This is a genomic window from Arthrobacter sp. SPT-J7, from assembly GCF_059089965.1.
Window position 1 is genome coordinate 56,974 of sequence record NZ_JBNHFF010000009.1, and the last position, 100,402, is coordinate 157,375.

86 protein-coding genes, 2 tRNA genes and 2 pseudogenes (1 of these 90 cut by a window edge) are annotated in these 100,402 nt (G+C 66.4%); 48 read left to right on the plus strand and 42 right to left on the minus strand.

The features are described 5' to 3' along the window. A protein-coding gene (locus AC5RWX_RS14650; protein WP_493956329.1) for a hypothetical protein crosses the window boundary here: on the plus strand, nucleotides 1-193 show its 3' end. It extends 428 nt beyond the left edge of the window; 193 of the gene's 621 nt are visible here — the last part of the coding sequence; its start codon lies off the left edge, out of view; it ends in the stop codon at nucleotides 191-193. A 59-nt stretch (nucleotides 194-252) separates the two neighbouring features. On the opposite strand, the gene AC5RWX_RS14655 is transcribed toward AC5RWX_RS14650, so the two are convergent. From AC5RWX_RS14655 to AC5RWX_RS14665, 3 genes are all read right to left on the minus strand, one after another. After that, nucleotides 253-627, minus strand: coding sequence for a DUF1304 family protein (locus AC5RWX_RS14655; protein WP_493941745.1), 375 nt, complete (start codon nucleotides 625-627; stop codon nucleotides 253-255). 42 nt (nucleotides 628-669) lie between these two features. Next, entirely contained in the window at nucleotides 670-1,773 is a 1,104-nt protein-coding gene (locus tag AC5RWX_RS14660) for a branched-chain amino acid aminotransferase (protein WP_493941746.1), read from the minus strand. 65 nt (nucleotides 1,774-1,838) lie between these two features. Continuing rightward, entirely contained in the window at nucleotides 1,839-2,903 is a 1,065-nt protein-coding gene (locus AC5RWX_RS14665) for a 3-isopropylmalate dehydrogenase (protein ID WP_493956331.1), read from the minus strand. Between the two features lie 140 nt (nucleotides 2,904-3,043). On the opposite strand from AC5RWX_RS14665, the gene AC5RWX_RS14670 reads away from it, so the two are divergent. Continuing rightward, nucleotides 3,044-4,225 carry a sensor histidine kinase gene (locus tag AC5RWX_RS14670; protein ID WP_493956332.1) on the plus strand — a complete coding sequence of 394 codons (1,182 nt, stop codon included), beginning with the start codon at nucleotides 3,044-3,046 and terminating at the stop codon, nucleotides 4,223-4,225. A 118-nt stretch (nucleotides 4,226-4,343) separates the two neighbouring features. Next, nucleotides 4,344-5,045 carry a response regulator gene (locus AC5RWX_RS14675; protein ID WP_493956333.1) on the plus strand — a complete coding sequence of 234 codons (702 nt, stop codon included), beginning with the start codon at nucleotides 4,344-4,346 and terminating at the stop codon, nucleotides 5,043-5,045. 65 nt (nucleotides 5,046-5,110) lie between these two features. On the opposite strand, the gene AC5RWX_RS14680 is transcribed toward AC5RWX_RS14675, so the two are convergent. After that, complete coding sequence (locus tag AC5RWX_RS14680; RefSeq protein WP_494097568.1) at nucleotides 5,111-6,241, minus strand: LCP family protein; 1,131 nt, start codon at nucleotides 6,239-6,241, stop codon at nucleotides 5,111-5,113. Between the two features lie 481 nt (nucleotides 6,242-6,722). Between AC5RWX_RS14680 and AC5RWX_RS14685 the strand changes: the two genes are divergently transcribed. Continuing rightward, nucleotides 6,723-7,496 carry an ABC transporter ATP-binding protein gene (locus tag AC5RWX_RS14685; protein ID WP_493956335.1) on the plus strand — a complete coding sequence of 258 codons (774 nt, stop codon included), beginning with the start codon at nucleotides 6,723-6,725 and terminating at the stop codon, nucleotides 7,494-7,496. A 3-nt stretch (nucleotides 7,497-7,499) separates the two neighbouring features. Continuing rightward, the gene (locus AC5RWX_RS14690; protein WP_493956336.1) at nucleotides 7,500-10,016 is read left to right on the plus strand and encodes an ABC transporter permease; all 2,517 of its coding nucleotides are present in this window, start codon (nucleotides 7,500-7,502) and stop codon (nucleotides 10,014-10,016) included. 151 nt (nucleotides 10,017-10,167) lie between these two features. On the opposite strand, the gene AC5RWX_RS14695 is transcribed toward AC5RWX_RS14690, so the two are convergent. Further along, nucleotides 10,168-10,503: a cupin domain-containing protein gene (locus tag AC5RWX_RS14695; protein ID WP_493941754.1), complete on the minus strand. Its 336-nt coding sequence runs from the start codon at nucleotides 10,501-10,503 to the stop codon at nucleotides 10,168-10,170. Between the two features lie 181 nt (nucleotides 10,504-10,684). Here AC5RWX_RS14695 and AC5RWX_RS14700 point away from each other — a divergent pair, with 181 nt between their 5' ends. Further along, a complete protein-coding gene (locus AC5RWX_RS14700; protein WP_493941755.1) occupies nucleotides 10,685-12,091 on the plus strand; it encodes an APC family permease in 1,407 nt (468 codons plus the stop codon). An 85-nt stretch (nucleotides 12,092-12,176) separates the two neighbouring features. Further along, entirely contained in the window at nucleotides 12,177-12,695 is a 519-nt protein-coding gene (locus AC5RWX_RS14705; protein WP_493941756.1) for a hypothetical protein, read from the plus strand. A 58-nt stretch (nucleotides 12,696-12,753) separates the two neighbouring features. Here the strand turns inward: AC5RWX_RS14705 and metG are convergent, their stop codons facing one another. After that, on the minus strand, nucleotides 12,754-14,316 hold the full coding sequence (gene metG, locus AC5RWX_RS14710; protein WP_493941757.1) for a methionine--tRNA ligase: 1,563 nt from the start codon (nucleotides 14,314-14,316) through the stop codon (nucleotides 12,754-12,756). 163 nt (nucleotides 14,317-14,479) lie between these two features. Here metG and AC5RWX_RS14715 point away from each other — a divergent pair, with 163 nt between their 5' ends. Next, the gene (locus AC5RWX_RS14715) at nucleotides 14,480-15,433 is read left to right on the plus strand and encodes a hypothetical protein (RefSeq protein WP_493956337.1); all 954 of its coding nucleotides are present in this window, start codon (nucleotides 14,480-14,482) and stop codon (nucleotides 15,431-15,433) included. A 474-nt stretch (nucleotides 15,434-15,907) separates the two neighbouring features. On the opposite strand, the gene AC5RWX_RS14720 is transcribed toward AC5RWX_RS14715, so the two are convergent. The 7 genes from AC5RWX_RS14720 to ilvD all read right to left on the minus strand — a co-directional run bounded on the left by AC5RWX_RS14720 (nucleotide 15,908) and on the right by ilvD (nucleotide 26,938). Next, nucleotides 15,908-16,609, minus strand: coding sequence for an ABC transporter ATP-binding protein (locus tag AC5RWX_RS14720; RefSeq protein ID WP_493956338.1), 702 nt, complete (start codon nucleotides 16,607-16,609; stop codon nucleotides 15,908-15,910). After that, on the minus strand, nucleotides 16,606-19,458 hold the full coding sequence (locus AC5RWX_RS14725; protein ID WP_493941721.1) for an ABC transporter permease: 2,853 nt from the start codon (nucleotides 19,456-19,458) through the stop codon (nucleotides 16,606-16,608). The genes AC5RWX_RS14720 and AC5RWX_RS14725 overlap by 4 nt, the downstream gene beginning before the upstream one ends. Nucleotides 19,459-19,584: 126 nt before the next feature. Further along, on the minus strand, nucleotides 19,585-21,174 hold the full coding sequence (gene serA, locus AC5RWX_RS14730; RefSeq protein ID WP_493941722.1) for a phosphoglycerate dehydrogenase: 1,590 nt from the start codon (nucleotides 21,172-21,174) through the stop codon (nucleotides 19,585-19,587). A 192-nt stretch (nucleotides 21,175-21,366) separates the two neighbouring features. Continuing rightward, nucleotides 21,367-22,392: a ketol-acid reductoisomerase gene (gene ilvC / locus AC5RWX_RS14735; protein WP_493941723.1), complete on the minus strand. Its 1,026-nt coding sequence runs from the start codon at nucleotides 22,390-22,392 to the stop codon at nucleotides 21,367-21,369. Between the two features lie 36 nt (nucleotides 22,393-22,428). Continuing rightward, the gene (gene ilvN / locus AC5RWX_RS14740) at nucleotides 22,429-22,941 is read right to left on the minus strand and encodes an acetolactate synthase small subunit (protein WP_136786644.1); all 513 of its coding nucleotides are present in this window, start codon (nucleotides 22,939-22,941) and stop codon (nucleotides 22,429-22,431) included. Between the two features lie 2 nt (nucleotides 22,942-22,943). Beyond that, nucleotides 22,944-24,845: an acetolactate synthase large subunit gene (locus AC5RWX_RS14745; protein ID WP_494097569.1), complete on the minus strand. Its 1,902-nt coding sequence runs from the start codon at nucleotides 24,843-24,845 to the stop codon at nucleotides 22,944-22,946. Nucleotides 24,846-25,234: 389 nt separating this feature from the next. Continuing rightward, nucleotides 25,235-26,938, minus strand: coding sequence for a dihydroxy-acid dehydratase (gene ilvD / locus AC5RWX_RS14750; RefSeq protein WP_493941725.1), 1,704 nt, complete (start codon nucleotides 26,936-26,938; stop codon nucleotides 25,235-25,237). A 134-nt stretch (nucleotides 26,939-27,072) separates the two neighbouring features. Between ilvD and AC5RWX_RS14755 the strand changes: the two genes are divergently transcribed. Further along, nucleotides 27,073-27,549, plus strand: coding sequence for a nucleoside deaminase (locus AC5RWX_RS14755; protein WP_494097570.1), 477 nt, complete (start codon nucleotides 27,073-27,075; stop codon nucleotides 27,547-27,549). Nucleotides 27,550-27,705: 156 nt separating this feature from the next. Here AC5RWX_RS14755 and AC5RWX_RS14760 read toward each other — a convergent pair whose 3' ends face one another. Together AC5RWX_RS14760 and AC5RWX_RS14765 are read right to left on the minus strand one after the other, a co-directional pair. Then, the gene (locus AC5RWX_RS14760; protein ID WP_494097571.1) at nucleotides 27,706-28,305 is read right to left on the minus strand and encodes a nucleotidyltransferase family protein; all 600 of its coding nucleotides are present in this window, start codon (nucleotides 28,303-28,305) and stop codon (nucleotides 27,706-27,708) included. A gap of 12 nt (nucleotides 28,306-28,317) precedes the next feature. Then, nucleotides 28,318-29,235, minus strand: a complete 918-nt coding sequence (locus tag AC5RWX_RS14765) for a LysR family transcriptional regulator (protein WP_493941728.1) — start codon at nucleotides 29,233-29,235, stop codon at nucleotides 28,318-28,320. 72 nt (nucleotides 29,236-29,307) lie between these two features. On the opposite strand from AC5RWX_RS14765, the gene AC5RWX_RS14770 reads away from it, so the two are divergent. The 5 genes from AC5RWX_RS14770 to AC5RWX_RS14790 all read left to right on the plus strand — a co-directional run bounded on the left by AC5RWX_RS14770 (nucleotide 29,308) and on the right by AC5RWX_RS14790 (nucleotide 32,068). Then, nucleotides 29,308-29,463 carry a hypothetical protein gene (locus AC5RWX_RS14770; RefSeq protein ID WP_494097572.1) on the plus strand — a complete coding sequence of 52 codons (156 nt, stop codon included), beginning with the start codon at nucleotides 29,308-29,310 and terminating at the stop codon, nucleotides 29,461-29,463. A 148-nt stretch (nucleotides 29,464-29,611) separates the two neighbouring features. Next, nucleotides 29,612-30,040, plus strand: coding sequence for a hypothetical protein (locus tag AC5RWX_RS14775; RefSeq protein ID WP_494097573.1), 429 nt, complete (start codon nucleotides 29,612-29,614; stop codon nucleotides 30,038-30,040). A gap of 167 nt (nucleotides 30,041-30,207) precedes the next feature. Further along, nucleotides 30,208-30,801, plus strand: a complete 594-nt coding sequence (locus AC5RWX_RS14780) for a hypothetical protein (protein WP_494097574.1) — start codon at nucleotides 30,208-30,210, stop codon at nucleotides 30,799-30,801. A 3-nt stretch (nucleotides 30,802-30,804) separates the two neighbouring features. Next, nucleotides 30,805-31,884 (plus strand): PQQ-dependent sugar dehydrogenase, encoded by a 1,080-nt coding sequence (locus tag AC5RWX_RS14785; RefSeq protein ID WP_494097575.1) that lies wholly within the window; start codon nucleotides 30,805-30,807, stop codon nucleotides 31,882-31,884. Nucleotides 31,885-31,995: 111 nt separating this feature from the next. After that, nucleotides 31,996-32,068 (plus strand) — tRNA-Lys (locus AC5RWX_RS14790). A gap of 235 nt (nucleotides 32,069-32,303) precedes the next feature. On the opposite strand, the gene AC5RWX_RS14795 is transcribed toward AC5RWX_RS14790, so the two are convergent. Then, nucleotides 32,304-32,618, minus strand: a complete 315-nt coding sequence (locus AC5RWX_RS14795; protein WP_493942535.1) for a hypothetical protein — start codon at nucleotides 32,616-32,618, stop codon at nucleotides 32,304-32,306. Nucleotides 32,619-33,247: 629 nt separating this feature from the next. On the opposite strand from AC5RWX_RS14795, the pseudogene AC5RWX_RS14800 reads away from it, so the two are divergent. Both AC5RWX_RS14800 and AC5RWX_RS14805 read left to right on the plus strand, forming a co-directional pair. Further along, nucleotides 33,248-33,723, plus strand: a pseudogene (locus AC5RWX_RS14800) (alcohol dehydrogenase catalytic domain-containing protein); the annotation flags it as partial. A gap of 47 nt (nucleotides 33,724-33,770) precedes the next feature. After that, nucleotides 33,771-34,754, plus strand: a complete 984-nt coding sequence (locus AC5RWX_RS14805; RefSeq protein ID WP_494097576.1) for an NAD(P)H-dependent flavin oxidoreductase — start codon at nucleotides 33,771-33,773, stop codon at nucleotides 34,752-34,754. Between the two features lie 26 nt (nucleotides 34,755-34,780). Here AC5RWX_RS14805 and AC5RWX_RS14810 read toward each other — a convergent pair whose 3' ends face one another. After that, nucleotides 34,781-35,239 (minus strand): MarR family winged helix-turn-helix transcriptional regulator, encoded by a 459-nt coding sequence (locus AC5RWX_RS14810; RefSeq protein WP_494097577.1) that lies wholly within the window; start codon nucleotides 35,237-35,239, stop codon nucleotides 34,781-34,783. Nucleotides 35,240-35,353: 114 nt separating this feature from the next. Here AC5RWX_RS14810 and bcp point away from each other — a divergent pair, with 114 nt between their 5' ends. The 5 genes from bcp to AC5RWX_RS14835 all read left to right on the plus strand — a co-directional run bounded on the left by bcp (nucleotide 35,354) and on the right by AC5RWX_RS14835 (nucleotide 40,029). Continuing rightward, nucleotides 35,354-35,827, plus strand: a complete 474-nt coding sequence (gene bcp / locus AC5RWX_RS14815) for a thioredoxin-dependent thiol peroxidase (protein ID WP_494097578.1) — start codon at nucleotides 35,354-35,356, stop codon at nucleotides 35,825-35,827. An 84-nt stretch (nucleotides 35,828-35,911) separates the two neighbouring features. Beyond that, nucleotides 35,912-35,993, plus strand: a tRNA-Leu gene (locus tag AC5RWX_RS14820). 295 nt (nucleotides 35,994-36,288) lie between these two features. Further along, the gene (locus tag AC5RWX_RS14825; protein WP_494097579.1) at nucleotides 36,289-37,983 is read left to right on the plus strand and encodes an ABC transporter substrate-binding protein; all 1,695 of its coding nucleotides are present in this window, start codon (nucleotides 36,289-36,291) and stop codon (nucleotides 37,981-37,983) included. A gap of 97 nt (nucleotides 37,984-38,080) precedes the next feature. Then, a complete protein-coding gene (locus tag AC5RWX_RS14830; protein ID WP_493941623.1) occupies nucleotides 38,081-39,082 on the plus strand; it encodes an ABC transporter permease in 1,002 nt (333 codons plus the stop codon). Further along, nucleotides 39,082-40,029 carry an ABC transporter permease gene (locus AC5RWX_RS14835; protein WP_494097580.1) on the plus strand — a complete coding sequence of 316 codons (948 nt, stop codon included), beginning with the start codon at nucleotides 39,082-39,084 and terminating at the stop codon, nucleotides 40,027-40,029. The genes AC5RWX_RS14830 and AC5RWX_RS14835 overlap by 1 nt, the downstream gene beginning before the upstream one ends. A 36-nt stretch (nucleotides 40,030-40,065) precedes the next feature. Here AC5RWX_RS14835 and AC5RWX_RS14840 read toward each other — a convergent pair whose 3' ends face one another. Both AC5RWX_RS14840 and AC5RWX_RS14845 read right to left on the minus strand, forming a co-directional pair. Next, nucleotides 40,066-40,374: a hypothetical protein gene (locus tag AC5RWX_RS14840; protein ID WP_494097581.1), complete on the minus strand. Its 309-nt coding sequence runs from the start codon at nucleotides 40,372-40,374 to the stop codon at nucleotides 40,066-40,068. Next, nucleotides 40,364-42,166, minus strand: a complete 1,803-nt coding sequence (locus AC5RWX_RS14845; RefSeq protein ID WP_494097582.1) for a dipeptide ABC transporter ATP-binding protein — start codon at nucleotides 42,164-42,166, stop codon at nucleotides 40,364-40,366. Before AC5RWX_RS14845 ends, AC5RWX_RS14840 begins: the two co-directional genes overlap by 11 nt. Nucleotides 42,167-42,294: 128 nt before the next feature. Between AC5RWX_RS14845 and AC5RWX_RS14850 the strand changes: the two genes are divergently transcribed. The 4 genes from AC5RWX_RS14850 to AC5RWX_RS14865 all read left to right on the plus strand — a co-directional run bounded on the left by AC5RWX_RS14850 (nucleotide 42,295) and on the right by AC5RWX_RS14865 (nucleotide 50,177). After that, a complete protein-coding gene (locus AC5RWX_RS14850) occupies nucleotides 42,295-43,971 on the plus strand; it encodes an ABC transporter substrate-binding protein (protein ID WP_494097583.1) in 1,677 nt (558 codons plus the stop codon). A 169-nt stretch (nucleotides 43,972-44,140) separates the two neighbouring features. Beyond that, the gene (locus tag AC5RWX_RS14855) at nucleotides 44,141-45,634 is read left to right on the plus strand and encodes a malate:quinone oxidoreductase (RefSeq protein WP_494077009.1); all 1,494 of its coding nucleotides are present in this window, start codon (nucleotides 44,141-44,143) and stop codon (nucleotides 45,632-45,634) included. Between the two features lie 48 nt (nucleotides 45,635-45,682). Further along, nucleotides 45,683-48,988: an efflux RND transporter permease subunit gene (locus tag AC5RWX_RS14860; RefSeq protein WP_494097584.1), complete on the plus strand. Its 3,306-nt coding sequence runs from the start codon at nucleotides 45,683-45,685 to the stop codon at nucleotides 48,986-48,988. 37 nt (nucleotides 48,989-49,025) lie between these two features. After that, nucleotides 49,026-50,177 (plus strand): FUSC family protein, encoded by a 1,152-nt coding sequence (locus tag AC5RWX_RS14865; RefSeq protein ID WP_494097585.1) that lies wholly within the window; start codon nucleotides 49,026-49,028, stop codon nucleotides 50,175-50,177. Between the two features lie 91 nt (nucleotides 50,178-50,268). Here the strand turns inward: AC5RWX_RS14865 and AC5RWX_RS14870 are convergent, their stop codons facing one another. After that, entirely contained in the window at nucleotides 50,269-50,610 is a 342-nt protein-coding gene (locus AC5RWX_RS14870; RefSeq protein WP_493941631.1) for a DUF8129 domain-containing protein, read from the minus strand. A gap of 241 nt (nucleotides 50,611-50,851) precedes the next feature. Between AC5RWX_RS14870 and AC5RWX_RS14875 the strand changes: the two genes are divergently transcribed. Both AC5RWX_RS14875 and AC5RWX_RS14880 read left to right on the plus strand, forming a co-directional pair. After that, the gene (locus AC5RWX_RS14875; protein WP_494077011.1) at nucleotides 50,852-51,961 is read left to right on the plus strand and encodes an LLM class flavin-dependent oxidoreductase; all 1,110 of its coding nucleotides are present in this window, start codon (nucleotides 50,852-50,854) and stop codon (nucleotides 51,959-51,961) included. Then, on the plus strand, nucleotides 51,954-52,412 hold the full coding sequence (locus AC5RWX_RS14880) for a MarR family winged helix-turn-helix transcriptional regulator (protein ID WP_493941633.1): 459 nt from the start codon (nucleotides 51,954-51,956) through the stop codon (nucleotides 52,410-52,412). The genes AC5RWX_RS14875 and AC5RWX_RS14880 overlap by 8 nt, the downstream gene beginning before the upstream one ends. A gap of 372 nt (nucleotides 52,413-52,784) precedes the next feature. Here the strand turns inward: AC5RWX_RS14880 and AC5RWX_RS14885 are convergent, their stop codons facing one another. From AC5RWX_RS14885 to AC5RWX_RS14910, 6 genes are all read right to left on the minus strand, one after another. Continuing rightward, nucleotides 52,785-53,561 (minus strand): hypothetical protein, encoded by a 777-nt coding sequence (locus AC5RWX_RS14885; protein ID WP_494097586.1) that lies wholly within the window; start codon nucleotides 53,559-53,561, stop codon nucleotides 52,785-52,787. A gap of 199 nt (nucleotides 53,562-53,760) precedes the next feature. After that, entirely contained in the window at nucleotides 53,761-54,903 is a 1,143-nt protein-coding gene (locus AC5RWX_RS14890; RefSeq protein WP_494097587.1) for a cysteine desulfurase family protein, read from the minus strand. After that, nucleotides 54,900-55,802 (minus strand): carboxylating nicotinate-nucleotide diphosphorylase, encoded by a 903-nt coding sequence (gene nadC, locus AC5RWX_RS14895; RefSeq protein WP_494097588.1) that lies wholly within the window; start codon nucleotides 55,800-55,802, stop codon nucleotides 54,900-54,902. Before nadC ends, AC5RWX_RS14890 begins: the two co-directional genes overlap by 4 nt. Beyond that, complete coding sequence (gene nadB / locus AC5RWX_RS14900) at nucleotides 55,799-57,493, minus strand: L-aspartate oxidase (RefSeq protein WP_494097589.1); 1,695 nt, start codon at nucleotides 57,491-57,493, stop codon at nucleotides 55,799-55,801. Before nadB ends, nadC begins: the two co-directional genes overlap by 4 nt. After that, complete coding sequence (nadA, locus tag AC5RWX_RS14905) at nucleotides 57,490-58,818, minus strand: quinolinate synthase NadA (RefSeq protein ID WP_493941382.1); 1,329 nt, start codon at nucleotides 58,816-58,818, stop codon at nucleotides 57,490-57,492. The genes nadB and nadA overlap by 4 nt, the downstream gene beginning before the upstream one ends. 56 nt (nucleotides 58,819-58,874) lie before the next feature. Next, nucleotides 58,875-59,582 (minus strand): NUDIX hydrolase, encoded by a 708-nt coding sequence (locus AC5RWX_RS14910; RefSeq protein ID WP_493941383.1) that lies wholly within the window; start codon nucleotides 59,580-59,582, stop codon nucleotides 58,875-58,877. A gap of 281 nt (nucleotides 59,583-59,863) precedes the next feature. On the opposite strand from AC5RWX_RS14910, the gene AC5RWX_RS14915 reads away from it, so the two are divergent. Together AC5RWX_RS14915 and AC5RWX_RS14920 are read left to right on the plus strand one after the other, a co-directional pair. After that, nucleotides 59,864-60,658: a hypothetical protein gene (locus AC5RWX_RS14915; protein ID WP_493941384.1), complete on the plus strand. Its 795-nt coding sequence runs from the start codon at nucleotides 59,864-59,866 to the stop codon at nucleotides 60,656-60,658. A gap of 17 nt (nucleotides 60,659-60,675) precedes the next feature. Then, a complete protein-coding gene (locus tag AC5RWX_RS14920) occupies nucleotides 60,676-61,218 on the plus strand; it encodes a hypothetical protein (RefSeq protein ID WP_493941385.1) in 543 nt (180 codons plus the stop codon). Here AC5RWX_RS14920 and AC5RWX_RS14925 read toward each other — a convergent pair. Continuing rightward, entirely contained in the window at nucleotides 61,193-61,666 is a 474-nt protein-coding gene (locus AC5RWX_RS14925; protein WP_493941400.1) for an Lrp/AsnC family transcriptional regulator, read from the minus strand. The two genes, AC5RWX_RS14920 and AC5RWX_RS14925, sit on opposite strands and share 26 nt — an antisense overlap. 100 nt (nucleotides 61,667-61,766) lie before the next feature. On the opposite strand from AC5RWX_RS14925, the gene AC5RWX_RS14930 reads away from it, so the two are divergent. The 7 genes and pseudogenes from AC5RWX_RS14930 to AC5RWX_RS14960 all read left to right on the plus strand — a co-directional run bounded on the left by AC5RWX_RS14930 (nucleotide 61,767) and on the right by AC5RWX_RS14960 (nucleotide 67,845). Next, nucleotides 61,767-63,179 carry an amino acid permease gene (locus AC5RWX_RS14930; RefSeq protein ID WP_494097590.1) on the plus strand — a complete coding sequence of 471 codons (1,413 nt, stop codon included), beginning with the start codon at nucleotides 61,767-61,769 and terminating at the stop codon, nucleotides 63,177-63,179. Between the two features lie 186 nt (nucleotides 63,180-63,365). Beyond that, on the plus strand, nucleotides 63,366-64,412 hold the full coding sequence (locus AC5RWX_RS14935) for a thiamine pyrophosphate-dependent enzyme (RefSeq protein ID WP_493941387.1): 1,047 nt from the start codon (nucleotides 63,366-63,368) through the stop codon (nucleotides 64,410-64,412). A 124-nt stretch (nucleotides 64,413-64,536) separates the two neighbouring features. Further along, on the plus strand, nucleotides 64,537-65,511 hold the full coding sequence (locus AC5RWX_RS14940; protein WP_493941401.1) for an alpha-ketoacid dehydrogenase subunit beta: 975 nt from the start codon (nucleotides 64,537-64,539) through the stop codon (nucleotides 65,509-65,511). Further along, a complete protein-coding gene (locus tag AC5RWX_RS14945) occupies nucleotides 65,504-65,836 on the plus strand; it encodes a biotin/lipoyl-containing protein (protein ID WP_493941388.1) in 333 nt (110 codons plus the stop codon). Before AC5RWX_RS14940 ends, AC5RWX_RS14945 begins: the two co-directional genes overlap by 8 nt. Before the next feature lie 2 nt (nucleotides 65,837-65,838). Further along, nucleotides 65,839-66,645, plus strand: a complete 807-nt coding sequence (locus AC5RWX_RS14950; protein ID WP_493943402.1) for an alpha/beta fold hydrolase — start codon at nucleotides 65,839-65,841, stop codon at nucleotides 66,643-66,645. An 88-nt stretch (nucleotides 66,646-66,733) separates the two neighbouring features. Beyond that, nucleotides 66,734-67,519: pseudogene (locus AC5RWX_RS14955) on the plus strand (serine/threonine-protein kinase); the annotation flags it as partial. A 164-nt stretch (nucleotides 67,520-67,683) separates the two neighbouring features. Further along, complete coding sequence (locus AC5RWX_RS14960; RefSeq protein WP_493941402.1) at nucleotides 67,684-67,845, plus strand: hypothetical protein; 162 nt, start codon at nucleotides 67,684-67,686, stop codon at nucleotides 67,843-67,845. Nucleotides 67,846-67,925: 80 nt separating this feature from the next. Here the strand turns inward: AC5RWX_RS14960 and AC5RWX_RS14965 are convergent, their stop codons facing one another. After that, a complete protein-coding gene (locus AC5RWX_RS14965) occupies nucleotides 67,926-68,864 on the minus strand; it encodes a zinc-binding dehydrogenase (protein ID WP_493941391.1) in 939 nt (312 codons plus the stop codon). 348 nt (nucleotides 68,865-69,212) lie between these two features. Here AC5RWX_RS14965 and AC5RWX_RS14970 point away from each other — a divergent pair, with 348 nt between their 5' ends. The 5 genes from AC5RWX_RS14970 (at nucleotide 69,213) to AC5RWX_RS14990 (ending at nucleotide 75,069) form a co-directional block, all read left to right on the plus strand. Further along, nucleotides 69,213-70,664, plus strand: coding sequence for a fumarylacetoacetate hydrolase family protein (locus AC5RWX_RS14970; protein ID WP_493941404.1), 1,452 nt, complete (start codon nucleotides 69,213-69,215; stop codon nucleotides 70,662-70,664). Beyond that, entirely contained in the window at nucleotides 70,640-71,329 is a 690-nt protein-coding gene (locus AC5RWX_RS14975; RefSeq protein ID WP_494097591.1) for a GntR family transcriptional regulator, read from the plus strand. The genes AC5RWX_RS14970 and AC5RWX_RS14975 overlap by 25 nt, the downstream gene beginning before the upstream one ends. A gap of 47 nt (nucleotides 71,330-71,376) precedes the next feature. Next, nucleotides 71,377-72,906, plus strand: a complete 1,530-nt coding sequence (hpaE, locus tag AC5RWX_RS14980; protein ID WP_493941394.1) for a 5-carboxymethyl-2-hydroxymuconate semialdehyde dehydrogenase — start codon at nucleotides 71,377-71,379, stop codon at nucleotides 72,904-72,906. A 33-nt stretch (nucleotides 72,907-72,939) separates the two neighbouring features. Next, entirely contained in the window at nucleotides 72,940-74,037 is a 1,098-nt protein-coding gene (gene hpaD / locus AC5RWX_RS14985) for a 3,4-dihydroxyphenylacetate 2,3-dioxygenase (protein ID WP_493941405.1), read from the plus strand. Nucleotides 74,038-74,220: 183 nt separating this feature from the next. Beyond that, the gene (locus AC5RWX_RS14990; protein WP_493941395.1) at nucleotides 74,221-75,069 is read left to right on the plus strand and encodes a Rieske (2Fe-2S) protein; all 849 of its coding nucleotides are present in this window, start codon (nucleotides 74,221-74,223) and stop codon (nucleotides 75,067-75,069) included. A 15-nt stretch (nucleotides 75,070-75,084) separates the two neighbouring features. Here the strand turns inward: AC5RWX_RS14990 and AC5RWX_RS14995 are convergent, their stop codons facing one another. The 3 genes from AC5RWX_RS14995 to AC5RWX_RS15005 all read right to left on the minus strand — a co-directional run bounded on the left by AC5RWX_RS14995 (nucleotide 75,085) and on the right by AC5RWX_RS15005 (nucleotide 79,125). After that, entirely contained in the window at nucleotides 75,085-76,602 is a 1,518-nt protein-coding gene (locus tag AC5RWX_RS14995; RefSeq protein WP_493941396.1) for an MFS transporter, read from the minus strand. A gap of 91 nt (nucleotides 76,603-76,693) precedes the next feature. Continuing rightward, nucleotides 76,694-77,194, minus strand: a complete 501-nt coding sequence (locus tag AC5RWX_RS15000; RefSeq protein WP_493941397.1) for a hypothetical protein — start codon at nucleotides 77,192-77,194, stop codon at nucleotides 76,694-76,696. Between the two features lie 14 nt (nucleotides 77,195-77,208). Beyond that, on the minus strand, nucleotides 77,209-79,125 hold the full coding sequence (locus AC5RWX_RS15005; RefSeq protein WP_493943404.1) for a primary-amine oxidase: 1,917 nt from the start codon (nucleotides 79,123-79,125) through the stop codon (nucleotides 77,209-77,211). A 151-nt stretch (nucleotides 79,126-79,276) separates the two neighbouring features. On the opposite strand from AC5RWX_RS15005, the gene AC5RWX_RS15010 reads away from it, so the two are divergent. From AC5RWX_RS15010 to AC5RWX_RS15025, 4 genes are all read left to right on the plus strand, one after another. Next, nucleotides 79,277-79,873, plus strand: a complete 597-nt coding sequence (locus AC5RWX_RS15010; protein ID WP_493942577.1) for a TetR/AcrR family transcriptional regulator — start codon at nucleotides 79,277-79,279, stop codon at nucleotides 79,871-79,873. A 250-nt stretch (nucleotides 79,874-80,123) separates the two neighbouring features. Beyond that, the gene (locus tag AC5RWX_RS15015) at nucleotides 80,124-81,104 is read left to right on the plus strand and encodes an AraC-like ligand-binding domain-containing protein (protein ID WP_493943780.1); all 981 of its coding nucleotides are present in this window, start codon (nucleotides 80,124-80,126) and stop codon (nucleotides 81,102-81,104) included. Between the two features lie 151 nt (nucleotides 81,105-81,255). Then, on the plus strand, nucleotides 81,256-82,758 hold the full coding sequence (locus AC5RWX_RS15020) for an APC family permease (protein WP_493938903.1): 1,503 nt from the start codon (nucleotides 81,256-81,258) through the stop codon (nucleotides 82,756-82,758). Nucleotides 82,759-83,274: 516 nt separating this feature from the next. Beyond that, nucleotides 83,275-83,943 carry a phosphoribosyltransferase gene (locus tag AC5RWX_RS15025; RefSeq protein ID WP_493938902.1) on the plus strand — a complete coding sequence of 223 codons (669 nt, stop codon included), beginning with the start codon at nucleotides 83,275-83,277 and terminating at the stop codon, nucleotides 83,941-83,943. Nucleotides 83,944-84,042: 99 nt separating this feature from the next. Here AC5RWX_RS15025 and AC5RWX_RS15030 read toward each other — a convergent pair whose 3' ends face one another. Next, nucleotides 84,043-85,434, minus strand: a complete 1,392-nt coding sequence (locus AC5RWX_RS15030; RefSeq protein WP_493938901.1) for an MFS transporter — start codon at nucleotides 85,432-85,434, stop codon at nucleotides 84,043-84,045. Between the two features lie 304 nt (nucleotides 85,435-85,738). Here AC5RWX_RS15030 and AC5RWX_RS15035 point away from each other — a divergent pair, with 304 nt between their 5' ends. Further along, nucleotides 85,739-86,452 (plus strand): IclR family transcriptional regulator, encoded by a 714-nt coding sequence (locus AC5RWX_RS15035; protein WP_493938900.1) that lies wholly within the window; start codon nucleotides 85,739-85,741, stop codon nucleotides 86,450-86,452. A gap of 6 nt (nucleotides 86,453-86,458) precedes the next feature. On the opposite strand, the gene AC5RWX_RS15040 is transcribed toward AC5RWX_RS15035, so the two are convergent. The 4 genes from AC5RWX_RS15040 to AC5RWX_RS15055 all read right to left on the minus strand — a co-directional run bounded on the left by AC5RWX_RS15040 (nucleotide 86,459) and on the right by AC5RWX_RS15055 (nucleotide 93,112). After that, nucleotides 86,459-87,766, minus strand: a complete 1,308-nt coding sequence (locus AC5RWX_RS15040) for an MFS transporter (protein WP_493938899.1) — start codon at nucleotides 87,764-87,766, stop codon at nucleotides 86,459-86,461. Nucleotides 87,767-87,849: 83 nt separating this feature from the next. Next, entirely contained in the window at nucleotides 87,850-90,888 is a 3,039-nt protein-coding gene (locus AC5RWX_RS15045) for an AAA family ATPase (RefSeq protein WP_493938898.1), read from the minus strand. Beyond that, nucleotides 90,885-92,045, minus strand: a complete 1,161-nt coding sequence (locus tag AC5RWX_RS15050; protein WP_493938897.1) for an exonuclease SbcCD subunit D — start codon at nucleotides 92,043-92,045, stop codon at nucleotides 90,885-90,887. The genes AC5RWX_RS15045 and AC5RWX_RS15050 overlap by 4 nt, the downstream gene beginning before the upstream one ends. 92 nt (nucleotides 92,046-92,137) lie before the next feature. After that, complete coding sequence (locus AC5RWX_RS15055; protein ID WP_493938896.1) at nucleotides 92,138-93,112, minus strand: MIP/aquaporin family protein; 975 nt, start codon at nucleotides 93,110-93,112, stop codon at nucleotides 92,138-92,140. A 146-nt stretch (nucleotides 93,113-93,258) separates the two neighbouring features. Between AC5RWX_RS15055 and AC5RWX_RS15060 the strand changes: the two genes are divergently transcribed. Together AC5RWX_RS15060 and AC5RWX_RS15065 are read left to right on the plus strand one after the other, a co-directional pair. Then, nucleotides 93,259-94,359: an ADP-ribosylglycohydrolase family protein gene (locus AC5RWX_RS15060; protein WP_493938895.1), complete on the plus strand. Its 1,101-nt coding sequence runs from the start codon at nucleotides 93,259-93,261 to the stop codon at nucleotides 94,357-94,359. Between the two features lie 3 nt (nucleotides 94,360-94,362). Continuing rightward, complete coding sequence (locus AC5RWX_RS15065) at nucleotides 94,363-95,283, plus strand: SDR family NAD(P)-dependent oxidoreductase (RefSeq protein WP_493938894.1); 921 nt, start codon at nucleotides 94,363-94,365, stop codon at nucleotides 95,281-95,283. A 60-nt stretch (nucleotides 95,284-95,343) separates the two neighbouring features. Here the strand turns inward: AC5RWX_RS15065 and AC5RWX_RS15070 are convergent, their stop codons facing one another. From AC5RWX_RS15070 to AC5RWX_RS15095, 6 genes are all read right to left on the minus strand, one after another. After that, nucleotides 95,344-96,360: a 3'-5' exonuclease gene (locus AC5RWX_RS15070; protein WP_493938893.1), complete on the minus strand. Its 1,017-nt coding sequence runs from the start codon at nucleotides 96,358-96,360 to the stop codon at nucleotides 95,344-95,346. Between the two features lie 122 nt (nucleotides 96,361-96,482). Further along, nucleotides 96,483-97,172, minus strand: coding sequence for a hypothetical protein (locus tag AC5RWX_RS15075; RefSeq protein WP_493938892.1), 690 nt, complete (start codon nucleotides 97,170-97,172; stop codon nucleotides 96,483-96,485). After that, nucleotides 97,169-98,098 carry an ABC transporter ATP-binding protein gene (locus AC5RWX_RS15080; RefSeq protein ID WP_493938891.1) on the minus strand — a complete coding sequence of 310 codons (930 nt, stop codon included), beginning with the start codon at nucleotides 98,096-98,098 and terminating at the stop codon, nucleotides 97,169-97,171. The genes AC5RWX_RS15075 and AC5RWX_RS15080 overlap by 4 nt, the downstream gene beginning before the upstream one ends. Next, nucleotides 98,095-98,484: a GntR family transcriptional regulator gene (locus tag AC5RWX_RS15085; protein ID WP_493938890.1), complete on the minus strand. Its 390-nt coding sequence runs from the start codon at nucleotides 98,482-98,484 to the stop codon at nucleotides 98,095-98,097. The genes AC5RWX_RS15080 and AC5RWX_RS15085 overlap by 4 nt, the downstream gene beginning before the upstream one ends. A gap of 511 nt (nucleotides 98,485-98,995) precedes the next feature. Next, nucleotides 98,996-99,670: a DedA family protein gene (locus AC5RWX_RS15090; protein ID WP_493938920.1), complete on the minus strand. Its 675-nt coding sequence runs from the start codon at nucleotides 99,668-99,670 to the stop codon at nucleotides 98,996-98,998. 103 nt (nucleotides 99,671-99,773) lie between these two features. Further along, on the minus strand, nucleotides 99,774-100,402 hold a 629-nt coding region (locus AC5RWX_RS15095), incomplete at its 5' end, for an HNH endonuclease (protein WP_494097592.1).

The following is a 100,402-nucleotide window of genomic DNA, read 5'->3' on the forward strand; positions in this document are numbered from 1 at the left end:
AATCTTCGCGTCCTTCCCGTACGAGGTGTACGCACGCGACGGCGGCAGCTTCGCCTCCGCGCTGTGGAACGATCTGGTGGATGCCCGGAAAAACCGGATTGCCGCCGAAGAGGCAGAGCGCAAGGCGCTGAAGCCGGTCTCCAAGAAGGCCCGGAAGGCCGCCGAGCGCAAGGCTGCGGCCCGGAAGCGGTAGCCGCACTGACGCCGGGGGATCCCGCGGAAGGCGGGCCCCGCCGTCGTCCTCCTCTTGGTTCAGAACAAAAGCAGGAGGAGGACGATTAGCGGCAGGATGGCCTGGGCCAGGGCGCTCTGCCAGAGGCGGCGTTCGGTAAACAAGAGCACCGCGCCAAGGACCACGTGGGCGATGCAGGTGAACACCACCATAGTCTCGCCGATGGCCGTCCTGCCGCCGGCGGCGATGAAGACCCCGACGATGAGGACCAGCCCCCAGACCATGTTGTAGAAGCCGAGGTTGATGGTCCAGAGCCGGACCGCCGCCACATCCTGCGGCCGGATCAGGAACAGCTTGTGGAAGCGCGGGTCGCGGAAGTAGAACGCCTCAGCGATCCCGACGGCGATCAGGACCAAGCCGAAGATCACGGCAAGCAGGTAAGCCACCCCGGTCATGGACCCAGTGTGGCCCGGGGTGCCTTGGAAAGGAAGCGGTGGTTAGGCCAGTCGAGTGAGCCAGCCGCGTGAGTCCTCCACCGCGCCGGTCTGGATGCCGAGCAGTTCCTGCCGGATGGACATGGCTACCTCGCCGGAACCGGCGCTCGGGGACGCGATGGACCAGCCGTCGGCTTTCAGCTCGCCGATAGGCGTGATCACGGCGGCAGTGCCGCAGGCGAACGCTTCGGTGATGTCGCCGGAAGCGACGCCGTCGCGCCATTCGTCGATGGTGATCTTGCGTTCCTGCACGTCCAGGCCGCGGTCCTTGGCCAGCTCGATCACCGACGAGCGGGTGACGCCGTGCAGGATGTGGCCGTTCAGCTCAGGAGTGACCAGGCTGCCGTCCTTGAAGACGAAGAACACGTTCATCCCGCCCAGTTCTTCGATGGCGTTGTCGTTGAACTTGTCCAGGAACAAAACCTGCTGGCAGCCGTTGGCTTCGGCTTCCAGCTGCGCGGCCAGCGACGCGGCGTAGTTGCCGCCGCATTTGGCCTCGCCGGTACCGCCTTCGCCGGCGCGTGAGTAGCGCTCGGAGAGCCAGATCGACACCGGCTTGAGCTCGCCGCCGAAGTAATTCCCGGCCGGCGAGGCGATCACGCGGTAGGAAACCTCGCGGGCCGGGCGCACGCCCAGGAACGCCTCGGTGGCGATCATGAACGGGCGCAGGTACAGCGCTTCGCCGTCGCCGGTGGGAACCCAGGCCTTGTCCGTGCTGACCAGTTGGCGCAGCGATTCGATGAAGGTTTCTTCGGGCAGCTCCGGCAGCGCCAGGCGGCGGGCCGAGGTGTTGAGCCGGGCGGCGTTGGCCTCTGCGCGGAAGGTCCAGACGGATCCGTCGTCGTGCTGGTAGGCCTTCAAACCCTCAAAAATCTCCTGGCCGTAGTGCAGCACCGCCGCGGCCGGGTCCATCATGATGGGCCCGTAGGGCTCGATCCGCGCATTCGACCAACCGCCGTTGCCGTCCGCGTCGGCCTTGTAGTCGACCACGGCAGTGTGGTCCGTGAAGTGTTTGCCGAAGCCCGGGTTCGCCAAAACGGCGGCGCGCTCCTCGGCACTCTTCGGACGGTCCGAGAGCTGCTGGGTGAATTCGAGGGTTTCAGTCATGGGTTCCTCCGCGGTGAGGGCACGCCCTTGTGCGTCAATAAATAGTTTTGGTTAGTAACCGCTAACTAGCCTACTGCCAAAGCGGCACTGATGGCATCGCCGATTTCCGCAGTGCTGCGGGAGGCACTCCCCCGCGCTGCGACGTCGTCCTCCACCGCCTTGTGCACGCGGGCGGCGCAGTCCGCCAGGCCCAGGTGCTCCAGCAGCAGCGCCACGGAGAGGATTGCTGCCGTGGGGTCGGCCTTCTGCTGCCCGGCGATGTCCGGCGCCGAGCCGTGGACCGGTTCGAACATCGACGGCGCGGTGCGGTCCATGTTGATATTTCCGGACGCCGCCAGGCCGATGCCGCCGGTGATCGCCGCGGCGAGGTCGGTGATGATGTCGCCGAAGAGGTTGTCGGTGACGATCACGTCGAAACGGGCCGGATCGGTGACCATGAAGATGGTGGCCGCGTCGATGTGCAGGTAATCGACGGCGACCTCCGGGAACTCCGCGCCGACGGTCTCCACGGTGCGGCGCCACAGGTGGCCAGCGTGGACCAGCACGTTGTGCTTGTGCACCAGCGTGAGCTTCTTGCGGCGGGCGGAGGCGCGACGGAAGGCATCGCGGACCACGCGCTCGACGCCGTAGGCGGTATTGACCGAGACCTCGGTGGCGATTTCGTGCGGCGTGCCCACCCGCAGCGCACCGCCGTTGCCCACGTAAGGGCCTTCGGTGCCTTCGCGGACGACGACGAAGTCCACCTCGCCGGGGTTCGCCAGCGGGCTGGCGACCCCGGGCAGCAGCTTGGCCGGGCGCAGGTTCACGTAATGGTCCAGCGAGAAGCGCAGCTTGAGCAGCATCTCGCGTTCGATGATGCCGGACGGGATGCGGGTGTCACCCGGGGCGGCGCCGACGGCGCCGAACAGGATGGCGTCATGCTTGCGGAGCTGCTCCAGCGTTTCCTCCGGCAGGGTCTCGCCGGTGGCCAGCCAGTGCTCGGCCCCCAGCGGGTACTCGGTCAGCTCGAAGGTGGCCTCGCCGCCGGCAGTTGCCGCCTCGAGGACCTTCACCGCCTCCGCCACGACCTCCGGACCGATGCCGTCGCCGGGGATGACTGCCAGGGAGAATGCCTTAGTTACTGCGCTCATGGACTTATTTTAGGGAGGGGGTCCACATTCTGGGCAAACCGTCCCACTATGTGAACGGGCGGCAGCGGGGAAGGACGACAGCCAGACTCAGCCCTGGGCATGACGCGGCGGCCGGCGCGGGCATCCTAAAGTTGGGAGTCATGGGCGTGCACCACAAAATCTACCGCTGGCTCCAGGCCAACACCGGCAAGGTCGACCTGATCGTGATGCTGGCGGCGCTGGCGGTGTTTGTGCTGCCGTATTTGGCGATGGCCCAGCTGGCGGCTTTCGTCCTGTCCGCCATGCTGGTTGTCCCGCTGGCGTGGCGCCGCACGCATCCCTGGCAGGCGGGACTGGCAATGGCGACGGCGGCCCTGCTCAACGTGGCTTTTATCGGCGAGCCGCTGCCCGCGCAGGTGTTGGTGCTGGTCACCGTCTACTCGCTGGCGGCGTACGGCCCCCGCTGGGCCAGCCTGGGCGGCTTGGTGCTGGCGCTGCTGGGCGGGGCGATGTACGTCATCCGCTACGGCATCGCCGCCCCGTTCACCGGCGGCACCGCGCCGTTCTACCTGCTGGCCCTGGTGGCAGTCGACGCCTTAGTGCTCGCCTGCTGGATGTTTGGCGATTTGGTCCGCAACCGGCGGCTGACCGTGCAAGCGCTGGAGGACAGGGCCCGCAGGCTCGAGGTGGAACGGCAGCAGGAGCGCGATCTGGCCGCTGCCGATGAGCGCAGCCACATAGCCCGCGAGATGCATGACATCGTTGCGCATTCGCTCTCCGTCATCATTACGCAGGCCGACGGCGCCCGGTACGCCAGCGCGCAGGACCCCGCCATTGCCACCGGGACCCTGGCCACCATCGCCGAAACCGGCCGCACGTCGCTGCAGGACATGCGCCGGCTGCTCGGCGTGCTGCGCGGAGACGAAATCGCATCCACCCGGCCGTTGCCGACGCTGGCCGACGTGGAAACCCTGGTTGACACGGTCCGCCGCTCCGGGCTGGAGGTGCAGTTGGAGCAGGCCGGCGAACCCAGGCGCCTGATGCCGGCGGGTGCCGAACTGACCGCTTACCGGGTGGTGCAGGAAGGCCTGACCAATGTCCTTAAGCACGCCGGTCCGGAGGCCTCAGCGCAGGTGCGCCTGGAGTGGACCGTCCGCGGCTTGGAACTGCAGATCAACGACGACGGCCGAGGCGCCGCCGCTGATCCGGCCACCGCGGGGAGCCGGCAGGGCCTCACCGGGATGGCCGAACGGCTGGCGCTCTACGATGGAACGGTCGTGGCCGCACCGCGCACCGGCGGCGGATTCCAGGTCCGCGCCTTCATCCCGTACACCGAAGCCTGAGGCCGGACGCGGCCGCCGGCAACCTGCCCGCCGGCCGCGAACTGTCCGCCACCGCCCACCTTGTTCCCCAGACCGCCCCAACCCACCTTGCTCCCCGGCCCGACCTAGAAAGATCCCGATGACCGACTCCCCTATCCGCGTTGCCCTTGTTGACGACCAGCAACTGGTCCGCGGCGGCTTCAAGATGCTGATCAATTCCCAGCCGGACCTCGAGGTGGTGGCGGAGGCAGGTGATGGGCGCGAGGCCGTGAGCGCACTCGGCAAGGTGCGCGCCGACGTCGTGCTGATGGATGTGCGCATGCCGGGGATGGACGGGATTGAGGCGACCACCCGGCTGCTGGACACCGCCGCCGCGCAGCCTGCCGGTTCGGACCGGGCGGAGCTGAAGGTGGTGGTGCTGACCACGTTTGACCTGGATGAGTATGCGCTGGCCGCCGTCCAGGCCGGAGCCAGCGGGTTCCTGCTCAAGGACGCGCCGCCGGAGGAACTGCTGGGGGCCATCCGGACGGTGTACCGGGGCGACGCGGTCATCGCGCCGTCCACCACCCGGCGGCTGCTGGAACACGTGGCACCGCTGCTGCGCGCGCCGAGCCCGGCGGCCAGCCGCAGCCAGGCCGCGGTCGAGACGCTCACGCCCCGGGAGCGCGAAGTGTTCGCGCTGATCGCTCAGGGGCTGTCCAACCCGGAGATCGCCGGGCAGCTGTTCCTGTCCGAGGCGACGGTAAAGACCCATGTGGGCCACATTCTGGCCAAGCTGAACGCGCGCGACCGGGTGCAGGCCGTGCTGATCGCCTACGAGACCGGAGTGGTTGCGCCGTAGGGTGCCGCGCCCGGGGCCGACCGGTTCGAGCTGCGCTGCGGTCGGCCGGGTTACAGGTTGCCTGGTTACAGGTTGCCGTCGGCGAAGGAGTCGAAGATCTGGCGTGTCTTCGCATCCAGGGGCAGCATGAACTGGCCGTCTGCGCTGTACCCGAACGGAGGCTCGGGCACTTCACCGCCGACCTTCCGCGGATCCGCCTTATAGGCCCAGGCGCCGAGCGTCAGCACCTGCTCCGCGGTCAGGTTGGTCTCGACAACCGGATCTGCGGCGGAGAGCAGGTCGACGAGCCCGGCCGGACCGTTCATCTTGGCCAGTGCGGCGAATCCGAGCAGCAGGACGCCCTGGTGCGCCGAGCGGTCGAAGTCGCCGCCCGGCAGGGTCTTTCGTTCCCTGGCGAAGTCCAGCGCGGTCTCGCCGTCGAGCTTGCTCTTTCCCGCCTTGACGTCAAGCACCGGCATGGGGGCGTCGACGGTAACTCCGCCTATGTCATCGACCAGGTTTTCGAAGCCCTTGAAACCGGTGAGGATGTAGCCCTCCACCTTCAGGCCTGTCACGTCCGATACGACCTTCTGCTGCGCCTCGGGCCCGCCCCGCATCATGGCCGCGTTGATTTTCGCCTGCCCGCCGCCTGGCCTATTCACCCAGAGGTCACGCGGAATGCCCAGGATACCGCCACCGCCCCCGCCGTCCACGCCGACCACCTGAAGCGCGTCGGCTCGTGCTTCGCGAACTTTCTCGCCCTTACTCTTCTGGGCGTCGGAGCCGATGACCAGGACATGGCGTTTGCCGCCCAGCACGGGCTTCTTGATGTCCAGCGAGGGCCACCAGCCACCAACCGCGGTCCAGGTGCCGTGCTTGTCGACGGCGAGGGTCACGTCCTTGCCCGAAGTCAGGACGGCCATCTTCTGCTTGTTCCATTCGCCGGTGGCCGCCTTCACGGTGATCTTGGTCTTCACCGGTTTGCGGTCCGCGAGCGCAGCGGCGGTCCGCTTGTTGGCCTTCAGGTCGCCGCCCTCGTAAATTGCGGTAGCCAGTTTGGCCAGCGCGGCCGGCATCTTCCCTGTTTCCACGCCGGAGGTCGGTGTGGGGGTTGCCGTGGCCGAGGTCAGCGGCCGGGCCGGCTGCTCCTTCGGGGCACAGCCGGTCAGGACCAGCAGGGAGACAAGGGGCACGGCGGCGAGTCGGGCAAGCTTCATGCCCCCATAATTCCGTTGTACCGGCCAAAGCACAAAGGTTTCACCACTTCCCGCGTGTCCTGGTCAGGGTTTTGCTTGGCCGGTGCGGTCTTCGCGCGAGTCTCCACGCACTCGCTGGCGCTTGCTTGGTCGAGCACAGTTAGGGTCTTCTCCACCCGCTCGCTGGCGCCCGCTTGGTCGAGCACCGTCTGGGTCTCCACGCACTCGCTGGCGCCCGCTTGGTCGACTACCGTCCGGTCTTCCGCCCCAGCCTTCGGAGCCGCCTGTTCGTCCGAGGGCAGCGTATATCGGTGAGGGCACCCGCCATGAACGGTGCCCTCACCGATTTACCCCGCCCTGACGGCCAACCGTGCCGCTGCCGTCGACCGGAGTCGAGGCGCACCACCGTGAGGCTTCTCCACCCTGGGTATGATCGGCGCGGCGCGAAAGACCAGCCCGGCGGCGGATCCGGACCGGGGCACCGCTTCCCTACCGTAGGGGTATGACCACAAGAACTGAGCAATCATTGGCCGGCGCCGCCCCGGACCGCGCCGCCTCGGCCGCGGCCACGCGCGGCCTGAACAAGACCTACGGCACCGGCGATACCCGCGTGCACGCCCTCAAGAATGTGGACGCCAGCTTCGACGCCTTCACGTTCACCGCGATCATGGGCCCGTCCGGCTCCGGCAAGTCCACCCTGATGCATTGCCTGGCCGGGCTGGACACCGCCGATTCGGGCAACATCTGGATCGGCGGCACGGAAATAACCGGATTAAACGACGCCCAGCTGACCAAGCTGCGCCGCGAGCGCGTGGGCTTCGTGTTCCAGGCCTTCAACCTGGTGCCCACGCTAACCGCGGAGCAGAACATCACGCTGCCCATCTCGCTGGCCAACGGCACGGTGGACAAGGGTTGGTTCAGCCATGTCACCAAGACCCTGGGCTTGACCGACCGGCTGGCGCACCGCCCGCACGAGCTGTCCGGCGGACAGCAGCAGCGCGTGGCCGTGGCCCGGGCGCTGCTGACCCGCCCCGACGTGGTGTTCGGCGACGAGCCCACCGGCAACCTTGACTCGAAGGTGGGCGCCGAAGTGCTCTCGCTGCTGCGCCGGTCCTGCCAGGAGATGGGCCAGTCCATCATCATGGTCACGCACGATCCGGTGGCGGCCTCCTACGCGGACCGTGTGGTGCTGATGAACGACGGCGCGCTGGTCGGCGAGCTGGACCGCCCGGAGACCGACACCATCCTGGCCGCGCTGGCCAAGCTGGGGGCCTAGGCCATGCTGCAGGTAGCACTCGCACAGGTGCGGCAGCACGCACGGCGGTTCATCGCCGTCGGGCTTGCCGTGGTGATGGCGGTGGGTTTCCTCACCGCCACTTTGATGGTGAACGCCTCTACGGAAGCCTCGCTGGGCAACAGCGTCGGCGCCACGTTCCGCAACGCTGACCTGGTGGTTTCAGAGGGCCCGGACAAGCAGCTGGACGCGGCCGCGGTGGACGCCGCGGCCGGAGCAGCGGGCGTGGCCGAGGTGTACACGCACCGGCAGGCCTCCATCGCTTTCGGCTCCGCCGCCGGTGCCGGCTACGGTGCCTTGCAGAACACCGCGCCGGCCGGGCTGGAAAACCTGGAACTGCTCGACGGCGCGCTCCCGGGCGACGGCGAGGTAGCCGTGGACGCCGGAACCGCCGAGAAACAGGGCCTGTCCGTGGGCGACCAGCTGGAACTGGCTCCGCCCGCCGGCATGGTCGCCGCCGAGGACGTGGCTGCCGCGGGGAGCGCACTGACGGTCTCCGGCATCGTCAAGCCGTCCAAGGACCCGTTCATGATGGGCCAGCCTCAGCTCTTCGCCAGTGACGCCCTGCAGCAGCAGCTGGCGGGCGAGGACAACATGTGGCTGCGCAACATCCAGTTGGACCTGGCCGCCGGCGCCAACGCCACCCCCGTCAAGGAAGCCGTGGCCGCCGCGCTGGCCGACGCCGGATTCCCGGAGGCCACGGTGAACACGGCCGCCGAGCAGACCAAGGCCGTGGTGGCCAGCCTGACCGGCGGCACCGACCAGCTGACCATTGTCCTGTTGGCGTTCGCGCTGGTGGCCCTGCTGGTCTCCGCCCTGGTGGTGGCCAATACCTTCTCGGTGCTGATCGCCCAGCGGACCCGCGAGCTGGCGCTGTTGCGCTGCATCGGGGCCGACCGCCGGCAGATCCGCCGGTCCGTGCTGGCCGAGGCCGTGCTGGTTGGCATCACTGCCTCCGTGGCGGGCGTGCTAGGCGCGGTGGGCCTGATGGCCGGAATCGTCGCCGTGCTCCAGCGGCAGCCTGACACCGAGTTCGCCACGCTCGCCGTTCCCCCGGCCGCCGTGGTCATCGGTCTGCTGGTCGGGATCCTGATGACAGTGTTGGCCGCGCTGGCTCCGGCCCGCGCCGCCACGCGCGTGGCCCCGCTGGCCGCCCTGCGCCCCGCAGACGAGGCCCGCGCGGGCAACCGCAAGGGCAAGGTGCGGCTCGCGGTGGGCGTCGCGCTTGCGGTGGGCGGCGCCGTCGTGCTCGCTCTGGGCGCGGTCTCGGCGAACCTGCTGATCGCCCTGCCCGGCGGCATGCTCTCCTTCATCGGGCTGCTCATGTGCGCCACGCTGTTCATCCCGCCGCTGGTCACCGCCGTCGGAACCCTGGCGAAGCCGGCCGGCGTCCCGGGGAAGCTGGCGGCGGTCAATGCCGTGCGCAACCCCGGCCGCACCTCCGCCACCGCCACGGCGTTGCTGATCGGCGTGACCCTGGTGGCGATGATGATGACCGGCGCGCAGACGTCGCGGACCGCCTTCGACGGCCAGCTGGGCGCGGAGTATCCGGTGGACCTGTCCGTTGGCGACCTCACGCTGGAGGGGCGGCCGCTGGATGCTTCGGCGGCGGCCACCGCTTTGAATTACGACGGCGTTGCAGCCGCCGGCTTGGTCACGAACGGCGGATACGCCGAGGTGCACGGGTCGCGCACCGGGGTGTACCAGCTGGCACCGGAGCAGCTGGACCTGCTGCAGGACAAAACGCTGGTGCTCGACGGGAACACGGTACTGATGCCGCAGGGCTCCGAACTGAAGACCCTGACCGTCACCGGCAGCCGGGGCTATAAGGAACTGACCGTGGTGGAGGCGGACAGCCGGACGCTGCCGCCGCTGATCTCCTCCGCTGTGGCCGCCGAGATCGGCGTGCCGGAGCTGCCGCCCGCCGACAGCGAGGACTACTACTCGTCCTTGCCGCAGCTCTGGGTCTCGGTGGACCGCGAGCTGGACTCCGGGGCCCTGCTTGAGCTGCGCGCCCAGTTGGCCGCGGGACTGGATGTCAACGAATACCAGATCTCCGGCGCCGCGGTGGAACGAGCCGCGTTCAACCAGGTGATCGACGTGCTGCTGCTGGTGGTCACCGGGCTGCTGGCCGTGGCCGTGCTGATCGCGCTGGTCGGAGTGGCGAACACGCTCTCGCTCTCCGTGCTGGAGCGCACGCAGGAGTCCTCGCTGCTCCGTGCACTGGGGCTGACCAAGTCTCAGCTGCGCGGCATGCTGGCGCTGGAGGCGGTGCTGATCGCCGGCGTCGCCGCGCTGATCGGGGCGGTATTGGGCGCGGTGTACGGCTGGCTCGGCGCGCAGTCCGCGCTGGGAGCCTTCGCCACTGTGGTGCCGGACGTGCCGTGGCTGCAACTGCTGGCCGTGCTGGCCGTCGCCGTGGTGGCCGGTCTGCTGGCCTCCGTGATGCCGGCCCGCCGCGCCGCCCGCCTCTCCCCTGTGGAAGGCCTGGCGACGGTCTAGTCGGTTTACCGGGACGGGGGCAGCCACGCCGGGACACCGTCGTCGTCGCCGTCCTGCACAGCCGAGGCCTGTGCCGCCCGCGCACTCGAAGAATCAGCAGGCGCCGTTTTCACACCGGAAAAGGGCGCCTGCTGATTAGTGCTTCCCGGGGTCACGGGCTGACTTGAGCCCATTCCGTTTTCATTTCTGCGACGGGGTGGATGTTGACCATCTTCACGCCGCCGGCGGTGGTGGCCGTGAACTCGTGCCAGGTATGGGCGGGGATGACAATCACGGTCTCGGAGGTTGCATGGCCGGACTCGTCGTCGATGGTGAAGTCGATTTCGCCGTCGAGCAGTACAAAAATCTCTTCATACGGGTGGCGGTGGCGCTCGGCGCCGCGGGAATTGACGAAGAAGGACGCATGCGCGCCGTGTTCGGAGCCATGGAAGACCGCGGCGCCCGCAGCAGGGCGCAGACTGTTGAACGACAACGTTTTGTAAGTCATCGGAACATCCTTCCGCAACGGAGTAGCCGACACTCTACCGATTGGACCACTGCAGGCCTAGGCAGCAGCAATCTGGGCGTGCTCCTCCCCTGCGCGGGTCCACGCCGCAGACATCGTCCGTGCCGAGTGCTACTTTGGCCCGATAGGTCAGCGCCAAGCGCCGCGTGGACGGAGGTAGATCGTGAGCGGATCCACTGCAACGAAGGAGCAGCCGGAGCTGAAGCGGGCCCTCGGCACCAAGCTTCTGCTGCTATTCATCGTGGGCGACATCCTGGGAACCGGCGTGTATGCGCTGACCGGGCAGGTGGCCGGCGAAGTGGGCGGCGCGGCCTGGGCCCCACTGCTGCTGGCCTTCGTCGTGGCCACCATCACCGCGTTCTCCTATCTGGAGCTGGTGACCAAGTACCCGCAGGCGGCCGGCGCAGCGCTCTATACGCACAAGGCTTTCGGGATCCACTTCCTCACCTTTTTGGTGACGTTCGCCGTGCTCAGTTCCGGCATCACTTCGGCCTCCACCGCGGCCAAGTTTCTGGGCGAGAACTTCATTGCCGGCTTCAATCTGGACTGGAACCAGACCGGCGTGACCTGGGTGGCCATCATCTTCATGGCCGTCCTGGCCGCCATCAACCTCCGCGGCGTCAGCGAATCGGTGAAGTTCAACGTAGTGCTGACCCTGGTGGAGTTCACCGGCCTGCTGATCGTGATCTTGATCGGATTCTGGGCGATGAGCCAGGGCAATGTGGATTTCAGCCGGGTGATGGTCTTCGAAACCTCCGATGATAAGAGCGTTTTCCTTGCCATCACCGCCGCCACGTCCCTGGCCTTTTTCTCCTTCGTGGGGTTCGAGGATTCGGTCAACATGGCCGAAGAAACCAAGGACCCGTCCAGAATTTTCCCCAAAGTCATGCTCACCGGCCTCGGCATCACCATGATTGTGTATCTTCTGGTGTCGATCACGGCGGTGGCCATCGTGCCGATCGGTCAGTTGTCGGAGAGCCCAACGCCGCTGCTGGAAGTCGTGCAGGTCGGCGCACCGGGCCTGCCGGTAGACGTGCTCTATCCGTTCCTGTCCATGTTCGCCGTGGCCAACACAGCGCTGATCAACATGCTGATGGCCAGCCGCCTGCTCTACGGCATGGCCCGCCAGGACGTGCTGCCGCGTTTCCTGGGCAAAGTGCATTCGAACCGCCGTTCCCCGTGGGCCTCGATCATCTTCACCACGCTGATCGCCTTTGCCCTGATTTTCGTGGTCACCAATGTGATGGGGGCCGAGACCGTCACCGCCCTCGGCGGCACCACCGCGCTGCTGCTGCTGGGCGTCTTTACCGTCGTGAACCTGGCCGTGCTGGTGCTGCGCCGGAACACGGTGGACCGCAAGCACTTCCGGATCCCCACGGTGCTGCCCTTCCTCGGCATGTTCACCTGCCTCTTCCTGGTGGGTCCGTGGGCGCAGGATCCGATCGAGTACCAGATTGCCGGCCTGATGATCGGCCTGGGCTTGGTGCTCTGGGTGGTCACTTGGCTCTGGAACCGGGGTGCCTACGGCAGGAGGACCAGGTTCCGCCGCCCGGAGGAACTGGGCGAATGAGTTCGGGCTCTGGTGGGTAAGGACACTCGTAATAACGACGGCGGAATCCCTCCGCTCAAGATGACAGGCAGCAGAAAGGAAGGCCATGGCCGCTGACAAACTGGCGACAGGCACGCTGAACCAGAAGGACATCGCGTCGTATTTGGACTACCACCTGCTGGGCTCGGCTGCCGGCGTGCAGTTGTTCGACGCCGTCCGCCAGGCCTGGGCGGGTACTCCCCACGAAGCCGAGTTCCGGAAGCTGCGGGATGAACTCTCGGCCGAGCGCAGGGAACTGAAGGCTCTGCACCGCAGCTTCGGCCACCGGCGCAACAAGCTCAAGCGGCTCGGCTCGATGGCCGCGGCCACTATCAGCAAGCTGAATCCGCTCAATCCGACGCGTGCGTCAGGCGGCGTGGGAACCCAGCTCGAGATTGAGTCGCTGATGTCCGCGCTGCGCGGCAAGCAGTGCATGTGGCAACTCTTGGCTGCTCTGGCCCCCAGCGATCCCCGCTTGGACGCGCTCCGCTTCCAAGAACTGGAGGCGCAGGCGGTGGCCCAGCAGAAACGCGTGGAACGGATGATGAATGCCACCGCGGCCCAGAGATTCCTCGCTTCGTCCTAGGCGAAGCCGTTTCGTCAGACGCGAGGACCGCAGGCAGGTTGCGTGCGGCTGGCCGGGGCTAACCGGCGGCCGGTTCCTCGTACTTCGGGAAGATCGGTGTGGGAGCCGGCAGCGAGGTGCCCGGCACCAAAGCCGAGCCGATCGCCGCAAAGTCGCGGGCGCCGTCGTCGTGCTGTCCCAGCACATCCAGTAGCTTGCCGGCGGAGGTGGGCATGACCGGCTGGACCAGGATGGAGACAATGCGCAGCACCTCCAGCGTCACGTAGAGCACCGTGTTCATCCGCTCCACGTCCGTTTTGCGCAGCACCCAGGGAGCCTGCTCCGCGAAGTAGGCGTTGGTGTCGCCAAGCACGGTCCAGATGGCTTCGAGCGAGCCGTGGAAGTCCTGCACCTCGTAGGCCGCGCGCGATTTCTCCAGCAGGCGCTCGGCGCGGGCCAGCAGTTCGTGGTCCTCGGGCGCCAACGTGCCGGGCTGCGGGACCTTGCCCTCGCAGTTCTTGGCCACCATGGACAGCGATCGCTGGGCAAGGTTGCCCAAGTTGTTGGCCAGGTCCGCGTTCATCCGGCCCACCACGGCGTCGTGGCTGTAGGAACCGTCCGCACCGAAGGGGACCTCGCGCAGCAGGAAGAAGCGCACCTGGTCCAGGCCGTACTGCGCAACCCAATCAGCCGGGGCCACGACGTTGCCCAAGGACTTGGACATCTTGACGCCGTTGTTGTTAAGGAAACCATGGATCATCACGCGCTTGGGCAATTCCAGCCCGGCCGACATCAGGAAGGCCGGCCAGTAGACGGCGTGGAAGCGAGAGATGTCCTTGCCGATCACGTGGACATCGGCCGGCCAGTACTTCTTGAAGGACTCGGACTCGGTGTCCGGGTAGCCGACGCCGGTGAGGTAGTTGGTCAGCGCGTCCACCCAGACGTACATGACGTGCTTGTCATTGCCCGGCACCGGGACGCCCCAGTCGAACGTGGTGCGGGAGATGGACAGGTCCTCCAGTCCGCTCTTGACGAAGCTGATGACTTCGTTGAAGCGGCTGCGGGGCGCGCCGAAGCTCGGCTGCTCTTCGTAGAGCTTGAGCAGTTTGTCCTGATACTGGGAGAGCCGGAAGAAGTAGCTCTCCTCCTCGGTCCAGGTCAGCTCCGTGTCCGTCTGGATGGAGTAGCGCTTGCCGTCCTCGCGAAGCTCGGTCTCGTCCTCGGCGTAGTAGGCCTCGTCGCGGACCGAGTACCAGCCCTCGTACTTACCCAGGTAGATGTCCCCGGCCTCTTCCATCTTCTTCCAGACAGCTTGGGAGGCCTCGTAGTGGTCGGGATCGGTGGTGCGGATAAACCGGTCGTAGGAGATTTCCAGGACCTGGTGGGCGGACTTGTACGCCGCCGTGTTCCGGTCCACCAGTTCCTTGGGAGTGATGCCCTCCTTGGCCGCCGTCTGGGCGATCTTCATGCCGTGCTCGTCCGTGCCGGTCAAGAACATCACATCGTAGCCGTCCAACCGCTTAAAGCGGGCCATCGCGTCCGTGGCGATGTACTCGTAGGCATGGCCGATATGCGGCACGCCGTTAGGGTACGTGATGGCCGTGGTGATGTAGTACGGGGTCTTGGGCTCAGAGGAGGTCACCCTATGAAATTACCCTCTGCGTTCGGCGGTTGTCGAAATGCGCAACGACGTGTCCGCGGTGAGGGCCCAGTGGTGCCGGGGCGAGCCGCACCGTCGTCGTCCTTTATCCACAAGATGCGGCGCTGGGATCGACGGCTGTCGCGCTCTGGGGCACGTTGAGTCCATGAACGAACTCATCGGCGGCGCCGGCCAGAAGTGCCGCATTGACCGGATAGTCAGCTACCAAAAACTGCGGGAGCACGGACTTGAGGAGCAACAGATCGCTGCCGCGGTGCGTGGAAAGATCTTGTTCCGCTTGCGGCGCAGCATCTACATCTCGGAGGAATACTGGCGAGCGCAAAAACCGTGGGACCGGCACGTGCTGCTGATCAAAGCCCACCATGCTGCGTCCAACGGCGACCTTGTCTGCAGCCACGCATCGGCAGCACGGCTGTGGGGCCTGCACGTGTGGAATGCACCCGAACAGATCCACGTGATCCAGCGCGGCCGCCGTGGCGAAAACACATCCACGGGCGTAGTACGGCATACCCATTCGATCCCGCCTCAGGAAGTGGAGACGTTGGAGGGCGGTATTCGCGTAACCTCTCGCGAACGGACGGTACTGGACTGTGCCCGCACGTTTCCGTTCGAGCTCGCCGTTGTTATCGCCGACTCTGCGCTCCAGCGCGGAGCGAGTCTGGAAAAGATGCACGAACTGGCGGACGGCGCGGCCAGCACACGCCACATCACGCGTGTCCGACAAGTTCTCGCCGCGGTGGACGGCCGCTCCGAATCGACGGGTGAGACGAGGTTGCGGCTGAAATTGCGGGAATGGAGTTTTCCGCGGCCGGTGCTCCAGCATGAAATCAGGACAGCCGAGGGCACTTACCGCGCTGACTTCGCCTGGCCTGAACTGAAGCTCATTTTCGAGTTCGACGGCGACAGCAAGTACCGCGACTTTCAGCCCACCGAGCAAGTGATTCTGGCGGAGCGGAAGCGGGAGACCCGTCTCATGGAAGAAGGCTGGACGATTGTCCGTGTTCGCTGGAGCCATCTGGACGACGACGCCAGCCTCAAGCGGCGGCTAGTCAGAAAATACAACGAGGCGTTCCGCAACTCCGCCGGCCGGGCAGCATGAACCGGACCTGCCGCTGGCGCTTGGCGGCGCTGTGCTATCCAGCCGGGGCGCAAAGTAGATGCGGAGCCGGGCGGAGCGTAGCGGGATCGGTTGCGCTCGGCTGGTCGCGTTGACCCCCCTGTCTGAGCGGCCCCGCGCGAGATCCTCAGTTAGCGCCGAGATCTCCGGTTGTAACCGGTGATCTGGACGCTATCCCCTGATCTGGTGCCGAGGTCAGGGGACGTGCACAGTGATTTCGACGCCATCCCCTGAGCTCGAGCCGAGGTCAGGGGCTGCGTACTCGGCCCGGTAGCAACAAGACAGCGGCGGCCAGAACAAGGCCGCCGGAGGCTGAGAGTTTGAGCCTCTCCTCAGGGACGGCGCTTTCGGCGGGCCTGAGGCGCCCCAAGCTAGTGGGGTCGAGACTCCGCCAGCCAGAAGTGCTGGCGAGGGTCGAGGAGGCTCCGGCAACACAGAAGTGATCCGGCTTTGGCCTTAGTTCATCTTGGTGCTGCTGTCCGCGGCCTTGATGAGTTCCTGGTCGTGGGAGGCCACGAGCACGGCGATGCCGTCCTTGGTGGTGTCCTTGAGGATGTGGATGATCTTGTTGGCCTGTTCGCGGTCCAGGTTGGCGGTGGGCTCATCCACCACCAGGACCTTGGTGCCCAGGATCAGGGCGCGGGCGATGGCGACGCGCTGGCGTTCACCGCCGGAGAGCTGGCCGGGGCGGTGCCGCATGCGGCGGCCCAGACCGACCAGGTCCAGCAGGTCCTTGGCCATCTCGGTGCGCTCTTCGACCTGGCCGTCGGGAACGGCCGGCAGCAGCACGTTCTCCAACGCGCTCATGCCGTCGATCAGTGCGCCGCCCTGGTCCACGTAGCCGATCAGGGCACGGCGGCGGTCGGAGATCTGGTCGTCGTCCATGGTGCTGAGGGCATCGCCCTGCCAGAACACTTCGCCATCTGTGGGCTGCTGGAGCCCGGCCGCCACGGTGAGGATGCTGGTCTTGCCGGAGCCGCTGCGGCCGGCCAGGCAGTGCATGGTCCCGGCTTCGAGGCCGAGGTCAAAGTCCTCGGCGATCACCAGAGGTTCGGCGCCGCCGTCGTACCGGATGGTGATGCCCCGCAGCTCCACCGGCATGGCGTGGTCCTCGGTGCGCTCCTTGATGGCAGCGCGGGTCAGGCGTTCTTCAATCATTTCCGAGTCCTTGTCATCAAAACAAACCAGAGGAGCACTGCCACAATGCCAGCGGCAGCGGCCCACACCGCAGCGTGCGGTGCAATAAACAGGGCAGTTACGACGGCGCCGATAACCGCCAGCGGCAGGGCGACGGCTGCGGTGATACCGGCTTCGCCGCGGCGGGCCTGCAGCAGCAGCGTGGGCGTCCAGCCCATGGCGCCGAGGATGGCGAACTGTTCGCGCTTGCGCTGGGCTTCGAACCGGGTGGTCATCAGCGCCAACAGCAGCGCAGTCACGACGCCGAGCAGCGCCAGCGCAATGTTGAGTCCGCTGAGCTGTGACGCCGCCAGCGACCCGAGCGCGGTGCTGCCTGCTGCGCGCGGGATGTCGGCCAGCACGGCGACCAGGGCGCCGGACGCGGCACCGAGGACGGCCACGGCCACGGCAATGGCCACGGTGTTGAACCGATTGGTGCTCAGTTGCCGGGCGGCAAACTGCAGCGGCGTCTTGACGGACGGCACGCCGGCTGCACCGGACGGTTCGGTATCCGCCTTCGGGTGCGGCTTGAGCATGGCGGCCGAAATGAACGCGGAGGCACCATAAACAACCAGCGCGATGAGCGACACCCACAAGGTCACAGCGCTGCGGCTGATGGCACTGGCGATGACGGCCACCGCCAGCACGGCCACGCCGCCGACCAGCAGCTCGTTCAGGAACCAGGACCGGATGCGGCGCCGGTTCCAGCCCATCGCCCGCAGCGTCACGGCTTCGGTGCGGCGGGAGCGGGTGAACGCCACGGAGCTTGCAGCGGTCAACAGCGCCGCACCGCCGACGGTGAGCGCCAGCAGCGCTGCGCTCGATGCGCTCAGGGCACCCTGGACTTCGCCGGCTGCACCCTGGCGGACCCAGGACTGCTGCACAGTGCCGAGGTCGCTGACCGTGCCGGACGCGTCCTTGTGGTAGTCCGGAACGTAGATGGAGACGTCTTCGCGCGCCGAACCGGCAACGACCTGGGTATCCAGTCCGAGGTCCTCGATGGCGGCGGCGACGGCGTTGATCTGGTCTTCGGCGTCGGCCCATGACCCGCCGGCGTTGACGCGGACCCGGACGGCGTCGATCACGGCTTCGTCCGGGCTGGTGCCGCGGACTGCGGCAAGTCCGGCGAAGTCGGTGATGGCACCGGCGGATTGCACAGCCAGGCCGGCACCGCTGAGGCCCGGCTTCATCACCGTTTCGTCGACCTTTTTGCCGTCGGCGTCCTTGGTGATCGTCACCGGCGTCGGATCGTAACCGCCCAACGGCAGGTAGTTCACGTCGCCGGCGGCTTCGCGGACGGCCGCGGCATCGAAGGTGCCGTAGACGAAAGGCAGCGGAGTGGCCGAATCGCTGCCGGAATCCACGGTGCTGCGGTAGGACTGCTCTTCCACCGGCGCGCGCTGGCTCTGGTCCGGTTCCAGCTGCCACTGGAGGGTCTTCTCCGGCAGCTTGTTGACCTGGATCCAGCCTTGGGGCTTGGCGGTCTGTTCCGCGCTGCCGTTGCTGGCGGCGTCGCCGAGCGTGTAGTCCGGGTTGGACATGAAGTCGGTGGTCCAGACCGGAGGCTGGTGCAAGCCGGCGACCATCTGGACGCCGCCGGAACCGAGCAGGTAGTTGTAGTCCTCGCCGCCTGGCCAGCGCAGCTGGAACGGCTTGCTGGACGCGAAGGGAAGGTAGCCCTCCCCCAACTCCTTGCTGACGGTGCCGACCTCCTTGACGGTGTTGCCGGCGTCGTCCAACTCTTCGATGGTGACCGAGTAGGTCAGGTCCAGGTCAGTGCCCGACCGGACCACCATGGGGATAACCTGGGACTCGTCGTCGAGCGTGCCGGCTTCCACCGCGTTCTGGTACTGGACGAAGAACGGGCTCCAGAACTGGAACGGGTGCCCATCGATAGCGGCGCCTTCGCCGCCCTCGGCGAACATGCCCATGCCGAACTGCGACGAGAAATACTGACCGAGTTCCTGGGCGTTGCGGTCGCTGGCTTCCGGTGCCTGCTTGAGCGGAGCCAGGAAGTCGCCGGCCTCGCCGAGCAGCGCGGATTCGGCGGCGGGATCTACGGCAACCACGGTTTCGGTGATCTGCGGCAGCATCGGCAGCGCAATGGTGGTGTCAAAGTCGCCGTGCATGCTGCCACCGGCCGGGTCCGGGAACTTGATTCCGGTCTCGCCCTTGGGAGCCACGGTGCGCAGGCTGGTGCCGCCGGGAACGTCCAGTTCCTTCAGCTTCGCCTGGCCCAGGGAGCCTTCGGCGGCGGTTTCAAACAAGACGGTGTCGTTCAGGCCGTCGGAGCTGACGGCCTTGGCGGTGATCCGGTAGTTGGTTGCTTCCTCGTTGAACACGGAGGCCGGCTCCGGCCACTCGGCTGCCGGCACGGCGTCCTTGATGCCCTGCGACTTCAGGTACTGCTCAATGTTCGGGTTATAGCCGACGTAGTCCGTGGCCTTCAGCTGCGGGAACTCGATGTCCTGGACCACCTTGGACACCAGCGAAATCGGGGCGGCGACGGAAACGCCGTCGATCCCGCGGACCTGGTCAAGGTCAGACGCGGCGATGCCGCCGGTGCCGGAAAGGAAGTCAGGCTGGCGCAGTTCGTCCCCCGCAGTGCCACCGGGAAGGACCAAGATGTCGTAGACGCCGCGGGTGTTTTCGTCCACCACCCGGGTCAGCGCTGCCTGTGCCCGGCCCTGGACGAAAATGGAGAGAACCATCGCGGCTATGAGGACGGCAACCGTGAGCACGAGCGACCGGCTGCGCATAAAGCGCGACGCGGCGTTGAACCGGATTTCCAAAAAATCACTCCATACGGCAGCAATGAGGTCAAAGGTCACATTGACCCGGCATTAAGGTTCTCATGAGGTGCGCGTGGTCGAGGAATCGACCCGCGTGCATGCCTTAAGCCCGCCCGACCCTACGAGTACAGCAAGGACCGGGCGGGCTTTGGCGCGTCGGAAACGTTAGTCCTTCAGGTCCACTTCGCGGGCTACCACGGCGCCGATTTCAGCGCTGAGCTGGTCCAGCAGGTCCTGCGGCAGGGCGCTGTCCACGGTCAGCACGGCCAGTGCCTGCTTGACGTCCTCATTGCGGGCGACCTGCATGCCGGCGATGTTGATGTCCTGCTCGCCCAGCAGCCGGCCGAGCGTGCCGATAACGCCGGGACGGTCCTCGTAGAGGAACACGATGACGTGTTCGCTGATCGCCATTTCCACTTCGTAGCCGTTGATGGCCACGATCTTCTGGATCTGCTTGGGGCCGGTCAGGGTTCCGGATACGGAGATCTGCGAACCGTCGGACAGCGCGCCGCGGATGGTGAGCACGTTGCGGTACTCTTCGGACTCGGTGGTGGTGATCAGGCGGGTGTTGATGCCGCGCTGTTCGGCCAGTACCGGGGCGTTAACGTAGGAGACCTGCTCCGAAACCACGTCCTTGAACACACCCTTGAGCGCGGCCAGTTCCAGCGCCTTGACGTCGAACTCGGCGATTTCGCCGGCGACCTCGACGTCGATCTGGGTCACCGAATCGTGAGTGAGCGCGGTGAAGATGCGGCCGAGCTTTTCGATCAGCGGGATGCCTGGGCGGACGTCCGGCGCGATCACGCCGCCGGCGACGTTCACGGCGTCGGGCACCAGCTCGCCGGCCAGCGCCAGGCGCACCGACTTGGCCACGGAGATGCCGGCCTTTTCCTGGGCTTCCGCGGTGGAGGCGCCCAGGTGCGGGGTAACCACTACGTTGTCCAGTTCGAAGAACGGCAGGTCGGTGCTGGGCTCGTTGACGAAGACGTCGATGGCGGCGCCGGCGATCTTGCCTTCCTTCAGCGCGTCATACAGGTCGGCTTCGTCAATCAGGCCGCCGCGGGCCACGTTGACGACGTACGCGCTGGCCTTCATCCTCTCGAAGGCCTCGGCGCCGATCATGCCCACGGTCTCCGGGGTCTTCGGCATGTGGATGGTGATGAAGTCCGACTGCTCGAGCAGTTCGTCCAGGCTGACCAGCTGCACGCCCAGCTGGGCGGCGCGGGCGCTGGTCACGTACGGGTCGTAGGCCAGGATCTGGGTCTCGAAAGCCTGCATCCGCGCGGCGATCAGTGCGCCGATGCGGCCGAGGCCGATGATGCCGATTTTCTTTTCGTAGAGCTCGGTGCCGGTGTACTTGGAGCGCTTCCACTCGCCGCCCTTGAGCGAGGCGTTGGCGGCCGGGATGTGGCGGGCCAGGCCCAGGATGTGACCGATGGTCAGTTCCGCGGCGGAGATGATGTTGGAGGTCGGCGCGTTCACGACCATGACACCGGCCTGGGTGGCGGCCTTGATGTCCACGTTGTCCAGGCCCACGCCGGCGCGGGCGATGATCTTCAAGTTCCTGGCCGCGGCAATGGCTTCGGCGTCCACCTTGGTGGCGGAGCGGACCAGGACGGCGTCGACGTCGGCAATCGCAGTCAGCAGCTGGGACCTGTCGGCTCCATCGGTCTGTCGGATCTCGAAGTCAGGCCCGAGGGCTTCGATGGTAGCTGGGGAGAGTTCCTCGGCAAGGAGAACTACTGGTTTTTCCACAGGGGTTGTTCCTTCGCTGCATGCATGGTGATGGCCGTGCTTATCGATGGGGGTGCCTCCAGTCTAGAACGGCTGCCGCCTTCTCCCCCAGTTGTAACCGGCACCGGCGGACCCGGCGCGGGTAACGCCGGAACGGCCGGAAGGCAAAAAGTGACGGCCGGCGCCCGCAGCGGGCGCCGGCCGTGGCACGGACTAACGGGCTGCGACGCCCTCGGTGTAGTCGTCGTCGGACTTGATCCAGGAGAACAGCTTGCGCAGTTCGCGGCCGGTGGCCTCGATCGGGTGGTCTTCACCCTTCTGGCGCAGTTCCAGGAATTCCTTGGCGCCGTTGGCCTGGTCGTCCATGAAGCGCTTGGCGAAGGAGCCGTTCTGGATGTCCGCGAGGACAGCCTTCATGTTTTCCTTCACCTCCGGGGTGATCACGCGGGGGCCGGAGACGTAGTCGCCGAACTCGGCGGTGTCGGAGACGGACCAGCGCTGCTTGGCGATGCCGCCCTCGACCATCAGGTCAACGATCAGCTTGAGCTCGTGCAGCACCTCGAAGTAGGCGATTTCCGGCTTGTAGCCGGCTTCGGTCAGAGTCTCGAAGCCGTACTGCACCAGCTGCGAAGCGCCGCCGCAGAGCACTGCCTGCTCGCCGAACAGGTCGGTTTCGGTCTCTTCGGTGAAGGTGGTCTCGATGACGCCGGCGCGGGTGCCGCCGATGCCCTTGGCGTAGGACAGCGCCAGCGCCTTGGCATTGCCGGTGAAGTCCTGCTCGATCGCGATCAGGTCCGGGACACCGCGGCCGGCTTCGAACTCGCGGCGCACGATGTGGCCCGGGCCCTTCGGGGCGACCAGGGCGACGTCGACGTTGGCCGGCGGCTGGATGAAGCCGTAGCGGATGTTGAAGCCGTGGCCGAAGAACAGGGCGTTGCCCTCTTCGAGCTTGTCCGCGATGGATTCGGCGTAGACCTTGGCCTGGACCTGGTCCGGGGTGAGGATCATGATCACATCGGCCTCGGCGGCCGCGTCGGCGACGGAGAGGACCTTGAGCCCCTCGGCCTCGGCCTTGGCACGGGACTTGGAGCCCTCGGCCAGGCCAACGCGGACGTCCACGCCGGAATCGCGGAGGCTCAGGGCGTGGGCATGGCCCTGGCTGCCGTAACCGATGACAGCGACCTTGCGGCCCTGGATGATCGAGAGGTCGGCGTCGTCGTCGTAATACAGCTCAGTCACTTAAGTTTCTCCTGTTGGGTATTTCGTGGAAAGGAATCAGGCGGAACGCAGCGCGCGGTCGCTCATCGAGCGGGAGCCGCGGCCAATGGCCAGCGTTCCGGATTGGACAATTTCGCGGATGCCAAACGGCTCCAGCACTGCAAGCAGGGCCTCGAGCTTATCGGCGGTGCCGGTGGCCTCCACAACCAACGAGTCGGTGGACACGTCGACCACGGAGGCACGGAACAGATCTGCTGCCTGGGTTACCTGCAGCCGTGTTGCGGCATCCGCGCGGACCTTGACCAGGATGTGGTCGCGTTGCACGGAAGTTTCGGGAACCAGCTCGACGATCTTGATGACGTTGACGAGCTTGTTCAGTTGTTTGGTGACCTGCTCCAGCAGGTCCCCCTCGGCCTCGACCACCACAGTGATGCGGGAGAACCCGTCAGCTTCCGTGGGGCCGACGGCCAGAGAATGGATGTTGAACGCGCGGCGGGCGAAGAGGCTGGCGACGCGGGTCAGCACACCCGGGACGTCCTCCACCAGCACTGAAAGGGTATGGCGGGCCATGCCTAGTCCTCCTCTTCCCATTCGGGGGTCATGTCGCGGGCAATCTGGATGAGGTCGTTGCTCACGCCGGAGGGGACCATCGGCCACACCATTGCGTTGGGGCTGACCACGAAGTCGATCACCACTGGACGGTCGTTGATCGCCAGTGCCTGCTGGATGGTGGCGTCGATGTCCTCCGCCCGTTCGCAGCGCAGGCCCACGCAGTCGTAGGCATCCGCCATCTTGACGAAGTCCGGCACGCGCACGGTGTCGTGACCGGTGTTCAGGTCGGTGTTGGAGTACCGGCCGTCGTAGAACAGGGTCTGCCACTGGCGGACCATGCCCAGCGAGGAGTTGTTGATCACCGCCACCTTGATGGGGATGTTGTTCAGCCGGCAGGTGGCCAGTTCCTGGTTGGTCATCTGGAAGCAGCCGTCGCCGTCGATCGCCCAGACCACGCGGTCCGGGTTGCCCACCTTGGCGCCCATCGCGGCCGGCACCGAGTAGCCCATGGTGCCCAGGCCGCCGGAGTTCAGCCAGGCATGCGGGCGCTCGTACTTGATGAACTGTGCGCTCCACATCTGGTGCTGGCCCACGCCGGCAACGTAGACGGCTTCCGGCCCGGTCAGCTCGCCGATCCGCTGGATCACCTGCTGCGGGGCCACCAGGCCGTCGTCGGGTTCGGCAAAGCCCAGCGGGTAGGTCTCGCGGAGCCGGTTCAGCATGGCCCACCACGCGGAGAGGTCGGGCGTGCCTTCGGCGGCGAACCGCTCGCGGCAGGCATCGGCCAGTTCCGGAATGATCTCCTTGACGGAGCCCACGATCGGCACATCGGCCGTGCGGTTCTTGGAGATTTCCGCCGGGTCGATGTCCGCGTGGATTACCTTGGCCCCCGGGGCGAAACTGCTCAGCACGCCGGTGACCCGGTCGTCGAAGCGGGCGCCCAGCGTGATCAGCAGGTCGGACTGCTGCAGCGCGGTCACCGCGGAGACGGAGCCGTGCATGCCCGGCATGCCCACATGCTGCGGGTGCGAATCCGGGAAGACGCCGCGGGCCATCAGCGTGGTGGCCACCGGGGCGCCCACCAACTCGGCCAGCTCACGCAGCTCGCGGGCCGCGTGGGCCTTGATCACGCCGCCGCCCACGTAGAACACCGGGCGCTCGGCCGCGGCGATCAGCTTGGCCGCCTCACGGACCTGCTTGGAATGCCCGCGCACCACCGTGCGGTAGCCGGGGAGGTCGATCTTCGGCGGCCAGGAGAAGCTCATCATGGACTGCTGGGCGTCCTTGGCGATGTCCACCAGCACCGGGCCGGGGCGGCCGGTGGTGGCAATGTGGAACGCTTCGGCCAGCACGCGCGGAATCTCCTGCGCCTTGGTGACCAGGTAGGAGTGCTTGGTGACCGGCATCGTGATGCCGACGATGTCCGCTTCCTGGAACGCGTCCGAGCCGATCACGGCCGAGGACACCTGCCCGGTGATCGCCACCATGGGCACCGAATCCATGTGCGCGTCGGCAATGGCGGTGACCAGGTTGGTGGCGCCAGGACCGGAGGTGGCAATGCAGACTCCGGCGCGGCCGGTAACCATGGCATAACCCTGTGCGGCGTGGCCTGCACCCTGTTCATGACGGACCAAGACATGGTTGATCTTGGCCGAATCCATGAGCGGGTCGTAGGTGGGGAGGATAGCCCCGCCTGGCAACCCGAAGACGTCTTCGACGCCCAGTTCTTCCAGCGAACGGACAACGGCTTGTGAGCCGGTCATTTCCGTGGGCGGCACGATGTTGTTCGGCCCGACTACCGGGCTGAGGCCGTCCACGACGGAAGAGACAGAGGCAGCTACATCTTTGGTTCTGACGGCGTCGGCCGCGGCCGGCGCCTTGTTGGCCATCAGCGAGGGGCTGATTGGCGATCCCTTAGTCATCGGATTTTCCTTTGCGGATCTTTCGTTTCTGGCGATGTGCTTGCCGTCCTCCGCGAGCGGAGGAAGGCCCTGTGCTCTTCTGCAAATAAAAAAACCCCGTCGAGCCGGTTGGCTCCGATGGGGTTTAGCGCGTGACGTGGTCGAACCAGACGGGCGTTTACGCCACGCGCTTGATAAGGACGACCACGGATACGCTTTGCATGGCTTCAGTTTCTGCCACGCGGATATCAGTGTCAACCTGAGACATCAGCGTCTCATTATGTGGGCAATCGAGTCCAAAACATGGACTCCACGTTCCCCAGCTTCCCTCAGTACGACGGCGGGGGCGCGGCCTGCGCAGGTCGCGCCCCGCCGTCGTGGTTCAGCCGCTGTGCAGCAGCCGAAACCGGCTAGCCGCAGTAGGCGCCGGTGGAGGCGGAGTTCACCAGCTTGGCGTACTTGGCCAGCACGCCGGTGGTGAACTTGGGCGCCAGCGGCTCCCAGCCCACCCGGCGGGTTTCCAGCTCGGCTTCGTCCACCAGCAGGTCGAAGCTGCGGGCCGCGATGTCCACGCGGATCCGGTCGCCGTCGCGCACAAAGGCGATCGGGCCGCCGTCGACCGCTTCCGGCGCCACGTGCCCGATGCACAGGCCGGTGGTGCCGCCGGAGAACCGGCCGTCGGTAAGCAGCAGCACGTCCTTGCCCAGCCCGGCACCCTTGATCGCGCCGGTGATGGCCAGCATTTCGCGCATGCCCGGACCGCCCTTGGGGCCTTCGTAGCGGATCACCACCACGTCGCCCGCCTTGATCTGGCCGTTGTCCAGCGCGTCCAGCGCGCCCTGTTCACGCTCGAACACGCGGGCAGTGCCCTCGAAGACATCGGCGTCGAAGCCGGCGCTCTTGACCACGGCGCCTTCGGGAGCCATCGAGCCGTGCAGGATGGTGATGCCGCCGGTCTTGTGGATCGGGTTGTCCAGCGCGCGCAGGATCTTGCCGTCCACGTCCGGCGGGTTGATCTCGGCCAGGTTCTCGGCCACGGTCTTGCCGGTGACGGTCAGGCAGTCGCCGTGCAGCAGGCCGGCGTCGAGCAGTGCGCGCATGATGACGGGCACGCCGCCGATCTTGTCGACGTCGGTCATGACGTAGCGGCCGAACGGCTTGAGGTCGCCCAGGTGCGGAATCTTGTCGCCGATCCGGTTGAAATCCTCAAGCGTCAGGTCCACCTCCGCTTCGCGGGCGATGGCCAGCAGGTGCAGCACGGCGTTCGTGGAGCCGCCGAAGGCCATGGTGACGGCGATGGCGTTCTCGAACGCCTTCTTGGTCATGATGTCGCGGGCCGTGATGCCCAGGCGGAGCAGGTTGACCACCGCCTCGCCGGACTTGCGGGCAAATTCGTCGCGACGGCGGTCGGCGGAGGGCGGCGCGGCCGAGCCAGGCAGGGACATGCCCAGCGCCTCGCCGATGCACGCCATGGTGTTGGCGGTATACATGCCGCCACAGGCACCTTCGCCGGGGCAGATCGCCTTCTCGATGCGGGTGAGGTCTTCCATGCTCATCTTGCCGGCAGCGCACGCACCGACGGCTTCGAACGCGTCGATGAGGGTGACTTCCTTTTCGGAGCCGTCCTCAAGCTTGACCCAGCCGGGCATGATGGAACCGGCGTAGAGGAAGACGGACGCCAGGTCCAGCCGGGCGGCAGCCATCAGCATGCCGGGGAGGGACTTGTCGCAGCCGGCCAGCAGCACCGAACCGTCGATCCGCTCCGCCTGCATCACGGTTTCGACCGAGTCCGCGATGACCTCGCGGGAGACCAGCGAGAAGTGCATGCCTTCGTGGCCCATGGAAATGCCGTCGGAGACGGAGATCGTGCCGAACTGCATCGGGAAGCCGCCGCCGGCGTGCACGCCTTCCTTGGCGCCCTGGGCCAGGCGGTTCAGGGACAGGTTGCAGGGGGTGATCTCATTCCAGGAACTGGCGACGCCGATCTGCGGCTTGGCAAAGTCGTCGTCCCCCATTCCCACTGCTCGGAACATCCCGCGCGCCGGAGCGGCGTGGATGCCATCGGTGACTACCCGGCTACGGGGCTTGATATCAGGGGTTACGTCCGCGCTCATGGGTTTGATTCTATGACCCACGCCGCAGTGTTCAGGGCATATTACGACGGCGGTGCCTTGCCGCCGCTGCTTTAAGCGGCACCGGTTCGCCAACATCTGTGGTGTTGGCCACGCTCTCCTGTTAGTCTGCGCCCATGAATGCCGGACACAACGAGTATTTGGCCCGCGCCGTTGAAATCGCCGTGGAGAACGTCGGCAAGTCCGGCGGCCCCTTTGGCGCCACGGTGGTTACGCGGGACGGGCAGGTCTTCGACGGAGTGAATCGTGTCACCGCCACGAACGATCCGACGGCGCATGCGGAAGTGGTGGCCATCCGCCGTGCCGCCGCGGAGACCGGGTTCAATCTGGCCGGCGCGGTGCTGTATTCCAGCTGCGAACCGTGTCCGATGTGCCTGGCCGCTGCGCTGTGGGCGCGGATCGATCGGGTTGTTTATGCTGCCGACCGCGACGACGCCGCCAGCTCCGGCTTCGACGATGCCTTGTTCTACGACTACTTCGGCCCCGAAGGCGATAAGCAGCTGATGCCCGTGGTCCGCGACGGCTACGAAACCACCGATTACCTGGCCCCGTTCCGGCTCTGGGACCGGCTGCCGGACAAAGTCGAGTACTGACCCGCCCGGTAATCGAGTACGGCCGCTTGCGGCTCAGTAATCGAGTAAGGCCGCCTGCGCCTGCCCCTCGGTGATCGAGTAAGGCCGCCTGCCCCTGCCCCTCGGTGATCGAGTAAGGCCGCTTGCGGCCGCATCGAGATCCGGCGCCGCCGGCCGCTAACCGAGCCGGCCCAGATCAGCGGGCGTGTCGATGTCCCCGCCATCGGACAGATCCGAGCAGTCCACCAGTTCCACCAGTCCGCGGTGCGCCGACAAGAAGGGGCGCGCACCGGCGTCGCCCGTTGCCTGCTCTGCAGCCTGGGCTGCCAAGCCGGGCGCGAAGAGCACCGGGTGGCCGCGGCGCAGCTTTCCGTCCGGCCCGCGGTAGCCGGCGGCAATGATCCGCCCCGGCAGACCCGCGTGGATCAGGCGGGCCACCAGTTCCGGGCTGATTCCGGGCTGGTCCACCAGCGCAACCAGCACCGCTTGCTCCGGCCGAGCGCTCTGCACGCCGAGGCGGAACGAGCCGGCCATCCCTTCGCTCCACTGCTCGTTGACCAGAACTGCGCAGCCAGCCAGGCCCGTGGTCGTTTCTACTTCGGCCGCGCCGGCGCCCAAAACCACGGCCACGCTGGCGCAGCCGCCCTGCCGGAGCACCTCAGCGATCCTCGAAACCAGCGGGACCCCGTCCGTGCCTGCCAGCAGCGCTTTCGGCCCGCGGCCCAGCCGCCGCCCGGCGCCCGCCGACAGCAGCACACCGTGGACAGGCGGCTTCATCGGGCCCGCCCCTCAGCCCTGCTGGCTGGCTATCGCGGCAGCCTCCTGCTGCAGCATGCCGATGACCCGGTGCACGCTGCTGCGTTCGGCCACATCGCTGCGGGCCAACACCACGATGCTTCGGCTGGCGCGGATTCCCTCCAGCGGACGCATCACGAAACCGCGGGCCGTCTGCGCCTTCCGCGAGGTGAAGCGCGGCACGATCGCCAGCCCGTGCCCGGCGGCCACCATGGCCTCCATGACGCGCAGGTCTGCATAGCGCGTGGTCCGCTTCGCCAGGCGGCCGGTGCGCGCTTCGATCTGCCGCAACACCTGTTCAAAGGGAAAGCCCGGGGGCACGCCGATCCACGGGTAGCTGACCACGTCCTCGGGCTTGAGTGCGTCGAATTGGGCCAACGGATGCCCGACGGGCAGGGCCACATCCAGTGGTTCGTCCAGCAAGGGCAGCACGGTGATGCCGCTCCGGGCAAAGGCTTCCACGCCCTGCTGGCTGTGCGCCAAGACCAGGTCATAGTCAGCTGCCAGCCGCAGGAAGCCGTCCACGGAGGGATCCTCCATGCAGGGTTCGAAGTGCAGCCCCTCGATCTCCTGCAGCCGGTACATCAAGCCCGGCAGGAACATCTCCGCAGCGCTGGGAAAGAACGCGGCACGGATTTGGTTCTGCCAGCCGCTGCGGTAGCCGTCCACGGTGGCCTGCGCCCGCTCCATCGCGGCAGACACGTCCGAAGCAGCCGCCGCCATCGCCAGCCCGGCCTCGGTCAGGCGCACTCCCCTGCCGGCTTTTTCCACCAGCGTGACACCCACTTCCTCCTGCAGCACCTTGAGCTGCTGCGACACCGCGGAAGCTGTGACCTTCATCGCAGCCGCTGTCGCCACGACGGACCCCCGGTCGCCGAGTTCCCGCAGAATTTGGAGCCGCCTGATGTCCATAAAGCGATCCTACAGAGTGTGCTAAGAAACATTAGATTGAACTTGACGGTCTGAGCAGTCGAGAATGTAGGCATGACAGTCTCAGTAGCCCTGACCGTTGTGGGGATGGCCGCCGTCCTGGCGCGCCTCGCCGTCGTTGTTCGCCGTGACCACGGGCCGGTGCCGCGCAGCCACGCGTGGCAGATCGACCACTCGGCCATGCCGGTGAAAGCGGCCGACGCCGTCTGACCTCCAGCACCGCAATCGAGCGCCGGGCACCACAAGGGCCAGGCGCTTTTTTGTGGGTCCGGCTCTCCCAGCTGGCGGAAAGCAGTGACCGCTTTCGCCGCTGCGGGCGCCTTCTACCCAACCCATCCCTGCAGATTTGAAGGCCAGCATGCCCACCAGCGATGAACTCAAGGACGCGCTCAGCGCCATCTTTGATTCCCAGATTCCCAACTACGGAGACTACAACCTGGTCTTCGGCAGCAGCCGCCAGGACACCGTGCACGGCGCACCGGGTGGCGGCACCGGGCACTGCTACGTGATCGGCTACCGTTGGCGGCCGCAGGAACTGGTCATCGCGCCGTTTGACGGCACCGGCCTGACCGCCGGCGGGATCCCCGTGGCCATCAACATGACCAACCTGTCGCATGCCGTTCAACTGGGCGGCGGTGAGTACGAAGTGGGCACCAGCACCGGCCAGACGTTCCGCTTCGGAGTGCAGGCCGAGGGCAAGCTGCCCGGTGAGGGGCGCACGATCGACCAGTCCGAGGACCAGCCCGACTTTCACCGCTTCATGGCGGAGCTGATCTTCCGGGCCTAGGCAGCCGCTCCCCCGGCCTCACTAGCCGCATTCAGCGCCTGTTTGCCGGTCCTGGCCAGCCCCGGACCACCCTCCAGGCCGGCCCGCCGGCGCTATGGACATCGCCCTCCACCGCACGTAACGTCGGGTCCAGTTGCACCATAACCATCATCTGGAAGGTGAAGTCCGTGGACAGGAGATGGGCCATCGGGTTCGTCGTCGGCACCATCGTCGCCGCCCTGCTTCGGTGGCTGTTCTCCCGCAACTCACGCACCACCGACGCCGGAGCCCTGGCCGCCCACGCGCCGGCCAACCTCATCGAACGCAAGCCACCCTCCGCCGAGCGTGCACCCCGCGCAGGCCAGCAGCCGGCAACGGCCGGCCATCGACAGAACGTCGGCGATGTCACCGCCGCAGCACGAGACCAGGAGCGGCAGGCACGCGACACCGACGCCGACCGGCCGGTCGGGAACGCGGGCAGCGGGAAAGAGCACGTCGCCGACGCCATGGAGGAGGAAGAAGTCCCCGAGACGGCTACCGAGGAAGACATGGTGGTCGAGGAGACGATGCCGGACTCCCCGGCCGGCACCACCACCTCGCAGGGCGCCGTCGCCGAGGAGCCGCCGCCAGCCGAGGTCGAGGACGCCGCGGCCGAACAGTCGCCGCCCACCGCCGGACCGCTCTACGATGAGACCGAATGGCTCGGCTATGCCGGCGAAGCGGTCATCGAACCGACCGTCGCAGCCGAGAACGGAGACGAGCCGGACCGGCGAAGGGGATAACGCGTGCACGCCGAGAGGAAAGACCGCGCCACGCCGCTGCGACATGCCGGGCTGGGGGTGGCAGTGGTGCTGGCCGCCGTCCTGGCCGGCTGCACCGGCGGCGTCAGCGGGACGCCGGATACCGGCGGCAGTGCCGCGTCCGCCCCGGAGGTGGGCACGGCCGCTTCCGGGCTGGACGAGCCGTGGTCCATCGCGGTGCTGCCCGACGGCAGCGCCCTCATTTCGGAGAACAACACCGGCTTGATCAAGCATGTGGTGGACGGCAAAACCGTGGCCTCCGTACCTGTGGAGTCCCCGCTGGAAACCACCGGCGAGGGAGGTTTGCTGGGCCTGGAACCCAGCCCTCATTTCGACGCCGATGCCCGGCTGTACGTCTACCTCACCTCGCCCGAGGACAACCGTGTAGTCAGCTACCGCTGGAAAGACGACCAGCTCAGCGACCCGCGGGACATCGTGACGGGAATCCCCAAAGCCGGGAACCACAACGGAGGCAGAATCAAGTTCGGCCCGGACGGTTACCTCTACATCGCCACCGGTGACGCCGCAGTCTCCTCCCGGTCGCAGGATCGCTCCTCGCTTGGCGGCAAGATCCTCCGCGTCACTCCCGACGGCGACCCCGCGCCCGGCAACCCGTTCGGCGACAGCCCGGTGTACAGCTACGGCCACCGCAACGTGCAGGGGCTGGCCTGGGACGCGGACGGCAGGCTCTGGGCCACCGAGTTCGGTCCGGACCGGGACGATGAGCTGAACCTGATCCAGGCCGGCGGCAATTACGGTTGGCCGGAGGTGACTGGCGCCCCCGGCGACAGCCGCTTTATCGACGCCAAAGTGGTCTGGCCGTCCACTGCGGACGCTTCCCCCAGCGGCATGGCCTTGGTGGACGGCAGCGCATGGATCGCCGCGCTGCGCGGCCAGCGGCTGTGGAAGGTAGAGCTGGACGGCACCGAGGCCGGCGAGCCTGAGGCATTTTATGCCGGCACCTACGGCCGGCTGCGCGACGTCGCTGCTGCCCCGGACGGAGGGCTCTGGGTGCTGACCAACGGCACCGGCAACGACCGGATGCTGTCCATTCCTGTGAAGTAGGCTACAAAGGCCCGCTCGATTTCACATTCGCGGAAATGTCCTGCTAGAGTTACATGTCGTTGCGAGGGACAAAGCAGAGGGAAACCGCTGCTGAAACCTTCAGGAACAGATGCACCTCTAGCTCAACTGGCAGAGCAATTGACTCTTAATCAATGGGTTCCGGGTTCGAGTCCCGGGGGGTGCACAGACAAACCCCGTCCGATAAAGCGAAACGCTTCGTCGGACGGGGTTTCTTTTTGCCTCCCAGCCCCCTGCTGAGGAGCAGCCACGCGTCACACCCGTTCCGCTCGCACCCCGGCGGCCGCTGCCGGCGCCACTATCCGTGGTCCTGGTCGGAGCCTCGAGCCGCCCCGGCACCGCACCGTCTGCAAGCAAAAAAGAAAGCCGGGCAGGATCCCCTGCCCGGCTTTCAGGTTCCGTCAGGATCCTGACGCGGCAATCATCCCGCCAATCATGACGATGAAGACGATGATCCCGATAACGCCGAAGATGGTGTCGATCCAGCCGAGGACCTTGCCGGCGGTGGCCGGGATGTTCAACCGCTCGGCCTTCTTCGCGTTGACGATGGCCAGCGGGCCGAAGACGACGCCGAGGAAGAAAAAGCCCACGATTCCGAAAATCAGTGAGGACTGGGCGGCCTTCTGGCCCTCAAACATTTCCCTCGACTGCATGGTCTGCGTGGGCGGGCCCTGCGGCGGGTAGTAGGACGGGCTGGGCTGCTGGTGCTCGGACATGGTTGTCCCTTTCGTAGTGGTGCTGTGCTTACGTCTCATGCGTAGATGGCCATGGCTCCGCCGCATCCCCCATTGGCCGAGATGGCTGACAGCACCGGCGCTCCCCCTTGGCAAGGCCACGAGGAGACCGCCGAGCGCGCATGAAATGCCCGGCGGTGAGTTGAGCATAACGTTTAATCAGACGCTTGAACATGTCCAACCGGCGACCCGGGAAGATTCTCCGGCCGCCTCGGCCAGCAACGCGGCGGCCACCGCCGGGCGATCACGTTGGCGACCTGGAAGCCGCGCCAGCCGGAGGCGAGCGCGGCAAGCGGGCTGCGCGCTGGCACTTCGCTCGGGCGTACGGCTGGCCGGTCCCATAGATCGCCGCCATCGCGGCCGTCGCCTGGGCGGGGTACCACCGCTAAAGGCAGACCCCGCAGTTCTGCCAAAGAAGCACCCGGGAAAATGATCTCCCCACCGAACGAGGTTTTTTGCCCGAGACACCAAAGCCGCCGGGCTACTCCTGAAAAAACGTCGCACCGCCGTTGTCAGTGACGCCAACTTGCCCGCACGCGGATTTCCCATTCACCGAGCTGCCCATCGTCAGTAGGATGAAGGTCCAGCCTGCTGCGTTGGAGGAGTCCGTGATGAAAGCTGCGCGCTACTACGATCAGAGGGACATCCGGATCGAGGACATTCCGGAACCGGAGCTTAAAGCCGGAACGATCGACATCGACGTGGCGTGGTGCGGCATTTGCGGCAGGACCTGCACGAGTACCTTGGAGGACCGATCTTCATTCCGCCCAAGGGCTCTCCGCACCCCATCCCGGGCGAAGAGGCACCGGTGACCATGGGGCATGAGTTCTCCGGAACCATCGTGGCCCTCGGCGACGGAGTCACCGACCTGGAAGGCCAGAACGTCGTTGTTGAGCCCTACATCATCCACAGCGACGTCGAGACGTGCCCCGGCCATGAATACCAGCTGTCGAAGGACATGAACTTCATCGGCTTGCGCGGACGGGGCGGCGAACTGTCCGAGAAGATCGTGGTGGAGCGGCGTTGGGTCCACCCGATCGGGGATATTCCGTTAGAGCAGGCGGCGCTGATCGAACCGCTCTCGGTCATCAATAACAACGAGGAGCATGTAGAAATCCTGGTGGACCCCAGAGCATGAGCGCTTCCCAAGCTTCCGCTGATCTGTGCAGCCGCCTTGGGCTGGCCCAACCGCTGCTCAACGCCCCGATGGCCGGGGCCGCCGGCGGCCGCCTGGCTGCGGCAGTTTCGTCCGCCGGCGGACTGGGCATGGTGGGCATCGGCGGCGGCGTTGCCACCGATTGGCTGGAGCGCGAGCTTACCTTGGCTGCAGCGTCGGGCAAGCCTTGGGGTGCGGGGCTGATGGCATGGGTGCTGGAGGAGTCGCTGGAGCCGCTGCGCGTGGTGCTGGAGCACCAACCGGACCTGCTCTGTGTCAGCTTCGGAGATCCCGGAGCGGCCGCGTCGATGGTCCACGAGGCCGGTTCTTTGGTGGCCATGCAAGTGGGGAACCCGGCGGATCTTCAGCGTGCGCTGGAAGGTGACATCGACGTCGTCGTGGTCCGTGGCAGCGAAGGCGGCGGACACGGTCGGAATGAAGTGGCGACCCTCCCGCTGCTGCAGCTGGCGCTGGACCAGACGGACAAGCCGGTCTTGGCGGCCGGCGGGATCGCCACCGCGCGCGGTGTGGCGGCTGTGCTGGCTGCCGGCGCGCAGGGGGCGTGGATCGGCACGCGCTTCGCGGCCTGCGCCGAATCCCTCAGCCCAAGCCAGGCCAAGGATGCCATCGCCCGCGCCGGCACGGATGAAACGGTCTACACCCGTGCTTTCGACATCGCCCAGAAAGTGCCGTGGCCCGCCGAGTTCGGCGGCCGGGCGCTGCGCAACCAGTTCAGCGACCGCTGGTCCGGCGACCTTGAAGGGCTAAAGAACGAAGTGGCCGGGTCGCCGTCGATCACGGAGGAAATGGAGCGCGCACGCCGGAATGCGGACGTCGCCACGGCTCCGGTCTACGCCGGCCAGTCTGCGGGCATCACGTACGGAGGGGAATCTGCCGCCGACGTGGTGGCGGATCTTGCTGGCTTCCGCACCTACCTGCGGGCGTCAGCGTCCCGCTGGTAAAGGCCTTGGCCGCACCTGCGAGGGGGTCAGTCGCCGTCCTCGAAGCTTTCGAGCTCGCCCATGTCGATGGTTTCGGCCGCCCCGATGCCGAAACGGGTGTTGCCCAGCCTGCGGATAATGATCGTCAGGCGTTCTTTAAGCTCGTCCATCTGGTCGCCGCTGCCACTGCTCAGCTGGCGCTCCAGTTCGGCGGCCTGCTTGAGCGCCATGCGCCCTTCGTCGCTGATCTGCACGATCTGGCGCCGCCGGTCTACCTCGCTGCGAGCCCGGACAATGTGCCCGTGGACTTCGAGCCGGCCCAGCGTCTTCCCCATGGTCTGGGCCTGTACGCGCACCCGGTTGGCCAATTGTGCTTGGGTCATTTCGCCGTCGGCGGCCAGCACCTCAAGGGCGATGACACCGGCGTGGGTCAGTCCGAGGCCGGCCAGTTTGTCGTTCCACTCGTGCTCGACCAGCCGCGCAGCGGTGGAGAGCAACCGTGGCATCGGCCAATTCTTCAAATCTGGCATGCCCATAAGTATACGTACCTTGCCTGCCCTGTCAGTGGCCTGGCTTGGCTATGCTGGTGATGAAACCCTAAATCGCTAAGGAGCCGCCCCATGGCCGAACGACTGTCTACCGGCGACATCGCGCCGGATTTCACACTTCAGGACTCCGCGGGCAACACCGTATCGTTGGCCGACTATCGTGGCCAAAACGTTGTGGTCTACTTCTATCCGGCAGCGTCAACACCGGGCTGCACGAAGCAAGCATGCGATTTCCGCGACAGCCTCGCCTCGCTCAAGGGCGCCGGTTACGCGGTGCTGGGCATCTCCCCGGACCCGCTGCCCAAGCTGGTGAAATTCGCCGAGAAGGAGCAACTGAACTTCCCGTTGCTCTCCGATGAGGACCATGCGGTGGCCGAGGCCTATGCAGCCTGGGGCGAAAAGAAGAACTACGGCAAGGTCTACGAGGGCCTGATCCGATCCACCATCGTGGTGGATCCGGCCGGAAAGGTGGCCCTGGCCCAGTACAACGTCCGCGCCACCGGGCACGTGGCGAAACTGCGCCGCGATCTGGGCCTGGACAACTAGGCCCGCCTTCGTCCGGCGACCCTGCCGGAGGTCTGCCTCGATGCCGGTAGACTAATTGCTGTTCCGTTCATGCCCGGAGCACATGCGCGAGTGGCGGAATTGGTAGACGCGCTGGATTTAGGTTCCAGTGTCTTCGGACGTGCGGGTTCAAGTCCCGCCTTGCGCACCGCCAGCAAGAGCCCCGCAGCCTAGATGCTGCGGGGCTCTTCGAGTTAACGCCACGGCCTCGTCGGCCCCTCGCCGGTTTCGCGACTGTCGACGGTAGGCGCCCGCCGTCGTCGTGCTTGAGGGTCGCTGTCATCAAATTGTGATGCTATTTGTCCCACGCCGGAACGTGAAAGCGATGCTTTCGATCTTTCATGTGACTAAGCTCTCATCAAGCGGAGCCGTGCCATAGTGCGGCTCCGCCGGTCGCCGCACACACGGTCGGCGCCCCACCTCACGTCCACGAGGAGCAGTCCATGTCATTCACTGGAACCACTTCAGGTGGCCCGCGCCGAGGCCGGCGCACAGCAGCCGCTATAGCCGGCCTGGCCGCCGGCGCACTCATCCTGTCCGGCTGTGCCGAGAGCGAGCGCGGCGGCGGCACGGACGCCGAAAGCGAAGGCGGCGTCAACTCGACGTTTGTTTTCGCGGCATCCTCCGATCCGAAGTCGCTGGATCCGGCCTACGCGAGCGACGGCGAATCGTTCCGCGTGAGCCGCCAGATCTTCGAGGGCCTGGTGGGCGTGGAGCCCGGTACGGCAGATCCGGCACCGCTGCTGGCCGAATCCTGGGAAGCGTCCGACGACGGCCTGTCCTATACCTTCAAGCTGAAGGAAGGCGTGAAGTTCCACGACGACACCGATTTCAATGCCGACGCGGTGTGCTTTAACTTCGACCGCTGGTACAACTTCACCGGCGTCCAGCAGTCCCAGGCTGTGAGTTACTACTACGGCTCGCTGTTCAAGGGCTACTCCGACTCCCCCGAAACCGCCGTCTACGACTCGTGTGAAGCAGCCAGTGACACCGAAGTCACCGTCAAGCTGGCCAAGCCGTTCGCGGGATTTATCGCCGCACTGTCGCTGCCCGCCTTTGCGATGCAGAGCCCGGCAGCGATGGAAGAGTTCAAGGCCGACGAAGTGGGCGGCTCGGCCGAGGCGCCGGTGCTGAGCGAATACGCCGAGGGACATCCGGTGGGCACCGGACCGTTCAAGTTCGACAGCTGGGAGGCCGGCCAGTCGCTTGAGCTGTCCTACTTCGACGGCTATTGGGGCGAGCGCGGGCAGATCGACAAGATCATCTTCCGCATCATCGACGACCCGAACGCCCGCCGCCAGGCCCTGGAGGCCGGACAGATCGACGGCTACGACTTGGTCGCCCCGGCCGACACCCAGGCACTCGCGGACGCCGGCTTCAAGATCGTCCCCCGCGATCCCTTCACCATCCTGTATCTGGGGCTCAACCAGAAGGTGAAGCCGCTGGCCGACCTGAAGGTCCGCCAGGCGCTCTCCTACGCGATTGACAAGGAAGCGCTGGTCAAGCAGACACTGCCTGAGGGAACCAAGGTCGCCTCGCAGTTCGTGCCGGACATGGTCAACGGCTACAACGAGGACGTCACCACCTACCCCCACGACCCGGCAAAGGCCAAGGAACTGCTGGCAGAAGCCGGCTACGCCGACGGACTGGAGCTGCAGTTCAACTACCCGACGGGCGTTTCACGGCCGTACATGCCGACGCCGGAGCAGGTGTTCACCAACCTGAGCGCCCAGCTGGAGGAAGTGGGCATCACCATCAAGGCGCAGCCGGATAAGTGGGCGCCGGACTACCTGGACAAGGTCCAAGCCAGCGAGGACCACGGCATCCACCTGCTCGGCTGGACCGGCGACTACAACGACACTGACAACTTCGTCGGTGTGTTCTTCGGACAGGAGAAGCCGGAGTTCGGCTTCGACAACAAGGAACTGTTCGACAAGCTGGCGGAGGCCCGCGGCACCAGCAAGGTGGAAGAGCAGACGCCGTTGTACGAGGAGATCAACGCTGACATCGCTGAATACATCCCGGCCATTCCGCTGGCGCACCCGGCCCCGTCACTCGCCTTCGCGCCGCGGGTGGAGTCCTACCCGGCCAGCCCGGTGAACGACGAGGTCTTCAACATGATCAAACTGACCGAGTAACTCCTAACCGCCGGGACCCGCCAGCTGCGGGTCCCGGCGTTTCCACCCCACGGCGACAGGACGAGGCGCCGCGCCCACCGGGCGCCGGAAGGATACTGTGCTCAGAGTCATTGCAAAACGCATTGCGTTGCTCATCCCTACGCTCATCGGGCTCTCGCTGCTGCTCTTCCTGTGGGTGCGCAGCCTGCCCGGCGGCCCGGCCACCGCGCTGTTGGGCGACCGTGCCACTCCCGATGCCGTGGCACGGATCAATGAGCTCTACGGCTTCGACCGGCCGTTGATCGAGCAGTATTTCGTCTACATGGGGAAGCTGCTCCAAGGTGACTTCGGCACCTCGATCCTGACCGGCCGGCCAGTGCTTGAAGAGTTCGGCGCCCGGTTTCCGGCGACGCTGGAACTGACCGTCGTGGCGTTGATCTTCGCCGTCGGAATCGGAATTCCGCTGGGCTATCAGGCAGCCAAGAACTATGGAAAATGGCCGGACCATTCCTCGGTGGTCCTGTCCCTGATCGGCATCACCGTGCCGGTCTTCTTCCTGGCCTTCATCCTCAAGTGGCTGTTCGCCATCAAGCTGCCCTGGTTCCCCACCGACGGGCGGCAGAATCCGCGCATCGATGCAACGCATGTGACCGACTTCTACGTGTTGGACGGCATCCTCACCCGCGAGTGGGACGCAGCATGGGACGCGTTCATGCATCTGATCCTGCCCGGCATCGCCCTGGGCACCATTCCGCTGGCCATTATTGTCCGCATCACCAGGGCCTCCGTGCTGGAGGTCCAGAACGCCGACTACGTCCGCACCGCCAGGGCCAAAGGGCTGCAGGAGAAGACCATCCGCAACCGCTTCGTGCTGCGCAATGCCATGCTTCCGGTGACCACCACGATTGGACTGCAACTGGGACTGCTGGTCTCCGGCGCGGTGCTGACCGAGACGGTCTTCGCCTTCAGCGGGATCGGCAGGTTCCTGCGCGACGCGATCTTCAATCTGGACTATCCGGTACTACAGGGGTTCATTATTTTCATTGCCTTGATCTATTCACTGATCAACCTGCTGGTGGACGTGTCCTACAGCATCATCGACCCGAGGGTGCGTGTCTGATGAGCACAACTCTTCCTCCCCAGCCCGGCGGCGATACCGACGTCGCCGCTCCGGTGCCCGCGGTCCGGGACACTGGCGGCACGAGCCTCTGGAAGGACGCCTTCCGCCGGCTGCGCAAGAACCCGCAGGCCATCGCCGGCGCCGTCATTGTGGGACTGTTCCTGCTCGTGGCGCTCCTGGCCCCGCTGCTGGCCCGCTACGGCGGTGAGGAACTGCCCGGCCGCACCTACATCACGCCCACCCACATCCCGGGATTCGGCGAAGTGGAAGGCTTTCCCCTGGGGCTGGACCGCTTTGGCGGCGACCTTCTGAGCAAGCTGATCTGGGGCGCGCAGGCGTCGCTGGTCATCGGCGTCATGTCCACGGCCATCGGGCTGGCCGGCGGCATGCTCTTGGGCATCATTGCCGGCGGCATCGGCGGCAAGATCGACAACCTGATCATGCGTGCCGTCGACATCCTGCTCTCCGTGCCGAACCTGCTGCTGGCAGTGTCCATTGCTGCCATCCTGGGCCAGGGTGCCTTCGCGGTGATGATCGCCATCGGCGTCGCGCAGGTGCCGATCTTCGCACGGCTGCTGCGCTCGTCGATGATCTCGCAGCGCAGCGCTGAATACATGCTGGCGGCGCAGACGCTGGGCCTCAGCCGAGGCGCCATCATTATGAACCACCAACTACCCAATAGTTTGGGCCCGGTGATCGTGCAGGCCACGCTGACCCTGGCCACCGCAGTAATCGATGCCGCCGCCCTGTCCTTCCTGGGTTTGGGCGGCGGGCGGCCGCAAACCGCCGAATGGGGCCGGATGCTCACGTATGCGCAGGCCGAACTCGGCATCGCTCCGCAATTGGCCTTCCTGCCCGGCCTCTGCATTGCCATCACCGCGCTGGGCTTCACGCTGTTGGGCGAATCGCTGCGCGAAGCCCTGGATCCGAAGACCCGGGCCAAGTAGTCACCAGGACTACTTCAGCGCCTCGGCTGAAGACGTTCAGCCGGCCGGAGTTACCGGCGGCTGCCCTCCGTTGCGGCGCCGCTGGCGGGCCATATGCAGCATGGCCGCAAAGCCCGCGATGAACAACAGTTCCAGCACCACCAACAGCCAGACGGCGCCCCACTGGCCCTGCCCCATGAAGATGATCGCGCCGATGGCCACCAGCACGGTGCCGATCACCAGCACGAAGACTGCGAAACCGGTGGCGACGGCGGCGCTTCTCACCCCCGTCCGGAAGCCGAAACCTTCCGGCCGGTGATCTTCGGGCTCCGGGCTGGAACCGGGATCGGCTGGCTCAGGACGCAATCTCCGGATCCTCCGCGTCGATGTCCAGTTCGTTGCTCGGTATGGAGGCCAGCAGCCGCCGGGTATAGGGGTGCCGCGGATTGGTGAAGACTTCCTCCGAGCTGGCCGCCTCCACAAGTTCGCCGTCCTTCATCACGCAGACGTAGTCGGAGATCAGCCGCACCACCGCCAGATCATGCGAGATGAAGAGGTAGCTCAGCCCCAGCTCCGCCTGCAGGTCGCCGAGCAGCTTCAGGATCTGCGCCTGGACCAGCACGTCCAAAGCCGACACCGGCTCGTCGCACACAATCAGGTCCGGTTTCAGTGCCAACGCCCGGGCAATAGCGACGCGCTGGCGCTGGCCGCCGGAAAGCTCGGACGGATAGCGGCGCAGCATGCTCTGCGGCAGGGCCACCTGATCCATCAGTTCACGGACCCGGGCAGCGCGTTCCTTGGCGTTGCCGCGTTTGTAGGTGGACAGCGGCTCGTCCACGATCCGTTCGACTGTGAACATCGGGTTCAGCGAGGAATAAGGATCCTGGAACACCGGCTGCACCCGCTGCCGGAATTCCCGCAGCTGCGGCTTGGACAGGGTGGCCACATCCATGCCGTCGAACGTCATGGTGCCGCTGGTCGGTTCGACCAGCTTCAGGAGCATCCGCGCCGTGGTGGTCTTGCCGGAGCCGGATTCGCCGACGATCGCGACGGTCTGTCCGCGCGGGACGTCCAGGGTGACGTTCTTTGCGGCGTAGAAATCCTCGGCCTGGCCGCGAATCTTGTACACCTTGGTCAGGTCGCGCAGCTCCACGATGTTGTCTGCGGTCCGGGTTCCGGTCCCAGCGGGTGGCCCGGCCACCGCTTCATCCACGGGCCGGGCGGCGGCTTGCTCCGCCAAGCTGGACGCCGCATAGGAGGGTGCTCCGGCGTCTTGGTGTTGGAAGACCTTTTCGGCACGATCCGCCCGCGTCTCCGGGCTGGAGATAAAAGCGCCCGGCAACAGGCGAACGGCCGCCACGCTGGGCGCCGCCTTTACCAACGACTGGGTATACGGGTGCTGCGGGTCCTCCAGCAGCTGCCGTGCCGGCCCGGCCTCCACCACCGTGCCCCTGTGCATCACCACCAGTTCGGCGGCCCGTTCGGCTGCCAGCCCCAGATCGTGGGTGATCAGCAGCACGGCCGTCCCCAGTTCCTGGGTCATCGAATCGATCTGGTCCAGAATGGTGCGCTGCACGGTCACGTCCAGCGCGGAGGTCGGCTCGTCGGCGATCAGCAGCCGCGGCTGGCAGGCCAGGCCGATCGCGATCAGGGCGCGCTGGCGCATGCCGCCGGAGAACTCGTGGGGGTACTGCTTGGCACGCTCCTTGGCGTTGGGCAGCCCCGCGGCCTCCAGCACCTCAACCACCTTTCGGTCGACGTCACGCTTGGTCGCCATGCCGTGCACCAGCAGTGTCTCCGCCACCTGCGAGCCGATCTTGGAGACCGGATTCAGGTTGGACATCGGATCCTGCGGAACCAGTCCGATCTGGCGTCCGCGGATGGCCCGCATCCGGTGCTCCGGCAGCCCCACCAGCTCCTGGCCGTCGAAGCGTATGCTCCCGGCGGTCACCCGGCCGTTGCCCGGCAGCAGGCCGATCAGGGACATGGCCGTGGTGGACTTCCCGGAACCGGATTCGCCAACGATCGCCAGCGTCTGGCCCTGTTCCAAGCGCAGCGAGGCGCCCTCCACGGCGGCGACTTCCCCGTAGGTCGTGCGGAAACTAACGGCCAGGTCGCGGACCTCGAGCAGCGCTGTGTCGTCGGCATGTTCGGTCATGAGTACATCCTGCCCCATCAGGAGCAGGATGTGGCCTACCTCTCATCGGGAATTCCCCGCTCCGGGTGCGGGACCGGCGTCGATTAGACTTGAGGATCATTCCCGCCCTGCCCTGAGGAGCCCGAAGCGTGACACCACTTCCCGCGCGCCGCACCGTCCTGCAGGCCGGCGCAGCGGCAGCGGCTGTGTTGCTCGCCGGCTGCACCTCGGGACCCACTCGGCCCCTCCCGTCTGCGACGACGGCCAGCCCGAGGACGGCATCGCCCGAGGACACCACCTTCTCGATGGGCATCGCCGCCGCTCCGGTCACCCTGGACCCCGCGCTGGCGCTGGACACCGAGTCGTTCCGCGTGACCCGGCAGATGCTGGAAACCCTGATCGGCGTGGATCCGGCGACCGGTGTGCCGGCGCCGCGGCTGGCCGTGGAATGGACCGAGCTGAACGACGGCCGCTCCTATCGCTTCCGGCTGCGCCAGGGCGTCGCCTTCCACGACGGCACCGCGTTCGACGCCGAAGCCGTCCGCACCAATTTCGAACGCTGGTACAGGCTGCCGAAGGGCGCCCAGCCGGTGGAAGGCGGACTGGCCTTCCGGTCAGTCTTCGGCGCTTTGGCCGACGACGAGGGTGAATCGCTCTACGCAGGCTGTGACGTGGTGGGGCCGCTGGAGGTCCAGCTGAACCTGACACGCCGCTTCACCGGGCTGGTGGCATCGCTGGCCATGCCGGCCTTCGCCATTTCCTCGCCGGCCGCGCTGAAGGCAGGGACGGCCGACCGGCTGAGCGAGGAGCGCAGCGGCAACAAGGTGTCCCGCTACGGACTGGCGCCGGTGGGCACCGGCCCGTTCGCCTTCGCCAACTGGGAGCAGGACCGTGTGGTGCTCTCCGCCTACGACGGGTACTGGGGCGCGGCCGGCGACGTGCGCACGGTGGTCTTTAAGACGCTGCCGCATCCGGCCGCCCGGCTGCGCGCGCTGGCCGCCGGGGACATCGACGGCTACGACCTGGTCACCCCGGCCACCTACGCAGACCTGGTCCGGGCCGGCATGCAGATCCTCCAGCGCGACCCGTTCTCGGTGGCCTACCTGGGCATGAACCAGGCTGCCGACGGGTTAAAGGACATCACCATGCGCCAGGCCATCGCCCATGCCATCGACCGGAAGACGCTGATCGAGAGCTTCTACCTGCAAGGCACCACCGAGGCCAAGCAGTTCATCCCGCGCAGCCTGGGCGTAACCAACGAGACCATCCCGTATTACGAGTACGACCCGGAGCGTTCGCGGCAGCTGCTGGCCGAGGCCGGGTACGACGGCGCAGAACTCACCTTTTACTACCCGCTCGACGTCACCCGGGCCTACCTGCCCACGCCGGAAAAGGTGTATGCGGAGCTGAGCCGGCAGCTCACCGCCGTCGGAATCAATATCAAGCCGATGCCGATTCCGTGGGACGAGGGCTATCTGGAAGCGGTGCAAGGCACCAACGACCATGCCCTGCATCTCGCCGGCATCAGCGGCAGCTACCGCGACCCGGACAACTTCGTGGGTCCGCTCTTCGGCAGCAAGTCGCTGGAATTCGGCTATGACAGCGCGCAGATCCGCAGCAAGATCGCCCGCGCCAAGACCCTGCCGGAGGGCGAAGACCGGGTGGACGCTTACTACAGCATCAACGAGCAGTTGGCCCGCGCGGTCCCCGCCGTGCCGCTGGCGTTCCCCGTTTCGGCATTGGCCATGGGGCCGCGGGTGCAGAGTTACCCGGCCAGCCCGATGCTGGACGAGGTCTACAACCTGATTCAGCTGGTCCCGGCCTAGACTGGGTGAAGCTGCTGCCGCAGCGGCTTACCGTGCAGTTTCCTTGCGTTACTACGGTCTCTCCGCTGCGTCTGTCTGTTGGGTCACAACGGAGACGGGAAATTTTAGTCTCGCTGTGGCATCGCGCTAGGCTTCTCAATGCTGGCAAAGCTGCTATTGGAGATTGAAGTTGACTGCAAACACCCCCTCGGGATCATCCAACAACGTCGACGTCGCGCTGATTGGCGGCGGCATCATGAGCACCACCCTCGGCTCCTTTATCAAGCAGCTGCAGCCGGACTGGAGCATCAGCCTGTTCGAGAACCTGGACGAGGTGGGCATGGAAGCCTCGGACCCGTGGAACAACGCCGGCACCGGGCACGCCGCACTCTGCGAGCTGAACTACACCCCTGCCGCTGCTGACGGGTCTGTTCCCACCGCCAAGGCCGTCGGCATCAACGAGAAGTTCCATGTGTCGCGCCAGTTCTGGTCGCACATGATCCGCGAAGGCCACATCTCCTCGCCCAAGGAATTCGTCAACCCGCTGCCGCACATGAGCTTTGTTTGGGGCGATGACCACGCGGACTACCTCAAGCGCCGCTACGAAGCGCTCAAGAGCGAACCGCTGTTTGAGCAGATCGAGTTCACCGAGGACCACGCCACCATCAACGAGTGGACCCCGCTGATCATGGGCGGCCGCGATGCGCAGCAGCGTGTGGCAGCATCCCGCGTCATCGGCGGCACCGATGTGGACTTTGGCTCGCTGTCCCGCAAGCTGGCCAGCTACCTGGTGGCCAACGGCGTCGAACTGAAGTACGGCCACCGCGTGCTGGACGTCTCCCGCAACACCGACGGCCGCTGGACGCTGGAGGTCAAGAACAACGCCACCGGCGAAAAGACCAAGGTCAACGCCCGCTTCGTGTTCATCGGCGCAGGCGGCGGCGCACTGCACCTGCTGCAGCGCTCGGGCATCCCCGAGTCCAAGGGTTTCGGTGGCTTCCCGGTTTCCGGCCAGTTCCTGCGCTGCACGGACGAGACCGTCATTGCCGCCCACAACGCCAAGGTCTACGGACAGGCTTCCGTGGGCGCCCCGCCCATGTCCGTGCCGCACCTGGACACGCGCTTCGTCAACGGCAAGCGCTCCCTGCTCTTCGGCCCGTACGGCGGCTTCTCGCCGAAGTTCCTGAAGACCGGATCGTTCTTGGACCTGCCGCTGTCCGTGCGCCCGTCCAACCTGGTCCCCATGCTCGCCGTGGCCAAGGACAACTTCGGCCTGGTCAAGTACCTGGTCACCGAGGTGCTCAAGACCCGCGAAGGCAAGAACAAGGCCCTGCGCGCTTTCCACCCGGAGGTTGAGGGCGACCAGTGGGAACTGATCACCGCCGGCCAGCGGGTCCAGGTGATCAAGAAGGACGCGAAGAAGGGCGGCGCCCTGCAGTTCGGCACCGAGATGATCGCCTCTGCCGACGGCAGCATTTCCGCGCTGTTGGGTGCCTCCCCCGGGGCTTCCACCGCGGCTCCGATCATGATCAGCCTGCTGGAACGCTGCTTCCCGCTGGAGTTCAAGGGCTGGGAGCCAAAGCTGAAGGAAATGATCCCCGGCTACGGCGCCAAGCTGAACGAGAACCCCTCCCTGCTGGCCGAGATCACCGCCGACACCAACAAGGTGCTCGAGCTCGCCTGACTCCGGCCCCTCTCGGCGGACCGGTCCTGACAAACTAAGCTTCAACGCATGCACAAGCTGGCAACGCTGTCCCTGGCGAACCGGGCGCTGATCGCGCTGATTACGGTCTTTGTGGCCGTTTTCGGCGTGATCACCATGGGCTCGCTGAAGCAGGAACTGATCCCCTCGCTGGAGTTTCCTCGGGTCACTGTGGTCAGTTCCATGCCCGGCGCGTCCCCCGAAGTGGTGGACAAGCAGGTCAGCGAACCGCTGGAGCGCGCGCTCACCGCCGTGGAGGGCCTCGAGTCCTCCTCGGCGGTGTCGCGCACGGGGTTCTCCACCGTCAACCTCACGTTCGTCTACGGCACCAATCTGGACCGTGCGCGCAGCCAGGTGGACCGCGCCATTTCCAACGTCCGCCAGCAACTGCCCGAGGACGTCTCGCCACTGTCGTTGGCCGGCAGCATCGACGATTTCCCCATCGTCTTCATGGCGGTCTCTTCCGATGTGGACCTGAGCGAGCTGAGCACCGAGCTGAACCGGCTGACCGTGCCCCGGCTGCAGAACATTGCCGGCGTGCGCAGCGCCGAAGTCTCCGGCGGCCCCGGCCGGCACATCGCCATCCTGCCCGACGACGACGCCATGGCGAAGGCCGGCGTCGGCGTGTCCGCGCTGGTCGACAGCCTGGCCAGCAGCGGCGGGCTGGTCCCCGCCGGGGCGGTGCAGCAGGACGGCAAGAGCCTCTCGGTGCAAATCGGCAGTCCGCTGGACAGCTTGAAAGCCATCGAGAACCTGCCGCTCTCCCCGGCTGAGACAACGACGGCGGAGCAGTCTTCCGCTCCTTCCTCACCGGGGGCGGCGGGGCAGGCTCCGGGGCAGTTCCCCGGCCAGGGCCAGCCAGCTCCGCCGGGGAACGCCGCGGACCAAGGCCAGGTTCCGGTCCCGGACACCGTGCCGGGCCAGGCACGGCCCGGCCAGCAACCGGAGGCCGCGGGGGCGACCCCGGCCACCATTGGCGACGTGGCCAAAGTTTCCCTTGCGGACGACGAGCGGACCTCGATCACGCGGACCAACGGAGAACTGACGCTGGCGCTGGCCGTCACCAAGACGCCGGACGGCGACACGGTGGCGATCTCGCATGCCGTCAAGGAGATGCTGCCCGAGCTGGAGGCGGAACTGGGCAACGGCGCGCAGATCACCACCGTCTTCGATCAGGCCCCATTCATTGAAAAGTCCATTAAGGACCTGACCACCGAGGGCCTGCTGGGGCTGGGCTTCGCGGTGTTGATCATCCTGGTCTTCCTGCTCTCCGTGCGCGCCACGCTGATCACTGCCATTTCCATCCCGCTGTCACTGCTGGCCACGTTCATTGGCCTGAATGCGCTGGGCTATTCGCTGAACATCCTCACCCTCGGCGCGCTAACCATCGCCATCGGCCGCGTCGTGGACGACTCGATCGTGGTGGTCGAGAACATCCGCCGGCACCTGAACTACGGCGAAGCCAAGCGAAACGCCATCATGGCGGCCGTGCGCGAAGTCGCCGGTGCGATCACCGCCTCCACGCTGACCACGGTAGCGGTCTTCCTGCCCATCGCGTTCGTCGGCGACCTGGCCGGTGAACTGTTCCGGCCCTTCGCCGTCACCACGGCGCTGGCGTTGCTCGCCTCGCTGGCGGTGTCGCTGACCATCGTGCCGGTGCTGGCGTACTGGTTCGTAAAGTCGCCGCAGCCGCAGTCGCGCTCCGAGACTCTGGCGGTGCGCGAAGCGGCTTCGGAGAAAGAACGCCGGTCCTTGCTGCAGCGTGGCTACCTGCCGGTGCTCGCGGGCACGCAGCGGCACCCGGTGGTCACCAGCCTGGCGGCCCTGCTGGTGCTGGCCGGCACCGCTGCCATGGTTCCGCTGATGCAGACCAATCTGCTGGGCGACAGCGGCCAGAACAGCTTCAGCTTGCGGCTGCAGATGCCGGCCGGGAGCAGTCTGGAATCCACCGATAAGGCGTCCGTTCCGGTCGAGAAGCTGCTGGCCGGCATGGACGGCATCGAGGACGTCCAGGTCACCATGGGCAACGCCGGCGGCAGTGTGGGAACGTTCCTTTCCGCAGGCGCCTCGGTGGCCCAGTACACCGTGATCACCGAGGAAGGCATCGACCAGGCGGCGCTGCGCGACAAGGTGCGCTCCGCCGTCGAGGATCTGCCCGGTGACGCGACGTTCACGCTGGGCACGCAGGGCGGTGGCTTTGGCACCTCCAGCACCGTGGATGTGGAGATCTCCGCGAGCGAGCCGGGCCAGTTGCAGGACGCCTCCGACCGGCTGGTGGACCGGCTGCGGGCTCTGCCGGGAGCCGCGGAAGTGTCCAGCAACCTCTCGGCGGCCGAACCCGTGGTGCAGGTGTTAGTGGACCGGGCCAAGGCCGTGGCCGCCGGCCTGGACGAGGAACAGGTCGCCGGCCTGCTGGCGTCATCGATCAGCCCGTTGCCGGGCGGCACCGTGCGGATCGGCACCACCGACTTTCCGGTGCTCATCGGCGAAGGCAGCAACTTCTCCAGCGTCAAGGAACTGCGCGACGTCGAACTGCCGACGGCTGCCGGACCAGTGCCGCTGACCGATCTGGCCACGGTGAAGGAAACCGACGTGCCGACGTCGATCAGTGCCAGCGGCGGCGAACGCACCGCCGTCGTCTCCGTTACCCCGGAGGGGGACAATCTCGGTGCGCTCAGCGGAGAGGTAGCGGCGGTTCTGGACGGCATCGACCTGCCGGCGGGCGTTACGGCGAGCTTGGGCGGCGCGGCCACCCAGCAGGCCGAATCCTTCGCGCAGCTGGGCTGGGCGCTGCTGGCCGCCGTCGCGATCGTCTACGTGATCATGGTGGCGACCTTCAAGTCCCTGGTCCAGCCGCTGATCCTGCTGGTCTCCATTCCGTTTGCGGCCACCGGTGCGATCGGGTTGCTGGTGCTCACGCAGATTCCGCTGGGGCTGCCGTCGCTGATCGGCATGCTGATGCTGGTGGGCATCGTGGTGACGAATGCGATTGTGCTGATCGATCTGATCAACCAGTACCGGCGCCCGCACGACGGGCAGCCCGGCATGAGCGTGGCGGACGCCATCACACACGGTGCGCGGCGACGGCTTCGGCCCATCCTGATGACCGCGCTGGCCACCATCTTTGCGCTCACGCCGATGGCGCTGGGCTTGACCGGCGAAGGCGGCTTTATCTCGCAGCCGCTGGCCGTGGTCGTGATCGGCGGCCTGGTCTCCTCCACCGCGTTGACGCTGGTGCTGGTCCCGGTGCTGTACCGGCTGGTCGAAGGCAGGCACGAGCGCCGGGCGAACAAGACCAATACACTCGAGGCAGAACTGGTTCCCGCCGGGCGCTGACCCCGGTGGGTGCCTCGAGCCCCGGAAGGTGCAGTGCATGCCCGAACCTGACGCCGCACGAGCCGGCACGCCCGGCAAGCTGGCCCGGGCCATCAGCGGCTTCGTGGACCGGCTTCCATCGCCGGTGCGCAAGTACGGCCAGCAGATAGGCGGTTGGCAACGGATCCAGCTGGCTTTCAAGACGGCCTTGGCGTGCGCCCTTGCCTGGCTCATCGCCCTGCAGATGCCCGGCGAGGTGGCGAACTACCCGTACTACGCCCCACTCGGTGCCCTCATCAGCATGTACTCCACCGTTGCGGACTCCTTGAAGTCGTCCCTGCAGACACTGGCCGGACTGCTGCTGGGCATCGGACTGGCCTGGCTCCTGCTGCTGACGGTCGGCCCGCACGTCCTGACCGTGGGCCTGCTGGTGTTCCTGGGCGTTTTGGTCGCCGGGCTGCCCCGGCTCGGCGCCGGGAGGGACTGGGTTCCGATGGCTGCGCTGTTCGTCCTGCTGGTGGGCGGCTCCGACGCCGGCGGCTACTCGCTTGGTTACGCCGTGCAGATGGCGGTGGGAATCCTCGTCGGCATTACCGTGAACTTCCTGCTGTTCCCGCCGCTGAACTTCAGCGCAGTGGGCCGCAGCTTGCAGCAGTTGCAATCCGACTTGGCGGGCCAACTGGAGGACATGTCCGAAGCCCTGCTGGAGGACTGGCCGCCGGAACGCGAGGACTGGGCCTCCAACGGAGAAAACATAGTCCGCCTCGGCGAGCAGGTGCGGCAGGCTGTGCAGACAGCGGACCGCAGCCGCAAGGCAAACCCGCGGCGCAGGTTCCAGGACCGGGATCTGGAAGCAGACTGGAGCAATTTGCGCACCCTGGAACGGGCAGCGTTCCACACCCAGGACGTCACCGACGTGCTTGGCGCGGTGATCTGGCACGATCACCTGCACCTCCCCTCACCCGTGCTGGAACCCATGTCCCAGGCGCTGGCGGCCACAGCAGAGGCGGTCAGGAGCTTGGCTGCCGAGGATATAAAGGAAAAGCTGGACGCCGCGGGCGCGGCCCATCAGCAGTTGGTACAGGCCCTGGCCGGTTCAGTCAGCGCGGAAACCCCGGGCACCGCAGCCGGCTACGTCGCGGTCAACCTGGACCGGATCCTGACCGCATTGCGCCGCCAGTTGGCCGAGTTCGCGGACCAGCAAGGCTGAAAGTGGCCAGGTGCTTCCTGGCCGGGTCCGGGTGCTGCCTCGCCGGGCCGGGCGCTGCCTGGCCGGGCGCACACCGGCAGCCCGGGCCTGTTTACTTTTCCGGCTGCGACTGGTGGGCAGGATTTCCGTGGAAGGGCGGGACGACGTTCGGTCCGCTGGTCTCCGGCGAGACCGGGGATCCGGAACGGCCGCCGCTGACCTCGGGCATATCCGGTACTGCTGGTCCCGAAGGTTCAGCGCCGTTGCGGAGTGCTTCCATCCGCTGCTCAAGGACCTGGACAACGGGGAGCCTGTTGCCGTGCTCCCGTTCATAGGCCAGCAGTTCGCCAACTTGATCTTCCGTGAGCCCGGTAATCCTGGTGGGCAGCGTCCCTTGGGGAATGTGGTCGTAATCCGGGAGAGGCAACGCGTCACGGTTCGGTGCGTCGTTCATTCATCCTCCTGACAACTGGGCCTGCGCTTCCAAGGTAACAGCGCCCCGGATCCTTGGTAACCCTCCGGGCCGGATATCGGGAGCCCGCGCCGGCTTTGCCGGCACGCAAGCCGCTGGCGTGGGTTGCGGCGTGACCAGCCCCACGTCGCCGCGGGAATTTCGAAACCTTGCTGGCCGTTGCAGTCAGTGAATGCAAACGCATGTAAACTGTTTCCGAAGCAAGCACCACGAGAGGTAGATCATGGAACTCGGCGTATTCAGCGTCAGCGACGTCACCCTGGACCCGACCACCAACCGCATGCCCACCGAACGCGAGCGGATCAAGGCAGCGGTGGCCATTGCCAAGAAGGTCGAAGACATCGGCATGGATGTGTTCGCCATCGGCGAGCACCACAACCCGCCGTTCTTCTCGTCCTCCCCCACCACTCTGCTGGCCTACATTGCCGCGCAAACCGAGCGGATCACGCTCTCCACCGCCACCACGCTGATCACCACTAACGACCCGGTGAAGATCGCCGAGGACTTTGCCATGCTCCAGCAGTTGGCCGATGGCCGCGTGGACCTGGTCTTGGGCCGCGGCAACACCGCCCCGGTGTACCCCTGGTTCGGCAAGAACATCCAGGACTCGCTGGAGCTGACCGTTGAGAACTACGCCTTGCTGCGTAAGCTCTGGGATGAAGAGGTGGTCAACTGGCAGGGCAAGCACCGCACGCCGCTGCACAACTACACCTCTACCCCGCAGCCGCTGGACGGCGTCGCGCCCTTTGTCTGGCACGGCTCCATCCGCACCCCGCAGATCGCCGAACTGGCCGCCTACTACGGCGACGGTTTCTTCGCGAACAACATCTTCTGGCCGAAGGAGCACTACATGCAGCTCATCGGCCTGTACCGGGAGCGCTACGAGCACTATGGCCACGGCACCGCCGACCAGGCCATTGTGGGTTTGGGCGGCCAGTTCTTCATGCGCAAGAACTCGCAGGATGCGGTCAACGAATTCCGCCCGTACTTCGACAACGCACCGGTCTACGGCCACGGCCCGTCATTGGAGGACTTCACCGCGCAGACTCCGCTGACCGTGGGCAGTCCGGAGCAGGTCATCGAAAAGACCCTGGCCTTCGCCGACTACTTTGGCGACTACCAGCGCCAGCTGTTCCTGATCGACCACGCCGGTCTGCCGTTGAAGACCGTGCTGGAGCAGCTTGACCTGTTCGGCGAAGAGGTGCTGCCGGTACTGAAGAAGGAATTCGCCGCCCGCAAGCCGGCCCATGTCCCCGACGCCCCCACGCACGCCAGCCGCAAGGCCGCGCGCGACGCCAAGCAGGCTGCCAGCGAGTCGGTGGCCAATGGCTGAACCCACCATCCCTGATATCAGGACGACGGCGGCTGCCTGGGAATCGCTGTTCCGCACCCAGGTGGCGGTGATGCGCCGGATGCAGCAACTGCCCGAGTTCAAAAAGCTCGCGATGCGGGAGTACGACGTGCTCTTTAACCTGAGCCTGTGCCCGGGCGGCTGGAGCCGGCTGAACGAGCTGAATGAAGCGCTGCTGATCAGCCAGCCCAGCCTCAGCAGGATGGTGGACCGGCTGGAAAAGAAAGGCCTGGTACTCCGCCGCACGGCGCAGAACGACCAGCGGGGCATCGAGATCTCGCTGACAGACGAAGGCCGCGCGCTGCAGAAGGAAATCGGCCGCGAGCATGTGAAGCACCTGCACTCCATGCTGGCGCCGCTGCTCAGCGAGGATGAGTTCGGCCAGCTTCAGGGGTTGACCGACAAACTGCACGCCGGTCTGAAGAACGACTGACCCGCCGGTGCTGACCACGGGGCCCGGTTGCTTCCGCGAACGCGGCAGCAACCGGGCCTTATACCTGCACATGAGGCGGCCGGATGTACGCGGACCAACTGGCCGCGACGGTTCAGGCCGGCGCCCGAGGCCGTCAGCGGCTGGCCGATGTACGGGATACGCCAGATTGTCCCTCGACTCGGCTGTGCCACTCTGCAGATGCGCCCATGAGGCCGGGGTCTCTCCGCAGATGCGGAAGGACCCCGGACTTGGTGTGGCCAATGTGGCGTATAGCGTACAGACGCACGCCTTGGCCGGGCTAAGGCTGGCAAGATCAGGCAGCGACCGCCGGTGCCTCCGCCTCTAGCCGCCGCTTCCGCCTCAGGCTCAGGCTCAGGCCGGTGCGTCTTTGGAAATCTGCAACGTCAAGATGATCTGCTGCACCGTCTTGAAGTGTTTACTGGTGAGGAAGCGCTCCGCCTCCGCGATGAGGCCGTACTTGTCCAGCAGGCCGGTTTTTTCGCCCGGCGCCGGCGTGCCGTGGCGCACTGCCGTGCCAAAGGAGTAGGTACCCAAAGATTTCGGGCCGTCGACGGTGTTTTCCACGATGCAGGCCTGGAAACCGTCGCCGGCCGGCTTGTCCGTCAGCCCATACGAACCGAAGTACTTGTAGCCGAGCAGCGTCCGGTATACGAACACCGGCTCAACGGTGTCAGCGGACTTCACGGCGGGAACCTTGGCCGGTTTGCTGAGCAGCACGCGCAGTTCGGTCATACCGCCCGCCCCGCAGCTGGCCTTCGGCAGCTTCAGCCGGGTGTGCAGTTCGGCGGCCAGCTTGCCCGACGAATCACGGATATCCAGATGCAGGCCGTGGTTTGAGGGTTGGCTCGGCTTGACCTGCCGCTGCACCACCCAGTCGGCGGGCAGCTCGAAGCTGAGCACGCGGCCGGGGTCGGTGTACACCTTCCAGCCCTCGATGGTGGCTTTGCGCACCGGCGCTTGCTGCGCCCCGGGTCCCGGGGTACCGCCGCCGCCCGCCACCGCCGCCGGTGACGCACCCGCGCTGGCCGAGGCACCGCCGTTGTTGGTTGGCAGCAGACCGCACCCGGCAACCAGTGCCAGACAGAGCGTCGCAGCAGCACCACGGCCCAGTACGTTCCCTGTCGTCATGGCCTGCTCCCCCTCCGTTAGGTTCCTACCGTAGCCAGAGTGCGGACCGTCCGGTAGAGCTCCCCGTGCCGTGTCCCATGCGACGCCCTCGCGGCGCCGACTTAGGACCCACGCACGGCCGTGGCAGGAGCCTAACCGCCGGAGGACGGACAGCGATATCCGGGACGGAGGTTCAATTACCCCGTGCTTCGGGACCGTCTCAGCGCCGCAGCGACTGGACCTCTTTAACCGCGGCGACGACGGAACGGGCTGCCAGCGCGATCTCGGATTCCTTCACGCCGGCGGTAAACGTCAGCCGCACTGCCGTCTGCGCCACGGCCCGGTCGATGCCCATGGCCAGCAGCACGGACGAGGCCTCGTCGGACCCGGCGGCGCAGGCGGACCCGCTGGAGCAGACCACGCCGCGGCGTTCCAGTTCCAGCAGCACCGCCTCGCCGGATGTTCCGGGGAAGCAGAAGGAGGCACTGGCCGGCAGCCGGTCGGTCCGGTGCCCGGTCAGCACCGTCCCCGGCAGTTCGCGCAGCACGGTGTCGATAAGGTAGTCGCGGTAGCCGGTGAGCCGCTGCACGTCGGCCGCCCGGTCACCGTTGGCCAACGCCAGCGCGGTGGCCACCGCGACCGCGCCGGCAACGTTTTCAGTGCCGGACCGCCGCCCGCGTTCCTGTCCCCCGCCGTGCAGCACCGGCTCCAGCGGAACCCGGCCGGCCACGTAGAGCAGGCCGCAGCCCTTGGGTGCGCCCAGCTTGTGCCCGGACACGCTGAGCGCGTCCACGCCCAGGGCCGAGACGTCCAGGTCCAGCCAGCCGGCGGCCTGCACGGCGTCGGTGTGGAACGGCACGCCCGCGGCCCGGCAGAGTCCGCCGATCCGGGCGACCGGCTGGATGGTGCCCACCTCGTTGTTTGCGTACATCACCGTGCACAGCGTGGTGTCCTCGCGCAGCGCTGCTTCCAGTGCCTCCACGCGGACCGTGCCCGCGGGGTCCACTGGCACCCGCGTGACCTCGAAGCCGTGGAACCGCACCAGGTAGTCCAGCGCTTCCAGCACCGACGGATGCTCCACGGCGCTGGTGACAATGTGCTTGCCCCGCGGGGCGGCGAGCGCGATCCCCTTGATCGCCAGGTTGTTGGATTCGGTCCCGCCGGAGGTGAAGATGATCTCCGCGGGCCGGCAGCCCAGGACCTCGGCGGCCTTGCCGCGGGCATAGTCCAGCGCCCGCAGCGCGGCCTCGCCCACGGTGTGGTGGCTGGACGGATTGCCAAAGTCCTGTGTCAGCGCCGGCCACATGGCCTCCAGTACCTCGCGGCGCAGCGGCGCTGTGGCCGCGGCATCCAGATAAATCACGACGACGGTTCCTCGCCGTGAGCGGCATCCGCGGCAATGCGGATGTCCAGGCCCAGGTCCAGCGACCGGACGCTGTGGGTCAGCGCGCCGGAGGAGATGATGTCCACCCCGGTCCGTGCGATTGCTCCCACGGTCTCCAGCCGGACATTGCCGCTGGCCTCGACCAACGCCCGGCCGGCCACCTGTTGGACGCCGGACCGGAGCTCGTCCAGGCTGAAGTTGTCCAGCATGATGGTGTCCACTCCCGCGGCGAGCACCGGCTCGATCTGCTCGAACCGGTCTACCTCCACCTCGAAGTGCACCGTGTGCGGCAGCTTGGCCTTCGCCGCCCGCAGCGCCTCGGTCAGGTCGCAGCTGCCGCCCGCCGTGAGGACCGCCAGGTGGTTGTCCTTGGCCATCACCGCATCGGAGAGCGAATAGCGGTGATTGTGCCCGCCGCCGCAGCGCACCGCATAGCGCTCCAGCGCCCGCAGCCCCGGCGTGGTCTTGCGCGTATCCACCACCCGGGCCCCGGTACCGGCAGCTTCCCGGACGAAGGCCGCAGTCTGGGTGGCGATCCCGCTCAGCCGCTGCAGCAGATTCAGGGCCACCCGCTCGCCGAGCAGGAGGGCGCGGGCGTTGCCGGACAGCACGGCCAGCACCTCACCGGCGTCGAAGGCGGCACCGTCATCGGTCTTCAGCTCCACCTGCACCGACGGATCCACTTGCCGGAACACCTCGGCCAGCACCGGGCCGCCGGAGAAGACACCGGGCTCGCGGGCAGCCAACTCCGCCGTGGCCGTGGCGTCGGCCGGAATCAGGGTGCTGGACGTGATGTCGCCCCACGGCGCATCCTCGGCGAGCGCCGTCGCGACGATCCGCTCCAAGGCGGTGCCGTCGATCGGCTGGATCTGGTTCATGGCTGCTCCTGCAGGATTCGTTGGGACGTTGCGGACTGGGCGGCGGGCGCACCGACCGTGCGGGCATTCACGAAGGCCAGCCGCGCCCGGTCCGCCGGTGCCTGGCTGTGGTCGCTGCGGAAGTGGGCACCGATGCTGTTCCGCCGTGCGGCGGCGGCTGCCACCACCAGCTGGGCCACCGTCAGCAGGGCGGCGTCCTCGGCCGAGGCGGCGCCGGTGACTGGCAGGTGCCACTGTGCCAGCTGACGGGCCGCCTGCTGCAGCGCCGCGCCGTCGCGAACCACGCCGGCGGCGGCCGCCATCACGGCCTGGATCTGTTTCCGGCTGCACGGTGTGGTTCCGGCGGCTGGCACGTTACTGGCATCGGAGAACCCTGCTTCACCGAGCGGGACGCCAACCTCCAGCGGCACCGCCTCGAACGCCGGCGTCTTCTCGGGCCGGTCCAGCGCGGCGACGGCACGGCGGGCGAAGACCAGCCCCTCGAGCAGCGAGTTCGAGGCCAGCCGGTTGGCGCCGTGCACTCCGGTGCAGGCCACCTCGCCCACCGCGAAGAGCCCGGGCACCGAGGTCCGCCCATCGGCGTCGGTCTGGACGCCGCCCATCCAGTAATGCGACGCCGGGCGGACCGGCAGCGGCTGGCTGGCCCAGTCGAAACCCAGCGACCTGACCGTCGCGTCGATCAGCGGGAACCGCGCGGCCAGGAATCCCGGGCCCTTTTCCCGCTCCACTCCGGTGGCGTCCAGGAAGACCTGCGGCAGCAGCCCGCGTTCCTCCTGCAGCCTGAGCTGTTGGTGGATGCACCGCGAGACCACGTCCCGCGGCGCCAGTTCGGCGGCCGGATGCTGCTCCGGCATGAACCGCTCCCCTGCAGCGTCCACCAGCACGGCGCCCTCGCCGCGCACCGCCTCCGAGATCATGAAAGGCTTGCCGCCGGTGGCCGCAGGGTCCAGCAGGGTGGGGTGGAACTGGATGAACTCCAGGTCGGCCAGCACCGCACCGGCGTCCCAAGCCAGCGCCACACCGTCGCCGGTGGCCGTGGCCGGGTTGGTGGTGGCCGGGAACAGCTGCCCCGCCCCGCCGGTCGCCAGAATCACGACGTCGGCGTCCAGCTCCGTGGGCACCGCACCGTCGCCTTCGCACCGCACCTCCATCACCTCCACCCCAGTGACGCGGCCGGCCTCCGCCAGCAGCCTCCGCACCAGGGTGTGCTCGAGAATGTCCAGCCGGCCGGCGTCGGCCAAGCGGCGGACCACCCGGATCAGCGCCTCGGCGATACCGGCTCCGGTCCGGTCCCCGCCGGCGTGCAGAATCCGCGCCGCCGAGTGCGCGCCTTCCAGCCCCAGCGAGAACCCGCCGTCGTGCCGGTCGAAGGCCACACCCCACTCTTCCAAGGTGGCGATCTCCCGGGCCGCACCGTCGCACAACAGGCGGACGGCGCCGTCGTCGTTCAATTGCGCGCCCGCGGTGAGAGTGTCCGCCATGTGGGCCGCCACGGAATCCCCCGCCGCTATGCCCTGCGCGGTCACCGCCGTGATGCCGCCCTGCGCGTGCCAGGTGTTGGACTCGGCGAGCGAGCCCTTGGTGATCAGCGTGACGGCGGTGTCCGCCCGTTCTGCGGCGAGCGCGGCGGCGTAGAGCCCGGCGATGCCGGAACCCACCACCGCGATGCGGCGGGCCGGTTTGCTGTTCACGGCTTGGCTGCCAGCATCCGTTCCAGCGCCACGCGGGCGGGGACGGCGACGGAGTCGGGCACGGTGATCCGGTTGAGCACTTCGCCGCCGGGCAGCTCGCCGGTTCCGGCGTAGGCCTCGAGTACCCAGGCCAGGTAGCCCGGGTGGATCCGGTACATGGTGGAGCACGGGCAGATCACCGGGTCCAGGCAGAAGATGGTGTGCTGCGGGTATTCGGCTGCCAGCCGGTTGACCAAGTTGATCTCGGTGCCGATGGCGAAGACCGTCGGTTCGGTGGCCGCGGCGACCGCCTTGCGGATGTAGTCGGTGGAGCCGGCTTCATCCGCGGCGTCGACCACCGGCATGGGGCATTCGGGGTGCACGATCACCCGGACGCCCGGGTAGTCGGCGCGGGCCTTCTCGATCTGGTCCACCGTGAAGCGCTTGTGGACCGAGCAGAAACCGTGCCAGAGGATCACCCGCGAGTCCAGCAGCGTGGCTTCGTCGTTGCCGCCGAGCGCGTGGCGCGGGTTCCACATGGGCATCTGCTCCAGCGGCACGCCCATGGCCTTGGCGGTATTGCGGCCCAGGTGCTGGTCCGGGAAGAAGAGCACGCGGTGGGCGCGCTCGAAGGCCCATTCCAGCACGGTCTCGGCGTTGGACGAGGTGCAGACGATCCCGCCGTTCTCGCCGCAGAAACCCTTGAGCGCTGCCGAGGAGTTCATGTAGGTGACCGGGATGACCGGGACCTTGCCGTCCGCGTCCGGGCCGCTGCGGAGCACGCCGGTCAACTGGTCCCAGCAGGCCTGAACCGAATCAATGTCCGCCATGTCGGCCATCGAGCAGCCGGCCGCCAGGTTCGGCAGAATCACCGCCTGGTCGGGGCCGGAGAGCATGTCCGCGGTTTCGGCCATGAAGTGCACGCCGCAGAACACGATGACCTCTGCCTCCGGCTTCTCCTTGGCGGCCCGGGCCAGCTGGAAGGAATCGCCCACGAAGTCGGCGTACTTCACCACTTCATCGCGCTGGTAGAAGTGGCCCAGAATCACCAGCTTCTCGCCCAGCTTGTCCTTGGCGGCGAGGATCCGCTGCTCCAGCTCTGCATCGCTGGCCAGCCGGTATTCGGCCGGAATCTCGCCCTGCCGCGGGGTCGCCGCCGGTGCCGCGTCGGCCAATGAGGCACCCGGCCCGTACGAGGGCGCCCACGCCCCGCTCGCCGAAGCGGTGTCAAAGGACCACGGCCCCTTGTCCAGCCCGGGGGTGCAGGTGGAAGCGGGCGCGCCCGAGCCGACGGCCTGCGCTTCCTCGCGGGTGATCAGCTGGATGGTGCTGTTGACCGATGGCATGGTGTTCTCCGTTGTTCTGAGCAAGTTGGTCAAGCCTGGGATTGGTGGGGATGGCGCTAGGCGGGCGGGCTGCCGCTGAGCTGGGCGGCGCTGCCGGTGTAGCGGTAGAGCCTGGGCGGCCGGTGCCGGCCGCCCTGCAGGTACTCGTCGGTCTGTTCAATGTCCGGCGTAGCACGGAGCTGGCGGCGGAAGTTCGCCGGGTCCAGTTGCTTGCCCAGCACAGCCTCGTAGACTTCCCGGACCTGCGCGAGCGTGAAGGTAGAGCCCAGGAAGGCATAGGCGATCGAGCTGTATTCCACTTTGTTGCGCAATCGCCACAGCGCGTACTCCACAATCTGGTTGTGGTCGAACGCCAGCTGCCCGAGGTCGTCGGCGCGCATCCACCGGACGTTCTCGGTCTCGTGCGCCATCGCCGCCTCGTCCGGCTTCACCAGCGCCCAGTAGACAATCGAGACCACACGCTGCGCCGGCGAGCGGTCCAGTCCGCCGAAGGCGTACAGCTGCTCCAGATAGCTAGGCTGAAGCCCGCTGGTTTCCTGCAGGTTCCGGGCGGCAGCGTCCTGTAGCGACTCATCCGGACTCAACGGGCCGCCGGGCAGTGCCCACTGATCCCGGAACGGCTGGCGGGTGCGCCGGACCAAGGGCAGCCACAACGTGGGGCGGCCCGTCTCTGCGTCCGGGCGGAGGGCGAAGATAACCGTGGAGATGGCCAGTTCCGGCGGCTGTTGTGCGCGCTCGGACACGTTGGCCGAAGAGACCGGCATGGCCACCTCCTTCGCTAAATCTGAGTAAAAGTCATGATGACTAGAACAGATGATAGCGCGTTATGGTCATTCTGACCCCATCAGTTTCCGATGGACGCGGAATGTGACGCGAGAGACCCCGGCGCCCGGCCATCCGCGCGGGGCGAGCTCGAAGGCACGGTACATCGGTGAAGGCACGGTCCGTGGACCCCGCCCTCCCCGATCTACCGTGCCCTCACCTGGATTTGCCGCCCGCCGGATAACGTGGGTCTTAGCTCCATGTTTCGCCACGGAAGGCTGGGATGAAAACCGCACGAACCGGGATGGGAACGCTTGCGCGCACCACGAGCGTCCTGGCGGCCATGGTGCTGCTGGGTGGCTGTTCTGCCTCGCCCACATATAGGTACGTCGACTCCAACGGCCGCGAAGTCACAGTCGATTGGCGCGACTATCCGGGCCACGCTTACATCGACGCGGACGACATCCTGTCAGGCCCGAGCCGCGAGCGGATCGAACCGCTGGCCGAAGACCTGCTGCACGAGGTGGAGTCCGCGCTGAGCAACGAGTATCGCCTGCATTGGAAGAGTCATGGTGAAGCGGACTGGTTTCCACAGGAAGGAAACGGGTACGGCGGCGACTCGGCCTTTTTGACCTACAACTCGGTCACCCGCATCAGCGACTCGGTTCCCCCGGCGCCACAGGACTGGCGGCGCATTGTTGCCGTCGTGAATGGAATCGTGGCCGACCATGGTTTCGATGCAGTGGTGCTGGACCACGAGTCCTCGCGGTACGGCGACGAGGAAGCCTGGCGGCAGGAACTGCGCGACCGATTCGGAACCGATGATCCGGACGAGTACTGGGCCTGGAGCGGGAGCGCGCGGGCAGACTCACAGTGGCTGTGGATCACCTTGACGGATGTATCCCGCGACCCTGCGGGCAAGGCAGCGACGGAGGCCGAGAATCACGGCTGGGCCACACAATCGATCGAATGTGGCTATGGCGCCACCGCGCTGCCGGAAAGCAGCATCGAGGCCTTCCGGCGGGACCTCGCCCCCTTCACCGGACTGGAGAAGCCCGAGCCGACCACGTCGGACTGAGAGGCTAGGCTTCAGCCATGCATCCAGAGGAGCCGCGCCGTCGCTTTGAGTGGCAGGACAATAACGAGATCCTCCGCCGCCGCTACGGCGCCAAACCGCGGCCGGCGAACCAGCGGGTGGTGCTGAATCGGTACGCGTTTATCAAGGGCTGGCTGGTGGCCTTCGGATCGTGGTTCGTTTTTTCCTTGACCGTGAGCATTATCGATACGGTGGTGTCCCCCACCTCTGCGGCCCTGAGCTACTGGGCTCTGGTGCTGATGGTGAGCTTCTTCTTTGCCGTACTCCTGGGCGCGCCGTTCGCCTTGGTACTCAGTAAGCTGCTCCGCCCGGTGCGCCCACAGTGGATCCATGTGCTGGCATTTGGCACCGGCTTGGCCGCGCTCACGTGGGGAACGGTCGCCCTGCTGGCTCCGGGCACGGCGGCCTTGCCTGCTGCGTTCGCTGCAAGCGCTGGGACCGCCGCCGGGCTGGGCCGTGCGGCGGTGATCCCCGACGCCGACATTCGCGACGGAGCCAACAGCCGCAGCACCAAGATCAGCGAGGATCCGCAGCAGCCTTAACCAACGGAAGCGTCCGCTCCTGGAAGTGGCTGTTGAGTACGATCACGGAAGAAGAGCGCAGCACCGTATTGGTCGCCATCACCTGATCGAGCACGCGCTGCAAATCGGCATTCGAGCGGGCAACCACGCAGGCCAGTAGGTCGCTTTCGCCGGACACGGTATGCAGTTCCAACACTTCCGGAATGTCGGCGAGCGCTGCCGCCACGGCGTCGTGGCCCGATTCCTGCCGGATCACGAAGGAACAATAGGCACGCACCACATAGCCCAGTGCATCAGGCGAAAGCCGGGGCCCCCAGCCCGAGGTCACGCCGGCGCGTTGCATCTTGTCCAACCGGGCCTGTACTGTGGCACGCGCTACTTTCAGTACCCGCGAGGCTTCCAGCACGGACATCCGCGGGTCCTCCGTGAACAGCGTGACGATGTCCGCATCGAGAGAGTCGATCTGCATGACGCTGGGCGTCCTTTCGCGTTCGGTGACCGCAAGTGCGGGAAACATCTAGACAAATTGTCAGCCTTCGGGCTGATTTCACCAAACAACAGGACAGTCGATGCCGCGATCGCTAGCCAACACCACACACCACCGCACCCCCGGCGGCCCGCCGCCCTCGGGACTCGGACGCGGCATGAAACAGCGGCAACTGATCATGATGGGGCTCGGCAGTGCCATCGGTGCCGGTCTTTTCCTCGGTTCCGGAGCCGGCATCCAGGCAGCTGGCCCGGCCGTACTAATTTCCTACTTGCTGGCCGGGACCCTGGTCATCATCGTGATGTGGGCGCTTGGCGAAATGGCGGCGGCCAACCCCAGCAGCGGGGCCTTCTCCACCTATGCGGAGAAGGCGCTCGGCCGCACCGCCGGCGCCACCATAGGGTGGCTTTGGTGGCTGCAACTGGTAGTGGTCATCGCGGCAGAGGCCGTGGGGGCGGCCGGACTCTTGGCAACGGTCTGGCCGGTGCTGCCGGTCTGGCTGCTGGCGCTGGTGTTCATGGTGGTCTTCACGGTGGTCAACCTTTTCGGCGTGCGCAACTACGGTGAGTTCGAGTTTTGGTTCGCCATCTTCAAGGTCGCCGCCATCCTGGCCTTTTTGGCGGTTGGTGCCGCACTGCTTTTCGGCTGGCTGCCCGACGTCCGGTCGCCCGGCCTCAGCGTGATTTTCGGCGAAGACGGCTTTGCGCCCCATGGCATCGCAGGGATCGGCGCCGGACTGCTGGTAGTGATCTTTGCCTTCGGCGGCACCGAGATCGTGGCGGTGGCCGCCGCGGAAACGGAAAACCCGGGATCGAGCGTCGCGAAGGCCATCCGCACGGTCGTCTGGCGCATTCTGGTGTTCTACTTCGGATCGGTGCTGGTGATCGCCCTGACGGTGCCCTGGGATTCGGAGGCGCTGTCATCGCCTTTCGCTGCGGTGCTGTCGGCCGCGCAGATCCCGGGAGCCGATGTCGCCATCACGCTGGTCGCGGCGATTGCCCTGCTCTCGGCGCTGAACGCCAACCTGTACGGCGCCTCCCGGATGATCTTTTCCCTCTCGGAGCGGAGCGAGGCGCCCGCAAGCCTGCGGTTGCTCACCCGCCGGCAGGTCCCGGTCCGGGCCGTGTTGGCCTCGGTGGCGTTCGGCTTTCTTGCCACAGTGCTGGAACTGATCTTCCCGGAAAGGGTTCTGCCGGTGCTGCTGAACGTGGTCGGCTCCACCTGCCTGGTGGTCTGGGCGATGGTGCTGCTGTCCCAGCTGGTGCTGCGCCGGAGGGCGGACCGGGACGGCGCCGAGCTGCCGTTCCGGATGCGCGGCTTCCCGGTCATCACCTACATCGGCCTGGCCCTGCTGTCCACCATCCTGGTGCTGGGCTTCTTCTCCCCCGCCACCGGCATCCAGCTGCTCTCCACCTTGGCACTCATCACCGGCATCGCCGCAGCGGCCAAAATCAACGCCCGCAGGAACTCCGCAAAAAGTTCCACTCTCGTTTGAAGCCCTTAGCAATCTGTCCATAGCCACGGGCAAAACAACGCACCAACTGTGCACGTTGTGCGGCTATCCTGTTGCATATTGCAAACCCCCACGGCCGGTGACTATCGTCACGGTAAGCAACCGACGCCGTCGGGCCGCCGCTGCTGCGGTCGGCCCGCGGCACCGAAACTACGTGGAGGAGCAGGCATGAGCGACACCCTTGCCTTGGACCCGTCGGCCCAGCCGGACCTGTCCGCCGAAGACCTCAAAGAGCTCTACCGGCTGATGGTGGCCGTGCGCCACCTGGACGAATCGGCCATCCGCTGGCAGCGCCAGGGCCTGATCCCCGGCTACGCACCGGAACTGGGCCAGGAAGCCGCCCAGGTCGGCAGCGGCTACGCGCTGGACATGGCGCGCGACTTCGTCTTTCCGACCTACCGCGAAATGGGTGTGGCCCGGACCGTGGGCGTGGACATGGTCGAGTACATGTCCACCCACAAGGCCAGCTGGCACGGCGGACTCTACGATCCCCAGGCCTCCCGCTTCGCGCCGATCCAGGCCGTGGTGGCCGGTTCCGTTTTGCACGCTGTCGGCTGGGCCCACGGGCAGACGCTCTCCGGCACCCCTGCCGGCGAGCTTGGCGTGGCCATCACCTACTTCGGCGACGGCGCCAGCTCGCAGGGCGACGTGCACGAAGCGATGAATTTCGCCGCCGTCATGAAGGCCCCCGTGGTCTTCTTCATCCAAAACAACGGCTTCGCCATCTCGGTGCCGACCGAGCGCCAGGTGGCCGGCGGCTCGGTGGCCGCACGCGCCGCCGGCTATGCCATGCCGTCCCTCCAAGTGGACGGCAACGACGTGGTGGCGGTCCACCAGGCGACGGCTGCCGCCCTGGCCCACGCCCGTGCCGGCAACGGCCCGGCCACCGTGGAAGCCATGACCTACCGCCGCGGCCCGCACTCCACCAGCGACGACCCCGGCCGTTACCGCACGCTGGCCGAGGAACGCGCCGACGGCGGCGAGGATCCGCTGGCCCGGATGCGCAGCCGACTGCTGGCCGAGGGCATCGCCGGTGAGGACTTTTTTGCCGAAGCCCTCGAAACGGCCCATGCCGAAGAGGAACAGATCCGCAACGGTGTGGCAGCTCTGGGCTCCCGCCCCGGCACGGAAATGTTCGATTTTGTCTACCAGGAACCCACCCATGCCCTGCAGGCCCAGGCACGCGCCTGGCGAGAGGAGTCCGAGCATGTCTGAGCACACCACCCTCAGCGACCTCGAAGCCGCCATCGACAATACGGTCGACGCCGATGCCCAGCAGGCCTCCGCCGATGTGGTGGAACCCGGCCTTGCCACTGCCACCGCCGTCGAAACCCTCTCCATGCAGCAGGCTCTGAACCGCGCACTGGCAGAGGTACTGGAGGACAATCCCAAGGCACTGGTGCTGGGCGAGGACGTAGGGCTGCTCGGCGGCGTCTTCCGCATCACCGACGGCTTGCAAAAGAAGTTCGGTGAGTGCCGGGTCTTCGACACTCCGCTGGCCGAATCAGGCATCCTGGGCATGTCGGTGGGCTTGGCCATGGCCGGCTACCACCCGATCCCCGAGGTGCAGTTCGACGGCTTCGCCTACCCGGCGATCAACCAGATCGTCTGCCAGGTGGGCCGGATGAACTACCGCAGCCGCGGGACCATGCCGATGCCCATCACGCTGCGGGTACCCAGCTTCGGCGGCATCCGCGCTCCGGAGCACCACGGCGAGTCGCTGGAATCGCTGTTCGCCCACGTACCGGGCCTGAAGGTGGTCTCGCCGTCCAGTCCGAACGAGGCCTACCACCTGCTCAAGCACGCCGCGACCCGGCCGGACCCCGTGATCTTCATGGAGCCGAAGTCCCGCTACTGGCAGAAGGGGCCGGTGGACACCGCCGCCGGGGTGGATACCTACTCCCCCGAGGGTTCCCGGATTGTCCGCGAAGGCAAGCACCTGACGCTGGTGGCTTGGGGCGCCATGGTGGCCCGCTGCCTGCAAGTGGCCGAGCTCGCCACCGAAGACGGCATTGACATCGAAGTGCTGGACCTGCGCTGGCTCAAGCCCATCGACGCCGAGGGGCTGGCAGCATCCGTGGCGAAGACACGACGCGCCGTCGTCGTCCATGAAGCGCCGCTGACCTCCGGCCTGGGCGCCGAAGTGGCGGCACTGATTACCGAGCGCTGCTTTGGCACCCTGCGTGCACCCGTTGAGCGGGTGACCGGATTCGACGTACCGTACCCGTCAGGAGATCTAGAAGACGAGTACGTGCCCAACATTGACCGCATCCTGTTCGGGATCCAGCGAGTATTGGAGTATCGCCGTGGCTGAAATTTCGTTCCCCCTGCCCGATCTGGGCGAAGGCCTGATTGAGGCGACCGTGCTGGAGTGGCTGGTCGCCGAGGGCGAACAAATCGAGCGCAACCACCCGCTGGTGGAAGTCGAAACCACCAAGTCGGCCGTTGAGCTGCCCTCGCCGCAGGCCGGCAAGGTGGTGAAAATCTACGGCGGGCCAGGAGACACCATTAAAGTGGGCGAACCGCTGATCGTCTTCGAGGTTCCAGACGACACCGCCGGTATTGTGGGCACCGTACCGAAGGAAGAAGCGCCCAGGCGCCGCGTCCGCTTGACCGCGGCGCTCGACGACGAGGACTAAGCATGGGAACCCACCGGGTGCACACCGTTGAAGGCGTCGACCCGCACCTGCACGTGCGGGTGCACGAGGCCGCCGAGGGCACCGAAGGTCCTCGCCGGCCAGTGATCCTGCTCCATGGTTTTGCCTCCTCCGCCAAACTCAACTGGGAGGACGCGGGCTGGATCACGGCGCTGACCCAGGCCGGCCGGCGCGTGGTGACAGTGGACCTTCCCGGCCACGGCGAAAGCCCGGCCCCTGAAGAAATGGACGCCTACACGCCGAGCCGGATCCGTGCCGACCTGCTGCAGTTGATCCAGGACGCCAAGGTCCGTCTCTTGAAAGAGGACGACGGCGACACCGGGGTGGACCTAATTGGCTACTCCTTGGGTGCGCGGCTGGCTTGGGAATTCGGCGCCACCCAGCCGGAACTGGTCCGGCGGATGGTGCTCGGCGGCCCGGGCAGCGCAGATCCGCTGGCCGACTTCGACCTGCACGCCGCCCAGCGCTTCCTGGCCGACGGGACGCCGATCGACGACGTCAACACCGCTGAATTGCTGCGGATGGCCAAGCTGGTGCCGACCAACGACATCTTCGCGCTGATGACCATGATCGAAGCGGTCAAGACGGAACCGTTCGTGCCCGCCGAAGCCGTGCCGAAAATGCCGGTCCTGCTGGTGGCCGGCGACCGGGACGACCTGGCGACCACGGCTCCTGAACTGGCCGCGCTTGCCGAGGCAGCCGAGTTGATGTGGCTGCCCGCCCGGACGCACGCCAATGCGGTGACTTCCCGCACCTTTAAGACCGCCGCCATCGAATTCCTCGCCAGATAACCCTTTTCGCAACAAACCGGAGACGCGAAGCAGGCTGATCATCGGTACAATTGCCGACGACAGCAAAATCCTGGGGCGTGGAGGCTTGATGGAGACAATCCTGGGCGGGCGCTACAGGACACGGGAGCTCATCGGCACCGGTGGGGCAGCGTCCGTATACCGGGCCGTGGATGAATCCTTGGGGCGCGACGTGGCCGTCAAGATGTTCGCCCCGACGACGCCTGATGACGACGAGTACCGGCGGCAGCACACCGAGACGTTGCTGCTGGCCACGCTTAACCACCCCGGCTTGGTCACCCTGCTGGATGCCGGACTGCACACCGCCGACGACGGCGCCACCACCAGTTTCCTGGTGATGGAATTGATTGAAGGAGCCGACCTCCGGCGCAGACTGCGCAACGGTCCCCTGACGTCGGTCGAAACGGCCCAGATCGGCGCCGATCTGGCCGACGCACTGAACTACATCCACGACCAAGGCGTGATCCACCGCGACGTGAAGCCCGCCAACATCCTGCTGGCCAACGGGCACGCCGCAGACACCCGCCACCACCCCAAGTTGTCGGATTTCGGCATCGCCCGGATGGTCGAAGCCAGCATGGCCACGGCTCAGGGCGCAACCATCGGAACCGCCAACTACCTGAGCCCGGAACAGGCGTTGGGCCACCCGGTCACCGGTGCCAGCGATGTGTATTCCCTGGCCCTGGTCCTGCTCGAATGCCTCACCCACCAGAAGGCTTTTTCCGGCACACCGATGGAGGCCGCCTTGGCCCGGCTGCTGCGCGACCCGGAGGTGCCGGACTCGCTCCCTGACCACTGGAAAGAACTGCTGACCCTGATGACCAACCGCAACCCGGACGTGCGTCCAACCGCGCACGAGGTTGCCGTGAGCCTGCGGAATCTGGCCGAAGCCCCGCTGCCCGAACAGTCGGTATTGGTTTCGCCCTCGTTCGGTTCGCCCGGTTCCGACGGAGCCATCATCGGTGCTGCCGCAGCCGCCGCGGCTGCAGCCCCGATGGCCGGGCTGCCCATCCCCGGGCCATCCTCAGCAGAGTTACCCTCCGCAGGGCTACCCTCCGCAGGGCTACCCTCCGCAGGGCCACCCTCCGCAGGGTCGCCGGAAGAGCGTACCGGTGGCAATACAACCGGCAATCTGGCCATCCCCGCGCCGCCCAACCGCGCGCCCAGCGTGGGCTGAATTAGGCACTCAACCCACTTAGGCACCCCCAGCTGGGCTGGAGGTGCATTATCTGAGTGGCTGGGGGCCTGGAGGCTCCGCTGAATCAGTCGATCAAGGCGACCAGCCGGCCAATAACCTCACCGCGGGCCAACTTGTCAATGCCTTCTCCGATTTCGCCGAAGGAAATCTGGCTGATGTGGGCCGACAGCTTGCCGTCTGCCATCAGCTGAAGCACGTCGGCGCAGTCCTGCAGCGTTCCTGCCTGGGAACCGACCAGCTCCACTTCGTTTAGCGTGAGCTGCTGGAGGTTGATGGTGCCCTCGCTCCGTCCGAGCCCCACTTGGACGACGCGGCCGCCGCGACGAACGACGTCAACGGCGCCGGCGGTAGTAGTGCCGAAGCCTGCAAAGTCGACCACCAGGTCCAACTCCTTGTCGGCAAAGTCCCGAATGTCCTTGGCTACTGCTGTGGCCCCAATGTCGAGTGCCATCGAGTGCACCTTCTCATTGATTTCGGCCACGTAAAGTTCCGCTCCGTTGGCGATCGCCGTCTGCGCTCCGAGGGATCCCAGACCGCCCAGGCCAATGACCCCGACCTTCATCCCCGGCTTAAGGCCGCCCTGAACCATCATGGCGTGGTAGGACGTCATGCCCGCATCCGTCGCGGCCGCTGCCTGGTCAAAGGGGACGCCTTCGGGCAACGGCGCCACCAGCCGTGCGGGGGCCTTCACCTTCTCCGCAAAGCCCCCGTCAAGCGAGGTGCCTGGTCCTTCGATCGCGGCGGGAATAACCGCTCGGTCACCCACCGAGAACGTGGTGACATCCGCACCGACGGCTGAGACAATACCAGCTATCTCATGGCCGAGCGTGATCGGCCTGAACGGAAGCAGCGCTGTCAACGTGCCATCAATGAACCCGACGTCGCTGTGGCACAGCCCAGCGGCCTTGACGTCGAGGACAACTTCATCCGCAGCAGGTTCCGGTGCAGCAACGTCATTGAGCGAGAGAGGTGCGTCGGTTTCTGTAAACTGCCAAGCCTTCATGTACACAATCACTTCCTTGAGCTGTACGCATGCAAATCCATGCGTATGCATCCACTCTAGGCTGTCCCCCGGAAGATACAAGACGTCCAGGCCGTGAGCCTCCCCACCACACCAAGGGGTGCGGCATTCCGCCACGGAAGTACCGTCCCGCCACCGATTTCGCCGACCGGCAGGGGCAACCTGAGGGCAGCCGACCGGTCGTTCGAGAAATGTTTCGCCACCCCCTTGACGTGGCTTCCGCCACACGCGATGATGGATCGTATACGATTTCGTACTTCACAGGAGGATGCTTTGTCCGAAGGCAACGTCACCCAGTCCGCCACCACGATCCAGCCGGTGGATACCAAGATGCTGGAGGACGCCGGCAAGGTGCTGGCCGTACACCTCTCCTACAACTCCCGGGCGGCACAGCGCGGACGGGTTCCTGCCAACCCGTCCTACTTCATGAAGGCTTCCTCCTCGCTGGCCCTTTCGGGCGGCACCGTGGAGCGTCCCGCCAACACCGAACTGCTGGCCTTCGAGGGTGAAATCGCCCTGATCATCGGCAAGCCGGCCCGCCGCGTCTCGCTCGAAGAGGCCTGGAATTACGTGGGCCACGTAACCGCCAGCAACGATTTGGGCGTCTACGACATCAAGTACGCGGACAAGGGCTCCAACATCCGCTCGAAGTCCGGCGACGGCTTCACCCCGATCGGCCCGGCCCTGCTGCCGGCCGCTGCGGTCAACCCGGACGCCCTGCGGATCCGCACCTGGGTCAACGGCGAGGTTGTCCAGGACGACACCACCGCCGGCCTGATCTTCTCCTTCGCGCGGATCGTAGCCGACCTGTCCCAGCTGATGACCCTGCACCCGGGCGATGTCATCCTCACCGGCACCCCGGCCGGCTCGTCCGTGATCGTGCCGGGCGACGTCGTCGAGGTCGAGGTCTCCGACGAAGCCGCCGGCCTGAGCACGGGCCGCCTGTCCACCACAGTCACTCAGGGCGAGGCGGAATTCGCTTCCTTCGGCAATACCCCGAAAATCACCGACCAGGACCGGATCGATGCCTTCGGCAGCGAAGAAGCCGCCGGGCTGGCCCCGGCAGTCACCGGCAAGTCCGCGCTGACCGAGGACGTCAAGGCCAAGCTGCTCTCGGTCGCCACGGCAACCATCTCCGGCGCGCTGCGCAAGCGCGGGCTGAACAACGTCAGCGTGGACGGCCTGCTGGCAACCAAGCCCGGCCAAAAGGTCATCGGCACGGCGCGCACGCTGCGCTATGTGCCCAACCGCGAGGACCTGTTCAAGTCCCACGGCGGCGGCTACAACGCCCAGAAGCGCATCATCGACGCTATCGGCCCCGGCGAGATCCTGGTCATGGAGGCCCGCGGCGAGAAGGGCTCGGGCACGCTCGGCGACATTCTGGCCCTGCGCACCCAGGTGCGCGGCGCGGAAGCCATCATTACCGACGGCGGCGTCCGCGACCTCTCCGAGGTGGCGGCCCTGGACATCCCCACCTTCTACAACGGCGCCCACCCGGCGGTCCTGGGGCGCAAGCACGTCCCGTGGGACACCGACGTCACCGTCGCCTGCGGCGGCACCACCATCCAGCCCGGCGACATCATTGTTGGCGACGACAACGGGATCCTGGTCATCCCGCCGGCACTGGCCGCGGAGATCGCCGACGAGGTCGTGGAGCAGGAACGCCAGGACACCTTCGTGTTCGAGATGGTCAAGGAAGGCCACAAGATCGAGGGCCTGTTCCCGATGAACGCTGAATGGCGCACCCGGTACGATGCATGGGTCGCGGAGCAGCCGAAGTGACCACCTTGGCCCCCAGCAAATCGGAGCAGGCCTACGAGCTGCTCCACGAACGGATCGCCAAGGGCGAGCTGGTGCCCGGGTACCGCCTGGTCCTCGGCACCATCGCCGCGGAGCTGGGCTGCAGCACGGTGCCGGTGCGCGAGGCGATCCGCCGGCTGGAGGCCGAGGGCCTGGTGACGTTCGAGCGCAATATCGGCGCGACCGTAGCAGCGGTTGATGCCGAGTTGTATCTGCACACGATGGAGACGCTGGCCGTGATCGAGGGAGCGGCAACCGCGCTGGCCGCTCCGCTGCTTTCCGCGGCGGACCTGGCCGAGGCACGGGCGATCAACGCCGAGTTGCGCCGCTGCCTGGAGGACTTCGATCCGCCCCGCTTCACCCAGCTCAACGACAGGTTCCACGCTGTGTTGTACGAGTGTTGCCCCAATCCGCACATCCTGGACTTGGTCCACCGGGGCTGGAACCGGCTTAACGCAATGCGGGCCTCCAGCTTCAGCCACATTCCCGGCCGTGCCCGCTCCTCCGTGGAGGAACACGAGCACCTGCTGGATTTGATCGACGCCGGTGCCAGCACCAGCGAAGTGGAGAAGGCGGCCCGGGCCCACCGGACCAACACGCTCAATGCCTATCTGGCCGCGGATGGCATGCCGCCCTCGCCCCTCTAGACCCAACCGACTACCCGAGACCGCAACCCCCAATGGAAAGGACCATCATGGCCGAGCACTTTGTTCCGGACAACCTGCCCACCCATCTGCAGCACTACATCGGCGGCAAGCTCGTCGACTCCATCGACGGCGACACCTTCGACGTCCTGGACCCGGTCACCAACAAGCCGTACATCAAGGCAGCTTCCGGCAAGGTCGCCGACGTCGCCGCGGCCGTCGCCGCCGCCAAGGACGCATTCGAGAACGGTCCCTGGCCGACCATGCTTCCGCGCCAGCGCTCCCGCATTCTGCACAAGATCGCCGACATCGTCGAGTCCCGCGGCCAGGAACTGGCCGAAATGGAGTGCTTCGACACCGGGCTGCCGATCAAGCAGGCTTTGGGGCAGGCGCAGCGCGCAGCGGAAAACTTCCGCTTCTTCGCCGACCTGATCGTTTCCCAGCACGACGACGCCTTCAAGGTCCCCGGACGCCAGGCCAACTACGTCAACCGCAAGCCGATCGGCGTCGCCGGCCTGATTACCCCGTGGAACACCCCGTTCATGCTGGAGTCCTGGAAGCTGGGCCCGGCGCTGGCCACCGGCAACACCGTGGTCCTGAAGCCGGCCGAGTTCACCCCGCTCTCCGCGTCCCTGTGGCCGGGGATCTTCGAGGAAGCCGGCCTGCCGGAGGGCGTCTTCAACATCGTCCACGGCTACGGTGAGGAAGGCTTCGCCGGCGACTCCCTGGTCAAGCACCCGGACGTCCCGCTGATCTCCTTCACCGGCGAGTCGCGCACGGGCCAGATCATCTTCGCCAACGCGGCCCCGTACCTGAAGGGCCTGTCCATGGAGCTGGGCGGCAAGTCCCCCGCCGTCGTCTTCGAAGATGCCGATCTGGACGCCGCCATCGACGCGACCATCTTCGGCGTCTTCTCCCTCAACGGCGAGCGCTGCACGGCCGGCTCGCGGATCCTGGTCCAGCGGAGCATCTACGACGAATTCGTCGAGCGCTACTCGGCCCAGGCCAAGCGCGTGAAGGTCGGCCTGCCGCACGAGGAGTCCACCGAGGTCGGCGCCCTGGTCCACCCGGAGCACTTCGACAAGGTCATGTCCTACGTGGAGATCGGCAAGCAGGAGGCCCGCCTGACCGCCGGTGGCGGCCGCCCCGCCGAGTTCCCGGAGGGCAACTTCATCCAGCCGACAGTTTTCGCCGACGTGGCCCCGGACGCCCGGATCTTCCAGGAAGAAATCTTCGGCCCGGTCGTGGCCATCACCCCGTTCGACACGGACGAGGAGGCGCTGGAGCTGGCCAACAACACCAAGTACGGACTGGCCGCCTACATCTGGACGAACGACCTCAAGCGGTCGCACAACTTCGCCCAGAATGTCGAGGCCGGCATGGTGTGGCTGAACTCCAACAACGTCCGCGACCTGCGCACCCCCTTCGGCGGCGTGAAGGCATCGGGCCTGGGCCATGAGGGCGGCTACCGCTCCATCGATTTCTACACCGACCAGCAGGCTGTCCACATCAACCTCGGTGAGGTGCACAACCCGGTCTTCGGCAAGGCCGAGGACGCCGCCGCTATCCCGGACGCCTAACCCCTACCCCCCCCCCGCTCGAAGGAGAGAATGATGAGCAACGAAATCCCCAAGCCCTCTGTCCCGGCCCCGGACATCCTGCGCTGCGCCTACATGGAGATCGTGGTCACCGATCTGGCCAAGTCCCGTGCGTTCTACGTGGACCTGCTGGGCCTGCACGTAACCCACGAAGACGACGAAGCGATCTACCTGCGCTCGTTCGAAGAGTTCATCCACCACAACCTGGTGCTGCGCAAGGGCCCGATCGCCGCCGTCGCCGCCTTCGCCTACCGGGTGCGGACCCCGGAGGACGTGGACCGCGCCGAGGCCTACTACAAGGAGCTGGGCTGCCGGACCGAGCGCCGCAAGGAAGGCTTCGTCAAGGGCATTGGGGACTCGCTGCGGGTGGAGGATCCGCTGGGCTTCCCGTACGAGTTCTTCCACGAGGTGGACCATGTGGAGCGCCTGCACATGCGCTACGACCTCTACTCCGCCGGCGAACTGGTGCGCCTGGACCACTTCAACCAGGTCACCCCGGACGTCCCGCGCGGCCGCAAGTACCTGGAGGACCTGGGCTTCCGCGTCACCGAGGACATCAAGGACTCCGACGGCGTGACCTACGCCGCCTGGATGCACCGCAAGGGCACCGTGCACGACACCGCCCTGACCGGCGGCAACGGCCCGCGCATGCACCACGTGGCTTTCTCCACGCATGAGAAGCACAACATCATCCAGATCTGCGACAAGATGGGCGCGCTGCGCATGTCCGACCGGATCGAGCGCGGCCCGGGCCGCCACGGGGTGTCCAACGCGTTCTACCTGTACATCCTGGATCCGGACGGCCACCGCGTGGAGATCTACACCCAGGACTACTACACCGGAGACCCGGACAACCCTGTCATCACCTGGGACGTGCACGACAACCAGCGGCGCGACTGGTGGGGCAACCCGGTGGTCCCGTCCTGGTACACCGAGGCCTCCCTGGTGCTGGACCTCGACGGCAACCCGCAGGAAGTCGTCGAGCGCACCGACAACTCCGAGATGGAGGTGACCATCGGCGCCGACGGTTTCTCCTTCACCCGTGAGGATGACGAAGATGGCACCTTCCGTGGCCAGGCCGCCAAGGGCTTCAAGATCGGCAATCAGGTCTAGTTCCGTCAGGCCCGCTTGAATAGCGACGCCGGTGGGCGGCTTCCGTATGGAGGCCGCCCACCGGCGTTTGCCTACCCTTGCCGCTTCCGCCAGCCGGTGCAACACTGGCAGCTACTGAGGGCCGGTCAGTCGGCCAGCGGGGCTTGCCCGTTGGCCACCACTCTATGGGGAAGAGGAACGCCCATGTCTGCTCTGCACAAGCTGATGGCACGGATCGAACGAACCGAAGCCCTGGACAAGGTGGCCCAGCCGGTGGCCGGCTTGGTGGGCCGGCTGGTGAAGCCGCGGCCGGTCAGGAATGTCCTCAGCGGCAGTTTCCTGGGGCATCCGCTGCACCCGCTGATGACCGACCTGCCCATCGGCGCGTGGAGCATGGCGACGCTGCTCGACACGGTGGGCGGCCGCCGCGCCGAACCCGCCGCGGATTTGCTGGTCGCGGCCGGAATCCTGACGGCGGCACCCACAGCCTGGGCCGGGCTCAACGACTGGTCAGACACTCAGGGCGAGGACCGACGGGTGGGAATCGTGCATGCCGCCGCGAACGCGACGGCGCTGGTCTGCTTCACGGCCTCGTTGGTGGCTCGCCGCAGCGGCCGCCGCGGAATCGCCAAGATGATCGCCTTGGGCGGGTTCGGTTTACTCATGAGCGGCGGTTACCTCGGCGGGCATTTGAGCTATTCGCGCGGTGTCAACGTCAACCACACGGCGTGGCGGGAGGGGCCAGCCGAATGGACCGGTGTCCTGGCCGAGAGCGACCTGGCCGATGACACGCCGCATCTCGCGCAGGTCGGCGACCTGTCGCTGGTGCTGTACCGCAGCGGCGGCACTCTCCTAGCCCTGGACAGCGTCTGCAGCCACATGGGCGGACCGTTGGAGGAGGGAACCGTGGACAACGGGTGCATCACCTGCCCCTGGCACGGCAGCACTTTCCGGCTGGCGGATGGCAGCGTCGTCAGAGGCCCTGCCAGTTCCGAGCAGCCGGCCTACGAGACGCGTGTCCGCGAGGGACAGATCGAAGTCCGCCAGCGCTGATCCCGGTTGTTTGGATCAGCTGCGGCCTGACCCCGCTATCGCGGCGCGCGTGCTGCGGCGGGCATCGGACACGGCGATCACCAGCGTGCCCAGGACCGACACGGCGGTGACGCACAGGCCCGCGGTGATCGCAGCGGTCCACCCCGCTTGGGCCTGGACCGCAAAGGCGACGGCGGTGATCACCGCGATTCCCACCGCGGTGCCGATCCGCTGCGAGGTCTGCAGCACTCCCCCGGCGCTGCCTGAATACTCCAACGACACTTCGGCCAAGGTCAGCGTCTGGTTGGGAGTAATGATTAGGCCCTGTGCCATACCGATGAAGGACAACGTCAGCAACATCCACCAGATGCTGAGCATTCCGGCCGCCTCCGCTTGGATGACGGCGATGGTCAGGCCCAGCCCCAGCAGTGCACAGAGAATCCCGACGACGATCGATTTCCGCCCGTGCTCCAGCACCCGCTTGCCGGACCAGTGGGACGCATACGCGCCGAGCAGGGCGGCGGGCAGGCCGATCAGCCCGGCCTCGAGCGCGGTGCCGCCCAACCCCTCCTGGATGTACAGTGCCACCAGCACCCACACGCTGGTCACACCCATGAAGTACAGCCCGGCGATCAGCGAGCCGTTCGAAAAGCTGTGCGTGCGGAAGATGCGCAGGTCCACCATCGGACTGCGGCCCCGACGCCGGTAGGCATGTTCCCACCACGCCCAGCACGCCAGCAGTGCTGCGCCGCCGGGGAGCAGCAGCCAGATCCACGGCCCGGTCCCCCGTTCCACGAAAGGCAGCAGCAGCGCCAGCACCGCCAGGCCGAGGAGCACGGCGCCGAGGGGATCCAAGTCGCGATCGGCTGTGGCCTCCTCGGCCCGGCCGGCGGCGTTACGTTGCGGTTTGAACCACAACAAGGCGAGCACGATGGCCAGGATCCCGACCGGCACATTCACCAGGAACGTCCAGCGCCACCCCTGCTGCACGCCCACGAACTCAATGATCATCCCGCCGAGCAACGGACCGATGGCCACCGAAACGCCGATCACGCTTCCGAGCGCACCATAGGCCCGGCCGCGTTCGGCACCGCGGAAGTACTGCTGGATCATGCCCACGGCCTGCGGATTCAACAGTCCGGAACCGAGCCCTTGCAGAAAGCGCGTGATGTTCAGGCTGAGCGGATCCGGAGCCAGTCCGGCGGCCACCGAGGAAAGGGTGAAAAGCGCGACACCCGCAATGAACAACGGCCCGCGGCCCAGGATGTCGCCCGCCCGGCCGGCGGCCACCAGCACCACTCCGAAGGTCAGGGCGTAGCCGGAGAGGACCCACTGCAGGTCCGAGTCGGAGGCGCCCAGCCCGATCTGGATGGACGGCAGCACCACATTAACGATGCTGACGCTCACCAGCGACATGAAAATGGCCACCAGCAGCACGGCCAGGATCCGCCAGCGGCCGGGATCCGGCTCAAAGCCGGCCTCGGCGCCGTCGGGGCCAACCGAGATGCCGGCAGCGGGACGGTTTTTTGGAGCAGAGTCGGAGTCGGGAGTCACTCCTCATTCATACGCCGGGAGGACTCGCCTGCCAAACGGTGATCCGCCTCCCGCCCCGCGTTGGCCTCAACGTCAGGGCGGGAGGCGGCTTCTACTGACGCTGGCGAAGCCGGTGCAGGTAGATGGCTGCCGCCAGGGCCGCCGCCAGTTCCAGCAGGATGACGCCCAGCATCATTTCGGTGTGCGGCAGTACCGCGGTCGCGGACGCAGACCCGTCTACGGTCCCGGCAGGGCCCGCAGCGAACGCAGTGCTCCCGGCGGGGAGCCCGTGCCCGGCGTGGCCGCCGCCATGGGAGCCGGTTCCCGTCAGCAGCAAGGTGTGGAAGGCAGCCATGGCCAGGGCCGCGAACATCAGCATCCGGGCCGGATCCGCCCCGCCGTGGCGCCAGGTTTTCAGCGCGCACGGCAGGCAGAACGCGGCCATGACCAGCATCAGCAGGCTCTGCCACGGCGTGTGCAGGTGCTGCCAGGCCATCCACAAATGGGCGGCGATGGAGATGAAGGCGACCACGGCGCACAGCCGGGCCAGCCGCACAAGCCACGCCCCGCCGTCGTGCTTTGCCCTAAATTTCCACTGCGCAACCGCGGTCATCTTCACACCTCCGCTCAGCGGTGGCAGTGCCCGCCGGCGGCAGGCGTGTTCGCCGGCACGTCCAGCACCGGGCTGCGGTCGAAGAAGCCGTCCGGCCGAAGTCTGAATCCGGCCGTGTCCACCGGCATGATTGGCCAGTCCTCCACCCGCGGGTAGTGGGTCAGGCCGAAGGTATGCCAGAGCACAATGTCCTCGCCGTCGATCTTGCGGTCCTGCGCCACGTAGGCCGGCAGCCCGGCGCCGCCGGCGTGCTGGTTGACGAAGTCGCCGGTCGGGTAGCGCTCGTCCTCGGCGTACTGGGTGACCCACAGGTCCTTGGCCGCGAAGGCCGCACGCTTGGCCACCGACGACTCCGGATCGGCCAGCAGCGTGGGCTGGCCCTGCGGCATCAGTTTGTAAGCCACCGGCTCGCCCAGCCGGTTGGTGGATTGCGGGTTGGAGATGTGCCAGGTCCGGCCGGCGGGCATATTCGCCTCGCGGACGCCCTCGGACTCGGTCTTCAGCAGAGTACGGCGGCGGGTGAAGGCATTGCCCCGCTCGTTGCCCTTGCCGAGCGGAACCCGCACCGCTTCCTCCTCCTCGACCCGGTTGGTGAAGCCGTCCAGCGCCATGTCCAGGCGGGCGCTGAACAGGTGCTGGTGGTAGGGCGCGCCCAGGCCCGGTGCCATCTCGGAGGCGTACTCATAGCCCTTGCCCGGGTAGGCGCTGGTGAAGACAATGCCGGTGGCCTTGGCCTCGAACTCGATGGTGCCGTCCAGGTAGAGGTACCAGTAGAAGCCGTAGTCGTAGTTGCCAATGGTGGTGAAGAAGGAGACCACCATACGCCGGTTGCGGCGGGTGTAGTTGATCCCGGTCCACAGGTCGGAGTGCTTGGCCAGGATGGAGTAGTCCTCTTCGTGCATGCAAATGCCGTTGCGGATTTCACGCGGGTTGCCGAAGCCATCGGCGATCACGGGCGAGAGGTAGGTGATCTCGCCCAGGCAGTCGCAGCCGAGCTCCAGCGAGTTGGCGTACTGGCCCACCAGGTATTCGCCGGTGTCGAAGTAGTTCTGCCAGGAGCGCACCGGCGATGGGTCGCCGTACGGGACCACCATCTCCGCAATGGAAGCCCGCTTGATGATGGAGCGGGTGCGGTCGCCGTCCTGGAAGCCGATGTTGTGCAGCACCACACCCTCACGGACGTCGAAGCCCACGTCGAAGGACCACTTCTCCCACTCGATGTGGTTGCCGCCGCTGACGGTGAAGCTGGGGCCCTCGGGCTGGGTGATCTCGATGGGCTTCTGCGTGGTCCGGAGCTCTCCGGTCAGCTCCGGATCCGTGTAGTTGCCGTGCTCGGCGGGAACGGGCATGACGCCGAAGTCCAGCACCTGGTCCACGGTCTTGTTCACGATGTCCACGTAGGCCACCAGCCCGTCGATGGGGTGCGCCCACGCGTTGTCCTCGGGGAAGTTCTGGTAGAACGCCAGGCCGCGCAGGATCCGCCGGCCCTTCTCCTCCGGGTACTCGAACACTCCGGCAGACAGCGGCGCGACCCGCACCTTGTCGATCTCCAGACCGCGGTCGGCAATGGCTTTCAGCCAGCGCTCATCGGTGGAGAGGATGGCTTCAACCACCTCGAACTCCTCCTCCAGCACGGGCAGCTCGCCGGTCACGGAGGTGTCAAGCTCGGCCACCGTCAGGACCTTGCCGGAGGTGACGGAGACGGTCACGTCCTTCGGCGCCGCACCGGTGACGTCGAGCAGGAAGGCCCGGAAACGCCGGTCAACCGTCGCTTCGCCCCCGCGGCGCGGCGGGTCCAGCAGCCCGAGGTAGGCGAAGCGGGTGTTCTCCCCCGCCAGTCCCGCCTCGGCCAGGATGGTGCGGACGGCGGTGATTTCCTCGGCGGAGGCCAGAGCATAGGACGAAACAGTGGCTGCAGCAGCGGTGGTCATAGCGGCCCTTTCAGAAGCGGCTGGGGTAGACGCGGGCCGGACAATAGCTGTGATCGACACCACGTTCTTTTTTCTATGTTCGTAGAGAATAACCCCCAGTAGGATTCATGGCAAGGGTTTTTCTACGCACGTTTTATATAGGAGGCGGCCGATGCCAAAGATTGTCGACCACGACCAGCGCCGGATCGAACTCGTCCAGGCCACGTGGCGGATCATCGCCCGGCACGGCATCGACGGTGCCACCATGCGGGAAATTGCCGCGGAGGCAGGCTTTGCCAACGGTGCCCTCAAGCCCTACTTCCCCACCAAGGACGACTTGCTGGCCTTTGCCTTCGGCTACGTCTTCGACCAAACAAACCGGCGGGTTGCCGATTCCATCCGAGGCCACAGCGGCCTGGACGCCTTGCGCCGCTACTGCCTGGAGGTGCTGCCCGTCACCGACGTGACCATCAGTGAGGCCCGACTGGTCATTCCGTTCTGGCAAAAGGCGCTCATCGACCCGGATAAGGCCAGGCTCCATGCCGATTCGATGGAACGCTGGCGGGTGGACTTCATGCGTTTCCTGGCCGAGGCGCGCGAGGCAGGCGACGTCCGCACGCACGCCAGCGATGACGTCCTGGCAGGGCAGCTGATGTCCTTTTTGTTGGGCGCGCAGATCACCGCCTCCCTCACCCCGGAGCACCACTCTCCGGAACAATTGACCGAGCATCTGGACAGCTGGCTTCGCATGGTTTCAGCAGAATCCTGATCCGATTCTTTTTTCGCCGGTTGTGGAAAATAGATGACAACGCGGTCGCGCAGAGGCTATGGTATGGAGACTGTGTCGCAAGACACACCCAAGCCAGGTTCCATCTGAAGGGGCCACCGTGACGATTACCGATCCCGAACGCAGCACCCACAGCCGATCCGGCATAGCCGGAACCGCCAACGATTTCCGTGGTTCCGCTCCTGCCGCGACCACCGTGCCGTCCTTGCCTACCGTGCCTGCCGTGCCGTCCGTGCCTGCCGGGCCTGCCGGGCCTGCCGGGCCTGCCGAGCCCGCTGCGCCTTCCGTGGTGCAGGTTGCCGAAGCGAGTTCGTTCGCCGAGTGGAACACGCTGATTTCCGAGTCCTTTGTGCCCCTGCAGGCACGGACCAACTCCCCCGCCGGGTTCCAGGGCCGGCTGCGTTCCCGGGTTTTGGACGAATTGTCCGTGGTTGAAGTAACGGCCAACAGCCACAAGGTGCTGCGCACGCCGGCGCTGATCACTCGGTCCGACCGGCTCTACTACAAGCTCAACTTGCAACTGTCCGGCACCGGCATCCTCATCCAGGACAACCGCGAAGCCACGCTGCGTCCTGGCGACCTGGCGGTCTATGACACCCACCGGCCCTACACCTTGGAGTTCGACGACGACTTCCGCACCCTGGTGTTGATGTTCCCGCACGACGCGCTGGATCTGCCGACCGAGTCGGTGGCCGAACTGACGGCTGTCCGGATGGCCGGGGACGCCGGCATCGGCCGGATGATCAGCCCGTTCATGGTGCAACTGGCGGACAACCTTGAGCTGCTATCCGGCCCCAGCGGCCACCGGCTGGCGCACAACGCGGTAGACCTGCTGGCCACCCTGTTCGACAGCGAACTCCGTAGCGGGAACGGCCCGCAACGGGGCCACCATGGCGAGTTGCTCGCACGGATCCGCCAGCACATCGAGGCAAACCTGGGCGACCCGGAGCTGTCTCCGGCAGCCATCGCCGCAGCACATTTCATCTCCACCCGGCACTTGCACAGCATTTTCCACGACGCCGGCACCACGGTGGCCGGATGGATCCGCGCCCGACGGCTTGAACGCTGTCGGCGCGACCTGCGCGACCCGCTCCAGGCCGATCGCGCAGTCGGCGCCATCGCCACCCGCTGGGGATTCACCGATGCCGCCCATTTCAGCCGCGTCTTTCGCAGCGCCTTCGGCGTGCCACCAAGCGCTTACCGCAAGGCCTGACTTCCACCAGCTGGGGCCTACTGCCCTGCCTGCACCGCACCTAGGGGACAAGGTGTGCGCTGGACGACAAATGCCGTACCGAGAAGGTCAAGTCAAAAGCTCGTCCGATTGCCAGAATCAGATCATCTTTCTTCTCCCGTTGGAGGTTAACATGTCGCACGAACAGATCCTCGTGCCGGACAATCGGTCCGATTCTCAAGGCCTGAGCAAGCGGACGCTCGGCGTACCAGCCCTCGTCTTCATGACTATTGCCGCTTCCGCCCCCTTGACGGTGGTCGCCGGCGGCATCAGCAGCAATTACGCCGTTACCGGGCTGGTGGGGATACCGCTGTCCTTCATTGTGCTGGGCGCGTGCCTGGCCCTATTTACCGTCGGCTATGCGGCTATGAGCTCGCACATCACCAACGCCGGCGCCTTCTACGCCTACATCGGCCGGGGCCTCGGCCGCGCGGCCGGTGTCGGCGCCGCGTGGACGGCCCTGATCTCTTACAACGCCATGCAGGTGGGCATTTACGGGTTGTTCGGCTTCGCTTCCGCCTCCTTCGTCGGGAGCAAGATCAACGCGGAGGTCCCGTGGTGGGCCACAGCCTTGGTCGGCTTCCTCGTCGTGGGCTGGCTGGGAATCAACAAGGTGGACCTGTCGGTCAAGGTGCTGGCAGTCCTGGTCGGCTTGGAGTTCGTTGCCGTCCTGATCTTTGACATCGTCTCGCTGGCCGTGGCTCCGGAGGGCCTGTCAACAGCGCCGATGAATCCAGCAAACCTCTTCACCGCCGGTGTGGGCGCTGCCCTTGCCTTCAGCATCGCCGCTTTTATGGGCTTTGAATCCGCTGCCATTTACAGCGAGGAAGCCAAGAACCCGAAGCAGACGATCGCTCGGGCCACTTACATTGCGGTGGCGATCATTTCCCTGTTCTACGCCTTCTCCGGCTGGGCCATGGCTATGGCCACCGGATCCAGCCAGGTGGTTGCACAGTCCCAGGAATTCGGCCCGGACCTGCTGTTCGTTTTCCTCAGCGAGCACAGCGGCGTACTGCTGGCCGACATCTGCCAAATCCTGTTCATCACCAGTTTGTTCGCTGCCCTGGTGGCGTTCCACAACGCCGTTGCCCGGTACGTCTTCTCGATGGCCCGTGAAGGCGTCCTGCCCCGCCCCCTGGCCCGGGTGAATGCCCGCACCCATGCACCGGTCGCCGGCTCGCTCGTCCAGTCAGTCGTCGCAGCGGCGCTGCTGCTGGTCTTCGCCATCGCCGGGACCGGCAATGAACTGGGCGCACTTTACCCGGTGGTGACGTTCTTTACTTGGCTGACCAACACCGGGGCGTTCGGCCTGGTTCTACTGCTGGTCCTGGTATCCGTGGCCGTCATCGGATACTTCCGGAAGAACCCGTCCGGCCACTCGCTGTGGGCCCGGGTTGTTGCTCCGGCCTTGGCCGCACTGTTGCTGGGCATCGTGTTCGTACTCATCGTGGCCAACTTCGATGTCCTGATCGGCACCGAAGGCCAGTCCCCGCTGAGCTGGCTTCTGCCCGCCATCGTCGTCATCCCCGGATTGCTGGGGGTCGGCTGGGGCCTCTACCTTAAGGCCAACCGGCCCGATGTCTACCGCGGCATCGGGTTTGGAGGGAACGGCTCCACTGATCGACCGGAGAGCTGACGCCCAGTCTGACATCCAGTCCAGGCACTCCTTAGAGTTAGGCCGGAGGATTAAACGAAAGAGCCGGAGCAGCAGGCGTTGGGGGGAATCCTGCGGCTCCGGCTCTTCCACGCCCGGACCCAAGTCCGGCCGATGCGGCGCGGGCCCCCGTTCCGAGCCCGACCGTTGGTAAGAGCTTATCCGGGTGGTCCCGCCGCCGCGATGGGGAGAACTACCCATCGCGTCCTCAAACGATTGCCCCGTCGCAACCACTATGATGCCGTCCGCTGTTCGCCAGGGTGGCCGGACCTTCGCCCCGCGGCCATCATGCAGCCCCATAAGCCGGCGGCGCAGCCCGTCGCCGGGTCCCGCCTCTCCCCGCCCAGTCGGCACAGCCCCTCGCCGGTCCCGCCTCTCCCCGCCCAGTCGGCGCAGCCCTCGCCGGTTCACGAAGTCCCCTCCCAGCGGCACAGCCCCCCCTCGCCCCGGGTCCCGCAGTCCTCGCCCCTTCGCGCAAGGGAGAGGATACTGGAGGCCGTGGGACTGTTGAGCGCGGCGCCTTCCCCTTTTGCCGATCGGTCCGATGCGGCGCATCAATTGGCGGCCGAGCTGGCTGACTACCGCGGGCGCAGCGATGTCACCGTGCTTGGGCTGGCACGTGGCGGCGTTCCCGTGGCTGCAGTTTTGGCGAAAGAACTGGGCGCGGACTTTGATGCGCTCATTGTGCGCAAGTTGGGGATTCCCGATCAACCAGAGGTGGCCTTCGGAGCTTTGGCCGCCCACGGCGGGCACACCGCCGTCGTTATGGTGGACCACATTGTGGCCGAACTGCGCCGCCGCAATTACAGCGAGCAGCGCCTCCAAGCCGTCCAAGCCGCGGAGCATGCCGAACTGCAGCGCCGCCAGGAAGCGTATCTGCATGGAAGGGCCTCACAGGTCGGCGGCCGCACCGTTATTCTCTGCGACGACGGAGTGGCGACCGGCGCCACGATGAAGGCCGCGATCAAGGCCGTCCGGCAAAGTAAGCCGCGGGAGATCGTCGTCGCCGTCCCGGTAGGGCCTCCCCAGACCTGCGCAGAACTGGGAAAAGTGGCCGATGCCGTCTGTTGTCTGCGTCAGCCGCGGGGCTTTCGTGCCGTCGGTGAGGCCTACCGGCTCTTCAACCAAGTCAGCGACGACGAGGTCCTGGCGGTGCTCCCCCAGTAGCTGCGATTTCAATAGCGGATGCAGGCAGCCGAAAAAGCAGCGGACCGCCGCCGGTAAGCAGTACCGGCGGCGGTCCGTGTGATTTCGTTTGCTGAATCTTTAAAAGGAGTCCCGTGCCTCAGGATGCTGCTGCAGGTACTCCCGGTGGGCTTCCTCCACCCGCAGGTTCTTGCCCTTGGTCTCCTTGACAACGGAGACGGCGACCAGCGAGATAACGCAGAGCACCATGATGTAGATGCCAATGGAGATGGTGCTTCCAGTTGCGCCCAGCAACACTTCGGCGATCAGCGGAGCAAACGCTCCACCCAGAATTGCACCGATGGCGTAACCGATGGATACGCCGGAGTAGCGGACGTTGGCCGGGAACATCTCAGCGTAAAGCGCCGACTGCGGACCGTAGGACAGGCCCAGGCCGATGGTCAGGACGAACATCGCGATGCCCATCAGCACAATGCTGGCCGTGTCGATCAGCATGAACATCGGGATCTGCCACAGCAGGACCCACACGTAGCCGATCTGGAAGGTCCGGATGCGGCCGATCTTGTCGGAGAGGATGCCGCCGTACATGGTAAAGATCAACCAGCCGAAGGCAGCCAGTGTGGTTGCCAGCAGCACGGACGGCCGGTCCATGCCCAGCCCGCCGGCATCCGCCGGCTTGGTGGCGTAGGAAGCGAAGAACGCGATCAGGAGGTAGCCGGCGGCGTTGTTGGCGATGAAGATCAGCGCGGTGAGGATGACCTCTTTCCAGTTGTGCTTGAACAACTGGCCCAGCGGAGCGGCCGATTCCTTCTTGCGCTCCTGCATTTCCTTGAACACCGGGGACTCGTTGACCGAGCGGCGGATGAAGTAGCCGACGACGATCAGCACAATCGAGAACAGGAACGGCACGCGCCAGCCCCAGCTCATAAAGGCTTCTTCGGTGAGCGTGGTGCTGAGCAGCCACATCACGCCGGTGGCAAGGATCATGCCGCACGGAACACCGATTTGCGGGTACGCGCCGAAGAAACCGCGCTTGTTGACCGGCGCATGCTCAACTGACATCAGGGCAGCACCGCCCCATTCGCCGCCGGCGGAGAAGCCCTGCAGGATCCGTAGGAAGACCAGCAGGATGGGCGCCCAGATACCAATCTGCGCGTAGGTCGGCAGCACGCCGATCAGCGCGGTGGCTGCACCCATGAGCACCAGCGTAAAGACCAGCATCATCTTGCGGCCGAGACGGTCTCCCAGGTGACCGGCGACGATGGCGCCGAGCGGGCGGAACAGGAAGCTAATACCCAGCGAAGCCCAAGAGACAATCTGGGCCAGGCCGGAGCTCTCCTGCGACAAAGGGGCAAAGTACAGGGAGGCCAAGACCAACCCGGCGGCCTGGGCATAGATGAAGAAGTCGTACCATTCGATCGTGGTACCGACAAGGGTGCCTGCGAGCACTTTGCGCTCTTCGTGGCGGGCTGCTGGACTGATGTTGCCTGCCAGCTCTTCTGACGTGGACATAATTCTCTCCGTGGTGTTCACAGAACGGGAATTACCGAACGGTCGGTAATGTGACCCGAGCCATATTACCGGAACGTAATGCGCGACACGTAGAGGCGCCATATCGATTGGGTAACGTCGTCCGGCGCGGGCGGGGCTCCTCGTTTTCACAGCGGCGACTAAGACCCCTGTCGCACCACACTCGTTCTATATTTGGACGCTTCGTCCTGATATAGAACAATGGTGGATGTGAGGCATGGCACAGGCCACTGTCTCCGCGTCCCTGTATCCGCTCCCCCGCAGTCACTCTCCGTAGGATGGTCCGATGAGCCAGACTCCCACCAAACCCGCCGCGGCACACTCGCAGACTCTGTCGCGTGGCATCCAAGCGCTGGAGATCCTGGCTGAAGCACAGGCGCCAATGACCATCGCCGAGCTGTCAGAAGCTTTGGGAGTGCACCGTTCCATCGCCTACCGGATCCTGCGCACTCTGGAAGACCACTCGCTGTTGATGCGGGATTCGGCCGGACGGGTGCAGGCGGGGCCGGGGTTGGCCGCGCTGGCACGCGGTGTCTCGCGCGACTTGCAGTCCGCCGCGCTGCCGGAGCTGACCACGTTGGCGAACGACCTGATGATGACCGCTTTTATCGCTGTCTGGGATCAGCGCGACTGCGTCACGCTGTTCACCGTAGAACCGCGCCACGCGACGGCATTGGTGCAGCACCCCGGCACGCGTCATTCCTTCGCCGCCGGAGCACCGGGAATCGCGATCCAGTCGGCGCTGACCCGGGAACAGTGGGAGCAGCACGCTCCGGGACAACAGATCCGGCCGGAAGCCGAACTTGCCAAGGAAACCGGATATGCCGTCAGCCATGACGAAGTCATCCCGGGCGTCTCCGCGGTCGCGGTGCCGGTTGCCGTTCCCGGCCAACTACCGGCGGCCATAGCAGTGGTTTACATCCGCACGGATACTCCCGACCAAGAGATCGCGGCGGCTTTGAAACGCTCTGCTGCCACCATCGAGGCAGAACTGCGCTGAGTGGCCTCAGCGCCGCCGGCGACGGACGACGGCGGCGGCGACCAGGCCGAGAACCAGAAGCATGCCGGCGGCGGCAATCGAGACCAAGAAGGCACCTGAATGTCCCCAGGTTTCGGCCATTGCACCCGCTGAAGCCGAACCCAGCGCAGAACCCAGGACAACGCCGCTGGCCAGCAGCGTCATGACCGTGCCTAGGCGCTCGTCCGGAGCGACCTGGCTGCCGATACCGTAGATCGTGACCATGGTCGGTCCGACCGGCACGCCGACCAGCAGCAGCACGAAAATCATCGGCAGCACGTCGGCCGGAAGTAGCAGCAAGAAGCAGAATGCGGTCATCAACGCAGCACAGACCACCCAGCGCCAGGCAAGTGTCCACCGCGCCGGCCAGTAGGCCACGGAGAGGGCGCCGAAGGCCGACGTCAGTCCCAGCAGAGCGTACAGCAGGCCCGCCGCGTCGGAGGCGCCAAAGGTGCCGCCGAAAGCGCTGAGCGCATTCTGGGTGGCCCCGAAAAACGTGCCCATCGCCACCATGCCCAGCACCGGGATGGCGACCAACGGCCAGTTAATCCGCACCGGCGTCGCTGCCGCAGCCGCTTCCGGATGGGCCTTGACCAGGTCGGGGGTCACCGGGACCACCGAGCGGTAGGTGGGGTGTATGGCAAAAGCGGTAACCATGGTGACGGTCAGTGCGGCGGCCAGCACAAAGGGCAGCCATGGCGCAATCAGCGCGGCCAACAGTCCGACCAGCGCCGGCCCCAACACGAACGTCAGTTCATCAGCCGTGCTTTCGTAGGACAGCGCCGTGTCCAGCGCAGGCTTGTCGCTGCGCGTCATCGCCATCCATCTCACCCTCGCCAGCGAGCCCACCTGCGGGCACGTTGCCCCGACGAGGAAGGACGCGGCCAGCACGGCCGCGGTTCCAGCCCCGTTGGGACCGAGGTAGACACAGGTCAGCAACAAGACGATGGCGCAGGTGTGAGCGGCGGCGGCGATCAGGAGTACCGGCCGCTGTCCCGCCCGGTCGGCAAGGTAGCCGAACAGTGGCGCCCCAGCGGCCGAACCGATCCCCACGGCACCGGCGGCGAAGCCTCCCGCGGCGTAGGACCCGGTGGTCACGGTGACAAGAGTCAGGGCGCCGACCGTCAGCATTGCCAGCGGCAGTCTGGCCAGGAAGCCGATGGTCAGGAAGGACGTTCCCGCCAGTCGGGCCAGACGAGCGTAGCGGCCAAAGGGATTTCGCAGCTTGCGTCGACGAGTGGCACCGCCGGTCGCTGCGTGTTCCCGCGCGGGCGCGTCTGAATCAGGAAATGTCATAGTTTTTTGTCCGTTGGTTTAACCGCGCATCGTCCCGCCTCCCGATGCGCACAACCCGGATAACACAACTATCATACCGGTGGTCACGCGACCCCGGTGAGTACCGTGCGAACGGTTGAGCCGTGGCGCCCCTTCGTGACTTGCAGTTGAGCGCCGATCCGCTGCTTCATTTCTGCCACATGGCTGACCAAACCAATCACCCGGCCGCCGTCGCGCAGTCCCTCCAAGGCATCCATCACCTGTTCGAGCGCCTGCTCATCCAGACTGCCGAACCCCTCATCGACGAAGAGGGTTTCGATGTCCACGCCGCCGGCTTCAGCTTGGACGACGTCGGCAAGGCCCAGTGCCAGCGCGAGCGAGGCCATGAAGGACTCGCCGCCGGAGAGCGTCGCGGTGTCGCGCCGCTGGCCGGTCCATTCGTCACTGACGTGCAGACCAAGTCCGGACTTTTTGTTGCCGGATTTGGAGTCGTCGTGGACCAGCGTGTACCGGCCGTCAGTCATCGCAACCAGTCGTTCGGAAGCCGCGGCGGCGATCTGTTCCAGTCGGGCGGCGAGGACATAAGTGGTCAGGGTCATTTTTCGTTCGTTCTCGCCCAATCCCCTGACCGTGTCCGCCACTGATTGAAGCAGTTCGTGTCGCGCGGCAACCGGTTCCAAGCGGATTTGTTCCTCGTCGAAACGCCGGCGGTAGATCGCCAACTGTTCCTGGGAGGCAGCCAGCACGCCGTGCCGGACCTGGTGTTCTCGAAGCCGGCGGTCCAGGGTTTCGGCTTGCGCGCGTGCCTCGTCCAGTTCCTCGGCTCCCGGCGCGACTTCACCGTTCTCGAGGGCCTGGCGGGCACGGATGACCGGGGCCGAGGACGCCAGCACCTGCAGCCGCTGGCCCGCTTCGATATACGCGCGGTGGCGCTGTTCCAAGGCCTTCAGTTGTGCCGGTGCCAGCAGCGACACCCGGACCTCGTCCTCAGTGGCGAAGTGTGATTGGTCGATCGCCAAAGCGAGATCGGCCTCCGCCTGCTCCAAGGAGTTGCTGCAGTGGCGGTGCTGTCCCAGGATGCCCAAGGCGTCCGCCAAAAGCTGATCGAGGCGGGACAAGGAAGCAACGTGTTCGTGCAGGCTGTTCCCGTCCGGAAGCGCCTCGCGCAGCTTCCGTTCCAGATCGTCCCGGCGTTCCGTGCAAGCCTTGAGCTCGGAATCGGCACTGGCCTTGGCAACAGCCAGAGCCGACAGTTGCTGCCCGATCTCTTCGAGCTGCTGGGTGGCGGCTGCGGAACTTTCCTGCACCTTCGCGCGCCGGTCCCGCACCGCAAGTGCCTGGTCCAGGCTTGCTCGGGCAGTTGCCACGGCTGCGGCCGCTTCGGCTGCGTCAGTGGCCCCGCCGCGCGAGGCCAAGGCGGAGAGCTGCTGCTCTAGCTTTGCGCAGGCCTCGCGGACCTCGGAGTAGCGAGCCTCTGCGGCCGCCTGCTGATCCCGGGCTTCCGCTTCTTGCTCGCGGGTGACCAGCTGGCCGGAGGTCGCCACCGCTGGTTGGGGATGCTCGAAGCCGCCACACACCGGACAGGGATCACCGTCGGCAAGGGTGGCAGCGAGCTCGGCTGCCGCTTGGTCCAAACGCTGTTCCAGCAGCGACAGCCAGGCTTCCTTTAACTCGAGGTGCCGGGCGTGGGCTGCGTCGCGGCTTGCCCGAGCAGCTTCTGTCTTGGCCAGACAGGCCTCATGGTCGGCCACGGCATCCCTGATTTGCTGGACCTGTTCCAGACGCTCCGTGAGCAGGCCGACGTCGTCCGGGGTTGCCGCCAATGCGGCCAGTTCATCCTGCAGGTCGCGGCGAGTTGCGGCGAGCTGTTCCTGTGCGGCGGTGGCGGCAACTAGGTCCTGCGCCAACTGCTCGGTGCGGCGCTCCAACCGCTGCACCTCCACACAGGCTGTTTGCAGCCGCTGTTCCTCAGGCAGCAAAGCCCGGATTCGTCCCAGCTCGGCGGAGAGCTGACCGGTCGCCTCGCTGAGCAGCGCCTGTCCGGCGTGGTCGGGTTCCGGCCGGCTGGAAACGAACGCCGAATAGAGGGGATGGGTCTCTGCCGCGTCAATCCGGTCCAAGAATTCCTTGGCCGCGCGCTCCATCGCGAGCGAGGCTTGGTCGCGGTGGCGGATCGGCGATGCCAACAATTCCGCGGACCGGTGCGCGGCCAGTGTTTCGGTTAACGCGGCATGGCCGTCCGCGGCTTGGCGGTGCTCAACGGAAAGTTTCTCCAGTTCCGCCAGGGCCGCGTGGTCAGCCAGCGCCTGTTCGCGCCTGCCAATGCTGTCCCGCAACTGGCCCAGGTCTTCCTGTGCGCGGGTTGCCGCGGCCTGGACCGAGGCCGCAGCGGAGGCGACGGAGGTTTCAAAAGCGGCGAGCAGGTCCGCAGCAGGCAGCGGCTGGTTCGGCATGTCCTCGGCAGCCAGATGCCGTGCCGCTTCCTCCATCGCCCTTTCCAAGAGTTGATTCGCTCCCGCGACGGCGGCTTGGTGAGCCGAGCGCGCCTTGGCAGCTTCCTCCGCCAGCGCTTGCTCCACAGCCTCATAGCGGTCGGTCGCAAAGAGGCGCTGCAGCAGCGGCCGGCGTTCCTTGGCATCGGCCCGCAGGAAGGCAGCGAAGTCGCCCTGCGGCAGCAGCACTACCTTGGTGAACTGCTCCAGGCTCATGCCCAAGACGGAGAGCAGTTCCGCGGCGGCCTCGTCGTTGCGGCCGCTTTTCTGGATCCACGCACCGTTGACCTTCTCGCGCAGCAGGGTGTGCGCCTGCTCCGTCACCGAACCGGAGCGCGCCCGGGACGACGGGCGCTCCCACTGCGGATTGCGGGTCACTTCGAAGCGGCGGCCGCGCGCCGAGAACTCGCAGACAACTTCGGGTGCTGCCTCCGGCGCGGCGTGGTCGCTGCGCAGCCGCTTGCCCTGCTGGCGGGCGCCGGGAACAGACCCGTACAGCGCAAAACAAATGGCATCCAGGATGCTGGTCTTGCCGGCACCGGTGGGGCCGTTCAGCAGGAACAGCCCTTGCGAACTGAGCTCGTCGAAGTCGATTATTTCCCGTGACGCGAAAGGCCCGAAGGCCTGCATTTCCAACCGGTGGATTCTCATACCGATACCTCCGCAGCCTGCACCGCCGCCAGCGCTTCCGCCAGCACCGCGCGTTCGGCTTCGTCAGCAGGCCGGGAGCGCACATGGTCCAGGAAGCCACAGCAGACCTCCAGATCGTCTTGGGCCTTGGCAATGCGCTGGCTGTAGCTCATGGTGTCCCTCCGGGGTCCGGAGGCTGGTTCAAAGTTCAGCACCAAGGTGTCCGGGAAGCGTTCGCGCAGACGTTCCATGGCCTTCAGCGGCCGCTCGTCGTCCGTGACGGTGATCTGGCAATACGCATCCTGGGCCCAAGCGTGGTCTGCGGATTCCAGCAGGTCCTTCATGGTCCCCTTGAGTACGGCGAGCTTGCGCGCGGCGGGCCAAGAGACGTTTTCAATGGAGCTGAGCCCGTCCGCCGTGAATTCGACAATGATGCCACCCTTCTCATGCCCGGCCTCCGAGAAGGAATACGGCAGGGGCGAGCCCGAATAGCGCACGGTCTCGCTCAGCTTCTGCCGTCCGTGCAAGTGTCCCAGCGCCACATAGTCAAGACCGTCGAACAGGTCTAGCGGAACCGCTCCCACTCCCCCGATGGTCAGGTCACGCTCGCTGTCCGAGCTTATGCCGCCGCTAGCGAACGTATGCGCCATCACTAGGGAATGAACCGGGCCGCCGGTCTTTCGCTGTTCAAGGTCGGCACGGATGCGGTCCAGGGCCGCACGCGTCACTGCGGTATGGCTGGGGGCTTCAGCGCCGAGTTCTTCCGCGCACATCCGCGGTTCGAGGTAGGGAATGCCGTACACGGCCAAGGTGGCACCGCGCAGGTCCAGCTCCACCGGATCCGCCAGTTCGTCCAGCCGGGTGCGGACATGGACGCCGCCGTGAGCCAGGATGCCGGATCCGAAGCCCAACCGGGTGGCCGAATCGTGGTTGCCGCTGGTCATGATCACGGTGGCTCCGGCGGAACGGATGCGCGACAGCGCGTCGGAAAAGAGGTTCACAACGTCCACACCGGGCAACGCGCGGTCGTACACGTCGCCGGCGATCAGCACAGCATCGATCTCCTCGTCCCGCACGGTTTCCAGGAGTTGGTCGACGAATGCGCGCTGCGCCTCCAGCATCCCGACGCCATGGAATGAGCGCCCCAGATGCCAGTCTGACGTGTGCAATAACCTCATGCTTCAAAGCTAGCCGCCGGTCAGGACAGTTTCGGGCAAGCGCAACGGCACGCCCCGGAATCGGGACGTGCCGTTGTCGTTACCGCGTGAGTTTATTCGGTGTCCGGGCGGGGCTTGTTCGGCTTGCGGTCAAAGAAATCGCGGGCTTCAGCCGCGCCCTGGTCGTCCGTGGGAGCGGGCCCGTCCGGCTGGTCCTTCACAGCGACGTCGGGAACATCACTCGTGCCCGGCTCCACCCCGGCGGTGGCGCCCTCCACAGGCGCGGCGGCAGACACAACCGGGGCACCGCCGTCGTCCGTTTTCCTACGCGACGCCGGCACCATTTCGGCGCTGCGGTACAGCAGCCCGGCAATCAGGGCACCGAGCAGCGGCGCTACCCAGAACAGCCACAGCTCGCCCACCGAGCCGCCGCCGGCGAAGTACACCGCAGCGGTGGAGCGGGCCGGGTTCAGGCCGGCGTTCGAGATGGGCAGCATTACTGCGGTGAGCACGGCGAAGACCAGGCCGACCGCAAAGGGGGCGGTGCGCAACCGCTCGCGGGACGAGGTCGCGCCCAGGTAGACGGCCACCAGCAGGCCGGTCGCGATGGTTTCGGCCAGGAAAACGCCGGCCATCGAGAAGCCCAGCTCATCACCGCCGGCGTAGCCATTGGCGATCGAAGCGAACACACTGGCCGACTGCGAGCCGGCCGGATGGCTGCCGATAATGACCCACAGCACCACCGCTGCCAGCGACATGCCGACCAGCTGCGCCAAAACATAAGGCAGCACCGACTTCCAAGAAGTGCGCCCCGCGAACGCGCTGCCCAGCGTGATGGCCGGGTTGAAGTGGCCGCCCGAGATGTAGCCGAAGGCGAGCATGCCGGCAACCACGGCAAAGCCGAAGCCGAAGGGAACGCCGAAAGTGCCCTGCGGGTTGAACATGCCGATTCCCAGCGCACCGAAAAACAGCAAGAACGAACCGGCCAACTCGGCACCGATCCGGGCCGAGTAGCTGCGTCCTTCGCCAAGCCGGAGTGGGGCGGCGGGGACGGCCGGGGCCGACGCCGCCGGATGGGCTGCTGCCATGAATACTGTCCTTCTGCCGGGCCGGCGGGACGCCGGCGATTGACTCAAAACTACTCCACTCTGTCACCGGGTTCTGGGAAAACCCTGAACGCTACCGGGAAGCGCCGCGGGCGAAATGTTTTGCGCTCACGCCTAAGCTGGTAGTCGTGATTACCGATGCCCCGCTCCCCGGTTCCCGGTCCAGCGACCCGACTGCGCACACTGTCCCGGACTACGCCTCGCGGGTGCGCGGCTGCCTGCTGGGCGGCGCGCTGGGAAACCAGCTGGGAGCAGCCGTTACATCAGACTCGTACGACTCCGTCGCCGGGCGCTTTGGGGCCGACGGGCTGCGGGACTTCTCACAACTACCCGAGCCGGGGCATTTCACCGATCACACGCAACTGACGCTGTACACCCTCGACGGGTTGACCGAGGCCTTGGAGTGGGCCAACGCCGGCACCGCCGCGGACGAAGCCGCCTGCCTCTGGCTCGCCTACCTCCGCTGGCACAAAACCCAGGAGGGCCGCTTCCCGGAGAATGCGCCGGAGCCGCTGCCCCGCTGGATCGACGGCCAGTCGGTGCTGCATGCGCGGCGCGCGCCGGCCAAGGCCTGCCTGTCCGGGCTGGCCACCGGCGAGATGGGAACCCGCGCCCGGCCGGTTAATCCGGACGCTCAAGACGGCAGCACAGTGACGCGGTCCGCGCCCTTCGGACTGCTGCCGTTCGTCGACGACCAGACCGTTCAGCGGCTGGCCACCGACGGCTCTGCGCTCACCCACGGCCATCCAGCGGCACACCGCAGCGCGGCCACCTTGGCGACGCTGATCCGGCTGCTGGTGCATGAACAAGCCACCCTGCCGGGCGCCGCCGTGGCCATGCTGGCCCGCACCGAACAGGACGCCGGGGCCGCTGACCTGGCCGGGCGCCTGCGGGCCGCCGTCGAGCTCTCCGCCCACGGAGCCGTGGCACCTGCCGACCTGACCGCGGCACTTGGCGAAGGCCGGGCGGCGGAAGAGGCTCTATCCATCGCCTTGTACGCGGTCCTGGCTACTGCAGACAGTACGACGCCGGAGCAACACTTCCGCAGGGGCGTCGCCACAGCGATCAATCACGACGGCGACAGCGCCGCTACCGGCAGCCTGGCCGGCAACCTTTTGGGCGCTCATTACGGTGAAGCTGCGCTGCCCGCCGAGTGGCTGGCAGCCCTGGAGGGACCCGACGTCATCCTCGGCATGGCGGCGCGTTTCCTGGAACAAACCCAGGGCTAAGGCATGCGCCACGACCCGGCCGCCCTGCCCCGCCAGGACGGCAAGACGATCATCGTGACCGGCGCCAGTGCCGGCCTTGGCTATTTCGCCAGCGAGCAGCTGGCCGCGGCCGGAGCTACGGTGGTGATGGCCGCCCGCAACGAAGCGCGCGGCCGCGCTGCGATGGAAGCAATCCGGAGCACGGTGCCCGGTGCCGACGCGCGCTTCCAGCTGCTCGACCTGGCCAACCTGGACTCGGTGCGGCAAGCCGCGGAGGATCTGGCTGGTCTAGGGCGGATCGATGCCCTGCTGGCCAACGCCGGCGTCATCGGCTCAAGGGAGCTGCAGTTCACCACCGACGGCTTCGAGTTGCAGTTCGGCACCAACCATCTGGGCCACTTTGCACTGATTGCCCGGCTGATGCCTGCACTGACCCTCAGCCGCGGCCGCGTGGTGCACGTGGGCAGCATCAGCCACCGCTGGGTCCGCCCGGACTTCCGGCGGGCAGCGATACCGGCGAAGTACTCCAGCTACCGGTCCTACGCCCTGTCCAAGCTCGCGGTGATGAGTTTCGGTTTCGAACTGGCGCACCGGCTGGACGCGGTGGCCTCGCCCGCCTCGTCTGTGGTGGCGCATCCGGGGTACGCCCGGAGGTACTTCACCCCCGACCGGCCCGGGCTTCAGCTGTCGCAGCCGCCCAGCGGCTGGCAGCGGCTGCTGTTCGGCTTGGTGGCGCAGGGCAAGGACGCGGGAGCGTGGCCGCTGGTGCAAGCGGCGGCCGGCGACGGTGTGCATAACGGCGACTATTGGGGCCCCGACGGGCGCTTCCAGCTGACCGGGCGCCCCGCCCTCGTTGAGCCGCAGCGGCATGCCCGCGAGCGCAACGCTGCCTCCCGGCTGATCGACCTGTCCGAAGAGCTCACCGGGGTAAGCCTGCAGCTCTGATGCTGGGCGCTCCGAGTCAGGCGCTTCCCATCTCAGACGCCGTCAATCAGGCGCTTCGAGTCAGGCGCTGTGCGCGGGCCAGCGGCCGCCGATCATCTGCAGGAACTCGCCTTCGGAGAGTACCTCGATCTGCTGGCCCTTGCCGTGCAGCTGCAGCACTTTATGCGCCTTGGCCGTAACCCGGCCGCTTTTAAGGTCCGAGGCGACGAAGCCGTCTCCGACCACCAGTACCGTGGTTTTGCGGGTCACGTTGCTGGCTGGCCGGGCGCCCAGTTCTGCCGCCCGGTTCTTCGCCTCTTGGCGGGACAGGCCCAGATTGCCGGTGAACACCACGGTCTGGCCGTACAGCGGGTGGGAATCGTCGGCGTCTTCGTTCGGCTCGGGGTTGCTGCCCTCGTCCGGCCAGTACGTCCAGGCGGAAGACGGTGCCGCGCCCCCGGCCGACGCCAGCGTTTGGCGTTCCAGCGCCGTCCGCGTGGGTTTCGAGACGGCCGCCGCTCCGTGGATATAGGCCTCAAGGCGGGTGGTGCGCAGCTGCATCGCCGTCAGCAGGTCCGGAATGTTCCCGGCCGAATTCCGGCGGGCAATGTCGATCATGATGCCGGCGCAGGCCCGGGCGTCTGCCACCGCGTCGTGGTGGTTAAGCAACGGCACGCCTGCCGCTTCGGCCACGAACGGGAGCGAATAGGACACCAGCGAGTAGCTGCGCCGCGACAGGATGACCGTGCATGCGTAGTCGTAGGCCGGGCCGGAAAGTTCAGAGACTTCCAGTGCCGACCGAATGACTCCCATGTCGAAGGCGGCGTTATGGGCGATCAGCACGTCGGAGCCGATGAAGTCTGCTATGTCCGCGAACAGTTCCCCGAAGCGCGGCTTTGCCGCAACCATGCCTGCAGTGATGCCGTGGATCTGGACATTGCGCGGATCGAAATGGTCGAAGCCTTCCGGCGGGCGCATCAGCCACGAGGCTTCCTCGACGATCCGGCCGCCACGGACCTTGCTCAAGCCGACGGAGCATGGTGAGCCCCTGAACCCGTTTGCCGTCTCGAAATCGATCGCCGTGAAGTCAACTGCCACGGGCTCAACCCTAATTGATGGCCAGGACAGTTCCGGTCCGCCAGCACGCGGCGCGGCGGCTCCCGCTCAATGTGCGGGAACCGCCGCGCGACTGCTGTCTTGCGCGGTGATCAGGCCCTGGATCAGGGGGTGGCGCGCCGCAGGGTCAGGTAGGAGCCGACGGCCAGAACCGCGCAGAACAGCGCCGTCCAGCCGGAAACGCTCAGCGGCGTCTGGGCCACGAACCACTGCCCCACCGCCGGCCACCAACCCTGCCAGCTGGTCAGCCCCAGCAGGCCAATCAGGACCACAGCGATAGCGATCCATGTGACCAACATCCCGGTTGCCTGCCAGCGCTTGTAGATAGTGGCAAACCAGAAACCGATCATGAACAGCGCCACCATGGCGATGAAGTAGAACAGGATCTGCACCACGGCATGCTCACTGGCGATCCAGCCTAGGGCATATAACTGTCCGTTGAAACCCCAGCCGTTGGTGGCGACTTCCACCAGGCCCATCAGGTAGTAGAGCACGCTGATGGCCAGCGCCACGGCGGCGAACAGCCCCACCGTGCCGATGTAGAAGGTCCTCCGGCTGACGCTCATGGCCTGCGAGAACGGGAACGTGAGGGTCAGGGACTGGATGCCCAGCGCCAGAAAGTACCACATCACCGCCTGCGAAGCCCCGGAGTAGAACGTCTCGCCGCTCGCCGGGATCATCGCCCAGATGGCGAGGGTGATCAGGAAGGCGGACAGCATGATGAGGGCTGGGATCCCCAGGAAGGTCCACTTGTTGATCAGCTGCATGCGCGCAACATTGACGACGCGGTTCATTTCAGGACCTCCAGCTCGGAGTTGGTATCGAGGACAGCATCGGTTGCTGCCATGGTCTTGCGCACCACCAGCTGTTGGAGCGACACCGGGGCCAGCTCCAGGCCAAGTTCGGCCGCCTCGGCGCGCTCGGCATTCGTCAGCCGGCCTTCCACTGTCCACGAGGCCAACGAGCCCAGCGACTCGCGATGCAGCACCTCCCGGCCGGCAGCAAAGGACTGGACGGCAGAGGCGTTGCCCGCAACCGTCACGGCCGTGCCGCGGATGGCCTCGGCGTCGTCATCCAAAATGATCCGGCCGCGGTCGATCAGGACCACATGCTCCAGCAGGTTCGCCACTTCATCGATCAGGTGCGAGGAGAGGATGATGGTCCGCGGATGCGCGGCAAAGTCCTCGACCAGCCGGTCGTAGAAAGTCTGCCGGGCCACGGCGTCCAGCCCCAGGTACGGCTCGTCAAAGAACGTGATGTCCGCGCGGGACGCCAGTCCGATGATCACTCCGACGGCGGAGAGCTGGCCGCGTGAGAGCTTCTTGATCCGCCGCTTGAGCGGCAGCTGGAATTCTTCAACGAGCTGGTCCGCGAACTTCTGGTCCCAGTTTTTGAAGAACATGGACGCGGACTTGAAGGCCCGCCGCGCATTGAAATCCTCGGGGTATTTCTGCGATTCACGGATGAAGCAGATCCGGGACAGCACGCCGTCGTTCTCATAGGGGCGCTGGCCGAAGACCAGCGCTTCCCCGCTGCTCTGGAATCCCTGGCCGGTGAGCACCGACATCATCGTGGTCTTGCCGGCGCCGTTGCGGCCCAGCAGGCCGTAGATCCGGTTGCCTTCCAATCGCAGGGTGACGTCGTCCAGCGCCTTGGCATCGCGGTACGTCTTGGTCACCTGCCGCAGTTCTATGGCGGCGGGTGTAGTCGGGTTGTTCATTGGGACACGTTTCCCTCTGTCATGTCGCTGGTGGACTCGGTGCGGTGGAGCATTTCTGTCAGCTGTGCGGTGCTGATGCCCAGCTTTCGTGCCTCCCGGGTCATTGGCTGGACGTACTCCCGGAAAAAGTCGTCGCGCCTTCGGGCCAATAACCGGGAGCGGGCACCGGCCGACACGAACATGCCGATCCCCCTCTTCTTGTACAAAATCCCGTCGTCCACCAAGCGGTTGACTCCCTTTGCCGCAGTGGCGGGATTGATCCGGTAGAACGCGGCGAACTCATTCGTGGATGGCGCCTGGCTTTCTTCGGCAAGCGTCCCGTCCACGATGTCGTTCTCAATGAGCTCCGCGATCTGCAGGAAGATCGGCTTTGAATCGTCGATCACAGCCGCTCCTTCCTTGGTCACCTCCGCCGGTTATTCGGTAGAGGGGTTAGTTGCTGATGTAGCTAACCATACAACGTCGGAATCGCCTGTCAAGAAAGTGTCGTGTCCTCGAGGCGGGTTGGGCGGGCGGTCCGCGCTGGTCCGGCGGCATACTCGCGCTAGTGGGCGCCGCGGGTGCGCGTTGGTCGGGCAGCAGGTCGCGCTGGCTCGGCCCGCGAGTGCATTGCCGGACAGCGAGTGGGACTGCGACGCCGTCGGCACGTAGGTGCGCCCTGCCTAATGAGCGAGCGGGAGAATCCGGCAGCGTATGGCGGGGGCAGCTCGGGCGGCGAGCCGGGGCTAGGGCGGGCAGCCTTCTGGACAACCCGGAGGGCGCACGGGTACGTGAGCGGCGCTGTGCAGCGGCGGCAGGCAGGTGGTGCTTCAGGAAAGGTGTTTTCGGACGCACACGTAGGACAGACGCGGGTCAGTCGCAGGCCTCAGCAACAGACCGGCGCAGAGGCCGTGGGTGCTAGCTCCGGCGGTTGCGGATCTTGCGGATCCTCGTGGTGAGCCAGTAGAGCGACGCAAGAACAACGACGACGATGACGAGCTTTTGGAAGATGCCCGCGTACTGCTCCACAATGTGCCAGTTCTCCCCCAGATAGAAGCCAGCGAGCACGAAGATGGTGTTCCAGATCAGGCTGCCGGCACTGGTTAGTAAGAGGAACTTGGCGATGGGCATGCGTTCGATGCCAGCGGGAATGGAGATCAGGCTTCGGAAAATGGGGATCATCCGCCCGAAGAACACAGCCTTGTAGCCATGTCGGTTGAACCAGGCCTCAACCTTGTCCACGTCTTCCAAATCGATCAGCGGAAGTTTGGCTGCGATGGCGCGCATCCGTCTCCGGCCCAGCCAGGCTCCCAGACCGTACAGCGCCCAGGCGCCAAAGACCGAGCCCAGCGTGGTCCAGATCAGCGCTTCGATGAGACCGAAATTGCCGCGGCTCGCAGTGAAGCCAGCCAGCGGGAGTACCACCTCACTGGGCAGCGGAGGGAAAAGGTTCTCCAACGCGATGGCCAGTCCGGCACCAGGGGCACCAATGGTCTCCATCAAGCCGACGGCCCAGTCTGCTACACCAGTGAGTGCGCTGGTATCGCCAGAGGTTTGTGCGGGGAGGTGGCCTGACAGGGAGGAAAGGGTCATCATGCTCATCGCCTACAAGTTTGCCTTACCCCGCTCAATAGTCCGAACCGGGTTCGGCTCCACCGACCACCCAGAGACAGCCGGACGGTGCCGCTGGCCCGCTTCAACCCAAATCGATGGTCTGCCGGGCGTGAGGAATACGACGCCGCATCAGCCGTGCGCGTCGGCGGCACTTCGCCAGTTCCAGGCGTGCATGGCCCCGGCGTTCGGCCACATGCCTGGCTTCCGCGTCACCCGATCGTCCGGTTTGGCCTCGTCCAGCCTGGCCCTCGGTTGATTCCGGCGCTTCGATGGCAGATTGCGTTCCTCGCGGAGCAACCACTGGGTCAGCCGTCGGTTCGCTGGATGTGGTGCCGGGCAGGGGTGGGGCGGTGGAGGTGTAGGTGTGGCCGGTCGGCGTGGTGGTTTCCACGCTGCGCGGGGACCCAAGGACGGGTTTGGCGGACCAGCCGTCGGCTTCCTTCGATTGGTTGCAGCGCTCGCACAGCCCCTGCCCGTTGGCCAGGCTGGTGGGCCCGCCGTCGGCGTGGGCGACGATGTGGTCGATCTGCCGGATCGGCGCATCGCACCAGGGCCCGGTGCAGAACGCGTCCCGGGCCATCACCATCCGCCGGATCCCGTCCGGGAACTTCCGGGCCTTCGAGTCCATGCCCAGCAGCTGCCCGGTTCCCGGCGCGGTATACAGCCGCCGGACCCAGACATCCTCCACCCCGCCGACCTTCAGGTTCCGCA

Excerpts from the sequence above, each read along its gene's own strand:
- AC5RWX_RS15030 (WP_493938901.1), bottom strand. The coding sequence starts at position 85,434 with ATGTCCACGTCAGAAGAGCTGGCAGGCAACATCAGTCCAGCAGCCCGC.
- AC5RWX_RS14825 (WP_494097579.1), top strand. The coding sequence starts at position 36,289 with ATGTCATTCACTGGAACCACTTCAGGTGGCCCGCGCCGAGGCCGGCGC.
- nadC (WP_494097588.1), bottom strand. The coding sequence starts at position 55,802 with ATGAACCAGATCCAGCCGATCGACGGCACCGCCTTGGAGCGGATCGTC.
- AC5RWX_RS14940 (WP_493941401.1), top strand. The coding sequence starts at position 64,537 with ATGCAGCAGGCTCTGAACCGCGCACTGGCAGAGGTACTGGAGGACAAT.
- AC5RWX_RS14680 (WP_494097568.1), bottom strand. The coding sequence starts at position 6,241 with ATGAAGCTTGCCCGACTCGCCGCCGTGCCCCTTGTCTCCCTGCTGGTC.
- AC5RWX_RS14775 (WP_494097573.1), top strand. The coding sequence starts at position 29,612 with ATGCCCACCAGCGATGAACTCAAGGACGCGCTCAGCGCCATCTTTGAT.
- AC5RWX_RS14875 (WP_494077011.1), top strand. The coding sequence starts at position 50,852 with ATGGAACTCGGCGTATTCAGCGTCAGCGACGTCACCCTGGACCCGACC.
- AC5RWX_RS14765 (WP_493941728.1), bottom strand. The coding sequence starts at position 29,235 with ATGGACATCAGGCGGCTCCAAATTCTGCGGGAACTCGGCGACCGGGGG.
- AC5RWX_RS14930 (WP_494097590.1), top strand. The coding sequence starts at position 61,767 with ATGCCGCGATCGCTAGCCAACACCACACACCACCGCACCCCCGGCGGC.
- AC5RWX_RS14845 (WP_494097582.1), bottom strand. The coding sequence starts at position 42,166 with ATGACCGAACATGCCGACGACACAGCGCTGCTCGAGGTCCGCGACCTG.
- AC5RWX_RS14990 (WP_493941395.1), top strand. The coding sequence starts at position 74,221 with ATGTCTGCTCTGCACAAGCTGATGGCACGGATCGAACGAACCGAAGCC.
- AC5RWX_RS14770 (WP_494097572.1), top strand. The coding sequence starts at position 29,308 with ATGACAGTCTCAGTAGCCCTGACCGTTGTGGGGATGGCCGCCGTCCTG.
- AC5RWX_RS14910 (WP_493941383.1), bottom strand. The coding sequence starts at position 59,582 with ATGCCGGTCTCTTCGGCCAACGTGTCCGAGCGCGCACAACAGCCGCCG.
- AC5RWX_RS14865 (WP_494097585.1), top strand. The coding sequence starts at position 49,026 with ATGCCCGAACCTGACGCCGCACGAGCCGGCACGCCCGGCAAGCTGGCC.
- AC5RWX_RS15050 (WP_493938897.1), bottom strand. The coding sequence starts at position 92,045 with ATGAGGTTATTGCACACGTCAGACTGGCATCTGGGGCGCTCATTCCAT.
- AC5RWX_RS14655 (WP_493941745.1), bottom strand. The coding sequence starts at position 627 with ATGACCGGGGTGGCTTACCTGCTTGCCGTGATCTTCGGCTTGGTCCTG.
- bcp (WP_494097578.1), top strand. The coding sequence starts at position 35,354 with ATGGCCGAACGACTGTCTACCGGCGACATCGCGCCGGATTTCACACTT.
- AC5RWX_RS15005 (WP_493943404.1), bottom strand. The coding sequence starts at position 79,125 with ATGACCACCGCTGCTGCAGCCACTGTTTCGTCCTATGCTCTGGCCTCC.
- AC5RWX_RS14720 (WP_493956338.1), bottom strand. The coding sequence starts at position 16,609 with ATGATTGAAGAACGCCTGACCCGCGCTGCCATCAAGGAGCGCACCGAG.
- AC5RWX_RS14885 (WP_494097586.1), bottom strand. The coding sequence starts at position 53,561 with ATGACGACAGGGAACGTACTGGGCCGTGGTGCTGCTGCGACGCTCTGT.
- AC5RWX_RS14915 (WP_493941384.1), top strand. The coding sequence starts at position 59,864 with ATGAAAACCGCACGAACCGGGATGGGAACGCTTGCGCGCACCACGAGC.
- AC5RWX_RS14975 (WP_494097591.1), top strand. The coding sequence starts at position 70,640 with ATGGGTCGCGGAGCAGCCGAAGTGACCACCTTGGCCCCCAGCAAATCG.
- ilvN (WP_136786644.1), bottom strand. The coding sequence starts at position 22,941 with ATGGCCCGCCATACCCTTTCAGTGCTGGTGGAGGACGTCCCGGGTGTG.
- AC5RWX_RS14860 (WP_494097584.1), top strand. The coding sequence starts at position 45,683 with ATGCACAAGCTGGCAACGCTGTCCCTGGCGAACCGGGCGCTGATCGCG.
- AC5RWX_RS14805 (WP_494097576.1), top strand. The coding sequence starts at position 33,771 with ATGAGCGCTTCCCAAGCTTCCGCTGATCTGTGCAGCCGCCTTGGGCTG.
- AC5RWX_RS14935 (WP_493941387.1), top strand. The coding sequence starts at position 63,366 with ATGAGCGACACCCTTGCCTTGGACCCGTCGGCCCAGCCGGACCTGTCC.
- nadA (WP_493941382.1), bottom strand. The coding sequence starts at position 58,818 with ATGCCATCGGTCAACAGCACCATCCAGCTGATCACCCGCGAGGAAGCG.
- AC5RWX_RS15010 (WP_493942577.1), top strand. The coding sequence starts at position 79,277 with ATGCCAAAGATTGTCGACCACGACCAGCGCCGGATCGAACTCGTCCAG.
- AC5RWX_RS14920 (WP_493941385.1), top strand. The coding sequence starts at position 60,676 with ATGCATCCAGAGGAGCCGCGCCGTCGCTTTGAGTGGCAGGACAATAAC.
- AC5RWX_RS14950 (WP_493943402.1), top strand. The coding sequence starts at position 65,839 with ATGGGAACCCACCGGGTGCACACCGTTGAAGGCGTCGACCCGCACCTG.
- ilvD (WP_493941725.1), bottom strand. The coding sequence starts at position 26,938 with ATGAGCGCGGACGTAACCCCTGATATCAAGCCCCGTAGCCGGGTAGTC.
- AC5RWX_RS14690 (WP_493956336.1), top strand. The coding sequence starts at position 7,500 with ATGCTGCAGGTAGCACTCGCACAGGTGCGGCAGCACGCACGGCGGTTC.
- AC5RWX_RS14810 (WP_494097577.1), bottom strand. The coding sequence starts at position 35,239 with ATGCCACGGTTGCTCTCCACCGCTGCGCGGCTGGTCGAGCACGAGTGG.
- AC5RWX_RS15045 (WP_493938898.1), bottom strand. The coding sequence starts at position 90,888 with ATGAGAATCCACCGGTTGGAAATGCAGGCCTTCGGGCCTTTCGCGTCA.
- hpaE (WP_493941394.1), top strand. The coding sequence starts at position 71,377 with ATGGCCGAGCACTTTGTTCCGGACAACCTGCCCACCCATCTGCAGCAC.
- AC5RWX_RS14665 (WP_493956331.1), bottom strand. The coding sequence starts at position 2,903 with ATGAGCGCAGTAACTAAGGCATTCTCCCTGGCAGTCATCCCCGGCGAC.
- AC5RWX_RS14795 (WP_493942535.1), bottom strand. The coding sequence starts at position 32,618 with ATGTCCGAGCACCAGCAGCCCAGCCCGTCCTACTACCCGCCGCAGGGC.
- AC5RWX_RS15040 (WP_493938899.1), bottom strand. The coding sequence starts at position 87,766 with ATGACATTTCCTGATTCAGACGCGCCCGCGCGGGAACACGCAGCGACC.
- AC5RWX_RS14695 (WP_493941754.1), bottom strand. The coding sequence starts at position 10,503 with ATGACTTACAAAACGTTGTCGTTCAACAGTCTGCGCCCTGCTGCGGGC.
- AC5RWX_RS14685 (WP_493956335.1), top strand. The coding sequence starts at position 6,723 with ATGACCACAAGAACTGAGCAATCATTGGCCGGCGCCGCCCCGGACCGC.
- AC5RWX_RS15075 (WP_493938892.1), bottom strand. The coding sequence starts at position 97,172 with ATGAACCGCGTCGTCAATGTTGCGCGCATGCAGCTGATCAACAAGTGG.
- AC5RWX_RS14870 (WP_493941631.1), bottom strand. The coding sequence starts at position 50,610 with ATGAACGACGCACCGAACCGTGACGCGTTGCCTCTCCCGGATTACGAC.
- AC5RWX_RS14660 (WP_493941746.1), bottom strand. The coding sequence starts at position 1,773 with ATGACTGAAACCCTCGAATTCACCCAGCAGCTCTCGGACCGTCCGAAG.
- AC5RWX_RS15000 (WP_493941397.1), bottom strand. The coding sequence starts at position 77,194 with ATGACCGCGGTTGCGCAGTGGAAATTTAGGGCAAAGCACGACGGCGGG.
- AC5RWX_RS15035 (WP_493938900.1), top strand. The coding sequence starts at position 85,739 with ATGAGCCAGACTCCCACCAAACCCGCCGCGGCACACTCGCAGACTCTG.
- AC5RWX_RS15020 (WP_493938903.1), top strand. The coding sequence starts at position 81,256 with ATGTCGCACGAACAGATCCTCGTGCCGGACAATCGGTCCGATTCTCAA.
- AC5RWX_RS14760 (WP_494097571.1), bottom strand. The coding sequence starts at position 28,305 with ATGAAGCCGCCTGTCCACGGTGTGCTGCTGTCGGCGGGCGCCGGGCGG.
- AC5RWX_RS14675 (WP_493956333.1), top strand. The coding sequence starts at position 4,344 with ATGACCGACTCCCCTATCCGCGTTGCCCTTGTTGACGACCAGCAACTG.
- AC5RWX_RS15090 (WP_493938920.1), bottom strand. The coding sequence starts at position 99,670 with ATGACCCTTTCCTCCCTGTCAGGCCACCTCCCCGCACAAACCTCTGGC.
- AC5RWX_RS14880 (WP_493941633.1), top strand. The coding sequence starts at position 51,954 with ATGGCTGAACCCACCATCCCTGATATCAGGACGACGGCGGCTGCCTGG.
- AC5RWX_RS15055 (WP_493938896.1), bottom strand. The coding sequence starts at position 93,112 with ATGGCAGCAGCCCATCCGGCGGCGTCGGCCCCGGCCGTCCCCGCCGCC.
- AC5RWX_RS14965 (WP_493941391.1), bottom strand. The coding sequence starts at position 68,864 with ATGAAGGCTTGGCAGTTTACAGAAACCGACGCACCTCTCTCGCTCAAT.
- AC5RWX_RS14715 (WP_493956337.1), top strand. The coding sequence starts at position 14,480 with ATGAACGAACTCATCGGCGGCGCCGGCCAGAAGTGCCGCATTGACCGG.
- AC5RWX_RS14670 (WP_493956332.1), top strand. The coding sequence starts at position 3,044 with ATGGGCGTGCACCACAAAATCTACCGCTGGCTCCAGGCCAACACCGGC.
- AC5RWX_RS14755 (WP_494097570.1), top strand. The coding sequence starts at position 27,073 with ATGAATGCCGGACACAACGAGTATTTGGCCCGCGCCGTTGAAATCGCC.
- hpaD (WP_493941405.1), top strand. The coding sequence starts at position 72,940 with ATGAGCAACGAAATCCCCAAGCCCTCTGTCCCGGCCCCGGACATCCTG.
- AC5RWX_RS15080 (WP_493938891.1), bottom strand. The coding sequence starts at position 98,098 with ATGAACAACCCGACTACACCCGCCGCCATAGAACTGCGGCAGGTGACC.
- AC5RWX_RS14925 (WP_493941400.1), bottom strand. The coding sequence starts at position 61,666 with ATGCAGATCGACTCTCTCGATGCGGACATCGTCACGCTGTTCACGGAG.
- AC5RWX_RS15065 (WP_493938894.1), top strand. The coding sequence starts at position 94,363 with ATGCGCCACGACCCGGCCGCCCTGCCCCGCCAGGACGGCAAGACGATC.
- AC5RWX_RS14970 (WP_493941404.1), top strand. The coding sequence starts at position 69,213 with ATGCTGGAGGACGCCGGCAAGGTGCTGGCCGTACACCTCTCCTACAAC.
- AC5RWX_RS14745 (WP_494097569.1), bottom strand. The coding sequence starts at position 24,845 with ATGACTAAGGGATCGCCAATCAGCCCCTCGCTGATGGCCAACAAGGCG.
- AC5RWX_RS14705 (WP_493941756.1), top strand. The coding sequence starts at position 12,177 with ATGGCCGCTGACAAACTGGCGACAGGCACGCTGAACCAGAAGGACATC.
- AC5RWX_RS14835 (WP_494097580.1), top strand. The coding sequence starts at position 39,082 with ATGAGCACAACTCTTCCTCCCCAGCCCGGCGGCGATACCGACGTCGCC.